Source organism: Pectobacterium sp. CHL-2024 (assembly GCF_044751765.1).
In the GTDB taxonomy this organism is placed as follows: Bacteria; Pseudomonadota; Gammaproteobacteria; order Enterobacterales; family Enterobacteriaceae; genus Pectobacterium; species Pectobacterium brasiliense.
Genome location: NZ_JBIXKO010000001.1, coordinates 980,416 through 1,080,627 on the forward strand (window position 1 = coordinate 980,416; position 100,212 = coordinate 1,080,627).

Here is a 100,212-nt window from a genome sequence, read left to right on the forward strand (position 1 = left end):
TTTCCATTACGCCCGTTGGCCTGTCATTTTCATCAACCAGCACCACTTCAGTCAACGGCATACCCTTCTCCTGCAATACCTGATTCTCCGGCAATGATTCTGTATTACGGTCATCACAATGCGTCTCGCCGCCGGAGTCTTCGGCAGCGAGACAGACATCATTATAGCAGGGTGAAGCTGTCGCTCTTCACACGCTGTGAATCCAGACCAATCATCACGTCGAATTTGCCGGGTTCCACCACCTGCTGCATGCGGGCATTGTAGAACTTCAGTGCTTCCTGATCGAGCGTGAAGGTGACCGTACGGGATTCTCCCGGCTGTAGCATCACTTTCTCAAAGCCACGCAGCTCCTTCAGCGGACGGCTGATGGAAGCCACTACATCATGGAGATACAGTTGTACTACCGTTTCCCCTGCGCGGCTGCCGGTATTTTTCACCGTTACGCTGGCGTTGATCGTCCCGTTACGCTTCATGGTCTGGCTGGACAAACGCACGTCTGATACGCTGAAGGTGGTGTAGCTCAGGCCGTAACCGAACGGATAGAGTGGCCCGTTGGCTTCATCGTAGTAGTGAGACGTATATTTACCTGGGTTTTCCGGCGTGTAAGGGCGGCCTGACGGCAGGTGATTGTAATAAATCGGGATCTGACCAACGGAACGCGGGAAGGACATCGGCAGCTTGCCAGACGGGTTATAGTCACCAAACAGCACATCGGCGATCGCATTACCGCCTTCGGTGCCGCTGAACCAGGTTTCCAGTAGCGCATCGGCCTGCTGATCTTCACGCACCAGCGCCAGAGGACGACCGTTCATCAGCACCAGAACCAGCGGCTTACCCGTGGCTTTCAGCGCAGCAATCAGGTCGCGCTGGCTTTGCGGCAGGTCGATGTTCGAACGGCTGGACGCTTCATGCGCCATCCCGGCGGCTTCACCGACCACTGCGACGACGACATCCGCCTTCTTCGCTGCTGCAACGGCTTCATCGATCATCACCTGCGGCGGACGTTTATCCACCTGAACGGCATCTTCATACTGATTCAGGAAATCGATAATGCCTTTGTGATTACTGACGTTGGCACCTTTGGCATAGAGAATGGTGGCTTTATCGCCGACGGCATTCTTCAGGCCCTGATAAACGGTAATCGTCTGTTTCGTGACGCCCGCGGCAGACCAGCTTCCCATCGTATCGCGCTGGCTGTCAGCCAATGGCCCCACAACGGCAATCGTGCCTTCTTTCTTCAACGGCAGCGTTTGCAGGCGGTTTTTCAACAGCACCAGACTTTTACGCGCCACGTCACGCGCATCCAGACGGTGTAAGCGACTTTCCGCATTGGTATCCACCGGATCGGAACCGACCGGCCCCAAGTGACGATACGGATCTTCAAACAGCCCCATATCATATTTCACGTTCAGCACCTGACGGCAGGCATCGTCGATCTCCTGCACGCTCACCGCCCCGCTTTTCACCAGCTCAGGCAGATAGCGCACGAAATACTCGTCGCTCATGCTCATGCCGATACCGGATTTAACCGCCAGACGCGATGCATCACGCGGATCGCTGGCCACGCCGTGCTTAATCAGCTCTTTAATTGCACCGTGATCGGTAATGGTGATGCCTTTGAAATTCCACTGATCGCGCAGAACGTCTTTCAGCAACCAGCTATTGGAGGTAGCTGGCGTACCGTTGATTGAGTTCAGTGCGACCATCACGCCGCTGCTGCCCGCGTCAATCGCCGCTTTGTAAGGCGGCATATAGTCCTGGAACATGCGCTGAGGGCTCATGTCCACGGTGTTATAGTCACGTCCGCCTTCCACCGCACCATAAAGCGCGTAGTGTTTTACGCTGGTCATCAGCGAGTGGCGTCCCGTTACATCATCGCCCTGAAAGGATTTGACTACCACACCGGCAATTTTGCTGGTCAACCAGGTATCTTCACCGAAACCTTCTGACACACGACCCCAGCGCGGATCGCGGGTGATATCCACCATCGGCGCCCAGGTCATGTTCAGGCCGTCTTCCGTCGCTTCATACGCCGCTACACGCGCACTTTTCGCAATCGCGTCCATATCCCAACTGGAGGCCAGCCCCAGTGCGATAGGGAAAATGGTGCGCTGGCCGTGTACCACATCGTAGGCAAAAAACAGGGGAATCTTCAGGCGGCTGAGTTGCATGACCTGATCTTGCATCGCACGGATGTCCGGGCGGGTCACCGTATTAAAAATCGCGCCAACCTGGCCGTTTCGGATCATTTCCCGAATGGCTTCTTTCGGGTTATCCGTCCCGACGCTGATCAATCGGAGCTGGCCGATCTTCTCTTCCAGCGTCATTTTTTTCAGCAGATCCGTGACAAACGCATCACGTTGCTGATGTGAAGGTGATAGTGAGGCCGGCGCAGACGTCAGTTCCTGCGCAAACGCCGGATTACAAGCAAGTCCAATTGCTATAGTCAGTGAAGTAAGCCATTTCATTCGTTATAAAGACCCAGTCAATCCAGGCGTCAGAGCAGAACAGAATAAGGCGCTGAAGCACAAGACAGGTTGAAGATTCCGACGGTCACATCCCTTCTCTGACAAGGCGAAAAACACCTTCTCCTGCCTTAAGCGAATAAGGCTTCCCGATAGTGGTTGCCGCACCGACGCACTCAAATGCACAGCGCGTAATATAGTGCATTTATTGAGGTTTCATTTAATAAAAACTGCAAGAATAATGCTAAACGATACGCATAATTCACATTCCCCGCCTTCCGTTTGCACCAACATCCTGACATCGACGCGCAAAACCGATAGATGAGCCGTGGCAAGGAGGATGATTTCTCCTACCTTTCGTGCTAATCCTAAGGCTTCGTTAACACAAGGAGCATCAGACATGTATCAGCTGTATATCGCCAATAAAAACTATTCGTCCTGGTCACTGCGTCCGTGGGTGCTGTTGAAAGCACTGTCGATTCCTTTCGAAGAGAAGCTGGTTGCCTTTGCGCCGGGCATGTCACAACCGGCATTTAAGACCTTTTCTCCGACGGCAAAAGTTCCTTGCCTGATCGATGGCGAGACCACCGTCTGGGATTCATTGGCGATTACCGAATATCTGGCTGAACAACATCCCGGCGTCTGGCCTGCTGATGCCAAAACCCGCGCCTGGGCACGCTGTGCTGCTGCCGAAATGCATTCCGGCTTTACCGCACTGCGTAACACCTGCTCCATGAGCTGCGGCGTGCGCGTCAAAATGAACGACATATCGCCAGACCTCAGCAATGACATCACTCGCATCTGCGAACTGTGGCAGGAAGGGCTGACGCGCTTTGGCGGACCGTTTCTGGCAGGAAAACAGTTTTCGGCCGTGGACGCCTTCTTTGCACCGGTTGTCTTCCGTATCAAAACTTACCAGCTTCCCGTTTCGCCGGAAGCCACAGCCTATTGCGACCATCTGCTAGCGCAGCCCGCTATGCAGCGTTGGCTACAGGACGCATTAGCGGAAACCTGGCGTGAAGCTGCGCATGATGATGAAGTGAAAAAAGCGGGTGAAGTGATAGAAGATTTTCGCGCTCAAGCGTGACAGGCCGTCGCAGGCGGTGGCTCGCTCGGCCACCGCCAAGACATCCCCTTCCAAAGCATCAGGAAGGGGAGTACTGATTATTCGGTTTCGATACTCGCCATGCTCTGCGGTTGGCGGGAAGCCAGTGATTTTTGTTTCTTATAGCTCAACGCGGCAGCAGGCACCTCGCTGACCTTACCGGTTTCCATCCACTTGCGCAGGCGGTTAGCATCCGCAAAGTGCGTGTATTTACCGAAGGCATCCAACACCACCAGCGCAACAGGTCGCTGATTAATAACCGTACGCATCACCAGACAGTGTCCCGCCTGATTCGTGAAGCCGGTTTTGGTGAGCTGAATGCTCCAGTCCGCTTTATAGACCAGATGGTTCGTGTTTCTGAACGGCTGGCTGTACGCCGGGTGGGAGAACGTCGCGGTTTTCTCCTGTGTGGTACTAAGCTGGCCCAGCAGCGGATATTGCTTGCTGGCAATCAAGAGCTTGGTGAGATCGCGGGCCGTCGAGACATTATTAATGGACAGCCCGGTCGGCTCCACATAGCGCGTGTGTGCCATACCCAACGCACGGGCTTTGGCATTCATCGCGCGGATAAACGCCTGATAGCCGCCCGGATAGTGGTGCGCCAGACTGGCCGCCGCGCGGTTTTCTGATGACATCAGCGCCAGTAGCAGCATGTCGCGACGGCTGATCTCACTGTTCAGACGAACGCGCGAGTAGACCCCTTTCATTTCTTTCGTCTGGCTGATATCGACAGAGATAATTTCATCCAGCGGTTGATTGGCATCCAGCACCACCAGCGCCGTCATCAGTTTCGTCACCGAAGCAATCGGCACCACCACATCAGGATTACTGGAATAAAGGATGTGGTTATCACGCAGATCCACCACCATGGCGCTACCAGAAGCAATTTCCTGATGCGCAGTGCCAGCGGAATACGTCGGCGCTTTCGCCACAGCCTGAGGCAACATCACAGCATGGGTTGATAGCACCAACAGGCCAAAAAGAGAAAGCTTAAAATTTTTAGTCATTCTTCAATAACTTAAACAGTATTCTGTTAAATGAAAGGGATGGGCAGCGGCATTATAATTTACCGCCCTTCCCTACGCACTCATGCAGCAGAAAAGCTTTGTGACAAATGTTGACAGACGGTTTGAGCAACCTACTGTTTTTTATCGTGTTACGTCAGAGACGGTCTTATTTTGCGCATGTGGTTGAGCAAACGCAGGCTGACGCCGCTGAATATCCCCGCAGTAATCCCACTCGCCGCGCCGGACAGCAGGCAGAACGCGGGGTCATGTGCCAACGCGGGAAACAGAGCCAACTGGACGGAAAAGTAAAAGTGAGAACAAAACGTCAGCAGCATCAAGACCAGCGACCACCACGAACCGGTGCGTTGAAAACGGCGCGATTCCGGCAAGTAAATGCCTGACGTCTTCCCCCACGCCCAGCCGATGCCCAGCCCAATAATCAACGCCAGCAGAAATCCGCCCGCGGCCGCAAGCGGGAGCTGAAGCGTATGAAAAATCGCGCTGATGCCCCACACCATGAAAATCATCGGCACAACTAACATCCGTACCAGCGATTGCTGCCGTGGCTGGCTGGCTTTTACGCCGGCATAAATCAGGTAACCCAAAACGATCCATACCCAATAAGGCGTGTGACGCAGAATAATCAGCAGGTTTTCCACGGCAGTACGACTCCTTCATCACTCAGGCCGTCATCAACGGTGATAGCCAAAAAACCGGTGTGACTACGGCGTGACTTTGGCCTGTTCCAGCGCCTGTTTCACCGCGTTAATCACGCCCTGGCTCGATAACGTTGCCCCCGTTACCGCATCCACCTTGCTAATGTCCTGCTTCTCAATGAGTTCCGGCACAATCTGATCCGTCGCGCTCAGCATCATCGCTTCGGTATCGCCATGCTTCAGCACTTCAGCATTAGCAATCTTCCCGTCTTTAATGCTGACCGTGACCTCAACGTCTGCCGCCTTCCCCTGCGCTTTACCGATGTAGGCACCGTCTTTATAGTGCACCACATCACTACCATGAACGGACAGAGAGAACGCCATCACTAACGTAGCCAGCGCCGCCGAAATAGATTTTTTCATCATTTCCCCGTGTGCAAATAGAACAATAAAAACAACAATTCAATAACCAGAAAAGAACAATTAATTAAAACCTAATAATTGATAATAAGATTTCGTTTCAATATTATCCAATGGCAATTGAAGCCGTAACGCACACTCTATACACCGTTCTCTGAGTGCTTTCAACTGGGTCTCATCATCGGTCATCACTGATATTTCCACGAAATAACCCAGTGATTCAATATAATCGAGCGTAATATGGAAGGCGTTTAAAAAGTAGATGCTGCGGATTTTATGAATTTCAAAAAGAGGTCGATACCCCAACGTCCGTAACATGCTGTCAGTTTTTTCAAAGCCTTCAACGTTAACCGCTTCACAGCGATCGATGCCTGGCCCTTTCACAATCCAGAGCTTAATGCCCGATGGCTCCATGCGGCGCACCAGCATTTTGATATTTTGCTGTTGCAGGCGATTCTCTGCATCATCGTAATAAACATCATGTTCTTTATTTTCAAAGACGAAAGCCTCGGGATGAAGGCTAAAAAGCGTATTTCTGAAAACGGCTATATCGTCGATGCGAAATTTAAGTTCAACTTCATATTTCCCTGTGAAATGTTCAACCATGTTCTTTCCCCTCACTGGATTCCCTGAAATAACATTGACTCTCCGCCATATCGATCAGCGTGCTATTACGCTGCCATACGGAAATTCAAGATAATAAAGATTCGGTCATCCGCAAAATAGATCATACAGGTAACATAATATGGCCCAAGGGCCGTCCTCTCATCCTCCTTGATTAACGCCTTACGTCCTGTCACATCCTGGCACTGCAATAGCACTATCGCGATCACATTGATTGTCGCGATAGCATTAACTCGATAGTCAGGCCGCGTTATTACCTTACAACGTCAGATGTCCCGAGCGCAATTTCCTGTCAGAGAATGCCTGTCGACGAATGCCATCGGCGATTTCCCGTCAAAAAAAGGCGGTCAGCGCCCTTGCTGGACGCTGACCGCCGTTAATAGTAGCTGAGAAGAGAAAAACCGCTAGTTCTTCACGCCGCAACTGCTGGTAATAGCAAAATCAGTGCAGAATTGAAGCCGTGATGGTGCATAAACTCACGCAAAATCAGCAATCGGGCGGAGAAGGCATTCTCTAGCGGAATTCCCTCCCAGGTTGCCGGGCTCCCCAGCATGACGCGCTCCAGACGTTTAAATGTCCGCTCCATGTCATCCTGCGGCAATCGCCAACCTGCTTCCTCTTCTTCTGCTCCCGAAATCTGTGCAATAGTGACCAAGGCAGGGTCGAAAGAAAACAGAACGGAATCCGCAGGAATATCGTGGCGAATGCGCGTCACTTCATCCTCTACCGCCATGATCGCCCGCTCCATTTCGTCCGGCGTTGGGGGAAGATGCCTGAAAAACGCCGCCGCCGTTTTGTCAAAACCGATGGTCAATTGCAGGGTTGCCGACGGTTGTGATGACGTCCCACAGACAACCGTCGTCTGCTGTTCGCCAATGTACAGCACCGTTACCGGCACATCTGGCGCTACGCGTTGTCTGGCAAGCGAGTACGCCTGTTGCAGATTCACATCATTTTCCATCACGGCATCCCCTTATTTAGTGCTGCCCCTCATGCTGGCAGCAGCGTGCAATACCGGCGATATCGGCGGGCGTGGTTCGGCAACAGCCGCCAATCAGCCGTGCGCCAGCTGCCTGCCACTCGGGCAAATACGCGGTCAACGAGCAGGCATCATCGTGAGCGCTGCTCCAGGTTTTCGTTACCGCATCATACTGCTCGCCGGAATTGGGATAAACCACCAACGGCAAATCCGTCAGCGAGGACAGATGCGTCAGCGCTGGCGTCACGTTTTCCAGCGCGATGCAGTTGATACCCACAGCGACCACCTGCGAACAGGCGTTGACCCGCTCCAGCACCGTACGCAATGGCGTGCCGTCGCTGAGGTGCTCGCTGTCACGCAGCGTGAAAGAGAACCAGGCCTGCGCCTGAGGGAACTCGGCCAGTAACGCAATCAATGCCTCTATTTCAGCAAAAGACGGCAGCGTCTCGCAGGCCAACAGATCGGCACCTGCCTCATGCAGCGCCGTTATACGCGGCCGATGAAACGCCATCATCTCGACCTGCGGCAGTTGGTAATCACCGCGATACTCCGAACCATCCGCCAGATAGGCACCGTACGGCCCCACCGATCCCGCCACCAGCAGCGTTCCAGCCTGCGGATTATCGCGACGGTAATCATCCCGCGCCTGCGCCGCCAGCTGTACGCTCTTAGCAATCAGCGCCAGCGACTCCGCTTCGCTATACCCACGCGCCTTAAACCCTTGCGGCGTCGCCTGATAGCTGGCGGTAATCGCACACTGTGCCCCGGCGTTGAAATAATCGAGATGCACCTGATAAATCAGCGCCGGGTTTTCAACCAGCACTTTCGCCGACCACAGCGGATCCGTTAAATCACAACCGCGCGCTTCCAGTTCGGTCGCCAACGCGCCGTCCAGCACAATCGTTGAGGCCGTCGCCAGCATTTCGGTAACCGTATTTTTACGCAATGTCTTCCGCTCCCGTTAATTTACGTTTCTTCATTGACTGCGTGAAATAATAAGCACCATAGCACAACGCGACAAACGGAATTCCACACCACAGAGCAATCCGCTGGCTTGGGTCAAACGCCAGCCCGACGCAGGCCAGCAGGCACAATAGGAAGCCAAGAATCGGCGTGATAGGGAACCAAGGGGCGCGATATTGCAGATCGGAAAGCGGTTTTCCCGAGCGAACATGGTGACGGCGGAACATATAGTGCGAGGCGCAGATGCTCAGCCACACCGCCACTACGGCAAAGCCAGAAATCGCGGACAGCGCCACATAAACGGTATCCGGTGCGACAACGCTGGAAAACAGTGCTAGCAACCCGCCCAGCATACTGACGGAAATAGCAAAAAGCGGAATACCACGACGCGTCAGACGAGAAAAACGGCGCGGCAACGTACCTTCGTTGGACAGCGACCACAGCATACGTCCCGAGGCATACAGCCCCGAGTTAGCGGCAGACAGGATCGCCGTCAAAATCACGAAATTAAAAATGTCGGCGGCGTAAGGAATACCAATCTTTTCAAATACCAGCACAAACGGACTTTTCGCGATACCGGCCTCTTCCATCGGAATGATCGCCGCCAATACCAGCACCGTGCCCAGAAAGAAGATCACCAGTCGCGCAACGGTAGTACGAATCGCCATCGGCACTACTTTCTGCGGATTCTCGGTTTCTCCCGCTGCGATGCCGATCAGCTCCGTACCGGAGAAAGCGAAGTTTACCGCCACCATTGTCATCAGGATCGGCAGGCCGCCGTGTGGGAACCAACCCGACGCGGTAATATTCTGGAAGAACGGCGCAGGTGAACCGTCCTGCATCGGAATAAAGCCAAACATCGCACCTGCGCCGAGCACGATAAAAGCGAGAATCGTGACGACTTTAACGATTGAGAACCAGAATTCCCCTTCGGCAAAGAAGCGGGACGACACGATATTCAGCAGATAGATCAGCACACAAAACAGCAAACACCAGGTCCAGACCGGCACCTGCGGGAACCAATACTGCATGCAAAAACCGGCGGCGGTCAGGCTGGAGCCCAGCGCGACCGTCCACGTCAGCCAATACAGCCACGCCACGGTATAGCCGGTTGCCGGGCTGAGATAGCGGGACGCATACACATGAAACGCCCCGGTTTCCGGCATGGCGACGGACAGCTCACCCAGACTCAGCATCACCAGATACACCACCAGCGCGCCGATCAGATACGCCAATAGCGTCCCGGCCGCGCCCGTCGTGGAAATAATGTAGCCCGTATTAAAAAACAGACCGGTGCCGATGACGCCACCGAGCGAGAGCATCACCAAATGGCGAGCTTTCATGGTGCGTTTAAACTGCCCTTCCGTGCCTGATGCGTGTTGTTCCATGATGACCTTTCATTATAGACGTCTAAACTTCCAGATAGATGGAGTGTTATACCGCCAACCGATTCGTAAAGTAAAGTACAGGCCAGCGGGAGAGTGATGAGGTGCGTTAAATCTGAACAGCTATTGTCAGGAATAGAGAGGGGGAAAAAGAAGAGAGAGAAATAACGCGTAAGGAAGCGGTGAGCACTTATGGCTCACCAATCACGCGGGCAATATCTGTTGAAGTCTTCAACGTGCGGATCTCGCTGAATAACTCGGTGGCGTCGTCGTACTCTTTACGCAAATAGCCGAGCCACTGTTTGATGCGCGCGACGTGATACAGTCCCGTGTCGCCCTGCTTTTCCAACTGCACATATTTTTGTAGCAGCAGCATGACCTCCGGCCACGGCATACGCGGTTCGTTATACTTAATCACGCGGCTCAGGTTCGGCACATTCAGCGCGCCCCGCCCGATCATCACCGCATCGCAGCCCGTTGTCGCCATACAGTCCTGCGCGCTCTGCCAGTCCCAGATTTCGCCGTTGGCGATCACCGGAATCCGCAATCGCTGGCGGATTTCCCCGATTGCCTGCCAGTTAATGCATTCGGCCTTGTAACCGTCTTCCTTCGTGCGGCCATGCACGGCCAGTTCAGTTGCACCCGCCTGCTGCACCGCGTCGGCAATTTCAAACTGGCGAGCACCGGAATCCCAGCCCAGACGGATTTTCACCGTGACTGGCAAATGCGCAGGCACCGCCTCACGCATCGCTTTTGCGCCCCGATAAATCAGTTCGGGATCTTTCAACAGCGTCGCCCCGCCCCCGCTGCCGTTCACCAGCTTCGACGGGCAACCGCAGTTAAGATCGACACCATACGAGCCCAGCTCCACCGCCCGCGCCGCGTTTTCCGCCAGCCACTGGGGATATTGCCCCAGTAACTGTACGCGCACCAGCGTGCCTGACGGCGTACGGCTGGCATGCTGTAGTTCAGGGCAAAGGCGATAAAAGGATTTAACCGGCAGGCACTGATCCACCACGCGTAAAAACTCGGTGATGCACAGGTCATAATCATTTACTTCAGTCAGCAGTTCTCGCACTAATGAGTCGAGAACCCCTTCCATCGGGGCAAGCAGAACACGCATAACGCTACTCGGTAACCATTAGATCGTTAATCACAGCCATTCAGGCCAAAAAAAGCAGGCAATCTTAGGGGGTATTGTACGGGGAACGCAACGGGAAAGATAACGCTGGGCAGGCCATGAGGTTGCCTCTTGTGAACATATCATCAATAATTCGTGACGAATTTGTACCGACACCGTCCTTACGGACCACAACGAAGTGGCTATTTTTTATGTCGAATGTCAAAACCGCAGAATTTAAACGCCCGCAGCTTTCACTGCCCAACAGCGCAGACAAACTGCTGCTGCATTCCTGCTGTGCGCCCTGCTCTGGTGAAGTTATGGAAGCCATCACCGCTTCTGGCATCGACTACACCATTTTCTTTTATAACCCCAACATCCACCCGCAGCGTGAATACCTGATCCGCAAAGAAGAGAATATCCGTTTCGCCGAACAGCATAACGTGCCTTTCATTGATGCAGATTACGACACGGATAACTGGTTCGAGCGCGCTAAAGGTATGGAATGGGAACCGGAACGCGGCATTCGCTGCACCATGTGTTTTGATATGCGCTTCGAGCGCACAGCGCTGTACGCCGCAGAAAACGGCTTTAGCGTCATTTCCAGTTCGCTGGGGATTTCACGCTGGAAAAACATGCAGCAGATTACTGAATGCGGACAAAACGCGGCGCAGAAATATCCCGGCATCACCTATTGGGATTACAACTGGCGCAAAGGCGGCGGCTCGTCGCGCATGATCGAAATCAGCAAACGCGAACGTTTCTATCAACAGGAGTATTGCGGCTGCATTTATTCCCTGCGCGATTCCAATAAGCATCGCAAATCTCAGGGGCGCGATATTATCCGCATCGGTAAGCTGTATTACGGTGACGAAACCGAATAACGCTACGCCGAAGTCAGGCACGCCGTGCGGCGTGCCATTTTCACTGCCTCTTACTTCTTCACGTCTACCTGATAGAAAATATGCTTACCGAACGGGTCGACCTCATACCCGGTCACTTCCTTACGCACGGGTTCAAAGATGGTGGAATGCGCAATCATGACGGCCGGTGCCTGATCGTGCATCATCTGCTGCGCCTGCTTGTACAAAGCAATACGCTGTTCGTGATCCTGTGAAGCGCGCGCTTCGATAATGATTTTATCAAACGGCGCATAACACCATTTCGCCGAGTTGGATCCGCCGTTGGCGGCTGTACAGGTAAAGAGCGGTCCGAAGAAGTTATCAGGATCGCCCGTTGCCGTTGTCCAACCCATCAATGCCGCCTGATGCTCACCGCCTTTCACCCTTTTCAGGTATTCACCCCACTCGAAGGTGACAATTTTGGCCTGCACACCGACTTTCGCCCAGTCGGCCTGAATCATCTCCGACATGCGGCGAGCATTCGGATTGTACGGACGCTGTACCGGCATCGCCCACAGTTCGATAGTGGTGCCTTCCGCCAAGCCGGCTTCTTTCAGTAACGCCTTCGCCTTCTCGGGATCGTAGTCATAATCCTTCAGGTCACTGTCGGCGCTCCAGACGCCCGGCGGCAGCAGGTTTTTCGCCGCCGTTCCGGTTCCCTGGAAAACGGCTTCGATAATCGCCGGCTTATTAATCGCCATCGTTAACGCCTGCCGTACTTTCACATTGTCCGTCGGTGCCTTCTGGGTATTGAACGACAGGAAGCCGGTGTTCAATCCCGCTTTCTGCATCAGCACGATGTCCTTGTTTTCTTCCATGCGCGGCAGGTCGGCGGGATTAGGGAAAGGCATCACCTGGCACTCATTCTTCTCCAGCTTGGCGTACCGCACGGAGGCATCCGGTGTGATGGTGAAAATCAGCCGATCCAGCTTGGCCTTGCCTTCCCAATAGGCTGGAAACGCTTTAAACAAGATGCGGGAATCTTTCTGATACTGCGCTAATTCAAACGGTCCGGTGCCAATCGGCTCCATATCCACACGCTCCGGCGTCCCGGCTTTAAGCATCGCATCGGCATATTCCGCAGAGAGAATAGACGCGAAATACCAGGCTAAATCGGCCAGAAACGGGGCTTCCGCATGAGAGAGCGTAAAGCGTACCGTGTGGTCATCCACTTTCTCGATGCTCTGAATCAACGAGCCAAAGGACAAGCTTTCAAAATTGGCATAAGTTCCTTTCGAGACGCTGTGGTAAGGGTGCTGCGGATCTTTTTGCCGCATGAAGGAGAAAATAACGTCGTCGGCGGTAAAATCACGCGAAGGTTTGAAGTATTTATTGCTCTGGAATTTCACACCCTTGCGCAAATGGAAGGTATAAACACGCCCATCGGCGCTGATGTCCCAGCGCTCTGCCAGACTCGGCACCAGCTCCGTGGTGCCCACTTTGAAATCCACCAGACGGTTATAAATCGGCACGGCGCTGGCATCCACGCTGGTGCCGGAGGTGTAAAGCTGTGGGTTAAAGTTTTCCGGCGATCCTTCAGAGCAGTACACCAGCGTATTTGCCGAGGCCGCGGAGGCAACCGCCAGCGTCAACGCTGCCAGAGTCAATTTTATTCCTGCTTTTTCCATTCCAGTCCTCGCTTGTTATTTGTGTTCCACCACACCGTTATAAAAATCATGACGATAAAATGACAAATAAAACCCTCAAATGAAATAATTTCTACGTTAGGATAACAATCATAGCTATTACTGAATAAAAAGGATTCGTTATGACAGACAGTCTGGCTCACCAGCTCAGCACGCGTTTTTACCGTTACCTCGCCGTCACCAGCCAAAGCGATGCCAGTTCGACAACGCTGCCCAGCACACCGGAACAGCATGAGATGGCGCGATTGCTGGCGGATGAGCTGCGAGCGCTGGGCCTACAGGATGTGGTGATTGATGAGCACGCCACCGTGACGGCCGTAAAACCGGGTAACTGTCCGTCCGCACCGCGCATCGGTTTTATTACGCATATCGATACGGTTGACGTCGGCCTGTCGCCGCATATTCACCCGCAAACGCTGCGTTTTACCGGTGAAGATCTGTGTCTGAATGCCGAACAGAACATCTGGCTACGCACGGCGGAACACCCGGAAATTCTGCCGTATGTTGGGCAGGACATTATTTTTAGCGACGGCACCAGCGTACTCGGCGCGGACAACAAGGCCGCCGTGACCGTGGTGATGACGCTGATGGAAAATCTGACCGACGCGACGCCGCACGGCGATATCGTGGTGGCCTTCGTGCCGGACGAAGAAATTGGGCTGCGTGGGGCGAAAGCGCTCGACCTCAAACGCTTCGATGTTGATTTTGCCTACACCATCGACTGCTGCGAGCTGGGTGAAGTGGTGTATGAGAACTTCAATGCGGCTTCCGCAGAAATTCGCTTTACCGGTGTGCCCGCGCACCCGATGTCGGCGAAAGGTGTACTGGTTAACCCGTTGCTCATGGCGCATGACTTTATCAGCCAGTTCGATCGCCAGCAGACGCCGGAGCACACGGAGGGACGCGAGGGCTATGTCTGGTTTAACGACCTGACGGCGAACGCTAATGAAGCGAAGCTCAAAGCGTCTATCCGCGATTTTGATTTAGCCGCGTTTGAACAGCGGAAGCAGCAGATTGCCGCAATCGCAGAGAAGATTGCCGCGCAGTACCCGACTGGCAACGTGACCTATACCCTCACCGATATCTACAGCAATATCAGCAACGCCATCACCGACGATCGCCGCGCCATCGATCTGCTGTTTGCCGCACTGGACACGCTGGGCATTGAACCCAAAGTGACGCCAATGCGTGGCGGCACGGACGGCGCGGCGCTGTCCGCCAAAGGATTGCTCACGCCGAACTTCTTTACCGGTGCGCACAATTTCCATTCGCGCTTTGAGTTTTTACCCGTGCCGTCATTTGTGAAATCGTATGAAGTGGCGCTGAATTTATGCCTGCTGGCGGCGAAATAATCGCGTCCAGAAAAGCGTGAGGCAGACACTCGTCCGCCTCAATAACGCCTCACTGACTGTTTGCCCGTCTACGTTTTCCGCTCTACTTCTGCGCCAGCCTCAGCGCTGACGGCGTCAGACCATATTCCTTTTTGAATTGGTGGCTTAGGTGGCTGGCGGAACTGAACCCGCAGGTCAGCGCGATGTCCGTGATCGGCTGCGTACCGTGGCGCACGAGCGCTTCCGCACGGGCCAGCCGCTGTTTCAGCACATACTGATGCGGTGCCATTCCCACACTCTGGCGAAACATGCGTGCAAAGTGAAACTCGCTAAGCCCCGCTTCCGCCGCCAGCGTCTGTAGCGTCAGCGGCTGATCGAGATGTGCCTCAATTTGCATCTTGCTGCGCTGTAGTACCGAGGGTGCCAATCCGCCGCGCACCGTCGGCAGTTCCCACTGCAACTGGGTGTAGCCACGCAGCACCTGAATCATTAACAGCGTCGCGGCGCTACTCAGCACAAGCTGGTTCGCCGAATCGTCCCAGCGATTGCTGAGCAGAAATTGCCGATACAGCGAGGTAATCAACGGATCGCTACCAAATATCCGCTCTTCCGTGCAGATTGATGCCGGACTGCGATCCCAGGTTTGTTCGGCCAGTTGCCGCAGGTGCGCATCGTCAAAATACAGGTGCACAAAATCGAGGTCGCCACGAATGTCCCAGGTCGACGAGCTCTGTTTCGGCATCAGGCAGAAACGATCCGGCCCGCCGCCGTTATGCCAGCCGTCCGCCGTTTTATGATAGCTCTCATAGCCACCGGCGGTATAAAGGCTGAGCGTATGGTGTTCAGTGTTTTCCATCGTGACGCGATCGTGGCGGTTAAACCATGCAGCCAGCCGCACGCCGGAGGTCAGCTCGACGGTGTCGCGCAGTTCGGTTTTATGATGCAGCATGGTATCGAACGCTTTATAACGATGCATTACTGCCTCCGTTTTTCACTTAACCGCAAGATTCTGTTATTCACCGCAAGGTGCTGAAAGCCCGCGACAAACGCACGCGCCATACTGCCGCTATGCACTCATGCGGAATCACTCAATGAATACCTTGCTCTATTTTTCTGTCGTCCTGATTTGGGGCACAACCTGGATCGCGATTAGCCTGCAACACGGCGAGGTCGCTGCCGAAATCTCCGTTTTCTGGCGCTTTGCGCTGGCATCGGCCATCTTGCTGACGTTTCTGGCCCTGACGCGCCGTCTGCGCCCGCTTTCGTCACGCGCTCACCTGTTGTGTATGGTACAAGGGCTATGCGTATTCGGCGTCAACTTTCTCTGTTTTTACCACGCCATCGCCTGGATTTCGAGCGGATTGGAATCCATCATTTTTTCGATGGCGGTACTGTTTAACGCCTTTAATAGTCGTATTTTCTTCGGCCAGCCGTTAACACGCAACGTGGCGATCGCCACACCGCTCGGGCTGATCGGCATCGTCGCGCTGTTCTGGCATGACCTGATGCAAATCGACGCGCAGCCCTATCTGCTGTGGGGCGTGGGATTGAGCATTCTGGGCACCTACTGCTTCTCACTCGGCAATATGATTAGCGCCCAGCACCAGCGACAGGGCCGCGATATACTGACGACCAACGGCTGGGGAATGGGATATGGTGCGCTATGGATGGGGTTGTTCAGCCTGATTCAGGGGTATAGCTTCGCACCGGAGTACAGCGCCAGCTATCTGGGTTCCCTGTTCTATCTGGCTATCTTTGGTTCGGTCATCGGCTTCGGTGCCTACTTCAGCCTGATCGGTCGCATCGGTGCCAGTCAGGCTGCGTATACCACGCTACTCTTTCCGCTGGTGGCGCTGTCGATTTCGACACTATTTGAAGACTACCAGTGGCGGCCCAACGCGCTTATCGGCCTGCTGCTGATTCTGGCGGGCAACGCGGTGATGTTCTACCGTCCACGCCCTCCGACCGCGCAGCCTGCCACGGCGAAATAGCGCGATAAAAAAAGGGAGCCAATGGCTCCCTATCGATTTTACTTGTCCGCTGGCTTACTGCGGTTTTGCGGACGCGGCGCGCGGCGTTGGCCTTCGCCACTGCCCTTACCGCTATTGCCTTTATTCCCACCCCACGGGCTATCGCTATTACCGCCAGCTTTACGCGGCTGGCGATTGCCGTCGGCCGGACGGCGTTCGCCCTGACCGCGTGGCGCGCCAGACTGCGCACGAGGAGAGGCGTTACGCGCACCACCGCCGCCACGGTTGCCCTGACGACCATTCACAATCGGTTCGGCCTTGATGGACGGATCCGGCTCGTAGCCTTCGATAGCGATACGTGGAATCTCACGCTTCAACAGACGCTCGATGTCACGCAGCAGTTTGTGCTCATCCACACAGACCAGCGACAGCGCTTCACCCGTTGCTTCCGCACGACCAGTACGACCGATACGGTGAACGTAATCTTCCGGCACGTTTGGAAGCTCATAGTTCACCACGTGCGGCAGTTGGTCGATATCCAAACCACGCGCAGCGATATCCGTCGCCACCAGCACGCGAATGCTGCCGTCTTTAAAGTTTGCCAGTGCACGCGTACGCGCGCCCTGACTTTTATTGCCGTGGATAGCGGCAGCAGTAATGCCGTCTTTTTCCAGCAGTTCAGCCAGATGGTTAGCGCCGTGCTTGGTACGTGTAAACACCAGCACCTGCTGCCAGTTATTTTCACCAATCAGCTGCGACAACAGTTCACGCTTGCGGCGCTTATCAACAAAATGCACGTGCTGCGTAACCAGTTCAGACGGCGTATTACGACGCACGACTTCAACCGAGGCGGGATTAGTCAGCAGCTTGTTCGCCAGCGCTTTGATCTCATCAGAGAAAGTCGCGGAGAACAGCAGGTTTTGACGTTTAGCAGGCAGCTTCGCCAGCACTCGGCGAATATCGTGAATGAAGCCCATGTCCAGCATACGGTCCGCTTCATCCAGCACCAGAATTTCAACCTGTGACAGGTCAACGGCGCGCTGATGCTCCAGATCGAGCAGACGCCCCGGCGTTGCCACCAGAATATCTACGCCACCGCGCAGTTTCATCATCTGTGGGTTAATGCTCACCCCACCAAATACGACCAGTGAACGCAGACTCAGATACTTGCTATACGCCTTCACATTTTCATCAATCTGCGCAGCCAACTCACGGGTTGGCGTCAGGATCAGCGCGCGTACCGGACGGCGGCCTTTCCCTTTGTGCTGCGCTTCACGGCTGGTCAGCAATTGTAATAACGGCAGCGTAAAGCCCGCTGTTTTGCCCGTACCGGTTTGTGCGCTGGCCATTAAATCGCGCCCTTCCAGCACGACAGGAATCGCCTGACGCTGAACAGGAGTAGGATCGCGATAACCCTGCTCGTCAATCGCGCGCAGAATATCGGCACTCAGGCCGAGAGAATCAAATGACATAAAAAGAACAACTCCAGATCCGCTCTGACCGGACAGCAGCCGGTGTAGTTTTCAGAGGGTCAGTAAGACGGGTTTGCTGGGCCACTATTTACGTAACAACTCACGTAACACTTCACGTAACAACGACATACGCAACAACCACGGTGAACGAGCACAACTACGGTGCATGACTGCCGACGATTGTAGCAGAGATTCTATCCCCGTCATACTTCAAGCTGCATGTGCGTTGGCTGCCCTTACTCACCCCAGTCACTTACTGGTGTAAGCTCCTGGGGATTCGCGCGGTTGCCGCCTTCATGCAACTCGAATTATTTAGGGCATAACTACGAGAGGATTTTTATCTGTGTCAGCCCGTTTTTGTATGACGAGCTTCCTGCCCGCCCCCCTACGGGCCGTCGCAAGCGACGTTGAAAAACGTTCCCTACGTTTTTTTAGCGGGGCGCAGTAATGGGCAATTTTGACAGTATTCCTGCGGCTGCGATGCCTTGTAATAAAAACAGCAGGTGCGGCGAAAACGCACGTCACGAAAGCTCACCGAACGCCCCGCGACGGGAACCCGCGTTTTCGCACGAAAGAACGGTTTCAGCGGATTATCATCACAGCCAAAACGTTCGCCGGGCGCAGCCAGCAAAGCGTCAAAGTCCTGCTGCACCTGCTGTGCCAGCGTCATTCCCGGCGAGCACACCGCCGCCGGATCGTCCCACTCAATGCGCTGTTCGTATAATGAAAATACCCGCACCGCGACGTTTTCCCACAGAATGCGCAGTGGCGCGCCCGACACCGTCGACAGCGTATGCAGGATCGGTGACAGGTGTTGAGCAAACAGCATGTCGAACAGGCTATCGCGCCATGCGTCTCGTAGCCCCAATTCCGGCTGGGAGACGGTGAGATCGTAAAGCGGCATGGTCGATGTCCACAGGCGAGCGTGTCCGAATTCCAGCACGCTGTTATCCAGCGTCATGTTCAGCCCTTTGTTATACACCGACATGGCGTACAGGCTGGCGGCCGTGGTTAAGAAGCCAATCCGCTTCGCCAGCAGCGAGGCGGTAATCTTGATTGATGGCGACAGCAGCGGCGGCGTCAGCGTTTCCAGCAGCCAGCGGCAATACTCAGGATCCAACACCCTACGACTCGGGCAACTCTCCTGCCCTGTCCGCTGTGCCGCATCCGTTAATTGCAGCGTGCCGGAGAGCATCGCCCACTGCGGTTCCGTCAGGCGGTTAGCTGGCATCGGTCGCGGTCTCCGCCGCTTCACGCCCAAACGGAATACACAGCGGCGTGCCGAAGAACGGATCGTCAATGATGCGACAGTTCAGGTTAAACACCGTCTTTACCGTGGCTTCCGTGAGAATGTCGCGCGGGTTACCCTGCGCAAATACCGTCCGATTATGTACGGCCACCATGTGATGCGCGTAGCGGCACGCCAGATTCAGATCATGCAGCACCATCACGATGGTTTTGTGCTGCTGCGCGTTCAACTCCCGTAGCAAATCCAGCACCTCCATCTGATGCGCCAGATCGAGATAGGTCGTCGGTTCATCCAGCAGGACGATGTCGGTATCCTGCGCCAGCGTCATCGCGATCCAGACGCGCTGGCGCTGCCCGCCGGACAGCGAATCCACCGCGCGATCCTTTAACGCCAGCACACCGGTGCTGCGCAACGCCTGAAGCACTTTTTCTTCATCCGTGGCCGACCACTGTTTCAACCATGACTGATGCGGGTAGCGCCCCATCTTCACCAGTTGATAGACCGTGAGGCCTTCCGGCGCGGTCGGCGTTTGCGGAAGAATCGCCAGTGACTTCGCCACCTCAACGGTGGATTGCCGATGAATATCCGCCCCGTTGACAATAATCGTCCCGCTCGTGGGTTTCAGCAAACGGGCAAACGACTTCAGTAACGTGCTCTTGCCGCAGCCGTTACTGCCCACCAGCACCGAGATTTTCCCGGCTGGCAGCGTGATATCCAGCGCATCAATCACGACCTGTTTTTCGTAACTCAGCGTCAGCGACTGGCTGGCAATCGCCTCGCGGTCAGTTGGGGGGATGCGTGTTGGCTGCACATTCTCTGGCATAATCTTGCAATCTCAATAACGTTGCCGAAGCAATAAATAGATAAAGAAAGGCGTCCCGAGCACGGAGATAAAAATACCGGCAGGCAGATCCAACGGTAAGAACGCCGTGCGGCCAATCAAATCGGCCACCATCACCAATAAGCCGCCCATCAGCGCCGACACCAGCGCCAATCCCGGGAATGACCGGCTCGCCAGCTTTTTCGCAATATGCGGCGCCAGCAGGCCGACAAAGGCCATCGCGCCTGCATAGGCAATGGCCGCCCCAGCCAGCGCGACGCTCAGCGTCAGCAGTGCAAGCCGGATGCGTCCAACAGATTGCCCAACGCCGCAAGCCAGCGCGTCATCCAGCTCATGCACGTTAACGTGCCGCGCCAGCCCCACCAAAAACGGTGCACCGAGCAGCAACCAACCCGCCAGCTCAGACACATGCTGCCACTGCGCGCCATAAATACTGCCCGTCAGCCACACATAGGCCGTCAGCGTGGTGCCTATCGGACTAAACACCAGCATCATCGTGACCGCCGCGCCCATAATGGCGGACAGCCCAACGCCAACCAGCACCAGACGCAGCGGCGATGCGCCCTGCTTCCAGGCCAGCAGATAAATGGCGACCGCCGTCACCCACGCCCCGCCCATTGCCGCCAGCGGCAACCAACGCTGGCTTATCGCCGTCGCCAGGAACGAGAGGAAGAATACCGCCGCCGCCGATGCGCCACTGGTAATCCCCAGAATATCCGGTGAGGCCAACGGATTGCGCACAATGCTTTGCAGAATCAAGCCGGATATCGCCAGCGCGCCGCCCACCAACAGCGCCAGCAGCGCGCGCGGTAAGCGCAGGTCGTTGACGATAAAATGCACACCGCTGTCTGCCTTTCCCAGCAGCGCCGACATCACCTGCGCGGGAGACAGCACCACCTGCCCTAATGACAGCGAGAGAAACACGACGGCTAGCAACACCAGCAGGAGCGACAGCGCCACCGCAGACGTGCGGCGATCAATCTGGCGCGAGACCATTCCCACGCGCACGGTATACACCTTACCCATGCCGCATCCCCCTTCTCGCCAGATAAATGAAGAAAGGCGCGCCCAGCAGCGCGGTCATTGCCCCGACGGGAACTTCCTGCGGCACGATCAGCAGACGCGAGGCGACATCAGCCAGCAGCAGCAGCGTGGCACCGAAAATCGCACAGCCGGGCAACAGCCAGCGGTGATCGGCAGACAGCACGCGACGCACAATATGCGGTACGATCAGCCCGACAAAACCGATATTTCCGGCTATCGCCACCGCACCGCCCGCCAGCCCGATCACGCACAGCCCGGATAGCGCACGCACCAACGCGGTTCGCTGCCCCAGCCCTTTGGCGATCTCGTCGCCCGCCACCAGAATATTCAGGTGACGTGCCAGCAGCAGCGCAAGGAATAGTGCGATAGCAAAGTACGGCAAGAGCGGTAACAGCATCGACAGGCTGCGGCCAGACACCGAACCGGCCAGCCAGAACAGCATGCTATCCAGCCCATCTTGATTGATTACTAGCAGCGCCTGCGTAAACGAAATAAACAGCGCGCTAATGGCGGCACCGGCCAGCACAATGCGTAAGTGGCTGGAACGGGCATTACCCAACGTTCCCAGCACATACACCATGACGCCAGCCACAGCCGCACCCAGATAGGCCGTCCACGCCAGCGCGATCTGCGAGGAAAAGGTAAACACCGAAGACAGCAGCACGATGGCAAACATGGCACCGGCGTTAATACCGAATATCCCCGGTGAGGCCAGCGGGTTACGCGTGAGCGCCTGCATTAAGGCCCCGGCAACCGCAAGGCTGGCACCGACGACGATAGCAATCACCGTCCGCGACAGGCGTGTCGTTAGCACCAGTATGTGATCGATCTGCTGCGGATCGTAATGGAACAGTGAATTGAACACGGCCCCCAACGAAATGGTGGTTTGCCCCAGCATCAGGCTGGCGACGATACTCAGCAGCAGCAATACGACACCCGCTGCCGTCACGATGCACTGTCTCATCGTGTAGAAATCTCCTCTGCGATATCGCGCTTTTTACCAGCAGATTCGGACTTGCCAGCAAACTGCCTTTCGATATCGTCCAACATCTGATTCGCACCCAAAATACCGCCAGACAGGCTCCAGGCCACGTTATCCACCGGATAAACCTGTTGCTGCTGAGGCGCATGCAGCCGCTGCCAGAGCGGGTGAGCCTGCCAGTCGCGATAGTTCTGCGCCACCGCGGGCTTGTCCGAACGCAGCAAAACAAAGAACAGATCGGCATCCACCACCGGAATACTCTCTTTGCTGGTGAGCTTTTGCATCACGCCTGACGTATAGCTTTCCGGCCGCGACCAGACAAAGCCGATTTCCGACAGTACCGATCCGGCAAAGCTGGCAGGCAGATAGGTACGCATATGATCTTCACGGAATTCGAGAATAGAGACGCTGAGCGGCCAGCGCTCGCCGAACCGGGCTTTCAGGCGGTCACGCAGCGCATCCACGCGCTGGTTCCAGTGGGATAAAATCTCGTTCGCTTTTTCTTCCCTGTTCAGCGCCACGCCCATCATCTGGAGCGTGTCCTTAAATTCAGACACCCTGTCTAGCGCAATCGTCGGTGCAATCTGCGACAGCAGACCGTAGATTTTCTCATGCCGAAACGTAGACGCCACGATGAGATCGGGCTTGAGTAGCGCGATGGTTTCCAGGCTCGGTTGCGTTTCCAGCCCGACCAGCGTCACGCCCTGCAAGGCGGGGCGAAGGTAGCGATAAATCGGCTTCTCCGTCCACGATTCCACCACGCCAACCGGCTTGATTCCCAGCGCCACGGCGGAATCCGTCGCGCCCTGAAACAGCGTCACGATACGCAGCGGTGTCCCGTCCACGGTCGTCACGTCCAGCGCATGATGAATCTGACGCGGAGCTTCCGACGCCTGCACTAACGTCACCAGCAGAAAAGACAACAACACGGCCAGCGTAAAACGCTGCCGTGTTGCTGAATTGAGGACGGAATTAAATCGGTTAAGCTTAGAAATCAATCGAATAACCCAGCGTTACCGTGCGGCCGCGCCCGGAGAAATAGCGCGTATCGTTAACAAGCCCCGCCTGCGAATAGTAGGTGATGTACTGTTTATCCAGCAGGTTCGCTACCGCAACGTTGAGGCGACCATATGGCAGCTTGTACCCCACGGCAGCATCCATCAACAGATAGCCATCGAATGCTAATCCTGCCTCGTCAAAGCTGCGACTGAAGGCATAATTCGCTTGCACGAACGAGCTCCATTGGTCATTCCAGTTCGCCGACCAACTGGTGATCAGGCGATCCGGCGCGATATTCAGGCCGTTGAGCTTCTTATCCACTTTGCCATCTTTATTGCTGTCATACTTCCCTTCACTGTGTGCATAGGAAGCATTCACTTTGTGCCGTTCGTTGATCTGATAACCTGCTTTGACTTCGAAGCCTTGAATACGCGTTTTTTCACGCACGGAGACAAAGTTATCGCCTCGCGCCTCTACACGGTCGCCCATTTTAGTGTTGGACTGGAAATAGTTTGCCTCAAAATCAAAGCGATCTTTTTTAACCCGGAATCCCGTTTCCACGTTATTGGTGACAATCGGTTGCAGGTCAGTAAAGTCGCTCAGGCTAACACCTGGATTGTCTATAGCACGCAGCACACGTCCGACTTCCGGCATCCCGAAACCTTGGGAATAACTGGCAAACAAATCGACTGAGTCTGTAATGGAATACACCGCACCAGCGTTATAAAGCGTTTCGTTAAACTTCAACGATCCGCCCTCAACAGTGACGCCCTTATTCGCTGCCACAGCCTGAAAACTGTCTACTTTTAGCTTCGCGGCTTCGTGGCGTACGCCACCATGCAGCACCAGATTATCCAATAATTGATATTCACCCTGAATAAACGGTGAATAGTTGATGTACTCCATCTCCGGCACATAGGTACGCTTGGTCAGATAGAGATCCTGTTTCCCCTTATCGTACAGGGTATCGAAACCGACCGTGACTTTCAGCGTGTCGTCCAGTAAATCGTCCTTGGTCAGCGCCAGCTTAGTACCATACTTATTGGCTACTGAGCGAGATTGATCGTAAAGCGTTTTGTCTGGAGCAATCGCCGGATCCTGGAAAGAGGATGAATTCGTCGCACCAAATAATGCCTCATAACGCTGGTTAAAAAGCAGTGCGGACAGTTTCATTCCTGCCAGATCGTGATGTTCGTAGGTTAACCCGGAGGTCCAAATACTGTTATTCGGAGCCTCACCCGGCGGCGTGCCACGTACCGACGTTGTCGGAATGCCGAGTCTGCGCACGCCATCCACACTGAGGTAGTTATTTTCACCTTTGATATGGTAGCGGTTTACGCTCAGTTGAATGCGCTGATAGTCATCCAGCCAGTACCCGACTTTCGCTAACAGGTCGTAAGAACGGGAGTCCATGGTATCGCCCTGCGTGTTATCCACGCCAACAGGACGATTGTTGCCGTCCAGATACAGCCCCTGATTCTCATAGCCAATTGAGAACAGGTAATCGAGGTAATCCTCGCGCCCGTCGACCCGATAGGTGGTTTTATAGCTGGCGGTTTCCCCGCGAATTTTCTCCGTCGGGAGCGTGGTTTGTACGTTGACGTGCTGATTAAAGGAGCCGTTTTCCGGGCGGCGAGTAATGATATTAATCACCCCACCCAACGCGCCCAGTCCGTTAGTGGCACTGGCACCGTGAATCACTTCTACGCGTTCAACCATCGAAAAATCGATAGTGTGCATCTCACGCCCGGTCGGACGCAGCGGGTTAGATTGTGGGATACCGTCGATCATCACTAACGGCGCACGACCGCGGAAGGTTTCACCACTGCCGGTCATTTTTTGACGGCTAGGGGAGAACGAAGGCAGCAGATTGCTTAGAATTTGCGACGAGTCAGAGGTGACCTGCATCTGCTGCTCGATTTGCTCTTTGGTAATCACCGTGACCACCTGCGGCGCTTTCTGCTGCTGGATATTCGAGCGTGAGGCGGTAATCACCATCTCATCACCGCTCGTCTCATCCTTTTTGGTCGTGTCATCCTGTGCATACGCCGGAGCAATCAGCACGCATGGCATCAATGCGAGTAAAGTGCGCATCTGGTTCACTGTCCTTCCCCTTTGGTTATGTATCCAACCGTCAATAAAAGTCACCGCCTGTGACGAGGTGCTTATCTGGAAACCACCACCTCGGCACAGACAAAAAAATGCCAAAATGCTTCGTCTCACGCGAAACATCTTGGCGGGTATGATCGGTTCAGGCATAGAACGCAGAGTATTTCATTCTGTACGCCGCGATCGTTGCTGTCAGATCACTATGTCAGTACCAATACATATGTAATTGCTAATAACAATTATTATCATTCAATGAAATAAATTACAATTCTTTCGAATTCTTTCTATTTTTTTAACAAAATAAAGGTGTTACGCCAGATACGGGCAGTAATAGGTGAAAAAACCGACCGAATGCAATGTATTTTTGTGAACTCGATCACTCTATATCGCCATAAACCCCTGTAACCCGTCATATGATTAATAGCTTCCAGAAATAAGCGACGAGGCGTCCTCTGAACAGCCTGTGGGATCGCTACCGCTGACAAGCCGACCGCTGATAAACAAGGAGCTATTCTTGATAAACAAGGAACTATGCGTGATGAACAAGAGAAAACTGGCGTTCGCTGCCCTGGTTCTTGTCCTGCTCGGTGCGGGTTATGGTTTTTATCACCACCAGCAACAGCAGGAAAAACCGCTAACGCTCTACGGCAATGTCGATATCCGCACTGTTAATTTGGCCTTCCGCGTCGGCGGCAGAGTGGCCGAACTGAACGTTGATGAGGGCGATGCCGTGCAGGCAGGCCAGCCGCTGGCAACACTCGACGCCGCACCTTATCTGAACGCACAACATCAGGCACAGGCGAACCTCGCCAGCGCGCAGGCACAGCTTCAGCTGTCGCAGGAAGGTTACCGACAGGAAGAGATCGCTCAGGTGCGATCTCAGGTTGTCCAGAGTCAGGCGGCCTATGATTACGCCAACAGCTTCTACCAGCGTCAGCAAGGGCTGTGGGACAAACGTGCGATTTCCGCCAATATGCTGGACGACGCCAGAACATCACGTAATCAGGCGCTTGCAACACTACAGGCAGCAAAAGACAAACTGAGCCAGTTCGAAAGCGGTAACCGACCGCAGGAAATTGCCGCCGCGCAGGCGGCGGTAGCACAGGCCGAAGCCGGACTGGCGCAGGCAGAACTGAATAAACAGGATGCCGAACTGCTGGCACCGTCTCCCGGTGTGATCCTCACTCGCGCCGCCGAAAAAGGCAGTATGCTGGCATCGGGCAGTACCGTTTTCACCCTTTCACTCACTCGCCCGGTTTGGGTCCGCGCCTACGTGAGCGAGAAAGATCTTGGCCGCGTCGTGCCCGGTAGCCAGATGCTGATTTACACCGACGGTCGCCCCAATCAGCCCTATCGTGGCAAAGTCGGTTTTGTCTCACCTGGCGCCGAATTCACACCGAAAAGCGTCGAAACGGAAGATCTCCGCACCGATTTAGTTTATCGCCTGCGCATTGTCGTTAACGATCCCGATGACGGATTACGGCAAGGGATGCCGGTCACGCTGCGTTTTGACGATGCTCGCACGGAGGATGCCAGTCGCGCTCACGAGCCCGTTCGCCATGATTAACTCTCCCGCGCAGATCGCGTTGGACGGGCTGGAAAAACGCTTCCCTGGTCAGGAGAAACCCGCGCTCGCCAGCCTCACCGCCGAGATACACAGTGGTGCGGTTACCGGGCTGGTTGGCCCCGACGGCGCGGGTAAAACCACCCTGCTGCGTATGCTGGCCGGATTATTAACTCCCAGTCACGGAACACTTCGCGTGGCGAATCTGGATCCCATCCAGGAGGATCGTCAACTGCATGCCATTTTGGGCTACATGCCGCAAAAATTCGGCCTGTATGAAGATCTGACGGTGATGGAAAACCTGACGCTGTATGCCGACCTGCGTGGTATCACTGGCGAAGTGCGCAGAGAAACGTTCGAGCGCCTGCTGTCATTTACCGATCTGACCCGCTTTACCGACAGGCTGGCGGGTAAACTGTCCGGTGGCATGAAACAGAAGCTGGGGTTGGCCTGTACATTGCTGGGGCAACCTAAGGTGCTCCTGCTGGATGAACCGGGCGTGGGCGTCGACCCGATCTCTCGCCGTGAACTGTGGCACATGGTGCACGAATTGGCCGACGACGGCATGTTGATCCTGTGGAGCACGTCTTATCTTGATGAGGCGGAACAGTGTCGGGATGTGTTGCTGCTGAACGAAGGCGAACTGCTGTATCGCGGCGCGCCGCGCGATTTGACCGCACGTATGGCCGGACGCTGCATCCTGATTGATACGGGCGATCGCCGACATCGGGACGTATTACAGGAAGCGTTGCGTCTGCCACAGGTCAGCGATGGGGTGATTCAGGGGCAATACGTTCGGTTGATGCTAAAACCCGATACGGATCGGGCATCGTTGCTCTCTGCCTTACATCTGGAAGCGGATTGTCTGCACGACACCGATCCGCGCTTTGAAGATGCCTTTATCAACCTGCTGGGTGGTGGCCCGGCCAGTGATTCGTCGCTGGCAAGCATCATGCCGCAGATTGACGTGAGCGGTGGCGAAACAGTGATTGAAGCCCAGGCGCTGACGAAAAAATTTGGTGATTTCGCGGCAACCGATCACGTCAGCTTTCAGGTGAAGCGAGGAGAAATCTTCGGCCTGCTCGGCCCGAACGGCGCGGGAAAATCAACCACGTTCAAGATGATGTGCGGCCTGCTGGTACCGACTGACGGCAAAGCGCTGGTGCTCGACATGGATCTGAAAACCAGCTCCGGCAAAGCTCGCCAGCATTTGGGTTACATGGCGCAAAAGTTCTCGCTCTACGGCAACCTGACCGTCGAACAGAACCTGCGATTTTTCTCCGGCGTCTATGGACTCAAGGGCAAGGCGCAGCGCGATAAAATGGCCGGAATGACCGACGCCTTCAATTTCCAACCCATTTATCGCCAAACGCCGGACGCCCTGCCCTTGGGGTTCAAACAACGGCTGGCGCTAGCCTGTGCACTGATGCACGAACCCGACATTCTGTTTCTCGACGAACCGACCTCCGGCGTCGATCCGCTCACCCGGCGCGAGTTCTGGATACATATCAACGGTATGGTCAACCGCGGTGTCACCGTAATGGTCACCACGCACTTCATGGACGAAGCCGAGTATTGCGACCGCATCGGGCTGGTGTATCGCGGCAAGCTGATCGCCAGCGGCACACCGGACGAACTGAAGCATCAGGCGGCCAGTGCACAGACGCCATCCCCGACGATGGAGGAGGCGTTTATTGCGCTGATTCAGGCGTACGACGGAGAGGCGGAACATGGTTGAACAGAATAGGCCAGAGCAGGATAAAACGAGCCAGCACGGCAGCACGCATTTCTCCACGCGTCGCCTGCGGGCCCTGTGCCTGAAAGAAACCCGCCAAATCTTGCGCGACCCCAGTAGCGGGCTGATTGCGTTCGTCATTCCGCTGCTGTTGCTGTTTATCTTCGGTTACGGCATCAATCTGGATTCAAGCCGACTGCACGTTGGTATCCTGATGGAGCAGCAGAGTGAAGACGCGCGCGATCTGGCGAATACCTTCGCGGCGTCGCCGTTTATCGAACCGACCATCAGCAATAATCGTCAGTACCTGATCCAACAGATGCAGGCCGGCAGCATCCGCGGCTTGATCGTCATCCCCACCGACTTTGCCGAACGGCTGGCGCGGCCGGGCGATCGTGCACCGATCCAGGTCATCACCGACGGCAGCGAACCCAACACGGCGAATTTTGTGCAGGGATACGCAGAAGGTATCTGGCTACTTTGGCAACAGCAGCGGGCGAAAGATCGCGGCGAGACGTTCGAGCAGCTTATCGAGGTGCAATCGCGCTACTGGTTTAATCCAGCTGCTATCAGTCAGCATTTCATCATTCCCGGCGCGATAACCATCATCATGACGGTGATTGGCGCGATCCTCACCTCGCTGGTGATTGCTCGTGAGTGGGAGCGCGGGACGATGGAGGCGCTGCTCTCTACGCAGGTCACCCGCACCGAGCTGCTGCTGTCCAAACTCATCCCTTATTACTTTCTTGGGATGATCGCCATGACGCTGTGTATTCTGGTCTCCACATTCATCATGCAGGTGCCCTATCGCGGCTCGCTGATTTTGCTGTTTGTCATCAGCAGCCTGTTTCTTGCCAGCACGCTGGGCATGGGGCTGCTGATCTCCACCCTCACCCGCAACCAGTTCAACGCCGCGATGGTGGCGCTGAATGCAGCATTTCTGCCTGCCATCATGCTGTCCGGCTTTATTTTTGAAATCGACAGCATGCCGGAATTTGTCCGCGGCGTGTCGTACATCATCCCGGCGCGCTATTTTGTCAGCACGCTGCAAACGCTGTTTCTCGCGGGGAATATCGGTACGGTGCTGATAACCAACCTGCTGTTTCTCATTCTCTCCGCGCTGGTCTTTATTGGCCTGACGGCCTGGCAAACCCGGCGCAGACTGGATTAGGGAGCGACTATGCTGCATCGTCTGTGGACGTTGATTATTAAGGAGCTGCAATCGCTGCTGCGCGATCCGCAAACGCGCTCCATTCTGGTGCTGCCCGTTATTCTTCAGGTTTCTCTGTTTCCTTTCGCCGCGACGCTCGACGTGACCAACGCGACCATTGCGATTTACAGCGAAGACAACGGCCCCCATGCGATAGAACTGACGCAGCGCTTTGCCAAAGCGAAATCCTTTTCTCACGTGCTGATGCTGCATAATTCGCAGGATATTGCACGGACGTTAGATAATCAGCACGCGCTTCTCATTCTGCGCTTCCCGCCGCAGTTCTCACGCGATATCGCCAGCGGGAACAGCACGTCGCTCCAGCTTATTCTCGACGGCAGACGCTCAAATAGCGCACAGATCGCCGCTAACGATGTACAACACATCGTGCGGGATTATCAGTTGGAGTTGCTGGCGGCCAGGCCGGTTCAAAGCGGCGCGAATCAGAACAATCCAAACAACAGCGAGCTGGTAGTGCGCCACTGGTATAACCCGAATCTGGATTACAAATGGTTTGTCGTACCGTCGCTGATTGCCATGATCGCCACTATCGGCGTGCTGATTGTTACGGCGCTTTCCGTGGCACGCGAACGGGAACAGGGTACGCTGGAACAACTGCTGGTTTCGCCGCTGTCCACCAGCCAGATCTTTATTGGCAAAGCCGTGCCCGCGCTGATTGTCGCCACGTTTCAGGCCACGATCGTGCTGCTGGCGGGCATCCTGATTTACCATATCCCTTTCGCCGGATCGCTGCTGCTGTTTTACACCACGATGCTCATCTATGGCCTGTCGCTGGTGGGCTTCGGTCTGCTGATTTCTTCGCTATGCTCAACGCAGCAGCAGGCATTTATCGGCGTGTTCGTTTTCCTGATGCCCGCGATTCTGCTTTCCGGCTATGTGTCGCCGGTTGAGAACATGCCGATCTGGTTGCAGCACTTCACCTGGGTTAACCCGATTCGTCACTTCACCGACATCACCAAGCAGATTTACCTCAAGGACGCGGATTTCAGCATTATCTGGGGAAGCCTGTGGCCGCTGTTTATCATCACGCTAACCACCGGCTCGGCAGCCTACGCGATTTTTCGACGGAATATTGCGTAATAGCAGGTAAGGGAAAAGATAGGCAGGAAGCTATCTGGCGCGGAAAACCGCGCCAGATAAATGGGCAAGAATTAACGACGATTGCCGAAAATACGCAGCAGCATCAGGAACAGGTTGATGAAGTCGAGGTACAGGGTCAACGCGCCCACGATGGAGTATTTACGGAAGCTGTCTTTGTCATCAACGGACAACTGCTCACCAATGTTTTTCAGCTTCTGGGTGTCATAGGCGGTCAGACCGACAAACACCACAACACCGATATAAGTTATCGCCCACATCAGTGCCTCGCTTTTTAGCCACAGGTTCACCAGCGAGGCCAGCACAATCCCGATCAGTGCCATAAACAGCATGCTGCCGAAGCCGCTCAAATCACGCTTCGTGGTGTAGCCGTACAGGCTCATTGCCCCGAACATCCCCGCCGTAATGACAAAGGTGCTGGCGATGGATTCACCGGAGTACATAATGAAAATGCTGGAGAGCGTCAGCCCCGTCAGCGCCGAATAGAGCATAAACAGCGACGTGGCGACCGTACCGCTCAGGCGCTGTACCATGCCGGAAATCACAAAGACCAGCCCCAGTTGAGCAATGATCAGGCCGAAGAAGGTGATCTGGCTGGAGAAAACAAAGTTCAGTACGGCGGGCGTATTCGCCGCGTACCAAGAGACGAACGCCGTCAGCAGCAGGCCGCAGGTCATCCAGCCATAAACCTGTGCCATATAGGCCTGAAGACCAGACTGCGAGCGTTCAACGATTGAACCTGAGCGTGGATATCTGTCCATGATGTTACCTTTGCATAAAAGTTATCTGATTAACGCGGCGCAAACCGCCCGTTTGAGGAAGCGACACGAAAGACGCCTTCCCCGCATCCTTTTATCCTAACACAGAAATGGACTACCAGCGCTGCGCGGCCTGCTTATCACTGTCGCGTGATTCCACCCAGCGTTCGCCTTCCGGCGTCGCTTCCCGCTTCCAGAATGGCGCGCGGGTTTTCAGGTAATCCATAATAAATTGGGCGGCATCAAACGCCGCGCTACGGTGAGCGGCACTGACGCCGACGAACACAATTTCATCGCCCGGATAGAGTGCGCCCACCCGGTGAATCACGCTTACACGCGGCAGTTCCCAGCGCTCGCGCGCCAGTTCGACAATCTCTGCCAGCGCCTTTTCCGTCATACCGGGATAGTGTTCCAGCGTCAACGCGCTAACGTCTTTCGCCAGATTGTGGTTACGCACCTTACCGGTGAACGTCACGACCGCGCCGTCTTCATCACACTGCGCCAGCCACTGATATTCATCACCTACATTGAAGTTCTCTTCGCCGACCCGAATACGCGTGTCTGCCACGATCAACCTCCCGTTACCGGTGGGAAAAACGCCACTTCATCGCCGTCCTGTAACGGATGCGTGAGCTCAACCAGCGACTGATTCACCGCAGCCAACAATTTGCCCGACTCCAGCGCCAGCGCCCAGCGTGCGCCGCGTTGGCACAGTGCCTGCCGGACGTCTTCTACGGTGGCGTACTCGGCAGGCAGCGACAGGCTGTCTGTCTCGATCAGTTCACGGACTTGTGCAAAAAACAGAATCTTGATCATGCGCCCTCCGCCGTAAAGTCGCCGGATTTGCCGCCGCTTTTCGCCAGCAGACGCACCGGACCAATCACCATGTCTTTCTGCACGGCCTTGCACATGTCATAAATAGTCAGCGCGGCGACGGAGGCCGCCGTCAGAGCTTCCATCTCCACGCCGGTTTTCCCCGTCAGACGACACACGGATTCAATGCGAACCCGATTGTGCTCCGGCTGCGCTTCCAGCTCGACAGCAACTTTGCTCAGCAGCAGCGGATGACAAAGCGGAATCAGTTCCCAGGTGCGTTTCGCCGCCTGAATGCCGGCGATGCGTGCGGTGGCGAACACATCGCCCTTGTGGTGGCTGCCGGCAATAATCATTGCCAGCGTCTGCGGTGCCATTTCAACGAAGGCTTCCGCGCGGGCTTCGCGCACGGTTTCAACTTTGGCGGACACATCCACCATCGCGGCTTCACCAGCAGCGTTAATGTGGGTCAATTGTGGCTTAGATGATGACATAATGAATAAGGCTTATCGTTAAGAGGTTTTTTTCACGTGCGGGTAAAAATTGCACGGCTTCTGGCGCGCATCCAGCTGTTCCTGAATGATGCGTTCCCATGCGGTGCGACAGGCGCGAGTCGAACCTGGCATGGCGAAAATCACCGTCTGGTTAGCCAGACCGGCAAGCGCACGGGATTGCAGCGTCGCCGTACCAATATCTTCGTACGACACCATGCGAAACAGCTCACCGAAACCTTCAATTTCCCGATCAAACAAGACGCCAATGGCTTCCGGCACCACATCCCCTGCGGTAAAGCCCGTTCCACCATTAATCAAAATACCCTGCACCTCGTCGCTGGCAATCCACGCCGAGACCCGTGCCCGAATCTGGTACAGGTTCTCTTTCACGATGGCGCTGTCGACGATGCGGTGCCCCGCAGACTGCGCCGCTTCGCGCAGATAGTCGCCGGAGGTGTCATCTTCCGCCGTACGGCGTTCGGAAACGGTCAGAACCGCAAGATTGAGAGAAACAAATTCGCTGCTGACTTTGCTCATGTCAGGCTCCTTTAAGAATCAGTGATGTCGCGGATTAACCGCCGATAAATGACAGATTTTGCGTGATGCCGCTATTCCCTTCATGCAGGAAATGGGTCTGCTTCTTCGTCGATAATCCACCCGAGATACGCATTTTCAAATCATCAAGGTGACGATCGTCGGCCAGTAAATCGCGCAGCGGAATGCCCTGTTCGCCAAAGAGACACAGGTGAAGATTCCCTATGGCCGAGACTCGAAGACGGTTGCAGCTCAGGCAGAAATCTTTCTCATACGGCATAATCAGCCCGATTTCGCCCTGATAGTCAGGATGGCTGAATACCTGCGCGGGGCCGTCGCTGCGTGCACGTTGCTGCTGCTGCCAGCCTTGCTGCAACAGTTGCTGGCGGATCACCTCGCCGGAAACGTGGTGGCGGCGAAACAGATCGCCTCCTTCTCCGGTTTCCATCAGCTCAATAAAGCGTAGTTGAATCGGGCGGTGTTTAATCCAGTCGAGAAAGGTTTGCAGGCTGCCCGCGTTCACATCACGCATCAGCACCGTGTTAACTTTGACCTTGGCAAAGCCACAGTCAAAGGCTGCGTCGATGCCGTCCATCACCTGCCGGAATTTGTCCTGCCCGGTAATCGCATGAAACTGGCGTGCATCCAGACTGTCCACGCTCACGTTCAGCGCTGTTAGCCCCGCATCGCGCCACTGTGCGACATCCCGCGCAAGGCGATAGCCGTTGGTCGTGACCGCCAGCGTGCGAATCGCGGGGTTTTCACGAATGGCTGCGATGATATCGACAAAGTCGCGGCGCAAAGACGGCTCGCCACCGGTGAGGCGGACTTTTTCCGTCCCTAATTCGGCAAAGGCGCGGCTGACGCGACGAATTTCATCGAGTGATAAAAAGCGATGTGGATTAGTGCCATTGGCCTGATAACCATCCGGCAGACAGTAGGTACAGCGAAAATTGCAGACGTCTGTGATAGACAGACGCAAATAGTAGAACTTGCGCGCAAACGCATCAGTCAGTTGACTCACCATAAACACCTTTCCAAATTCGGGAGATGCAGGCATTTCTGCCTCGCACCCTGGTGACCGCGAAGGCCACGGCCAGGGCACCGTATCACGCGCACTACGCGCATCACTTAGGCACCAAGGCTAGGAGTTTGATTCCACTCAGTTATCCGTTAAACAGCAGCGAGATAATCGATCAGGAATCGTGATTTCATTAAGCAGTCTACTGCGAAAAAGCACAGTCAACCACTCTCAAAATCGGTATATAATTAAATACATAGCGAATTTTCAATATCTTATGGTGTACAGCATACGGAAAAATACGCGGCAGAAATTGTCTCAGGTCATGCCTGCGTGAGGATTTTTCGCGTTTTAAGGTGAAATCAGCTACCTTAGCGACAATTCTTATACCCTAAATAATTCAAGTTTCAGGCAGGCGGCAAGAGAAGGCATCCCGATGAGCTTACTCAGGTAAGTGATTCGGGTGACTTAGTGCAGCCAACGCACATGCAACTTGAAGTATGACGGGTATACACGTTATTCATATTCCTCTGACTCATTCATAAGGTTTTCTATGCGCAATCGCACGTTGGCCGACCTCGACAGGGTTGTCGCACTCGGAGGTGGACACGGTTTAGGTCGTGTGATGTCTTCGCTCTCTTCCCTGGGTTCACGGCTAACCGGCATTGTCACGACGACAGATAACGGCGGCTCGACTGGCCGCATCCGTCGTTCTGAAGGCGGTATTGCCTGGGGCGATACCCGCAACTGCCTGAATCAACTCATTACGACGCCCAGCGTGGCATCTGCGATGTTTGAGTATCGGTTTAACGGTAACGGGGAACTGGCCGGACACAATCTGGGTAACCTGATGCTAAAAGCGCTCGACCACCTGAGCGTGCGACCGCTGGAAGCCATTAACCTGATTCGCAACCTGCTCAAAGTGGATGCTTTTTTAATTCCGATGTCCGAACATCCTGTCGATTTGATGGCAATTGATGAACAGGGCAACCCCGTTTATGGTGAAGTCGAGATCGATCAGTTGGCAGCCTTGCCACAGGATTTGATGCTGTACCCGACGGTGCAGGCCACGCGCGAGGCGATTGATGCCATCGCCAAAGCTGACCTGATTTTGATTGGTCCCGGCAGCTTTCTGACCAGCCTGATGCCGCTGTTGCTGCTAGATGATTTGACACAGGCACTCCGCCGCACGCCCGCCCCCATGGTGTACATCGGCAATTTGGGCAATGAGCAGAGCAACCCCGCTGCCCGCCTGACGCTGGTGGAGAAGCTATCCTGGATTGAACACAAGGTAGGAAAACCCGTGGTTGATGCTGCGATTGTCGGTCCAAAAGTCGATATCAGCCAGATTGGCGACCGACTGGTCGTGCAGCAGGCGCTGGCCGCAGAAGATGTTCCTCACCATCACGACCGTGAGTTGCTGCGCCAGGCCATCGATCGTGCGCTACAGCTGCTGGGCTCTCAACCCCGCAACCACGGCGTATAAGTCACACCAATCAGAATGCCTTCGGGACTCAGGAAACGCGTGACCTGCTGTCCCCAAGGCTCAAGACGGTTTTCCACCAGCAACACATAGCCTTGCGCTTTCAGCGTGCTGGTCGCTTCCACCATGTCAGCCACTTCGAACTCCAGCCAGCTTTGCGGTTCAGGAAGATCCGTAGGCCAACTTCCGTGCCCAAAACAGGACTCGCTAGCCTGTGACAGCGGCCAGAGCGCAAAATGCTTCACACCCTCCATCTCATCGCTCACCAGATAGTCACTCCCTTCCGCAACGGGCTTCAGCGGCAACTTCAGCGTATCAACATAGAGCGCATGGCTGGCAGAAAGGGATTTCACGATCGGCCCAAAACCCGCCACAAACAGCACTTCTACACCCGGTATAGTCTGATCCATCATTAATCCTCAGTGAGCGCTTGCATCGTTAAGATACCGCGATAAATTGTGCGCGCAGTGCTTGTACTTCATCGCGTAACGCGGCTGCCTCTTCAAATTCAAGGTTCTGCGCGTGCGTCAACATCTTGCTTTCCAACTCGCGGATTTTCAGCTCCAGCGCCTTCGGCGTCATAAGTTCATAGCGTGCTGCTGGCTCTGCCGCTTTACGATTGCCACGCCCTTTGCCTTTGTTCGTCGGCTGCCCCAACTGCAGGATATCGGAAATCTTCTTATTGATTCCCTGCGGCACAATGCCGTGCTCGGTGTTGTAGGCTTCCTGCTTCTCGCGGCGACGCTCCGTTTCACCAATCGCTTTAGCCATTGATGCCGTAATCTTGTCGCCGTAGAGAATGGCTTTGCCGCGCAGGTTACGTGCCGCACGGCCAATTGTCTGGATCAGGGAACGTTCAGAGCGCAGGAAGCCCTCTTTATCGGCATCCAGAATCGCCACCAGCGATACTTCAGGCATATCCAGTCCTTCACGCAGCAGGTTGATACCCACCAGCACGTCGAACTCACCAAGGCGCAAATCACGGATGATTTCCACACGCTCGACGGTATCGATATCCGAGTGCAGATAACGTACCCGCTCGCCGTGCTCTTCCAGATACTCCGTCAGGTCTTCCGCCATTCGCTTGGTCAGCGTGGTGACCAGTACCCGTTCGTTAATCGCGGCACGCAGACGTATTTCGGAAAGCAGATCGTCCACCTGTGTTGCGACAGGCCGCACTTCGATGATGGGATCGAGCAATCCGGTGGGACGCACCACCTGATCGATCACTTCACCGCCCGATTTTTCCAATTCATAGTTACCCGGCGTCGCAGAGACGTAGATCGTCTGTGGAGCCAGCGCTTCAAATTCTTCAAATTTCATCGGTCGGTTATCCAGCGCCGAAGGCAGCCGGAAACCGTATTCGACCAGCGTCTCTTTACGCGCGCGGTCACCGCGATACATACCGCCGATCTGAGGAACGGTGACGTGGGATTCATCGATGACCAGCAACCCGTCCGCAGGCAGATAGTCAAACAGCGTCGGTGGCGGTTCACCGGGACCGCGACCGGAAAGGTAGCGCGAGTAGTTTTCGATACCGGAGCAGTAACCCAGTTCGTTCATCATCTCCAAATCAAACTGCGTACGCTGACTCAGCCTCTGCTCTTCCACCAGTTTGTCATTGGCCAGCAGCACCTTTTTACGGTCAGCCAGTTCAACCTTGATGTCTTCCATTGCCTGCAAAATACGCTCACGCGGCGTGACGTAGTGCGTTTTCGGATAGATGGTATAGCGCGGCACCGTCTGGAGGACGTGACCCGTCAGCGGGTCAAACAGCGACAGCCGCTCGACTTCCTCATCGAACAGTTCAACACGCAGCGCGATTTCGTCAGATTCCGCAGGGAAGATATCGATCACCTCACCACGCACGCGGAACGTACCGCGCTGAAACGCCTGATCGTTGCGGGCATACTGTAATTCGGCCAGACGTCGCAAAATAGCGCGCTGGTCAATCAGCATCCCCTGCGTCAGGTGCAACATCATTTTCAGATAGAGATCGGGATCGCCCAGACCGTAGATCGCGGATACCGAGGCCACGACGATCACATCGCGCCGCTCCAGCAGCGCTTTTGTCGCGGAAAGGCGCATCTGTTCGATATGTTCGTTAACCGAAGCGTCTTTTTCGATGAAGGTATCCGAGCTTGGAACGTAGGCTTCTGGCTGATAATAGTCGTAGTACGACACGAAGTACTCGACGGCATTATCAGGAAAGAATTCTTTCATTTCGCCATACAGCTGAGCTGCCAGCGTTTTGTTGGGTGCCAACATCATCGTCGGCCGATTGAGGTCGGCAATCACGTTGGCGATCGTGAACGTCTTACCTGAACCTGTTACCCCGAGCAGCGTTTGGTGCGCTAACCCGTCTTCCAGGCCCTCTTTTAAACGACGAATAGCCTCAGGCTGATCGCCTGCCGGTTTAAAGTCGGAATTCAGTGTAAATACTTTACTCATCGTTAAGCACGCTACTTATCGTTATTACCCATCGCGCAATGCGATGTTCGTGGATGGATGCTCGGAGGCAGGTAAAAGGCACAGACTGACGATTTCAGGCACGGCTACGAGGTGTCATCGTCATCCCTCGTCGTACCGTTATCACCCTGACAGAGACAACACTGACAGGTATGACACGCGATGCTTTATTTTGAATGCCAATGACGAAATTCGCCACCGCAATGATACTGGATATAAAAACAGCATCAAGGAAATTATCTCTGGATTGGATGATTAATCGACAAATGAATTTGCTAGCACATCCATATTCAATCTACCAGATAAAATCATGATCATTTATCCCCAGATTTGGTAAAAATGTAACATGCGGGGATGCCCGATGACGTTAATTTATGCAACTACGCCCCATTGATGTTCAAGACGCTTGATTTTACTTAAGCATATGATAATAAATAGATTAGCAAAACCGTGGAGAATAGCGTCAACCTGGCGACAACCCGCGCCAGCTCTCGGTTAGGGCGCGTTGTCTATCCATAATACACATAGTTATCCACAGAAATGGTGGATAACTCCCACAACCCCGCATCAGCACTGAGTTAGAGAAATACCCGCTTCATTCGCGATTCCCCCTGATATGGATTTTCTTCACACTCTTTCTGTGATTTATCGCATAAGTATTAGACGGAAAAAGACTAAAAACAGCAGAGGGCTAAATCGCAACAATTCAGGCATGACGGGGAGTTAGGGGAAAACTCAAGAAGGTTTTAGCTATTAATCGGCATGAAAATGTAGGTTTTACACTCATGAAACAGATGCCAGTAAAAAACAACAAAAACCGGTGCTTGATTAAACGCAGGCGAAGGGTTTGCTAAAAACGCTCATATCTACAACGTTCGCAACAGTACCACCTGCATACCAACCATCTTTCTTTCCTGATCCACAGAGAGCACGATTCTCTTGGTGCTATCTTTACTCAGCCACTCTTCCCAGCCTTGTTCTACCTTTTCACGGGTACAACCGATTGAAATAAGATAGTTCCTTAGAGACGCTATATCCGTGGTGTCTTCAAAATGAACCGCGCTCACTTCCGAGCCAGGCCCCTCTGGAGGAGCATGCACAAACTGGTAAACCGTCGATATCCGCGGTGCATCTTTGACTATCTCATCAGTGAGGTCGTCGTAAAGAGCTTTATCTTCCATGGTATAGTATTCAATACCATCTAATTGAAAGAAAAAGATAAAAAAGAACAACAGCAGCCCCACGACAGCACAGGTAATGATCAAATTCCGCAGCAAACGATATAGCGTCGCCATTTATCCTCCAAAATAGCGCAGAATCACTTCGGATCCATCATCAACCGCAATACCCACCTTTTCAGACGGAACCGGAGCATAAGGCTTTATTGCCGTCATAAATGCAGGCAACACGCCGAAATAGGGCCGTGCATTAGGATTTTTCTCCGGATCGGGGAAGAGCAGTGGCCGGAATGATTGATTCTTAAACGCACCGATAGGGCCGTAAAAATCCCAGCGTTTTAATGCCTCGTCCCTGCTAATCGGCTTAAGCTCAGAGAAATAATGCATACCATCAACAGCCCGATAAAAGCCCAATAAGTCTGAGACTAAATCTTCGCCGCTAAACCCGCTGTCTGTGAGAAAGTTAAACGGAAAGCTCCCCTGTAGTCCCTCAAAGCGATAAGCGACTTTCATCATCATAGCTAACGTGATGCTGAACTGCTCGCTACGCGATACGCCTTTTTTGATGCGCCAGACGGTATATTTAGATGCACCGATTCTTTTCCTAAATTTCCGCATATCTTGAAAATATGTCACATCATAATAAGGCTTGTCTCCACTCTCACCTGCCTCAAATTGAAGTAGTAACGTTCTGATATCGTCGCCTTGGGCATGACCTAAATCAACCCAACCAAGCACTTCGGTATAGACCAATCCATAAGTTAGCGACGTTGCCGCAGAGCCATCCACAATATCCGAACGTTTACTCATAAAACCCTCAATGTGTCCTTATTTACGGACTGCAGCACAGGAAAATAGAAACAGCCAGAACAAAATGAATCAGTCATCACTTCACATAACGGTATCTTGCCAGAACAGATAGGAACTGGTGCGTGCAGCCACATGTTCCCATTCAATGGTGTGAAATTTAAAAGACACACTTTCGCTCGGTTGCAAATCGTTGTGCGTTAAAGAATTAGGATACACAGCATTGATGCCAGAAATAATTCCGCCTAATAACCTTATTTTAAAATACAGCTCATTGCCGCCCGCCATGGCTGTCCGATAAAGAGAGAGTTCACAGGTTAACTTTTCTTTATCACCCAGAGCCTGGGATAATAGCGGCGTTGATTTATCGATGGGCTTTCTGATTTGGAGGGGATAGAATGAAACGTTATCTTCGCGCATAACGCTGGTATTTAATTCATAAACAAAAATCTCATCTTCGTGTCCAGACTGATGCAGGTTTCCTATCGACGCCATGGTGGAGCACCCTGCTGATATCAATCCTTGTTTATCGCCATTAAGTGAAAGATAAATAATATTCGCCATGATACGTTCCTTGAATCACGTTAGTTGTTCGCATAAATATTTTTAATAAAACGCATCTAATAAAACAAATGTTGCGATATTTATTCTATCACCATTATTTCATGAACGACCAGACATTAATGAAATGTAGCTTTTAAAAAAGAAATGGATTAGCGCCTCCATTAAAAACACTGCGTTAACCCATTAAATGAAGAAGTAATAAATAACGCCATTATCATTTGGCATAAAATAATCAGTCAATAATAAAAATCATCCCAATTTTTTTAATGACGTTACTCATTTCGCTAATAACCCAATATCAACGTACTGCCCCAGATCATGCCGTTGAAGATCCGATACATAAGGAATTTCGCCCAGCATCGGCGCGGGCAGGCGCTGTTGCAGCGTTTGCAGATACGGCTGGTGCCATTTTCCGGGCGGCGTGATGTCATTAGCAATCCAGCCGCCAAGTCGCAGGCCCGCGTGTTGAATGGCGTGAGCCGTTAACATCGCGTGGTTGATACAACCCAGCTTGATGCCGACCACCAAAATCACGGGAAGCTGTTCCTGTAACACCCAGTCAGCAAATGTATCCTGCTCTGACAGCGGCGTAAACCACCCGCCAGCGCCTTCGACAAGCAGCCAATCCGCCTGTGTTTCTAATGCCCGCAGCCCTGCGGACAACGCAGGGAGATGGATAGGCCGCTGCTCCACCGAACTGATAATATGCGGTGACGTCGGCTCCATAAACGCCAGCGGGTTCACCGCCTGATACTCCAGTCGGACGCTGCTATTGGCCTGAAGCGCCAGCGCATCGCTGTTGCGAATGCCGTCGGCCGTCATTTCACAGCCGGACGCCACGGGTTTATAGCCTGCGGTGCGGTATCCAGCCTGATTCGCCGCCTGAAGTAGCGCCGTACTCGCGACCGTTTTCCCGACTTCGGTATCCGTACCCGTCACAAACCAGCGCTCAATCACGATAAATCACTCCATAAACCAGTTGATAGCTGAGCGGGTAGCCGCCCTGTTCTTGCGGATAATGGGCAGACAACGCCGCCAGACGTGTCCGGCTCAATAGCCCCGGCGTACGCCCTTCGTGCAGCCAGGTCGCGCCAATCCCCTTCAGCGATTTCATCAACGTCAATACATCGGGAAAAAGGCAGACTTCACGTTCTTGTACTAAATGATGCCGATAAGGCTGACAGGCCGCATCGATAGCGGAGAGCGGCAGAAAGCGATTCGTCCGCTGTGTGCCGTCCAGCCGCTGCCACGCCTGTGACAGTTCGCTTAAGGAACCGTCCGCCAGCGTCGCAAACGCAATCACGCCACCCGGCCGCGTAACCCGATACAGCTCGGCCAGCGCACGCGGTAACGAGTCGCACCACTGCACGGCCAGATTGCTATAGCTGATGTCTACACAGCCATCCACCAGCGGCAGATTTTCGATATCCCCTTCCTGATAGCAGTCTGCTGCGTCCAGTTCACGGGCATACGCCAGCATGTCTACCGATAAATCCAGCGCGGTCACATAGTGACCAGCCTGACGCCAGTGGCGGCTAAAATGCCCGGTTCCGCACCCCGCATCCAGCACCTGTAGGCCGCCGTGCGGCGGCATTAATGCCAGCAGACGTTCTCCGCTGGTACGTTGCAGCTCGGCAAAGCGATCGTAACACCCCGCAGCACGCCCAAACGCCTGCGCAATCGCCTGCTTGTTATAGTTTTCTGTCAGCATGATGCAATACCGTAAGCAAGCGACTGATATCTTCCGGCTGATGTTCCGCCGTTAGCGTAATCCGCAGACGCGCGCTGCCGACAGGTACTGTCGGCGGACGCATCGCACTGACCCACACGCCCTGTTCACGCAGATGACTCATCAGATCCATTGCCCGCGCGTTCTCACCGACAATCAGCGGCTGAATCGCACTCTGTGAATCCATCAGTTGATAGGTGGAGTTGGAAAAACCTGCGCGGAACTGGGCGATGTTACGTCGTAGCGCCTCACGCCGCGCATCGCCCTGTCGGACACAGTTAACTGCCGTACTCAGCGCACAGGCCTGTGCGGCAGGCATCGAGGTGCTGTAAATCAAATGACGAGCGAATTGCAGGAAATACTCGGCCAGCGGTTCGGCGCACAGTACCGCCGCGCCGCTCACACCGAACGCCTTGCCAAACGTGACAATCAGCAGTTCGGGTTTAACGCCCTGCTGCCAACAGCTGCCGCGACCTTCATCACCCAGCACGCCAATCCCGTGTGCATCGTCCACCATCAGCCAGGCATCGTGCGCTCGACACTGAGCTTGCAACTCCGGCAGCGGCGCAGTATCGCCATCCATGCTGAAAACACCTTCGGTCACCACCAGCGTCTGGCCGTCCGTCGGTTTTTCCAGCAGCGCTTGCAGGCTATCGACCTGATTGTGTTTAAAGCGGCGCAGCGTCGCGGGTGACTGTGCGGCCGCTTCCAGCAGTGAAGCGTGGCTGAGTTTATCGGCGAAAATACGGTCTTCCGCCTGTGCCAGCGCAGCCACCACCGCCTGATTCGCGGCATAGCCGGAAATAAACAACAGCGCACGCGGGTAGCCCAGCCAGTCGGCAAGCTGATTTTCCAGCGCGGCATGGGCATCGGTATACCCCGTCACATGCCCGGAACCGCCGCTGCCAATACCGTATTGCTCAGCGCCCTGCTGCCAGGCGTGCACAATCTCTGGGTGGTGACTCAGCCCCAGATAGTCGTTGCTGGAAAAATTCAGGTAGCAGCGATCGCCCTGCATCAACCAGCGCCCGCTACCGCCCTGATTCACCCGTCGCACACGGTAGGCATCATCACGCTGGCGTTGTACCAGCGCGGCGTCAATACGTTGCTGCCAGCTCATAATGCAGCGCGCCTTGCCCGACGGTTTGCAGGTTGGACGTTATACCGCAGCATTATAAAACTGCTCGCTATCAGCGTTAATCAGCTGTTCCGCCAACCGCTGTTGCTGTTGGTTATCTCCGTATTCAGTCCCCGTCTGCTGCGGATTCAGACCTAATTTGAGGAACAGCGCCAGATCTTTGTCTTCTTTCGGGTTTGGCGTGGTAAGCAGTTTGCAGCCGTAGAAAATGGAGTTCGCCCCCGCCATAAAACACATCGCCTGCGTTTGCTCACTCATCTGCTCGCGTCCGGCGGACAGGCGCACATAGGAAGCCGGCATCATGATGCGCGCAACGGCAATAGTCCTAATGAAATCAAACGGATCGACATCATCGTTATCCGCCAGCGGCGTGCCTTTCACCTTCACCAACATGTTGATCGGCACGCTTTCCGGCGGCGTCGGCAGGTTAGCCAATTGCACCAGCAGCCCGGCGCGGTCGCGCACGGTTTCACCCAACCCAACGATGCCACCCGAGCAAACTTTAATGCCCGCGCCGCGCACTTTATCCAGCGTATCCAGACGCTCCTGATAGGTGCGGGTCGTGATGATGCTGCCGTAAAATTCCGGTGAGGTATCGAGGTTATGGTTATAGAAATCCAGTCCGGCAGAGGCCAGACGCTCGGCCTGATCGTTGTGCAGCGTCCCCAGCGTCATGCAGGTTTCCATTCCCATGGCTTTCACGCCTTGCACCATCTGTTCCAGATACGGCATGTCACGCTCGTGCGGGTTTTTCCACGCCGCCCCCATACAAAAGCGCGTCGATCCTGCGGCTTTCGCCTGACGGGCCGACTCCAGTACCTGTTCAACCTGCATCAGGCGTTCAGTATCAATCCCGGTACGGTAGCGGGAACTTTGCGGACAATACTTACAGTCCTCAGGACAGGAACCGGTTTTGATCGACAGTAGCGTACTAACCTGCACCTGACGGGGATCAAAATGCTGACGATGGATCTGCTGCGCTTCAAACATCAGTTCCAGAAAGGGTTTATTAAATAAGTCTTGCGCTTGCTCAAGCGTCCAGTACATGCGGTCAGCCACTTCGGCATCTCCAAACTAAAAACGTTTCGCCAGTGTAAATTAACCCGATATACTGTCAACCAAATAGAATCTATTTTGGTTTACGAAAGATCATCATGAGCCCAGAAGACATTGCTTTTGACCAGCGCCACATTTGGCATCCCTACACCTCAATGACCGAACCGCTGCCTTGCTACCCGGTCGTATCAGCCAGCGGCGTCGAGCTTCAGTTGGATGACGGACGTCGCCTGATTGACGGTATGTCATCGTGGTGGGCGGCGATCCACGGTTACAACCATCCGACGATCAATCAGGCAGTACAGACTCAGCTCAGTCAGATGTCGCACGTGATGTTTGGCGGGATCACCCATCCGGCGGCGGTGGCGCTGTGCCGCCAACTGGTGGACATCACGCCGGATGCGCTGGAATGCGTGTTTCTGGCGGATTCAGGCTCGGTAGCCGTCGAAGTGGCAATGAAAATGGCGCTGCAATATTGGCAGGCACGCGGTGAAATCCGTCAGCGCTTTCTCACTCTGCGTCATGGCTATCACGGCGACACCTTCGGTGCGATGTCCGTGTGCGATCCGCAAAATTCGATGCACAGCTTGTATCAGGGCTATCTGCCGACTCACCTGTTTATCGATGCGCCGCCATGCGCCGCGATCAACGAAGGCGGTTTTACCGACGACTGGCAGGAAGCGGATATCATGCCGCTCCAGTCGATGCTGTCAGCGCACGCCCATGAGATCGCAGCCGTGATTCTGGAACCCATCGTGCAAGGCGCGGGCGGCATGCGCTTTTATCATCCGGCCTATCTGCGTCGGGTTCGGGAACTGTGCGATCAATGGGGGATCTTGCTGATTGCCGATGAGATCGCGACCGGATTTGGCCGCACCGGCAAACTGTTTGCCTGCGAACATGCGGGGATTTCACCCGATATTATGTGTCTGGGGAAAGCGCTTACCGGCGGTTATATGACGCTCTCCGCCACGCTGACCACTCGGACAGTTGCGGAAACCATCAGCAACGGCGCGGCAGGCTGTTTTATGCACGGCCCCACATTTATGGGCAATCCACTCGCCTGCGCGGCAGCCAATGCCAGTTTATCCCTGCTGGCGGAGAACCGCTGGCAGCAGCAGGTCAAACAGATTGAGCGGCAGCTGCGAGAAGCGCTGCAACCCTGCACAGATTCGTCGCTGGTGGCGAACGTTCGCGTACTGGGCGCTATCGGCGTAGTGGAAACACAGCGTCCGGTTAATATGGCGCGGCTACAGCGTTTCTTCGTCGAGCACGGCGTGTGGATTCGCCCCTTTGGCCGACTCATTTATCTGATGCCGCCGTTTATCATTCAGCCTGATGAACTGCGTAAGCTGACCGATGCGGTCTGTGCCGCGATTCGTGACGAACGGCTATTTGATTAACGACTATTTGGATCAATAAAGCATTTGGCTCAATAAAGGCTTGGGTGCGGCACGTTTGCTGTCGCCCTCAGGCCATTCACCCCTTATCCCTTGCCATGTGTTGCTGTATAACGTTAGCAATGTGCGCTGTAGCACGTAAATTCCATTAGCGTTATGATAATCCCCTCAGCTAATCAGGAATTTCCCATGCGTAATACGTTCATCGTGTGCTGGCAGTATTTACGCGCTTTCGCATTGATTTATCTCTGCCTGCTGGCAGGCAATGCGGTATCCGCGTTACTTCCGTTCACTATCCCCGGCAGTATCATCGGCATGCTGGTCTTGTTCATCCTTCTCGCCTCGCAAATTCTGCCCGCGCAGTGGGTAAAACCAGGTTGCCACCTGCTTATTCGTCACATGGCGCTGTTGTTCGTCCCAATCGGCGTCGGCGTGATGAATTATTACGATCTGGTCAGCCAACAGTTTGGCCCTATCATCGTTTCCTGCCTGATCAGTACCTTTATTGTGATGTTGGTTGTGGGTTTCAGTACCCAGATAATGCAGCGTGAACGAGCCGTGGCTGGCGATCGTACGCCGCCGAAGGATAATGAATAATGTTCAGCTATTTGTGGTGGTCGCTGCCCCTCACTCTGATTGTCTTTTTCGCCGCGCGTAAACTGGCCGTGCTGACCCGGATTTCCCTGTTGAACCCGCTGCTGGTGTCGATGGCGATTATTATTCCGCTGCTGCTGGTATTGAAGATTCCCTACGAGCACTATTTTCAGGGCAGTAAAGTCCTTAACGATTTGCTGCAACCGGCGGTGGTCGCGCTGGCGTTCCCGCTTTATGAACAGCTGCACCAAATTCGCGCGCGCTGGAAGTCGATCATCAGCGTGTGCTTTATCGGTAGCCTGACCGCCATTATCTCCGGCACGTTGGTGGCGCTGTGGATGGGGGCATCGCCAGAAATCGCCGCCTCGGTGCTGCCTAAATCCGTCACCACGCCGATTGCGATGGCCGTCGCCAGCTCGATTGGCGGGATTCCGGCTATCAGCGCCGTCTGCGTGATTTTTGTCGGTATTCTCGGCGCAGTCTTAGGCCACAGCCTGTTCAACCGCATGGGTATCAAAACCAAAGCCGCACGCGGGTTGTCGATGGGTACTGCCTCACACGCCCTCGGTACAGCGCGCTGTGCGGAGGTTGATTATCAGGAAGGCGCATTCAGCTCGCTGGCGCTGGTCATCTGCGGGATCATCACGTCGCTGATTGCGCCGCTCATCTTCCCTCTACTCTTGCACGTCGCTGGCTGAATCTAGCGGGGGACGGTGCGTGCCTCGCATCGTCCCGCTATAAAATTGAGATACATCTCGCATTTAGCAGTTAATTTGCATTCCTTTCATTTAACAAAGAGATTTTGATCACAATTTATTGCTACTCTGCTACCTAACATGACGTCATTGACGGGTAAAAAGAGTACGCCGATATGCATCCACGATTTGAAAACGCCTTCCAGCAATTACCTGCCAGTCTGCAAGCCGCGATCGGTCCCTTGATCGATAAACCCGATTTCGCCGCCATGCTTACCGCAGACGACGTGAATGCCGTCTGCGAAGCCAGCCAGCTAGACGCCGACGCGTTGGCCTTTGCGCTATTGCCTCTGGCCGCTGCCTGCGCACAAGCGCCTATCTCGAATTTTCAGGTTGGCGCGATTGCGCAAGGACTCAGTGGCAATTTCTACTTTGGTGCCAACATGGAGTTCAGCGCGGTCCAGTTGCAGCAAACGGTGCATGCCGAACAAAGCGCCGTCAGCCACGCCTGGATGCGCAATGAGCGTGGATTGCGAGCCGTGACCGTGAACTACACGCCGTGCGGCCACTGTCGTCAGTTTATGAATGAATTGCGTAATGCCGCGTCGCTGCGCATTCAATTGCCGGGTCGCCAGCCTGCCGTGCTCAGCCACTATCTGCCGGATTCCTTTGGCCCCGTCGATCTGCACATCGATACCTTACTGATGGATGACATCAACCACGGCGCAACCTTGCAGAATGTGAACTCGCTTGCACGTCGGGCGCTGGATGCCGCCAACCGTAGCCACGCGCCCTATAGCAAAGCCATCAGCGGCATTGCGCTGGAAACCTCAAGTGGCAACATTTATACCGGACGCTACGCAGAAAATGCGGCATTCAACCCGAGCCTGCCGCCTTTGCAAGTTGCATTGAATCTGATGAATCTTGCTGGCGACGCTCCGTGCACCATTAAACACGCGGCTGTCGTTGAGCGTCGTCATGCGGTTGTCAGCCACTGGGCCATTTCGCAAATTATGCTGGCTGAATTGGGCTGTACCGACATTGAACATCACTTTATTGAGGAATAACGGCAGAGGTCAGCACAGGATTTCAGCAAAGGAAAGTGTGAGAAACGAGAGGTGAATCGATAAAGCCTGCATTTTGACTAAGATGCAAGCCATCTGTAACTATTTAAATTAACAATTCCTGTACATATTTTCTGGGTAATTTAAGATCCGCAACAGTTTTTATCGACAACACCTGAGTTTTTTCTGTTATCCGAGAGTAAAAAGTCATGGAATTAGAATACGAAAGCAAACGTCCTCTCCATATTCCCTACGCTGGCCCAATCTTGCTTGAATTTCCCCTGCTGAATAAAGGCAGCGCGTTTACCGAAGAAGAACGCGCTAACTTTAACCTGCATGGTCTGCTGCCTGAAGCCGTCGAAACTATCGAAGAACAGGCAGAACGCGCCTGGCGTCAGTATCAGGAATTCAAACACGATATTGAAAAACACGTGTACCTGCGCAACATTCAGGACACCAACGAGACGCTGTTCTACCGCCTGCTGGACGGTCACCTCAGTGAGATGATGCCGATCATCTACACCCCGACCGTTGGCGAAGCCTGTGAACACTTTTCCGATATCTATCGTCGCGCACGCGGCCTGTTTATCTCCTACCCTAACCGCGCGCATATCGACGATATGCTGCAAAACGCCACCAAGCAGAATGTAAAAGTCATCGTTGTAACCGACGGTGAGCGTATTCTAGGTCTGGGCGACCAGGGTATCGGCGGCATGGGGATTCCAATCGGTAAGCTGTCGCTGTACACCGCGTGTGGCGGTATCAGCCCGGCCTACACTCTGCCTGTCGTTCTGGATGTCGGCACCAACAACCCGCAGCGCCTGAACGATCCGCTGTACATGGGCTGGCGCCACCCGCGTATCACCGACGACGAATACTATGAATTTGTTGACGAATTCATTCAGGCCGTTAAACGCCGCTGGCCGAACGTGTTGTTGCAGTTTGAAGACTTCGCACAGAAAAATGCGACACCGCTGCTGAACCGCTATCGTGATGAGATCTGTAGCTTTAACGATGACATTCAGGGCACCGCCGCCGTTGCAATTGGCAGCCTGATTGCCGCCAGCCGTGCAGCAGGCACTCAGCTACGCGATCAGACCGTGACCTTCCTGGGTGCGGGCTCCGCAGGCTGTGGTATCGCTGAGCAAATCGTCGCGCAGATGAAGTCTGAAGGGCTGAGCGAAGAAGAAGCACGCGCACGCGTCTTCATGGTTGACCGCTTCGGTCTGCTGACGGATAAGCTGCCGAACCTGCTCGATTTCCAGAGCAAGCTGGTGCAGAAAAGTGAACTGCTGGCTGACTGGAATTGCAACAGCGACGCGATTTCACTGCTGGAAGTAGTACGCAATGCCAAGCCGACCATCCTGATCGGTGTATCCGGCCAGCCGGGTCTGTTCACGGAAGAAATCATCCGTGAAATGCACAAGCACTGCGCGCGTCCTATCGTGATGCCGCTGTCTAACCCGACATCCCGCGTGGAAGCCCGTCCAGAAGATATCATTCGCTGGACAGAAGGCGCAGCGCTGGTCGCAACCGGCAGCCCGTTCGCTCCGGTTAACTATCAGGGCAAAGTTTTCCCTATCGCCCAGTGCAACAACTCCTACATTTTCCCAGGTATCGGGTTAGGTGTACTGGCGTCGGGTGCCAAACGTATCACTGACGGCATGTTGATGGCCGCGAGCCGTGCGCTGGCTGACTGCTCGCCGCTGGCAAATAACGGTGAAGGCGCGCTGCTGCCGGATCTGTCCGATATCCAGCAGGTGTCCAAGCGTATTGCACTGGAAGTCGGTAAAGCCGCACAGCTGCAGGGCGCAGCCGTCGTGACCTCTTCGGATGCGTTGCAGAAAGCGATTGAGCACAACTTCTGGCAACCGCAGTACCGCAGCTACAAACGTACCTCGTTCTAACGGTCTGACTGCTAAAAAGCGCGGCACTTGCCGCGCTTTTTTTATCACTACTATTTATTCAGCTTTTCAATTTCGGGTCGAGCGCATCGCGCAAACCGTCACCCAGTAAATTAAACGCCAGAACCGTCAGAAAGATCGCCAGACTAGGGAAGATCGCGACATGCGGGGCAATCACCATATCCGACCGCGCTTCGTTCAGCATCGCTCCCCACTCCGGCATCGGCGGCTGTGCGCCCAGTCCTAAAAATGACAGGCTGGCTGCCGTGATGATCGACATCCCAATGCGCATCGTGAAAAACACCACGATGGAAGACACCGAACCGGGCAGAATATGCCGAAAGAGGATCGTCCGGTCGCTGGCACCGATGCTGCGGGCCGATTCGATGTAGGTAAGCTGCTTTAGCACCAGCGTATTGCCGCGCACCAGACGGGCGAAAGCCGGAATGCTGAAAATCGCGACGGCGACAATCACATTCGCCATCCCACTGCCCATAATCGCCACAACGGCAATCGCCAACAAAATACCGGGGAAGGCAAACAGCACATCGCAGAGGCGCATGATGATTCTGTCCGCCCATCCTTCATAGTAGCCCGCCACCAGACCGAGTGTCGTGCCGATAATCATCCCGACCAGCACCGAGAAAATGCCCGCCGCCAGCGAGATACGCGTCCCCATCAGGATCCGACTGAAAATATCACGTCCTAATGAATCCACCCCCAGCCAGTGTGCCGCCGACGGGCCTTCATTCAGGCGCTCATAATCGAAATAGTTCTCGGCGTCATAAGGCATCAGGTACGGTGCCAGAAACGCGATCGCAACCAGCAGTAGCACAAACACGCCAGCGGTGACCGCGACATGCTGCCGAAGAAAGCGCCGCCAGAATTCACGCCACGGCGTACGAACCGATTTATCCCTAATGACAGGGAGCGTCGCCAGCATAGCGTTACGTCGCCAGTGTCTCATTCCCTTTCCTTATTTATAACGAATGGCTGGGTTAATCGCGGCATACAGCATATCCACCAGCAGATTGATCAGAATAAACTCCAGCGAGAACAGCAATACCTCTGCCTGAATCACCGGATAGTCGCGCATCTCCACCGCATCCACCAGCAGCCGCCCTAGCCCCGGCCAGTTGAAGACCTTCTCGACGACGATTGAACCGCCGAGCAAGAAACCAAATTGCAGCCCCATCATCGTAACCACCGGAATCAGCGCATTGCGCAGCCCGTGTTTCACCACCACCAGCGATTCGCGCACGCCCTTTGCCCGCGCCGTACGCATATAATCTTCTTGCAAGACATCAACAAACGATGCGCGGGTAAACCGCGCCATCACCGCCGCCACCGCTGCACCCAGCGTCAGAGAGGGCAAAATGTAGTGCAACCAGGTGTCTGCCCCCACCGTCGGCAGCCATCCCAGTTCAACAGAAAAGACCTGCATTAACAGCATGCCGAGCGCAAACGCAGGGAAAGAGAGACCGGAGACCGCCAGCGTCATCCCGATTCTATCCGGCCAGCCGTTGCGCCACACGGCGGACACGATACCGATCGCCATGCCAAAAATTACGGCCCACACCATGCTGCACACCGTCAGCCAAAACGTCGGCATAAAGCGCATGGCAATCTCTTCGGTAACCGGTCGTTTCGAGACTATCGATGTGCCAAAGTCCCCTTGCAGGATATTGGTAAAGAAGTGCCAGAACTGGTGCGGCAGCGGTTTATCCAACCCCAAATCCTGCCGGACCATCTCAATAACGGCAGCATCCGCTTCCCGCCCGGCAGCTAAACGCGCCGGATCGCCGGGTAACAGATGAACGAACAGGAACACCAGCACCATCACAATCAGGAGCGTGGGAATCAGTCCCAGTAGTCGTTTAATAAAATAATTCAGCATGAACAGTTTTCCACAGACATGCGTCGGACTCCCTATAAGTGAACGAGTGTTGACCACTGCGGGCAGCCTCACGGCCGCCCGACTCCCTGGTCATTCTTTTGCAGCGGATTACTCCGCTAAATCGGCATCCTCAAAACTGAATAAGGTATCCGGCATCACGTAGAACCCGGTCAGTTTTTTGCTGTTCGCCGACACCAGGCGCTCTGTCGCCAGGAAAATCCACGGCGCATCTGCCCAGATTTTGTCCTGTGCATCTTTGTACAGCTTCTGCTTTTCCGTCCGATCCGTCGTTTTCAGCGCATTCGCCAGATCCGCATCGACTTGCGGATTGCTGTAAAACGCCGTGTTGAACTGCGCGGGTGGCCAGGAAGCCGTGGCAAACAGCGGCGACAGCGCCCAGTCAGCTTCGCCCGTCGAGGCCGACCAGCCGGTGTAGAACAGGCGAACGCCCGTTTCCTTCACGCTCTTGCCTTCCACTTCCGCCGCCCGCTGTCCTGCATCCATCGCAGTCACCTGCACTTTCACGCCAACCTGTGCCAGCTGTTGCTGCGTGAACTGCAAGACTTTCTGCGCCGTACTGTGGTTATGCGATGACCAGAGCGTAGTGGTGAAGCCATCCGGGTAACCCGCTTCTTTCAGCAGCTCGCGCGCTTTGGCCGGATCGTAAGGCCACGGGTGATATTTTACTGAATAATCAATGCTGCTCGGCAGTGGCCCTTCGGCTGGTGTCGCATAGCCGGAGAACGCCACTTTAATCAGCGCCTCTTTGTTGATCGCGTAGTTCAACGCCTCGCGCACTTTCGGGTTATCGAACGGCTTCTGCGTGACATTCATACTGATGTAGCGGTGCAGAATCGACGGCGACGCCACCAGTGCCAGCTTGTCATTTTTCTCCAGCACTTTGGCCTGCTCGAACGGTATCGGATAAGCAAACTGCGCTTCACCGGTTTGCAGCAGCGCCGCACGCGTATTGTTATCCACCACCGGACGCCAGGTAATGCTGTCCAGCTTCGGCAGCCCGGCCTTCCAGTAGCCGTTGAATTTCTCGACTTTGACAAAATCGGTCTGATTCCAGGCCACAAAACGGTACGGGCCGGTGCCGACCGGATGGAAACCAATGTCCTTGCCGTACTGCTTTAACGCTGCCGGCGAGATCATCACCGCCGCCGGATGCGCCAGATTGTTAACGAACGCTGAGAACGGCGTCTTCAGTGTAATTTTCACCGTCAGATCGTCAACCGCCTCGGTGTTGTCGATCATCTTGAACAGGTTATATCGCTTCAGGCGATTGTCGGGGTTACTGGCGCGATCCAGATTCACTTTCACGGCGGCGGCGTTGAACGCCGTTCCATCGTGAAATTTGACACCCGGATGGAGCTTGACGGTATACGTCAGACCATCGGGGCTCACGTCATAGCTGTCCGCCAAGACGTTCACCAGCTTCATCTCTTTATCGAAGCCAAAGAGCCCCTGATAGAAGGACTTCGCCACCGTCTGCGACAGCGAATCGTTGGCATCATACGGGTCCAGGCTGGTAAACGTGGAACCCACGGCGATAACCGCATCTTTGGCTGCCCAAACGGGTGAAGCTGCCATAGCAGCGGTTACGCCCGCGGCCACTAACCAGCGTCGCTTTATCGTCATTACGCTCATGCTACGTTCTCCTTGTGAATCCCTGTCAATACGCGCCGGCTATCGGATGGTGCGCAACAAAGTGCCGCTCACCGACCTGAACCAAAGGCGCCGTGATCGGCTCGTCGCCAAGCGCCCGAATCGGGCTGGGTATTTCATCAACCAGCAGCACCTGCTCACGCTGACGGCGTGAAGGATCGGCAACCGGTACTGCCGACATCAGCTTGCGGGTATAAGGGTGTCGAGGGCGCTCGAATACATCTTGCCGCGAGCCAATCTCGACAATTTGTCCCATGTACATCACCGCTACGCGATGGCTAATACGCTCAACCACCGCCATATCATGTGAAATAAACAAAAACGCGATGCCGAATTCACGTTGCAGTTCCAGCATCAGGTTGATGATTTGTGCCTGAATCGACACGTCCAGCGCGGATACCGCTTCATCCGCAATCACGACTTTAGGGTTCAGCGCCAGCGCTCTGGCGATGCAAACACGCTGGCGCTGGCCACCGGAAAATTCATGCGGATAGCGGCGGGCGTGCTCTGGCTCCAGCCCTACGCGCGACAACAGCCACTCAACGCGCTTTTCCGCTTCCTGCCGACGGCAAATGTTGTGCACCAGTAATGGTTCCATAATCGAGAAACCGACCGTCAGACGGGGATCCAGCGACGCATACGGATCCTGAAAAATCAGCTGAATATCACGCCGCAGGTGCTGTAACGCAGCCCCTTTCAGCTGGTGGATTCGCTGACCATTAAAGGTAATTTCGCCCTTCTGGCTTTCAACTAGCTGGAGCAACGCACGGCTGGTGGTGGATTTTCCGCATCCCGATTCGCCGACCAGCGAAAGCGTTTCCCCCGGCCAGAGATCGAAGCTGACGTTTTCCACCGCATGCACTTGTCGGGTCACGCGGTTCAATAAACCACTGCGAATGGGAAAACGCGTCACCAGATTGCTAACTTGTAAGATCGGTTCTGACTGCGCGGGAACGGTATCCTGCGGTACGTTGTCCGCAATACGCCCCGAGTGTTGATCCAGCAGCGGAAATTTTTCCGGGAACGGTTGGCCGCGCATAGATCCTAGCGCCGGAACCGCCGCCAACAGCCCCTGAGTATACGGATGCTGCGGTGCAGTAAAGATCTGCCCAACGCTCCCCGCTTCGACGCTTTCCCCACGGTGCATAACCAGTACACGCTCGGCCATTTCCGCCACCACGCCCATGTCATGGGTGATGAAAATCACGGCCATTTCCATTTCACGCTGTAACACACGAATAAGCTGCAGAATTTGCGCCTGAATGGTGACATCCAGCGCGGTCGTCGGTTCATCGGCAATCAGCAGCGACGGCTTGCAGGAGAGCGCCATCGCAATCATCACCCGCTGGCGCATACCGCCAGACAGCTGGTGAGGATAGCGATCCAGCACGTTGCGCGCTTCCGGTATTCTGACCAGATCCAGCATGCGCAAGGTTTCTGCTCGCGCGGCGCGTCTGTCCATCCCCTGATGTAAACGAATCGACTCGGCAATCTGTTCGCCGACGGGAAAAACCGGATTCAGCGACGTCATCGGCTCCTGGAAAATCATCGCCAGATCCGCCCCACGCAATGCGCGCATCGCACGCTGACGGGCACCGCGGATATCCAGCACCTGCCCATCGCGACGGCGAAATAGCATATCGCCCTGATGAATCACGCCGCCCGCATGTTCAACCAGCCGCATCAGCGCCAGCGACGTTACCGACTTACCCGATCCCGATTCTCCGACGATAGCCAGCGTCTCGCCCCGATCGACAGAGAACGTCAAATTACGCACCGCATCTGTCCGCTGTCCCTGCTGCTCAAAATAGACGCTCAGGTTGCGCACCTCCACCACCCGTTTTTCAGGCAAAATCAGCCCCGGAACCGGGGAAGACAGCGAGGCATAATGATCCTGTGTGGGCGACATGAACGGCGAATCTCCATATAAATGCGGCTGGAATCAGCGCAACGCGGTCAGGGACAAATTATCAGCGATTTTCGACTATATTTAGCGCAAGGTATGATGTAAAGCGGAAACTGAAATCGGCACGGTGAAAAATTTCTTTTTATAACATTAAGTTAATTGTCATAAAGACACGCCATCAGGGACAATATGTCCTGCAAATCCGCCCACTTTTGCCCGAAATGGTTCGACTTGTGGGAAAAAAGTGACGCTTTCGCCCCCCGTCTCTGTCGTTTGATGCCTGACGAGTCATGCGCCAAAAACCTATTCCTTGACCTGCGTACATTCACCCACGTTACGAACTCTGACATAATTAATACTGGCATAGGAAACGAGTTTTCGCCCATGAATGACGCGTTGCCGGAACACGATTCTTACTGATGAAATAAATCATATTAATGAAATCAGTCGTATTGATGAAACACACTGTGGAGTGAAGATGGAAAGCGTTAACGCAGGTTTACTGACTCTTGAACAAGCTCTGGAAAACATGTTTTCTCAGGTCCCTTCCCTCACCGAGACAGAGCGCGTATCCCTGTTCGACGCCGCAGGACGGATTACCGCCCATGCCATCGCCTCCCCGATTAACGTCCCACCTTTCGCTAATTCCGCGATGGATGGCTATGCCGTACGCTGCGCCGATTTGTCCGCTTCAGCAACGCTGCCGCTGGCCGGCAAAGCCTTTGCGGGTGCGCCCTTCACCGGCGAATGGCCTGCTGGAACCTGCATTCGCATTATGACCGGCGCGCCGATTCCCGCAGGAGCCGATGCCGTCATCATGCAGGAACAGGCTGACGTCAGCGAGGACGGCATCCGCTTTCCACATGAGGTAAAACCCGGCCAGAATATTCGTCTAGCGGGAGAAGACATTCAGGCAAGTGCCAGCGTGCTGCCTGCGGGCTGCAAGCTTGGCGTGGCGGAGCTGCCGCTGTTGGCCTCACTGGGGATTGCACAGATTGGCGTGGTGCGCCGTCTGAAAGTCGCGGTGTTTTCAACCGGTGATGAGCTGCAACCCGTCGGCGAACCGCTGGCAGACGGCCAGATTTATGACACCAACCGTTTCGCCGTCCGTTTGATGCTGGAGCAGCTCGGTTGCGAGGTTCACGATCTGGGGATTATCCGCGACGATCCGGTAGCGCTACGTACCGCGTTCCATGAGGCTGACCAGCTTGCCGATCTGGTGATTAGCAGCGGCGGCGTTTCCGTTGGCGAAGCGGATTACACCAAACAAATGCTGGATGAACTGGGCGATATCCACTTCTGGAAGCTGGCGATCAAACCCGGTAAGCCCTTCGCTTTTGGCAAGCTGCAACATGCCTGGTTCTGCGGCCTGCCGGGGAATCCGGTTTCTGCTGCGCTGACGTTCTATCAACTGGTTCAGCCACTGCTGGCTCGCCTGTCTGGCTATATGCAATGGCGCTTACCGCCACGGGTTCGCGTCAAAACCACCAGCGCACTGAAAAAGACGCCGGGGCGCACCGATTTCCAGCGCGGTGTTTTCAGTCGCAACGCGCAGGGCGAGCTGGAAGTCAGAACCACCGGGCATCAGGGGTCACACGTTTTCAGTTCGTTCAGCCTCGGTAACTGCTTCATCGTACTGGAACAAGATCGCGGTCACGTCGCCGCTGGCGAGTGGGTTGAAATCGAGCCCTTCAACGCGCTGCTGGGGCACTGAGCATGTTGCCGGAGCTGAGTGATGAAGAGATGCTGCGCTACAACCGACAGATTGTGCTGCGCGGCTTTGATTTCGACGGACAGGAAAAGCTGAAGGCATCACGCCTGCTGATTGTCGGACTGGGTGGGCTAGGCTGTGCCGCCGCGCAGTATCTGGCCGCGGCGGGCGTCGGCCATTTAACACTGCTGGATTTTGACACCGTTTCTCTGTCTAACCTGCAACGTCAGGTTCTGCACCGTGATGATCGTATCGGCATGGCGAAGGTCGAATCTGCGCGTCTGACGTTATCCGATATGAATCCCCACCTTTCACTCGATACGGTTGATGGCGATCTCGATGACGAGGCGTTGAGCGAACTGGTCAGCAAACACGATGCCGTGCTGGACTGTACCGACAACGTTGCTATTCGCAACCGCCTAAACCGCATTGGCTTTCAGCTCAGGAAGCCGCTGATCTCCGGGGCGGCAATTCGGATGGAAGGCCAAATCAGCGTCTTTACCTATCAGCCCGAGGAACCTTGCTATCATTGTCTCAGCCGTCTGTTCGGTGCCAATGCGCTGACCTGCGTCGAGGCAGGCGTGATGTCGCCGCTGGTGGGCACCATCGGCAGTTTGCAGGCGATGGAAGCCATTAAGCTGCTAACCGGTTACGGCAGGCTAGCGACAGGTCGACTGCTGATGTTCGATGCGATGACGCTGCAATTTCGCGAAATGAGGCTGCCGAAAAACCCGCACTGCGACGTCTGCGGCGAAGCGGACTGACAAAGGAAAGATTGGCATCCGGCACGATAAGCCATTGAATACGGCGAAAATCAGTGACACATTATCAAGGCGAATCATTACGTAAACTGAGGAACACACCATGAGTAATGCTTTTTTGCAGTCAATCAAGGCCCGTCGTTCAATCTATGCCATCGGCAATAAGTTACCGATATCAGAAGATCAGGTTACCGCCCTCATTACCGAAGCCGTTAATGAAAGCCCCTCCTCTTTTAATTCACAAAGCTCACGCGTTGTGATTCTGTTCGGCGAGCAGCATCACAAACTGTGGGATATTGTTAAGCAGCAGCTGAAGAAAATTGTACCGGCAGACGCTTTTGCCCCGACAGAAAATAAACTGGCTTCCTTTGCCGCTGGCGCAGGTACCGTCCTGTTTTTTGAAGACACCGCCGTGATTGAAGCGCTACAGGAAAAATTCGCGCTTTATGCCGATAACTTCCCGGTCTGGTCTGAACATTCAACCGGTATTGCTCAGTTTGCCGTGTGGTCTACGCTGGCGCAGGAAAAAATTGGCGCTTCGCTCCAGCACTACAATCCGCTGATTGACGATGATGTTAAATCACAGTGGAATCTGCCAGCCAGTTGGAAACTGCGTGCTCAAATGCCATTTGGCTCAGTCGAGCAACCAGCCGGTGAGAAAACCTATATTTCCTTTGAAGAGCGTTTCCGCGTATTTAAATAATCCGCTGAATCAGCCTTTACCAATAAACAGGGACACCGCATGGTGTCCTTGTTTGTTTTCGCCCCTATTTACGGCATCAACGCGGTGGCGCAAAAACCTGAATCGCCTTTTCTCTGATCCCGAATACCGCTGGTGTTTTGCCAATCAGCTCGCCGTCGGCATTGATATCGTGCGGCTTCGAGGTATTCAACGTCAGCTGTCTGGCGGAAAAGGCGCGGACTTTGCGCCAGCGACCGTGCGTTCCCTTGCGGATAAAGGGGATCAGTGCCACCATTTCCCACCAGTGAGACACTTCCAGGCTATACACATCCAGCCGGCCATCATCGGGCGCGGCACTGTCCGCTACCGCCATGCCACCGCCGTAGAAACGCCCGTTTCCCACCGACACCTGCACGGTTCTCACCCGCTCTTTGATGCCATCGTGCTCAATCTCGACGCGGAAAGGACGACTTTGCTTCAAAAGCTTGAAGGCCGCCAGCGCATAGCCCAATGTGCCCCAACGCTTCTTGGATTTCGCCGACAGCCCGCGCGCCAATGCCGCAGAAAACCCAATGCTGGAGACGTTAAAAAACAGATGCCCGTTGACCTCACCCAAATCAACGGCGCGCCGCTGCCCGCTAGCGATAACCTGCACGGCCTGCCGAATCTCTCGGGGGATTCCCACCGTACGGGCAAAGTCATTCGCTGTCCCTAAGGGCAGCACGCCCAGCGGCAAGCCAGTATCCACCAGACCTGGCGCGGCTGAATTTAGCGTGCCATCGCCACCGCCGATAATGACAAAGTCCACCCGATCCGCATACGCACGTATAATATCGCTGCATGAACCCGTCTCTTTTTCATCCGGTTCGACGATATTGATCTGGCTTTGTTGCAATAATTCTTTCACATAGCGTGCTGAGGAATCGCCATTCCGCGCATGTTTATTAATAAATAAAAGCGCTGTTGGGCCTGACTCCTTCGCTGCTGAATAATGGCTCATGGTCATCCACCCAACATCATTGATTGATTAAATCTAACCATAGGGATAATCAAACCGACAAGGGAGCTTTAACAAGCCCACAATAAAATACAAAACATTACGTTCCGGCAGCCTGCTGCTAATACTTCCGCACCGAAACCACTATACTGAATCCAACAAGCCAGCAAACTCTTTAGCCAGTTGTGCTATGGCGTCATTCCAGTAAAATGTCGCACCACTATTTTTAGGCGAAAACAGAGACTTATTACTTATTCACCTATCTCATGAATGATTCTCTGGGGAAACTATGTTGCAGACCGGATTCATTAATAACTCACGTTGGTTAGACAAAACGCGCGCAATCGTAATACTTGGATCCATGCTGCTTGCCGCCTTTCTGGTTATCAGTTGGACCAGCTATGAAGTGGCTAAAGAATCACTGGAAGAAGAAATCGAAGAAAATACCCTGCCGCTCACCAGTGATAACGTCTATTCGGAAATCCAGCAGGATTTGTTAAAACCTATCTTTATTTCATCCCTAATGGCGCACGATACGTTTTTACGTGACTGGGTACTGAAAAATGAAAGCGATCCGCAGGCCCTATTCCGCTACCTGAAAGAGATCGATCGCCGCTTCAACACCGTATTTTCTTTTTTCATTTCTGATAAAACCGGGCTCTATTACGATCAGCAGCGCATCCTGAAAACCGTCTCGGAATCGTCCCCCGACGATCAATGGTATTTCCAGCACAAGGCGCTATCGGATGACATGCCTTACGTTGTCGATCTGCGCGTCGATCCTGAAAACCGCACGCGTCTGGATATTTTCATCAACCACAAAGTGATGGATTATGAAGACAACTTTATTGGCATTACCGGCGTGGGCATACCCGTTGAGCGTGTTAAGCACCTGATTGAAAAATACGAACAGCGCTATAACCGGACAATCTATTTCATTGATAAAGAAGGCAACATTACGCTACATGGAGAAAGCTACGCGCGCTCGCTAAAAATTCAAGAACAGGAGGGACTGAACCGGATCGCGACCGCGATTTTAACTTCCCCCGGCGGTGCCTATGAATATCAGTCAAACGGAGAACATATTTTCCTCAACACCCGTTTAATCCCTGAATTCGGCTGGTATTTGATGGTTGAGCAAACCAGTCACCCCAGTGAAAAACGACTGTTCACCACATTGCTAAAAAATCTGGGCATCAGCACGTTTGTCAGCATCCTTTTTCTGTTTCTGCTGTGGTTGACGATTGGCGGATATCAACGCCGTCTGGAACAGATGGCGACGACCGATAAATTAACGGGCCTCATGAACCGTCAGGCATTTGATTATTTATTCCGTCGTCTCGGGACGAAAAATGCCTTACAGCATAAATCGCTCTCCATTATTTTGATTGATATTGACCACTTTAAGAAAATTAATGACAAGTACGGCCACAACGTCGGAGATCTGGTTTTAAAAGAGGTTTCCGCCATCCTATCGGCCAATACCCGCTCCAGCGATCAATCTTGTCGTTGGGGAGGAGAAGAGTTCGTCATTTTGCTCGACGATTGCGATCTCAACGCTGCACAACAGCGCGCTGAGGCCCTGCGTCAGAGTATTGAAACCACGCATCTTCCCTACCGTGAAGGAATAATTCAGGTAACAGCCAGCTGCGGCGTCGCTGAATATCGGGCGGGAGAAACACTGAGTATGCTGATTAACCGCGCCGATATCGCGCTCTATCAGGCAAAACAGCAAGGGCGTAATCAGGTGGTCGGTGCCGCGCAATAGCGCGCCATCAATAAAAAGGCAACGGGGAGCATTATGTCTCCCCGTTATTTCATCTTAAATCGTCAAACAGGCTTTTCAGCCACTAAATACCATCATCTTTTGTCTGCACCCAAAACGCATGCACCAACCCAGGAAAATAACCTAACAGCGTCAGAATAATATTCAGAATAAATGCCCCACCGATGCCTTTCCCCAGTAACACGCCCAACGGTGGCAAGAGAATAGTCAGTACAATACGCCAAAATCCCATATCAACCTCCGTAACGTGATGATTCCTTATGAAAGTAGTTCAGCACATAGGATTTGTCAGTACGGGACGAGATGATTGAGAGTAATCTTTGCTGGGAAAATGAAAGCCTGTGTTTCAGTGCCCCAGGACCACACCACCATCCATCAGGACATGTCACATGGCGAGTACTCGTCTCTGCGCCCTATTGATCAAATGACCGAAGGCGTTATGCCACGTACTACTCTCCTCATTATTAATTCAATTAACTATTCATAATAATAAGAAAAACCGTCAAAAAATATTATTTGAAATACATAGCAGAGGAAAAATAATTCTCTCAATAATTAAATACGCTCTGAATTTATATTTCCCGAGCGCCTTGAAAACCAGATTTAATTTTCTACACTTAATCGCGATGCAAGGACTTGCATCTAAAAACAGCGATTAACATTGGAGATTGTTATGAAAAAGAAATTCGCATTCCCTTTATTATTGTCACTGACTACGATTTTCAGCGCGTATGCTTATTCAGAAACATCCAGTCTTAATGATAAAGAAGGCCCGCCAGTTAAATTCGCCGAAACAGCCTTCGCCCAACTGGATGGAAGCAACAGCGTATTATCTGCTTCTGAAACGGGAGAGGCACCTGCACAAAACGGTGCGCTGCGGGCACCTGCGCCACCGCTGAGTCGGCTTGCTATCTATGCTGTCGGTTCATCAAACTGCAATTGGGAATATATGACCACGGTTGGCCAATTTTCAACAACGTGCGATCACGGAGGGTCACAACTTCGCGTTGCCGTACAGGAAATTGGTTATGGTGGTAATGCCATTGCCTGGATGAACTCAGGCCAATTAGCAAATTCTAAGAATTACCAGAATGATTCTATTTGTTTGGTAGGGACATCCTACGTTTTTCCTTGCCCCGTCGGTGGCACGGTTGTTGGCTGGATGAAATATTACAACCTTGACGGTTCGCAGAATGGTATATTTAAATTCCAGGACACATCAATAAACGCGCCTTGGAATACCCTATACACTCAGATCAGCATTAAATAATATCCTTTCAGTCCCATCGATAAATAAAGGCCAATTCACACTTGGCCTTTTTTATTACGCGAACATATTAACCTTTACGGCTTTATCCTGAAAACGAAGCAACGCATCAGCAGCGCGTTGCAGGCCTTCTGCGCTCGACTTTTCATTACGCGATAACGCCCCATCAATCCCTTCCTGAATTTTGGAGAACACGTTCATAGGCTGGTGCGATGAAGTGGGTGCGGTGCCATCGTAAACGACTTTAGACAACGCGGTAGGAGCCATGAAACCCAACAATGATGACGATTCGTCGAGATCCATCTGTCCACTTTGGATCAGGCTGTTTACGGTTTCGGTTAACGCTTGTGGCGTCATATTCGTGAAATCGTATTTCTTAACCTGAGTAGCGGAGGTAGAAGCGTTATTTGCACTCACCTCCTGCGTTTTCCCAGCTAAAACAGCAGCAAATGAGGCTTGATTACCAGCCTGAGCCGTTGAGTTAGCGATCGAAGCGCGATGCGCAAAAAGGCCATTCTCTCCAGTCTCAATTTTCATATTCTTCCCTCTCAGTCGTTATGAATATGCAATGCATCCAAGCAAACGATATGTCAGCGCTTTCAGTATAGGATTCTCGATGAAAATGTCCCTATTTGATTGGAGGAATAGCGCCGTAAACTTCAACTTGCTCAAATGTTCAGCAACATAAAAGCGCCCTCCTCGCTCAGCTTATGTGTACCTGGACGCATGGCAGGTATAATAAATACTCATACCTAGTGCCTACTTACAGAGGATCAATAATGAAAAAGCGAGCCATTGCTCTTTTTGCGCTACTGCCCATCACTCAAGCCGCCGCCACAGATTGTGGCAACGCCAACACGCAGCTGGAAATGAGCCAGTGTGCGACTAATGAATATAAAAAAGTGGATGGCGAGCTTAATCGGCTGTATCAGGACGTCGTCAAACGCCTGGTGATTGAAGAACACAAGGCGTTGCTCAAGTCAGCACAGAGAAAATGGATCGCGTACCGCGACGCTGACTGTGAGTTTCAGACCTTCCCGACAACCGGAGGATCGGTGCATGGCATGGTGTATTCCCAGTGCCTGACGCAGAAAACCGCCGAGCGCGTAGAAGAATTCAAAAGCATGCTACGTTGTGAAGAAGGGGATTTAAGCTGTCCGCTTTAAGCCACTACCAAGTGTGGAAAGCGTCACAGACTCAATGCGAGGTAAGTGTTTGAATAGCGGTGGAGAGACGGGGGGATTTGAACCCCCGGTAGCATTGCCCTACTCCCGTTTTCGGGACGGGTTCGGTCAGTCGCTCCAGCATCTCTCCGTTAGCAGTTGCCATGATGCCTACTTTTACGGCATGTTAACAGCACCCGCCCTCGCCTTTAAATTCAAGTGACGACTGAACGAGCAATAACAATGATTAAATGGCCGTGGAAAAACACTCAACCTCAGGTGCAGACGCTTGAACACTGGCACGCTGCGATTTCCATCCCGCTTCTCGCTCCGTTGAGCGATGAAGAGCGCCAGCAGTTGGTCGCCCTTGCCGACCAGTTTCTGAAGCAAAAGCGCCTGATTCCGTTGCAGGAGCTGGTGTTGACGGACATCATGCAGCAACGCATCGCCCTGCTGTTTTCCCTGCCGGTGCTGTCGCTGGGACTGGATGCGTTGGATGGCTTCCATGAAGTTCTGATTTACCCCGGCCCGTTTATTGTTGAGGAAGAGTGGCAGGATGACATCGGGCTCGTGCACAAGGGGAAAATAGTGCAATCCGGCCAAAGCTGGGATCAGGGGCCGATTGTCCTCAACTGGCAGGAAGTGCAGGATTCCTTCGACCTCTCCGGGTTCAACCTCATCATTCATGAAGTCGCGCACAAGCTGGACATCCGTAGCAGCGGTGAAGCGACGGGCGTCCCCCTTATCCCTCTGCGCGAGATTGCTGCGTGGGAACAGCATCTGCACGGCGCGATGGATGCCATGCAGGAAGAAATCGATCTGGTGGGCGAAGATGCCGCCAGCATGGATCCCTACGCCGTACACGATCCAGCAGAGTGCTTTGCGGTGCTGTCGGAATACTTCTTCAGCGCTCCCGAACTTCTCGAAACACGTTTCCCCGAGCTGTACCGCTGCTTCCAAAAGTTCTATCAGCAGGATCCGCTCACCCGTCTAAAAAACTGGCAAAGCAGCACCCATTACCGTGCGCCATCCATTTACTAACTCATAAAAAAACAGCGAATTGTACACAGCCTAAACAGTCAGACGATAAAGCTGATTTTGCCGTTGACAGTACCGCGGGTGGCGGATATCATGCGCCCCGTTCACACGATTCCTCTGTAGTTCAGTCGGTAGAACGGCGGACTGTTAATCCGTATGTCACTGGTTCGAGTCCAGTCAGAGGAGCCATTTTAGAGAAAGCAGACGTTCACTGACGTCTGCTTTTTTGCTTTTTATCAATTGGTTATCCCCTTCTTCAGGTTCTCCCTCGTTCACCAAAAAACACTCGAAGCCATACCCTTTTGCTGGTAAAAATACTGGTAAAGCTGGTTCGATTTCGTTTTTACCAGCAATCGGAGGGAACCGTCATGTCACTTACTGATACTAAAGTAAAAAATGCCAAGCCGTCAGAAAAGGTGGTTAAGCTCACTGACGGGTTCGGCCTCTACCTGCTGGTACATCCCAACGGTTCAAAATACTGGCAGTTAGGCTATCGCTTCGAAGGGAAACAGAAAGTGTTCTCCATCGGCGTCTACCCTGCCGTATCTCTGGCTGATGCCAGACAACGACGAGATGAAGCAAAAAAGCTGTTGGCGGCTGGCATTGATCCGAGCGCCAAAAAACAGGCTGACAACAAAATCGTTCAAGAACGACGTAACAACACCCGCGCTTTCAAAACCGTTGCCAAAAGCTGGTTTGCCACCAAAACCACATGGTCGGAAGATTATCAGCGTTCGGTATGGACCCGGCTGGAAACTTACCTGTTCCCTGATATTGGTGAAAAAGATATTGCTGAACTGGATACAGGCGATCTGCTGGTTCCCATCAAAAAGATAGAGAAGCTGGGTTATCTGGAAATCGCTATGCGGGTGAAACAGTATGCCACTGCCATTATGCGTTATGCCGTCCAGCAAAAGATGATCCGTTTCAATCCGGCCTATGATTTGGAAGGCGCGGTTCAGAAGCCGCAAACGGAACACCGTCCCGCGATCGAACTGGAAGAGATACCTACCCTATTGGAACGTATTGAAGCCTATAAAGGCCGTAGCAGGCTGACCCAATTAGCGATAAAACTCAATCTGCTAATTTTTGTGCGTTCCAGCGAACTCCGCTTTGCCCGATGGTCAGAGATCGATTTCAAAAGCGCTTTGTGGGTTATCCCTGAACAGCGTGAAGCCATTGAAGGGATCAAGCATTCAGGCCGTGGTGCCAAAATGCGCAGGAAACATTATGTTCCTCTATGCGATCAAGCACTGGCAATTTTAGAAGAGCTTAAAGACCTCACCTATGACGTTAACGGTGATGACGGCTTTATCCTGACTGGCTGTTATGATGCGATGAAGCCGATGAGTGAAAACACCATCAACAAGGCACTGCGCAAAATGGGCTATGACACCAAAACCGATCTGTGTGGTCATGGTTTCCGAACGCTGGCGTGTAGTGCCTTAATTGAATCAGGGATCTGGCCTGAAGATGTGGTTGAACTTCAAATGAGCCACATGGAAAAGAACAACGTTCGTGCTGCCTACACCCACAAGGCCAAACACCTTGAACAACGCCGCCTGATGCTGCAATGGTGGGCTGATTTTCTGGATGCTAACAGCAACGGGATGATTAGGCCGTTTGAGTTTGCGCAAGAGATAGATTGAGCAAAGGCCAAGGATGGCCCATGAAAAATTAGCAGTTTATAACCAACCAATCTGGCATTTTCATCATGACAGGAGTAGGCTAGTTTTTAGTGGGATCTAATGATCACCTGCTATGTCAGCGTAGAAACTCCCAAAAAATATTAAACTCTTGAGTTGTAGAAATGCTAAATAAAAGCTGGTTAAATTAAGAGCGTCGTTGACTAGATAGAAATTTGAATAACTCGCGGATTACCTGCATATGTTTTTATGGCTTATCTTCAACGATATCAAAATTACCTGTTGGGATAGAAACACTTCAGGATTGCTTGATATAAGTAATACGCAAAAGACATCTATTTTACAAGCATTACACCTTAAATTATCATTTCAGAAAAAAGAGCTACTTATGACAGATGCAGAAAAGAATAAAAAATTCGCTGGGACTATCGATATGGACATATCAAAAATAACTACGCCAGAAGAAATGCTTGAGCTTGCTGCTAACGAAAAGCTCAAGTTAGCTCAGCTAAAAACGTTGATTGAGATACACCCCGGAATTGTTCAGGCTTCCATTGAAGCAATGCAATCACTCGCAAAAGTGAGTGAAACTGCAGGAAATAGCCAGATAGAATCAGTAAAAACGATAAAAGAGTCTATTTCCGGTACAGTGGATGTTTTGAAAATCCTTGCGCAAACTGCACAATCTGATAGCACCCGTGAAAAAATTGCCGAATTACTAATAGAACTTGCAAAACAACACAAGGAACTCTGCCTGATAACGGAGAGAATCAATAAAAATAATAATAAGCTTTGGAAGAAAATTGTGATAACAATTGGAGGAGCAGCTATGTTAGTTATTGGCGGAGTTGCAACTGCAGTTACGCTTAAAAAATAACAAATATTAATTACCCAATAATAACATGCAGCATGAGGCTAAATCATGGATGAGAGATATATAATTGCTCCGCATAAAACCAATTTATCATATAAATTCGATGGTAATGAAAAGGCTACTATTGAATTGGAAATGCACCTGATTTTCGATACAGTTAACTAACAAGTGATTACTATTTGCAACTCATTGGAAGAAGCACAGATAAAGATTGAAGAACTAAAAAGAAAAGTTAGTTCAAGACTTCGTATGTAATAAAAGGTATCTCGTTATATATCCTATGATGCTCTTTAATCTCAGGAGCATCAAAATAAGCATACATATTGCTACCATCAGGAAATACATACCAACAGCAACCATTGGATTTATGTCCCCATTGCGCACGAATAAATCCTTTTCTAATATTGACACCTTTAGGCCAATCAGTGATTTTCTCTATCAAAAAAGAGTTATCGTCTTTCGTTGCTAACGAAAATAAAGAAAACTCATCAACATCAACGATAAAAGGCATCTTTACATATCTCTGATAAACCCTTCCATCTTCATGTAAAAAGAATAGTTCTTTACCACACCAAGAGATTTTATTTTGATCATATTTAGCTGAATCTAATTCCTTCACATTATCAGGCCAGTTTTTTTATACGTTAATTAATATTTTCATTTAAAAGCTTATGTTATTTATAGATATAGTCAGATATAACAAGGTGAGTTATATTGTCAATGAGTCATAATGAATTTTATTTGAAATAAATAATTTCACTGAAAGGCGATGCTAAATATCCCCCCTTCAACTTAACACAGAACCGTTTAAGCTCTGCTGAACCAATTACTTAAACCAACACCCCAGACTTATCCCATCATTCGCAACCGACCACATCCAACTGTTCACGCAGTTCTGAAGCTATACGGGTCTGAAAGGCTGGATGCTTGCACGGTATGGATTTTATATCGCATTAACTAATTGAATTGACTAGTAACAGCCCTAGTCTTAAATTGCAGCCTATATGATTCGCGCCTGTATACAAGGCTACCTATGAACTAATTTCGCCCCTGAAAGGTACTGCAATACCAGACAGGGGCTAACCTCAACGTTAGAAGGATAACGCTATGGCTGTCTGTCAGTTTACCTATTCCCTTCCTGAAAATCTGCATCTGGCTACTGCTTTTTTTGCCACATATCAATATCCAGCAGCGGGGGCTTATCATGTTCGATAACACACCACTGGAACTGGAAGAAATCATCGATCAGTGTCGGGCATTAATTTACACCGTTGTTGAACTGGATGAACCCAAGGCAAAAGAGATTTTGATCTTTGTTTTGTGGGAACGGATTGATCTGTTATTTCGTACTTTTCATACGCCAGAAGTGATTCCAGTAGAACAGCTTTAATTGTGTGGTAAGTTGAGCAGCACACAGGTCGTTGTGCTGCTATTTCGAGATCGTAATTTAATTTGTGTAATTACCACTTCATTTCTTCTGTTGGCATAACTGTTATTGATTCAACAGTATTTTTCTCGGTATAAACTATCTGCATTGCTAAAGGTATATGAAAACCATCTAACTTATACTTTTCTTTCATTCCAAACTGAAGACCTCCAATAACCTTGGAAGGGATGGTTTTCTCTGGAATGCCGAATTTTTCATGCATCCAGTCGATGCTCATTTCCTTCTTAAAAGGAAGAGGAAGCTCATTTGGGAATTGCCGTATTGGCCTGTCTTCATCAAAGAGTGTAAGTGTTACACAAAACAGTTCTCTCGATGAACGATGAAAATATAAGTAAACAGATTCTTTGACCATATCTAAATCTAATACAGGATCGCCTGAATCCCCTTTAGGCCTAGTTTTATAAGGGATCAATCCTTCATCAAAGATATCTTGGTAGGTTTTGCCTATTCGATTAAATAATGCTTCAACATTCACAGTCATTTTTACAATCTTTTTCAGGATTAAAAATCATACTTTAGCCATCTAATTTATTTATTAATTCTTTTATCTTGTTCCTTAAAAAATCTTTATCCCAATGTACACTCTCCTCATATAACGGGCTATCCCAATTTCCATTTTTTATTATGCATATTTTAAAGTTCCCATCATCTTCAAATGCAGGATACCAGCCTATATCTAGGATATTCCCATTCGAGCATGATAACATCAATAAATCCTCATCTAATTTATTAATTTCCTCTGAAACTGCTTTATTGAAATCAATACCAGATAATTCATCAAAAACACTATCCAGATGATTAATCATGTATACATCGCCCAAAATAACTATTTCACTTTTCATTTCATTAACCTTCTTGCTTCTTGTTCGCCAATGGGGTGAGAATGAATCGTTCCTTGTGACTCCTTTGTCACAACCCATGAAGTTTCTTTTCCTTTATATGCCCCTTTCACTTCGTCAAAATGCATAATCTTCCAGTTTTGTCCGTTTGAAGTCGACATACCATTTTCCCAAACCTCATGATCTATAGAGGGAATATCTACATTAGGCTTAAATTTAGCTGGCCCACTTTTTGTGGTTTTAATCACTTCACCCCAAGATAATCCCTTCGGCGGATAATGCTTGTATCCGTGTGTATAAGATATCTTACTTTCTGATAAATAAATATAAATCGGTGGAAACGCATTCTCAGGGAACACCAGAATGTAATCCCGAAAATCCTTCTCGTCCGGCATTGGTGTCGCAAGAATGCTGACATCATCCATCTCTGGAATTTCAAATCCCGGCACTGCTGACGGAATAACAGGCTGTTCACCGTGCGCCGTGTCTGTAGGTAATTCCATACCCGGATTATCCGGTGTCCATAAAATTGTTGGTCCTGTTGCGCCTTCTTCCCAGAACTCGTAACGGTTATTGGGGAAATCATGTTTCAGTAATCTGACGCGCACCTGATCGCGACCACTTTCCATACTGGTGTGGTAGCCAACCGCCTTCAACCTGCCTGTTTCCTCATCTTCTCCCCACTGATAACGAACACGGCTGGGAACTGAACCCTGCTTCTTCGCTACCTCCAGTAGCTTTTCCTGTATCAGCAAATCGTCTTTTTCACCTTTCAGATGTTGCTGAATCAATGCTCCCATTAACAGAAAACTTTGCGCCATCTGCAACTGGCCTTGCCAGATTGATGGACCAGAAAGACGTTTCACCTGATGTGTCAGTGCTTTCGCTGCATCCTGATTGGCCTGCGCCACAGCACCACCCGCAGCAGCGGTCGCCCCCGCCTGTGCTGCCGTCCCTGCCATCACCAGTTGTTGAGGTGGTGGCAACATTGCCGCATCCGCTTTACCCACTAACAAGTCAAATATCGTTTTATACCACGGCTCCATCGGGGGTATCTGAGGCTTGTTAATCGCACCGGGCGGGGTCTTGGGTAACGGTTCGTTTTTTCCGGCAAATGACTGAGGGGGAGAAACAGCAGAAGACGTATTTTTCTTTTTCGCTGCCTGCGCATACTGCTTTACCTCAACTGATTTTTCTTGCGAGGGATTAGCCTGCTCAACAGGTTCAGCGACATAAAAACTCATCTCCCCGATGTTGCCCTGTGGCTCTTCTTCTTTGCCCGCATCGGTACAACCCGCGCCACGTAAACAGGATTTGGCAAAAACAGGCTCAACTGCCAGCATTGGTGTTAACGCCAGCAATGGCGCACGGGTTAATGCTGCCTGTTTAGCACAGTCCTGAACGGGAGAACGATGAGGGGTATCACCAATAATGACGTTGCCACTGCCGGAGACAATGACACCACCGCAATTGATACCATCCCCAATACGCGCAGCATTTTTACCGTTAATAATGACGGTGGATGAACCTTCGGCAATTTTTCGGGAATGAACACCATGGGGTGCATTGGGACAGGGACAACCGTGAAGCAGAACAGCATCACCTTGTCGGGCAGCAGGCTGACCATTAATAATTACATCAGAACTGCCTTCGATTATCGGGGTTTCAGGGAAACAGTCATGACCACTTCCAGTGTCGTTGAGACGAGCAGCACCCGGCATTGTCATTTTCCTTTGACAGTAAAACATTCCTTTTGAAGGCTGAATGTTGGGCGCTTTTTATGGATGATTCAATACCGAAACCCGTATCAGGCATCGATACAGAGATGATGAATGAGATTTTTATTTAGGTTCAGATATTATTTCTTATTAAGTCATAAACCTGTCAAAAAATCCCTATTCGCCCTACGCTTACTGAGATAATGAAACGCTGATATCACTACTGCTATGAAATCCAGAACTTGCCATAACCACCTGAACAACATCGCCCTGCTTTACTGCGGTAGTAAACATACGCAATGCCGCGCCCGTATTTTCATAACCCCAGTAATGTCCACGACTCCCCGCTTTCCAGACCGTAATGGAGGTCGTGATTTGCCCCACCGTCTTACCCCCTACCAGAACATTAAACGTAGCTGAACCGGTGTGTGTACCATCTGCCGGATAAAATTTTGACGCCACAAACACATTAAGATAGTTAAAATCCCCTGTAGACTGAAAACGTAAACTGTCAGTGGCTGTTCGGGTGATACTTCCTCCTCCGATGCCCCTCCATTCCCCATTCTGGCAGTATAGGATTGATCCCTCACTATTTTTACTTATCAATCCGTCTGAAGCGCACGATGATCCGGCTACAGATGTTGATGTGGGTTGAAAATATTGACCAGATACCGTCCTTGATGAAGTTATGTTTCCACCTGCTGAAATATGCCTCGAAGCGCCGATATCTCCATTACTATTTAAGTAAGATTTAATGGTTCTATCAGAACCTGTTGCTATAGTTCCAACGGCATAAATATCCCATGTTCTTATACCACCTCCCCATCCATCAGGTAAATCATGAGGATTTAATCCATTAGTAGCGATCCTACCACCAAAATAACCCTCATTTTTTACAGTTAAATGATTATTAGAAATAAGTTCTTGTCCAGCAGAAACCACACCAGCAATACTTAAATTTCCAGAAGCTGTTATATCTTTTGCGTTATTAATACTATGACCGCCCATATTCAGATCACCCGTCATTGGTAATGTTCCATCACGACGTAGATAAACCGAATACATAGAGCTGTCATATCCAACACGGTAGGCCAGCAATCCCGCTGCATTTATCCCACTGTAGCTATTTTGGTTCTCAGCCCATTGACCAGCGGTTCCCGATGCCACCGTAGCGGATTGCGTCATACCACTATCAATGCCAGCCGCCTGCATAGCACGGCCTAATAAGTCATAGCGAACACGGTTCCCTTCTGACCACGGCAACGTGGTGATAACCAGTCCGTTAATAACGTAATTAGGTGAACCCCCATCGCGCTTTAACATGATTTTATAAGATGATTTCTGCGCATTGATTCCGGTATAGCTAACAGGCAACAGCCCTTCATTCACTAACGTTTGATAAGTGATTTCACAACCGTTAGCCGTACAGTTTCTTGGTCCCGGATCACTGCTCTGGCTGCTGCTTGAAGTTAATGTTGAAAGTTTGTCATAACGAATACTGATATAACGATTAACCGCCTCCCCCATCTGTTTCATTTGAGCACCAACGGTATTCGCCACTACTTTCTCTTGATCGCTTTTCATGTCCTGAAACTTCATGAATGCCATTGCTGTGCCGATACCTAACACCAATGTGATTTCCAATAGGGAAAACCCTTTTTGATTTATTATTTTCATTTTCACCGTCCTTTTTTACTTACATGAACTTTAATTAGCAAAAATAAAAAAGTGGTCAAGATATCATTTCACTTTATTTATTGAGCAAACCAGTTCTTTATTAGCACAATGGAAGAAAAAAATAACTAATGACTACATCAATAACCAAATCCAAATGAGATGACATTCATCTCATTAGAACAATACTTAGTGACTTCATCGACATTTTTAACCCCCTGCTTCACAGTACCACTGGTTCCGACTTCATTACCTTCTTCATCATAACCCTCATTATCACCAACAGATATATTTGAAAACATGGATGCCGTTGCTAACACTAGCTTGGCACACTCAACAGAAGGAACATTATTGTAGGTAATATTAAAGCCATGATTACTATAACTAAAGCTCACAGGCCCTTTCCATATATTAACCACCTGATAAGTATTCCCAACTCTCATTTGGCTTGGTATGATTTTCGCGTCAATTAATGTTCTTGCATTGATGCCTGTATAATTAGTACTGGAACCATAAATAGCATTTATCCCAGACACGATAGCGGTAATATTTTTTACTTCAATCTCTGCACGCTGTGCCGCCTGAGCCTTGGGGTAAATCATAAATGCACTGACAATCAACCCGGCAATAACACCTAAAACCAATATTAGCTCAAGCAGAGAGAACCCTTTTCTATATTTTCTATTTTTTAATAGCACCATGTTTAACTCCTTTTCATTCAAACGATGAAAAACAGATAAACAATTACATTGAATCAAACAATAGATAGCTGCACGTAATTAGCGGGATAACTGACGAACGGCTGATGCGAGAGAAATAGGTTCTATATTCAGATCTTTCACACACTCTATTCTTCCATCAGGATACACTTTTACCAGTTTTCCTTCTGAAATAGAGTGGATAGGCATTCCAGCCCTGAATGCCTCGCTGATCGCTTTCTGTGAGGCGTTTTTGGCAATTCGACTTAACACAGCCGTATCCTCAAGCGGATTTTTCTTTGATTTCTTCTTTTTCATTATTTCCTCCGTCTCCATACTGATATATAATTTATCACTGATATGTGTCAAATTTCGATATACCCATCAATGATTCTTTATCACCATCAGGATAATAAGCTATGAGTGAAGCTCTCAAAGTATTAAATAACATTCGTACCCTGCGTGCTCAGGCACGAGAAACCGATCTGGCGACACTGGAAGAAATGCTGGAAAAGCTCACCGTTATTGTTGAAGAGCGCCGTGAAGAAGAAACCAAAGTTCAACAAGAACAGGCTGAACGTCTGGCAAAAATTGAAGCTCTTCGTGCCAAACTGTTAGAAGATGGTATCGATCCTGCTGAACTGCTTGGTTCTGTTTCTGCCACCAAGTCAACAAAATCTAAACGTGCTCCTCGTCCAGCCAAATATAAATATGTCGATGAAAACGGCAATGAAAAGTTATGGACAGGTCAGGGCCGTACACCAAAAGCTATCGCTGCTGCGCTAGAAAATGGTAAGAGCTTGGAAGATTTTGAGCTCTGATCGTTTCTACTTCGCTAGAAATAATAAGGGCCAACCAATTGAAATGGCCCTTAAGCATATCAGGAAATAAATTTTATCCCCTGCTTTAGCACCAGATCGCAAGCCTTCGTTTTAACTTTTTCAGCCAATGGCGTATTCCCGATATTGTTCAGGTTCAACTGTTTTCCATCAAGGGTATTCAAAAGGCCAGCAAGTCCCTGTGTGTAATCTGTCTGTTTTTTCTCATCCTGAGAGCTTAAACCAAGCTTGTCCAGCAATTGATTTTTGATATTTTCCGTGTTAGTTGCAGAAACCAGTTTCTGTTTCAGGCAATATTGCAAAATCCCAGCAGCATTATTCATATTGCCAGCACTCAGCGCCTGATTGCCGTTTGTAAGAAGTCCAGAAAGTCCACTCAACGCTTCAGATGAAGAGTTGTTTTGACTGAATTGACCAACTGCATTGGAAAGCGAGTCCTGTAGACTTGCTGCCTGAACATAACCCGACACTATAAAAATAGCCAAACCAACGACACCTACTGCGTTTCTGACTGATTTCATGACAATCTTGCTCTCTGCTTGATTAAGATACCGTAAACGATATCGCGAAGTATATTACTGAAAAAGTAGAAATCTCTGTGTTTTTTATATCTTTTTATTTAAATTAGCTACCGCGCCCTCTGGGGCTTGCTCAACAGTTCACCGACCTAAAAAAAAGTTTTAGGTCGGCTCACCGTTCGGACGTGAAAAGGAAAACTACTGTTTGGATTTATTTATAACATTTTCGATATAGGCTTGGCCTTGTGCTTTATACCTTTCAATATCACTTTCATGAAGATTCGGGATATCAAGCAGAATCCCAAAGACCAATTCCTTATCTACATAACCAATATCACATCCTAAAACTTTGGCAACCTCAGCACCGAAAATAATTTTCTGACGTGTATTTTCTTTTTTCGTTTGCTGTTTCTTTTTAGCTTCCAAGAAGTATAGACGTTCTTGTGCTGAAGCAATTTGTTGTTTGATTGTTTTTGTTGTCATATGTCATTCCCCCAATATTTTCTATTTTTATCATAAGGAGTATTCACATAGTCATCATTATTCAGTTTTTTCTTGATTGATTTTATCTTCAATTTAAATTGCTGTTTAACCTGATGCTCTCTGAATTTCTCCCTTATCTGATTCACTCGTTTTTCTGCTTCTAAATAGGCTTTTTCTGTATCGGTATAGATACCATCATCTAAAAGTCGCTTGGCTTCCCAATCAATAGCTTCATCATTATTTTTATACATTACACCTCCTTGTTTTAATTTCATTATCATGTAATAGCATAATTAGAAAATAAATCAACATAGTAATAATTTTTTATTCCCACTAATAAATAAACTCTTCAGAAAGCGCAATAATTAATAAAACATAATTTAATCACAAATTAAAAATAACATAATAACACCCATAGGCACCCTGTCTATTTTATATTCTAAAATACTTTTAAATTTATGATACTAGAAGATCAAAATTATATTTAAACTAGGTAGTTTATATAAATAGCTAAAGTTTTTAAAAGATCTGCCGATATTATTTTCCTGATTAATATTTCATAACAATATTCATGCATAACTCAAATCTAGAAACTAAAATTTATGATGTATATTGGGAAGGCCCATACTCGTTAGATGCGATTACTCAGGATAAAGGCAGAGATATTGTGAAGGAATGGCATTGCCTTTATCAAATTTATGGTGATCATCCCACTTATGGCCGTGATGTGTTGTTATACATTGGAAAAACGGAAAGAGACATAATGAAAAGACTGTCAGAACACTACAACCGCTTTTCTAATCAGTGCGATGAGGTCAAGGTGTTCCTTGCTTCATTTGGAGAATTTACTATCTGGAAGGAAATGCGTTCTGGAAACTATGATCCTGTCAGTAAGGATAATACCGAACTAAACGCGATTGAATCTCTGTTAATCTATGCACATCAGCCAGCATACAATATAATGTTGTTATCCAGCACTCAGTTCGAGAAGTTAAATTTCCGAATATTTAACACTGGAAGAAGAAAATCACTTATGCCCGAGATAAGCACTCAGTTTTATCGTGATGATAGGTAATAGCAGGTATCTTTTTATCTATTTTAACTAATGAGATGAAAAATGGAAAACGACAAAATTTATCATTTCACAACATATGAAAATTTCGTAAAAATAATAGAATCAAGAAAAATTTTTATGTTTAATGCATTCAGCATGCAGGATAAACAGGAGGTAATCGCAGGCCTTGAGATGGCTGTATCTGTTATTGACGAGATCATTAACTCAATAGAAAATAATGACATATTGGTTGATTCATTTAACTGTGCTAGACATACTATCAATAAACATTTAGATAAGATTAAAGCAGAAGATACATCTCCACAGGACATTTTCTATTTTTATATATTGTCTCTGTGCAACAACATTCATAACAACTACCTATGGGAGAACTATGCATCTGGAAACACTGGTGTTGCGATTGAGTTTAGCCACAGTGAAATAGAAGGAAATATTTCACCGTATGAGGATGACAAAGGTGCTATTAATTTTGGAAACCGAGAGCAATTTATACAATACCTTCTGGGGTTTATTAATAATTTACCACTACGCCCAATTCATTATAAATCAGAAGATTATAGGAACAGATTAAGGTCAGAACTCGAACGATTCAGGGGTGAAGAATTTAAAGATAAAAATTGCTCTGTCTGGATACAACTTATAACATTTAACCTTTCATCAAGCTATAAACTCACGTCTGAGACGGATTACTCAAAAGAAGAAGAGATACGATTCTTGTTTAGCTTGTCTCATACAGGCGCACCTTACGATTTAGTATCTCCTTTCAATAAATATCTCTATAACATAGATAATTTAGCAGTAAATGGTAGGAGATATATTCCTCTCCATCTAAACCCATTGGGAAACAAAACTGCACCTCTTACCTTTGCGGAGCAAGATGAGGTTATCATGTCTGGACACTATCCTTTTGCACATATTACGAGGATTGTGTTAGGTAAAGAGAATACAATATCGCCAAAAGATATTAATCTATTATTGAATCAAAATGGTTTCAATAATGTCGAAGTAATAAAAATGGCTTAGTTGCATGCTTACAGGATATTTATATGAGGTAAATTAACATGCTTTTAATAAACATAAAAAAAACTTAACCCCCCTGATGGTTAGTTTATTGTACAACGTTTTCTATATGCATGATTTCTTTTTTTTACTCACACAAAAAACACCATGTGATAAATAATAAAAGTGATATTTAAAATTATAAGTTGATACTAATGACTATTAAGGGCTAAAAATGAGTTACGAAAGGTTAAACATCTCTATCGATGATTACAATGAATTAAAAACGAAATTACATGCTGAACTTACGAAAATCACTAATATTTTTACAAGGGAAAATTATAGACAAGAGGATGATTTTTTCGCTGCATTTTGCGCTGGGTTATCATTAGCAGAGATATCTTTTGGTAATGGATATTATTTACGCTTTAAGACATCAAAAACTGCACACAAGGGAAAAAATTCTCCTGAACACAGATTCGGATGTGATTTTGGGATTAAGATAGAATGGATTTCTACATCCGATGAAAGCCTTCAAAAAGGTATCATAGGTCAGGCCAAAAATAACACGTTAAAAAGCTCTGATACTAAAGATCTCTCAGTACAATGCGCGAAGATGGCGAGAGTCACTGAACATTATATCGTGATTTTAAGAGATAACAGCCATCAGATTCCTGTCGTTCATATAGGAGATCGTGAAAAGAAGTATTTCCATGAAGATAGTATAATTTTCGATGATTATCTTATAGACCATGTTATGGCTTGTTTACATGGAGAAACTAATACAGATGACATTAATACAATGTTAAAAAGTGGTCTTGATGAGTTCAATAGATTTCTTATCGAGATAGAAACAAACTTACCTAAGCCAAAAATAACACTAAAACCTAAGCGTCAGAATAAACCTAAAAATAGGCCTTAACGAATAGAATATGCATGGCAACATCAACCGTTGCCATGTTCAATTATCGCCCATTTGACTCGAATAGCCCCCACGCAATTTTATCATTTTTAGTCAGGAGGTTTTCCTTTTCTAAGTAAGCCTTCAATATATCGAATCCATACTCACCATCAGAGCGGGAATAAAAATCCCACCTCGGATATTTAACTCTTAACTTGAAATATTCAGACTTGACTAAATTTCCATCAAAAAAAGAACGAATGATATCAAATGTGTCACGGCCTTTAAGATCAAGAACGTCTCCATTTTCATCATATAATGCATTGATATCTTTAAGCTCTTTAAGTTTGAATAGCTCTCTCAAATAAACGAAAGGTACATTATGAGATAAGCGAACAAGATCACTCTCTGTAAACATAACACCCTGTTTAAGCATTTTTATGACTATCGGATTAGACATTAAATTGTAAGTCAAAAAATGCAAATTGCTTGAAAAAGCATTCACCGAAAATGCCACATTTTTTCTATAATCAAAGAAGTTGATTCCATACCAGACAGGGGCTAGAAAGCTATTCCCACACACATAATCAAACGTTGTCTTTGAGAACCTTCTTTCAAATTTATCGATAACATCATCCCTGCTGAGTTTCATGTATTTCCTTTGAGGTGATATTTTTATGCTTGGAGAAATCTTTTTCATTTCCTTAATAAAATCATCTTGTCTCAAGACAAGGTTAAAGTCATTGTTGGTATAGTGTCTAAAGCTTACAACTGTACCATCTTTAAGGCGTGCTGCTGTTGTTATCAAGCCTCCCATTATGAATCCTCTCTTGTTAATTAATAATTGTTATATATTAATTACTCAAATTATTATTCCTTGTCAAAAAAAACACAAAACAAAAACCCAAAATGGCAAGGTAAAATAAAAATCAACAACACCACACGATAGTAATCACTAACTATTTTATCTAATACTCTCCGCGTTACTTATTTTTGTTTATTAGTGATTTTCATTTCACATATTGAATTTTAATCCTGATTTTCATAGTTAACCTGTTAATTGTGCAACAGGGAAAACTACCGATAAAATCACCTATTTTCTTGTTTTAGCACTTTCCCGCCTTATGGCGGGATAAATTAACACTCTTTTTGTCCTTCGGACGCCATTTAAAACCCATCGCTTTAATATCGCGAAATACTTCGCCCGTTTATCCAGATTGCGCCGCTTAATTCGGCGTTTTGTTTTACAGGTGTTCATATATTTCGTATTAATTAAGTTGGGAGGCTTTTACATTGTTTCTTTTTTTAAGAAAACAATGCCCACTTATACACTGCTACGCAGCGTGTGGGGTCTACCGACGGTTGCCTGCCGCAGGCTAAAAACAAAACCAAGGTCAACACCAACCCCTGAGTTTTTCTTACGAAAAACTAAAATCAGCATGGTTAGCGTTAATGTTTATTTGATAGTTTTTATTATATTGAGGTTGTATCAGTTTATGGCGATTTTTCATCTGGAGTTTAAAATAGTAAAACGTTCTGAGGGCATGTCTTCCTGTAGGAAGGCAGCCTATCATGCACGTTGCAGAATAACAGATGATCGCACAGGTAATACCTACGATTTCAGCCACCGAACAGATTTATTCCATCATCTGATATTAGCACCTGTTTCAGCACCTGCTCATGTTATCGAAAGCTCAAGCACTTTGTGGAATGAAGTGGAAAGGGTTGAACGTCAGAAAGACGGTCAAACAGCCCGTTATTTTGATGTGGCTATTCCCTGTGAACTTAGCAATGAAGATAAGATAAAATTAGTAGCCGAATACTGTCAGAAAAATTTCGTTGATAAGGGAATGATTGCTGATATCGCTTTTCATGATCTTAACGGTAATAATCCTCATGCACATGCGATGCTGACATTAAAGCCGATCACCGTTGATGGCTTTGGTAAAAAAGAGAGAAGCTGGAACGACAAGAAAAACGTAATCCTTTGGCGTGAATCATGGGCTGTGATTGCCAATCGCTATCTTGCCGCGGCTGGCAGCAATGAGCGCATTGATCACCGCTCTATTGATACCCAACATACTGAAGCACTTGAGAATGCCACTATTACATTAGACGTTGAAGAAAAAGCATGGTGGATTTCTAAAGCAGCATTAACCAGCCGCCCGGCTATGCAGCGTATCCCGCGTGCTAAATGGAACAGTCAAACAGCGCAAAAACAACGTGCTGCTGAACAGGCTGTTCGTGATGAAATGAAACAGGAAGCTATAGCCACATATGGTGTCTTTAAAGATTTAGATCTACAGATAGTGGTAGACCTCAACAGTTTCACCGTTTCACATCTGCCAGAGCCAGTAGAAATTATCCTGACTGAAACGGGTTCACAGTCGTCATCATCAGAAGGTCAAAAACCTGTTCTGGTTGCCCCTGCACCTCATACACGCACTAAATTGAAAACCTCTCCCTCCTCAACTACCAGAGCGATTAAACGCGCTCCTGTTAAAAGTAAGAGGAAGCAGGATAAGCCACAGAAGGAAAATATTTTTAAACGCTTTACCTTACTGGTAGTAGGATACATAAAAGAAAGGTTTATCTGGGCTAAGAAGAAGCCTGCACCTGTTTCCGTGGATGCGAAACATGATAAGCGTATTGCCGAACACTATGTGTTTGATGAGGTGCAGGGTATCTATGTATCACGCACTGAGCATGAGAGACGAGCAAGGTTAAACAGTGACACTTATAGTCCAACTCCTGATGAGATCAGACGCTTTCCAAGCCGTCCGGTTAAGCCCGAACAACCAGATAACGCTCTGGACTACATACCTACGCTTTCGGCTGATAAGCCCCCAAAAACGCCTAAGTTAGTACCACCAAGTTTTCCGTCCTGCTGGAAATAATTTGAGCGCCTTGGCCCCTAAAACTAATGGTGTTAATTATTAGCGTGATACACAAAATAAATATTCCCCATATTAAAAAAACATAGTATATGTAAGATATAATTCATTGATTTATTAGAAGTTCATTTGAATTTATTTTAACCTATTAAGCAAGACACGGACAGTCCGATAAGGATTTAGCAATGACATCAACAGTAGATTTTTTTGAAACAGATTTCCCCGCGACACTTTACCCATTAAAAACGAATTTGATTTTATTCAAAAATCATGCGACTGATATGTCTGATTATATATATAGAAAAGTAATAAACTCATCATTCACGACAGATAGCTTCCTATCTCAACATAAAGTGTTTGCAACAAAGCCAAAAGGTCATCTTCGTAGAACTGTAAAGTTAGATCCCATTGCTGAATATTTTATTTATGATGTCATTTATCGAAACCGAGCTATATTTAGACCAGAAGTAAGTGAGAGAAGAAAAAGTTTCGGTTATAGATTTAAAGATGGAAGCCGCATACCAGTTCATATATCGTACAATGAATATAAACAGCATTTGCGTTCTTGCTCTCAAGAATATGCACACAACATTCATTTTGATGTAGCATCTTATTTTAATAGCTTATACCACCATGACGTAGTTAGTTGGTTTGAATCAAAAAATGCCGTCACAGCAACCGATGTAGGTGCTCTGGGGCAGTTTTTCAGAGAAATCAATGCTGGTAGAAGCATTGATTTTATGCCACATGGTATTTACCCGACAAAAATGATAGGCAATGAATTCTTAAAACTCATTGATCTACATGGACAACTTAAATCGGAAAAAATAGTGAGATTTATGGATGATTTTACACTATTTGATAATAATATAGATGTATTAAACAACGATTTCATTAAAATCCAACAATTGCTTGGACAGGTTTCACTTAATGTTAATCCATCCAAGACTTCCTTTGATAATTCAATAGGTGATATTAAAGATACCTTAAGCCAGATAAAAGCATCACTAAAAGAGATTGTGACTGAATATGAAGAAATTCCCACTGCCTCTGGTGTTGAGTTAGTTGAAATGAATATTGAAGTAATCAAGAATCTTGATATAAATCAGGTTAATGCCTTAATTGAACTTCTGAAAGATGAGAACTTGGAAGAAGCAGATGCGGATTTAATACTTGGCTTTCTGAGAACACATAACGATAGCTTACTTAGTCAGATACCTATGCTATTGACAAGGTTCCCCAACCTAATAAAACATATCTATACCGTTTGCTCTGGCATCAGAGACAAAAAAGAGTTAGTAAATGTATTACTCAACTATCTAAACTCAAACAGTAATTTCCTAGAGTATCAGTTATTCTGGATTGGTGCTATTGTTGAGGATTATTTATTAGGTGAAGGTGAATATGGTTCTGTTTTACTGAAATTATTTGAACTATCCGGTGATTTTAAGATTTCACGATCAAAAATATTAGAGATACCAGAAAATGGATTTGGTTTAAAGGAAATAAGAAATGGATACCTTAGCACAGGCCAGTCAGATTGGTTGTCATGGTCATCAGCAATAGGCTCAAGAAGCCAAAAACCCGGAGAAAGAAATTACATCCTTGATTATTTTTCAAAAGCATCACCTATAAACCACCTTATTGCATCATGTGTTAAGAAAATATAATTCGATGTGCAACATTCATATTTTTAAATATATCCAATATGAATGTTGCCTTGCTATGCAATAGAATTTATAAATTCAACTCAGCCGATAGTAACATTTTAAATCCCATCTTTATGCCCTAGAGCATCACGATAACGCTGCTGTTCAACAATACTCAGATTGGGATCAGACAGAACACTCCGCCCCTTCACAGCAATATCGTAATCAATTTGGGATTGTGTTTCATATTCTTTGTTCGGCTTAAAATAATCAGGTCGCGGTGCAGATGACGACGCAGAATAACCAGAATATGTTTTACTCCCAGCACAACCAAGATAAGCCAACAGACAGGCAAACAGGAAGCACAACGTCCACACCGTATTGTATCCATTAACTGTGTAGCCACTGCCATTCCCATTTAAAAACACACTATGACACCTAATCGCATAGACAATCAGGAATGATAACAGGATAACCGCCCTGCTTTTACCTACGGTTAAATGCTTACGTATAAATTTTATCGTTGGCACAAGTATAATCACAAACAGCCCAATAGCAGCAACAACCAGCCATATCGGGAACAGCCCGTATTTTTGTGTGGTGTTCTGCGATACCGTTATCAGTGATAGCACCAAGAAGGCGTTAAGCAGAAAAAGCCTCAACGCCATCGATACCTTCACCTTCTTCGATATCTTACGGAGAAACAGCACCGGTGCCAGTGATGGTATGTTCATCAGCAGGCCAATGAAAAACACCCAATAGATAGTGTTCATAGCGTCTTTTCCTGTAATTACCGAGCAGCCCAGCCGTTATTGGTCTTCACCAGAACAATTTTGGCTTCTTCGGGTTCAGCCATCCCCTTGACGCCAGAGAAAGCTTTTTTATCAACCCAGCCCGGCACACCATCAAGTTTCCACGTATAGGTCACTTGCGTCATTTTAGCGCCATTACCATCACTCGGTTCAGTCCAATTAGTAATCTCAGCGACAGCCCGATGACCAACACAGGCACCTTCCTCACGGTTCCAGAAATCAACCTTTTGTCCTTTATCGGTAACCTCCAGAACATCAACACTGCTAAAATCATTGGGTTGCTGTGAAACAGTGAGCAGCCCCTGTTCAACAAGACCATTCAGGATTTCATCGCTGGCATTGTATCCAGCAGAACGGTAGCCATGATTAACCTTTACTGGAAAACCTTTGTTGAACGCAAAGTCATTGTCCTGCAGTGAGTAGCACAGCTTTGATTTTGAAATTTTCGCGTTAATAGCTTTCTCAAAATCGCCTTTCTCACCGCATCCCGCCACAACAAGAGCTGTGCAAGTAACGAGTAAAATCTTCTTCATCTTCCCATCCATCCTGATAATCAAAAATGCTGTTATGTTTTGATGCCTTTCGAGTTGCCTGTAAGCGTTACAGCGTGTTCTTACAGGACGACCACAGCAAAGCCACCTGATTAACCAATTGATAGGATTCAATTATTTTTGAGGGTCGTCATATCGTTTGTAACGATCAAAAACAAAATAATGATAGATTTAAACTATCATATTTTTATATTCGATCGAATAAATCAATTAAAATGCCGATCGATAAAGCACCATAAATCGACATTAACTATCAATATCAATTTATCGATCTGTTATATCGATCATTTTCTTGCTAGAAGAATCGTTACTGGATAAAGTGAGAGGAAGAGCCACAGAGCTGTTGACGAGTGGGTTCAAGGAGATGGAGCTACTGGCCGTAAGACATGTTTTATGGCACCTGCGCTGCTTCTATTAATGCTACATCAGGGAAAACAACATGAGCATGAGGGATGCCGTTAGCGGATTAGATAGAAAGACTCACAACATCTGATAAGCGGCTTTCTTCGCCAGTCATTAACACAAGTTTATATAGCCAGATTCGATATACCTCTGGCCCCGGCTTCTTTACGCCTGTTTCTACGTTTACTGTTTATATGGAGTTAACATGAAAAAACTGTTTATCGCTGCTCTGGTGATCCTGCCTCTTACTGCTTGCACCACATATGGTAATAAATCCCTTAAAGACGAATCCCAACAAACAGTAAAAGCCAAAATTGTTAAGGGGAAAACTACCCAGCAGGAAATCTTAGCTGCATTCGGTGAGCCTCAGACACGGGCAAGTGATGATGGTCAGGAAATGTGGTCTTATTCCAGCATGTCAGGAGAAACTCAGCTATCTAACTACATTCCCGGTCTAGCCTTGCTAAAGAACAGCAACACAGCCCATATGAACTCCCTTGAGATTTGGTTTAAAGGGGATGTTGTGGACCGTTATAGTTTCAGTCAAACAGCAAATAAGGTTTCGCGTGGGTTGTTGGATTAATTAATAATAAAAGCACCAGTAGATATAAAAAGTCGTTAACAATAAAAGCGTCTCTATCTGGTGCAGCTACTTTTTCTTAATCTAAGCGATAAGACGACAGGATACTTTCAATTATTAAATCAATCTCTCCATGAGTTAGCAGATGTGCATTAGTCCCGATTTGTTTTTGTAACACCTCAACCTCTTCAAATTTCTCCTTAAAAATAAAAAAATCTAAGGAACACTGCGAAATAACGGTGTTAATATTTTTTATTCGAGGGTTATCTTCGTTTTTAAAACCATATAATAATGTATGTTCATCTAACGGGAAATATATTGCCTCTAGAATATCATTCTTATCACAATATGGTTTAAAACCTCTTTCAGAGTTAACTTCAAAAAAAACAATAGAATCACCAAGGATTAATGGTTCGTCTACTTTTATTATCTTATATTTTAGTTTTTCGTATTCCTTTGCTTTTAGCTTTGGGCTAACCTCATCAGCAAAGGAATTCACATGTCCTTTTTTTGCTGATTCAATAAGAATAGTAGGCATTTCATTATGTAAAACAGGTAATATTTTGTCTGCCATATTGCTGATGGCCTCAGGTAGCCATTTATCATAATTATGATATAACACCTCTTTTAACATATTATGAAAATGGGGAGGGATATCTTCACCCATCATATTCTCGTTGAATAGAGAGTGTATTTTTTCTGGATTCGAAAAAAATGTATTTTCTAAATATTGATAAAGGGTATCTCTATTTTTTAACTTAGAGAATATGGTGTCAATTAAGTAAGATGATGAGTTTATAAAACTAACTCTTACGTGTCTTGTTCTTGACTCAAGATGAGCTATAAACCCAGCTAATGAAGAAGAATTATTCCCGCCCAATTGACATGGATTATTTAATAACATTTTATGAATGCTTGAATACTCATAAATTTCACTATTTGTTATTTTCTCATCAATTAAATAATCACCATCTACGGAGTAAAAATAATTTTCCACCCCAATATTTTCAATGACAACATTCTCTTTTATTTTTTCTTTATTACAGAAAGAGGAAAAGTATTTCCCTCCTCTTTCTGTAGCAAATCCTCGCTGTAGAAACCTTGGAATGAAATGCTGCCTTTTCCCAGCCATACTTATCTCCAGCAATGACAGAAGAGAATCTAATTCATAAGATAATCGTTTTTTGTAAAATAAATAATATTTTCATGATTAATCATGATTTTTGGGTTGAATAACCTATAATGATATTATTACCGATTTACTTACAACACAACAGCGATCTTAAGTCTATCAACAGCCTGAGATAACGCCTCATAGAGATCGCCCTCAAGCTCATGCTCGAACTCACCGTTCCTGAACATTACCACATAGCCATCGGTCAGATCTCGGATGTGCGCAAGGTTTATCGGCTCGATAGCTATTCTGATGCCTGTACCTTTGTATTCCGCTACTGGATAGCCCATATCGGTGTGAAGTACGATACCGCCAGAGGCTTCCAGTTCGGATAAGAAAATATCTTCTGTTATGGCTTCACGCAGATCTTGTAGGCCAAGTACATTCATCAATGCAGCTTCATCTGGCGCATTGGCTTTAATTCTGACACAGTAATAGTAATCATCCAGAACACTAACTGGCGTGTTGGGATGCTGACTGTTGTAGGTTTTCGTTTCTGACATCAGCGATCTTATTGTTTCTTCGCTTACTTGGCTGAGTTCAGATATCAATCTCCCATAAACATTTACCATTCGTTCCTTATCGCAATCATTTGCAGATTCTGACAGGAAGAAAAAGTCGTAATCTTTAACATAGATGTTATTGCCATTTTCGAGGGTAAGTTTTATCCCGAGTTCGTTTTCTTCAATATCTTTAACCATACAGGTCATAAATGGGATTTTTTCATTGGCATGACAGAGTGTAATTATTTTAATATTATTCATTATTTTATTTTCCTTTTTTGTTATTAGTAATAAATACTATATTCCGCACAGGAAAATCAAATTTAACTTTTGCGTGATAACGTTTTACTGACTGTTTCAATCTTCTTTTGAAAAGATATTTATCTTATGAGCTAACGCTCATGTGCTGTAGAAAACGATTCATCGTTTTCATGAGCACGGCTACGCCCTAACTCTGAAATATGTATTTTTATCTTGATGAAGTACGTTTTTAGTATTGATAGCAAAAAGAGGAAAGATCTTTTTCAGATCGTTTAATCATAAAAAACAAATTTGATCTTATTCTTGAAAACAGAATTACCGCAATAACATATAGCATTTGCTCTTAAACGTATAGAAAAACTATATTCAAAGAAGCAGCACTGAGTGATTGTCAAAAACAATCACATTGCTGAAACAGGGTTCATCCCTGTTAATGATGGATTTATCCATAAAGAATTTCGGCGATAGCCGATAAAACAGAAATAGTATGATTAATATTACGACTTCATGGACGGTTTAGTTTTTAAGATATTATATATACCAGATTTACCCTATACTTAATTAAAACCTCATATTGAAAAAACAGATCCTTTTTATGAGCTTTCGCTCATGGCTTCGCACTTTGTCAGTATATTAGCTAGAAATTCATCAAGGCTATAGCATTTGCTCTTAAACGCATAGGAAAACTATATTCAAAGAAGCAGCACTTAGTGATTGACCAAAACAATCACATTGCTGGAACAGGGCTCGCCCCTGTTAATGATGGATTTATCCATAGAGAATTGCGGCGATAGCCGCCAGTAAAATAAAAGGAAAACAATTACACTATTCTTAAAATGCCAGCAGCGCTTCGTGATTGTATGAAACAATCACTTCGCTGAAAATAAGTATCAAGAAAACCACATATTCCCACGTAAAACATCCTGCACATAAGGAAAAAGGAAAACTGGACTCTCTTAACTTCTTACTAATTATTTAATTATAAGCACTGTCCCAGCCCAATAAAATCAAGGCTTCACAACTTTTTTTGCTATGTTCGAACATAGCAAACTCCTATGTGCGCACATAGATCCGTCCTATGTTCGAACATAGCAAGATCTATGTTTGAACATAGGTTTTTTAACATATAACAATAGCATAATAATAAAAGCCCTATTTTATTTATAGTTTAACTATTGACTTTTATTTTTCTGCATAGTATTAAAAATAACATAATAAAAACTATAAGAGAGAATACTATGAATACTAATGACACTGAACTACTTAGCCTATTTGAAACATTAACCACGGAACAAAAGATTGATATCGCAAGACGCTTACTGCAAAACAAGGATATAAAATCGACCACAGTTATTGCAACAGAAGAAGATAAATCGATCTCATTTGCACAGCCTTATGTTTTTGCCTTCACTTCCAACTTCCGTGTTTTTTCTGATTTGGATATATCTAAGAATGAATTCCGTGTCTTGACTTATATCTTAGAATATATGGAGTTCGGAAACCTCATCAATCTGTCGCAATCATCACTCTGCAAGGCATTGAATATTGCATCCGGTAATATGTCAAACATATTCAAAAAACTAAAACAGAAAGGAATACTCGTTGAGCATCATGGTCACCTGTATATTAACTCGAACATTTTCGCCAAAGGTCTAAGCCATCAACTTGATGAGAAACGTAAAGAACATTTAAGTAATGCCAGAAGTCTTCATGCGGAGCTTGAACAATATCCAGAAAACTATACTGATTACTCAAAGCAAGAAAGACGAAACCTAGCTTTAGAAACAGAAACGAAAGAGATCTATACGGATGCCTTTATTTTTAGTAAGAAGAAAAAGAATAATGCTGTTCCTAATGCTAAAAACAGTATCAAGATCGATAAACCCCGAAAGGTATATAAACGAACGAAGGAAAATGAAGCGGCAAGAAAAGACTTGGCTGATGCCAAAAACTATTTGAAAGCAGTATCATGATAAAAATAACAATAAGGAAAAAAAAATGAAAAAACTCCCCGGTTCACTTGAAATAAAACTTCATGAAAAACTATCCAAAAACGATATTCTGAATATCTTAGCTGAACAAATGACTATGCTTGAGGAGACATTTTATATTCAAGAGTTCAAACTCTATTCTTACCTTGAGTGTTATCGTGAAAATAAAAAACAGGCTTTATATCACCAAGATCACAATATCGTTGTAGGAGCATTTAATTTAAGAAGTCAGGAAAACTTAGAGAATACAGCCAAATTAATTTCAAAAGAGGGTAATAATCGTGTCATTTCTTTTGAAAAAAAGCTTGATGTAGATAAAATATCAACCACAGTTGACAACATTCAGGCGAGTAATCCTTATCGATATTGGTCAAACAATATTCAGGTTATTCCAGCTTCACTGGTAAGTAGCATCATTCAAAATGAACAAAATCGCCAACATGCAGAGAAAGAGAGGTTAGATCTCATCGAGAAACAATATAAGAAGGAAGAACAAATCCGTAGATTTAAAAGGTTTTACCACCCCAAAAATTAAATAAAGTGACCTATTTGAAAAATTATTGGCTCAACCTATAACCATCTAATAGATTATACTACAACATAAAAATATTATTTTTCCGAAGAGATCTATTAGATAAATATTGCGATGTTAGGTTGATTTACTATTCAATAAAAACCTGATGGGAAACTCGGCAAAGTTGAGTTTTATACTGATAGTGGTGAGTTGATTTTAGAACAGTATAAAACTCTTCAACTTGTTTAAAATAATAATTTCATTTTAGCATTATAATAGATTGGATTAAGGTTAATATATAGAGCAATCAGTCTTAGGAATTTTTATACCAAATAATATAAAAAACGAAAGCAATTCCCCTTATTTAATTCACTGCTGAATTTGACAACTTCTTTATATACCTTAACATATAAATATAAAATATATTATTAAAGAGGTATTTATGAGAAATGTAAAATTGGACAACAGCGATATATTAACCTATTTTGAAACTATAGAAAAACTAAAACAACAACCATCAATGGATGAATATCTGGAAGGCTATCGTAAAGTACGTGAAGAATATCCTTTTGGAACCGAAGTGGATAAATATAGATCTGCCCATAATGAACTACGCCGACTGGATAAAAAGAGACAATCACTTATGGGTAGTTTCATCGGCGAACTTAATCCTATAAGTAGCTCAACAGCAAGAACAGCCGCTAAATCATCAGGGAATCTTGATAAGTTTTATGAACGTAGTCTTTATAGGAAAGCAATTCAAGAAAAAAGTGATGAAGAAATTGTATCCCTAATTATAAAACAGCGCACAGAAGCAGCACTTGAGTTTAAACGTTCTGTTGAGCAGAGTCTTGAACTGCTTTCTTATATTACATCGGATTTTGGAACATCGAATGCCAAACGTAGGAAATTTTCTGTTTAGTTAACAGTTATGGCAATCATATTGGTAAGGTTACCAATATGATATAAATTGGATATTTCCTCTCTTTCATCAAGCGAAAGAGCTAACGGATGCCGCTTTCGGACAAGGGGACGATATCCACCAGTCTGGTGGATAGTGGGCATAATAGAAGAATGATATCTGTCGAACATTCTGGCGATATCATGCAGGGAATCACCTTGCTTATACCGGTCCCAGATAATCGCTTTCTGTTCTGGCGTGTAGTTATAATGCGCGTTCTTCGTTTCATGGCAACGTCCCCCTTGATTAAGGATAGCGTTGCAACGACCCGTTGAACTCACAGGTGTTAGCAGACCCACAGTTAAGCAGTGAACAACGCAACTATAACTCATCCACTGCTCGAAAAATTACCTTAATCAGGGCAAGATTGCGAACGTTTTTTGAATGCATCATGGTTAATTTACAATTTATTTTTGTATAATTAACATTCAATCAGAATCGTTACCTGACCAATGTAGATTATGAACTGCTCAGAGTGGGTAAAAAAACACTCATGCGGTCACCCTGCCACTTTAATCACTGAAACTAACGCATAGTGCAAATACCACGCTTTGCGAATCCCTCTTGAACAGTTTGTTATAAGCCTATATTCTCATCCCAAGAGTTTTTAATTCTTTTCTTTACATTCTTATAATTTTTTTCGACCGCATCGCTACTAACGATACAACTATCAATATTTTTAACTAGGTCTAGCGTTTTGTTTATCGCAGTTAGTAAAGGTTTGTTTCTTTCAAGGCTGCCTTTTTCTCGTTTTTTATTTTCACATACATTATCGTAGCAATAGAGTCCTAACAGACCAGTTAGAATACTGTCTAACCGTGTAACTTCATTGTCTTTGCTACTATCAAGAAGTTGTTGTCTAAGAAAATTAGAAATCAACTCGCTTGATACAAAGTCTCTGTTATGTTCTTCTCTAAATTTTCCGTATTGATACAAAAACTCATTGACAGCACCGTTCACATCATCAATGCTCATATTGAAGCCCAATAATATCCCCATGCCTGTGTATTTATTACCGTGTTGCTCATAATTACCATATTGGTATAACGCACTAGGGTAAAGCAAGATAGCCTCTCGATAATTACCAAGTACAAATTGCTCGATTGGAATGTCATCTTCTTTTTCATAGATATACATGTAACGTTTCGACTTTATGACTTTTGAAGTTAAGGATTCAATATCATTTCCATTAAGTAAATCAACTACACGAAAACGTTTTGTCATTGAGAATGATATTATCTGAGAACACATTTTTATATGTTTCATCGATAAATTGAGCAGTTTTTCTAATTTGGTTTGCAAATTTATGGTCCATGAAAATTCGACCATGATTTCGGTATAGAGGTACGCCAACCTGTAAGATATCCCAAGATAAATCCATAAGCTTTTCATGAGAGATTTCTTGCTCAATAAAGCCTGCATCCAACCATATTTGGTAGATATCCGAGTTCACAGACTCTAAGAGCTTTAGCTCGTCTGGGGCATTTTCTCTTTGAGCTCTTATGCCATATTCAAGTGGCAGGACGCCATTTAGAAGAGATTTTGTATGATAGTAAATACTATTTTCTATTTTAGGCTTCGACATAGGGAAACTCAGGAAAGCCCCAAGTGGGCTGTTTAAAAAAATCATTTTCCTCTAATATTCCATTGTGTTCAATAGCTCAGGAAAGCAATTATGACTACTACCTTTCAAACAGTGATCGACAGCATTACTTCGGTCAACTTTACTTATGTTTTTGCTCGTAAAACAGCTTTGTCTGCTCACAATGAACTGTACCATTTCCAAATGGTAATCCATGAGTTTGGAGAAGAGCGTGTTTTACAAGAAACAGCTAATATACTTCGTTCTCGCTACAGATATACGTATTCAGATGCGTATAATGAAGCATCAATAAGAGTGAGAGCACTCTTAGAATTATGTGGTGGTGATAAAACATTTCGAACAGTTCGAGATAATCTCAGAAACTAACCTTGCAAAAATGGCTATAGATTAGTTCTCTATAGCCATTACTTATGAAGTGGCTTATAACACCCGTCACACACGCGAGCAACTTGTTGTGAGACAAAGCAGAGATTCGCTTTTTACGTGAGCACCTGATCTGGATAACTTCAACTGGCTCATAACTGACTGTCTGGTCAGCTTGAAAACTCTCGGCTATACTGTCAGTATCCCTTGGTAATCACACTACTACATATAAATTCTTACCTGTATAAACTTTATCAATTCAGAATTAAGCTAAAGAACTAGTCTCCTAGCTGCTTTACTTCAAAACCAAAATATCTGAGCACTTTTGTTGTCCTTCCATTGATAACAGGGAGGTTTTCTTTGTTTATCCATCCGATCAGTTCTTGCACATTTGCAGGCCCAAATTCATTTAATTTATAGTTAAAATCATGAATGCAGTTAGACATACGAACGACAATATCTTCAGTCCCATATAAAAGATAACAAAATGAATTTTTAACTTTAGACTCATCGTTAAATTCGATGAATGCTCTTTTTAATGCATCCAGCCCACCTTTGTAAAATCTGAATCTATCATGGAATGAATGAAGAACGCACAGAGCATCTGCAATATCTTCCATTGAAGCTGATTTTATTGATTGAGCTGAGCCAAAGATTTGCTGAATTAACGGATAATTTGTTGGGACAATCTTATCTTCAAAGTGACTCCAGTACGTAATTAACCATTCATCAATCAGTTTTTTGAGATTTATTCTTTGGTTTTCTGTCCAACCGATAGGTTGACTTTTCCATATATCAGTCGAAGCATAACGATCTCGAACAAAGCTGAAGAATGAATCGATCTCTAATCTTAGTGGTATGAAATTTTCATCGATTTTTCGTTCAAATGTACTATATATTTTTTCAATACAGCGAAAAGCATAGACTGACTCCTGATAGGACTTTCTATAAGTATCTTGAAAGATATACTTCTTGTCAGCTTTTTTCTTTCCACGGCCAATATTTTGGAAATTTTTATCTCCCAGAGCATTAATAACACAGTCATCTAGTTTTTTAACTAACGATTCAATTTTCCCGGCCTTATTATAAATATTTCGATAGTCTTTTATCACTTCTTTAGTTAGAACTGATGCCTCCTCCCAATAATCTGAGAAAAGATATTTTAGCTCATCAAATCTATGGTCGTCAGAATAAAGACTAATCATCACTTCCTGATTCGAGAGAAGAGCAGATTGGGTCAGATTTGCGGAACCAATTAAGACTTTTTTGTCCCCAAATATATAGAATTTTGGATGAAATGAGTTACTGGTAAAAAATCTAGCCTCAACTTTTTCATGCTTAAGTAACCCTTCAAGTGCAACTGGTGATGTTGGGAAACCAAGTCGAACAATAATTCTAATATGGCAACCTTTCTGTACTAGCTCGTCGATGACGCTTGATTCTGTAAAAAATGCAGATGCAATAAAAACGTCCATGTCATCTTCAATGCTAGTTATTATTCCGTGTCTTATAAAATCTCGCTTGGCATTGCTATTAGTATATAAGTCCGTCATACAATCTCCACTATAACGGCCATCGGGGATCTGGATGCTACAACAAGTGGCACTACATACGTTCTTTCTTTATGAACCTTGTTGGCTTTGTTCATTTATCTAGTCGTAGACGAACTTATACCATAGAAAATAGAGTAATAACAATGCACTATAACAATTATCTTATGTAATGATGATGACAACCATATTTTTGATTTTAGCAATAAGGATTATCATTTCATTGAAGGAGGTTCTCTAGGGATACTCGATCACGCTCCATCAACTTGAGAATCCTCTTCACTCTGAGCTTACGTGCCTTCTTCTCACCAATCTCCTGATAGTATTCCTCTCGGCGCTCCGCCACGACTTTGCGAAACGTCTTCAACAGTTGGTTCAAAATCTTTAAATCAGTAGTAGCTGCTTCAGCTTGGATTTTTCTATACATATACATAACATGGAATTCATCAATCATATTAAACCTCATAGTTTTATCATTCATGTTATTTCCCTCTTTCGAGGGAATACTCATTACATCTGAATATCAAACAACTGTCACTTTTAACTTCCAATAAGCAGGGTCTTGATTTTCATCCTGATTTATATTTTTAAACACAAGTTCAATGATATGCTCAAGATGCCAATGTAAGATTTCATCCTTCAAATCATTTTTATTGATACCAGATACATCATTTTTAATAGAGTATTTCATTATCTCACGAGTTATCACCACATCATAAATAGCCTCTGAAAGTTTCCCCCAACTCATAATATAGATTGCTGTTTCAGGTTCTTGTTCATAAATGCTATATATCTCATCACAGAACCCTTGTAAAATGTTAGCAACAAGAGCATTTTTTGTTTTATCATGACTATTCAATACAATCTCTTTCATCTTTAATCCTTTTATTATGTTAATGGTTAGTAAAAATAATTAGTTGTTATAACCAATATTTATGATGACACAGCCATACTCCAGCCCCAAACCATCTACTAGCTCGTTATTAATAAATCGATTTAACTCACCAAGTATATTCTTATCATCCATGATTTCTTCTACTGAATATCCAGTAATGGCAACAAATATTTCAAAACGCTCTTGAATAGTATTCATTACTTCTGGAGTTCCATCACACAACACGCTTACAACTACAGATATTTTATTTGTCATAGAACTTTGTTCATTGTCTTTTTTACGTAATATCGTAGGTATTTCGTTTTTCTTTATGTTGTTTACCATTTCTATTTTCCTCTTATATCTTTTGTTAGCCCCTTCCGGGGCAAGATAGTTCTTACTTTCTAAAGTTTTCTGAATACTCGACTAACATTGCAGCAACCAGTTCAAAGTTAACCTGATTAATATCACCACTATTATCTTCTTGGGCAGTGAACCGTTCAAAGTTATTCTGAATATGATTAATCACATGGATAATAAATGGACTCATAAAATCTGGATCATCCAAATAATCATTGGCGTCACCATCACCATTAACTTCCATGAACATATTCCAGCTTGCGGTAAACGATCTGCATGCAAGGTCATAGAACAGTTCGGTTGATTTATTAATACCTATCGTATCTTTAGACATATTTATATCCTCATAGTTAAATGCTTATTTAATTCATTGTGTTTTTTATTAGACCCTTTCGGAGCCGAATACTCTGCTGTTAGCTCATGCCAAAAAGCAATGCCTTTATATGGACGCTTTTCATTTCCAATATAACTTTATCCATATCAACATAAATCAGTCTTTCTCTTTTACCCGCTTCTTCCATATATCCATCAAAACGCTTAGCCAGATGATCTTTAACATGTGAAAGATACGATTCCGTTCTATTATTGTCTAACATAATAGATGCAACTAACTCATGATCTCCTTGCTCTTTATATATCAGCATTCCAGCCACATAAAGATACTTTGTCATATCATAAAATGTTTTTGTGGATAACTTCTTGATACTTTCCATTTCTTGATTATTCATTTTATTTCCTCTTGTTGTTATTAAAACATTTGTTATTCAGATACAGGACGTGAATCAGAAATGATTTTATCAATCCATGCATCAATCTCACTTTCTATAAAGGCAATAGACCTTAAACCCGTTTTAACCTGTGATGGAAAGCGTCCAGCTTTAATAAGAATATAAATCCATGTCTTTCCAAATCCTGTTCTTCTAATCACTTCAGGTAAACGAATAAGACGTTGTTTTTTGTTTGCTACGATTTGAACCATATTTATCTCCTGTGTATTTGATGGAAATAATTGTATGGATATCGCTTGTAAAAAACGAGGTTGGTTCACCAGCCCTGAACAGAGGGGAAGTTCAGGACCAGTGAATTTAGGGGATTTTTATGAGGGGTGAATACCGGGGACGTTCAGGCTTAGCGACTGTCCCTTGTTTTCTTCTTGTCTTCAGGTTTGTCATTCATGCCGATGACAGCAAGGATATCTGAACTCTTCACGTACATGTTTTTATGAAGAAATCATTTAACGACTTGAAATAATTATCATTGTTCAAAAAATCATAGGCCAGAGGGTAATCCGTATCCTTGATTTGCTCGCTGCCTCTGGCATAACGCATGTCGGGGTGTAGGAGGCCAGCCAGCACAGGATAAGGGATTTTCTGATTGTTGAGTTGTTCCCAACCAATGAGATCCATCAGCGGTATGATTTTGTAATCGAGTATCTTCTGGAATGTTTTATGACCAAAGCGAAAGTCTTTTTCCGGGGGCTTGGGTGCTTTCAGGTGCTTCTGCCACTGACTGATAAGCACTTTTAGGTGTTCAGCCAGATCGTCGCTGCTGGCTTCATCTAAATCAATTTCGATCAGCATCTTGTTAGCGGGGTTCAACCCGCCATGCTTCAAGTATTCAGATATGTATTCCGAACTCACTGAAACGTCATCTTTAGCAACGCTGTTTTCCAGATGGTACATCGCCCTTCCATAGTTAAACAACGAAGTCCTTGTCATTGGCCTGACAGCATAACTGTGTGCCAGCATATGGCTGTCAGAGACCCATTTAGCCTCATGTATAACCTTACCAGAACGGATCAGGGCATCATGGTATATCGCCAGCATTTGATTCTCTTCACCTGCTGTTTCCCACTGTTGTCTTGCTTTATAGGCAAAGATCCGTCTTTCCAGCTCAGCATAAATCTGTTCTAGCGTTAAATCTTTCAGCACATCATAACGACTTACATCAAACCATTCGCTGAGTGCTTCTACAATCTCCGCTTTTGGCATCTTTTTTGTCATTGTTTTCTCTATAAATTTTGGTTTTAAGCTGTGATAAAGCTATCTTATTCAACATCATAGAGAAAGTGAAAACAGATGTCAGTCCCCCAAGACCGGGCATTGAAGAGTTGAATGTGACTTGGCATTCCTTTTGCGGATTACTTGTCCAATGTTCGCAAATCACTTGAGCACAACAATTTAGAACCCTCTATGCCCAAACAGTAAGGCGGGAAAATTCACCATTTAATGTCACTAGGTGTCATTAAATGCATTTGGTGACTATTCGTGCTGTAATGTAAGTGCTGAATTACGCTAATGGAGAGATTATGATGGGTACGAGGGTTTTAGTTTTAGGAGCGACCGGCTCTGTGGGTTCAAAGGTAGTAGCTGAATTTGACAAAAACAGTGATGGCGTTGAAGTCATACTGTCATCCAGTCGGCCCGAAATAACTAAAAAATGGTTGGACGAGGGCCGCCGCGCGGTGACATTGGATCTTAACGCGCCTGAGACTTATACCAGCGCTTTGTCAAACATTGACAGGGTATTCCTGCTTACGGGCTATACTGCCGACATGCTTTATCAGAGCAAAAAATTTGTTGATGCCGCTGTAGAGGCTGGCGTAAGCCATATCGTCCATCTGGGTGTTTTCAGTTCCCGAAGCGATATCCAGCCTCATTTTGTCTGGCATGACTTAATCGAAACCTATATTAAGGCAAGCGGTATTGCCTCTACGAATCTTCATCCAAATGTTATTACCGATACGGTGCTTGTTCGGCATCCATCAGTGAAAGAAACGGGATCGGTTATGGCATACCCCGGTGACGTTCCTGTTGGCTGGGTTTGCACTGCCGATATAGCTGCGGTGGCTGCGGCCACCCTGCGTGAAGGTCCGCAAAAGCACGGTGGGCAGGATTACTACCTGAGCGTGGAAGTATTACGGGGAACCGAAGTGGCAGATATTTTGTCCAGACATTTTGGTAAAGAAATCAGATATGAGCCAATCAAGCCGGAAGATCAGAGATCCTATTTGTCTACAATTGAAGATGCGGGGACCCGCTACTACATGCAGAGTGCCGCCATTACGATGGAACTGGCGGCAGAAGGGAAGCTCGGCTATCAGGCAGTGGTCAGAGACGATGTACAGAAAGTACTGGGCCGTCCGGGCAAAAAAATGGAAGAATGGGTTCGCCAGAACCTGATGTAAGCTGCTGTGATTTGCCTGAATTTGATTAATCTGTAATATTCAGGAGTCCACAGGGCAGTTTATGTGGACTCCTTCATAACCTGTAGCGCGGAAAATTACCGCTAATTCTGATAAAATGTATATATGAATACACGCGCTCTGGCCCGAAAGGCCATAAAAGAGCAGATTGCAATTTCTGCATTTGAGCTTTTTCAGCAGTATGGATACGAAAAAACTACGGTGGAAATGATTGCTCACGCCGTGGGGATGTCAAAGCGTTCCTACTTCAGGTACTTCCCCACCAAAGAGGACGTACTTCTGGATTCTGTTCATCTTTTTAAAAGCCGCTTTCTGGACCGGTTCAAAGAACTTTTGGCTTCGGAAGACATCTGGGAAGCGCTCAAACACGCGCTTATTGAATTTGCTGTGAACTGTGCTGAACCCGGAAGCGGAGAAGTACAGTCCCTTATTCGTAAAACCCCCGCTTTACTGGCGCGACAACTCGAAATCATAGAGATATTGCTTGAAGAAACTACTGAGTTATATCTGACAGAGCGCAACGTCGATACGACATTCAACAGGCAGACTGTTAACGCAGTCATCCGCTCGGGTTTCGCCTGCCTGCAGTCCGCACAAAGCGGTGTTTCAGTAAAAGTGTCAGAGAAGGTATTCTCAGATCTCATGACCGCAATGAAGCCTCGTGTCCTGATAAATTCTAGCCCTTCTGCTGTGTGACTTATGTCCGATTTTCGTTGTGAGTTCAACCGATGGATGCAACACATTGGTTAAAACGCTCTGCGGGTGATTCATAGTCTA

Annotated in this window: 102 protein-coding genes, 2 tRNA genes, 2 pseudogenes and 1 riboswitch (1 of these 107 only partly in view); of the genes and pseudogenes, 38 read left to right on the forward strand and 68 right to left on the reverse strand. The window is 48.5% G+C overall.

Annotation, left to right across the window (positions count from 1 at the left end):
- Both idi and bglX read right to left on the reverse strand, forming a co-directional pair.
- On the reverse strand, positions 1–61 hold the 5' portion of the coding sequence (gene idi / locus ACIPUG_RS04400) for an isopentenyl-diphosphate Delta-isomerase (protein WP_039556608.1). Its footprint begins 479 nt before the window's first position; 61 of the gene's 540 nt are visible here — the first part of the coding sequence; the start codon lies at positions 59–61; the stop codon falls past the left edge of the window.
- Positions 62–161: 100 nt separating this feature from the next.
- Positions 162–2,468, reverse strand: a complete 2,307-nt coding sequence (gene bglX, locus ACIPUG_RS04405) for a beta-glucosidase BglX (RefSeq protein WP_039551237.1) — start codon at positions 2,466–2,468, stop codon at positions 162–164.
- A gap of 397 nt (positions 2,469–2,865) precedes the next feature.
- On the opposite strand from bglX, the gene ACIPUG_RS04410 reads away from it, so the two are divergent.
- Positions 2,866–3,552, forward strand: coding sequence for a glutathione S-transferase family protein (locus tag ACIPUG_RS04410; protein ID WP_400337441.1), 687 nt, complete (start codon positions 2,866–2,868; stop codon positions 3,550–3,552).
- Between the two features lie 77 nt (positions 3,553–3,629).
- On the opposite strand, the gene pbpG is transcribed toward ACIPUG_RS04410, so the two are convergent.
- The 8 genes from pbpG to dusC form a co-directional block, all read right to left on the reverse strand.
- The gene (pbpG, locus tag ACIPUG_RS04415; RefSeq protein ID WP_014914943.1) at positions 3,630–4,577 is read right to left on the reverse strand and encodes a D-alanyl-D-alanine endopeptidase; all 948 of its coding nucleotides are present in this window, start codon (positions 4,575–4,577) and stop codon (positions 3,630–3,632) included.
- A 149-nt stretch (positions 4,578–4,726) separates the two neighbouring features.
- Complete coding sequence (locus ACIPUG_RS04420) at positions 4,727–5,236, reverse strand: DUF6622 family protein (protein ID WP_400337443.1); 510 nt, start codon at positions 5,234–5,236, stop codon at positions 4,727–4,729.
- A gap of 63 nt (positions 5,237–5,299) precedes the next feature.
- Positions 5,300–5,656, reverse strand: a complete 357-nt coding sequence (locus tag ACIPUG_RS04425; RefSeq protein ID WP_322973505.1) for an FMN-binding protein — start codon at positions 5,654–5,656, stop codon at positions 5,300–5,302.
- A gap of 60 nt (positions 5,657–5,716) precedes the next feature.
- A complete protein-coding gene (gene cyaB, locus ACIPUG_RS04430; RefSeq protein ID WP_039500546.1) occupies positions 5,717–6,259 on the reverse strand; it encodes a class IV adenylate cyclase in 543 nt (180 codons plus the stop codon).
- Positions 6,260–6,689: 430 nt separating this feature from the next.
- A complete protein-coding gene (locus ACIPUG_RS04435) occupies positions 6,690–7,238 on the reverse strand; it encodes a hypothetical protein (RefSeq protein ID WP_180774790.1) in 549 nt (182 codons plus the stop codon).
- A 16-nt stretch (positions 7,239–7,254) separates the two neighbouring features.
- Positions 7,255–8,202, reverse strand: coding sequence for a homocysteine S-methyltransferase (gene mmuM / locus ACIPUG_RS04440; protein WP_400337445.1), 948 nt, complete (start codon positions 8,200–8,202; stop codon positions 7,255–7,257).
- Positions 8,195–9,607: an S-methylmethionine permease gene (gene mmuP, locus ACIPUG_RS04445; RefSeq protein WP_039468734.1), complete on the reverse strand. Its 1,413-nt coding sequence runs from the start codon at positions 9,605–9,607 to the stop codon at positions 8,195–8,197. The genes mmuM and mmuP overlap by 8 nt, the downstream gene beginning before the upstream one ends.
- Positions 9,608–9,794: 187 nt before the next feature.
- Complete coding sequence (gene dusC / locus ACIPUG_RS04450; RefSeq protein ID WP_110162571.1) at positions 9,795–10,727, reverse strand: tRNA dihydrouridine(16) synthase DusC; 933 nt, start codon at positions 10,725–10,727, stop codon at positions 9,795–9,797.
- Between the two features lie 209 nt (positions 10,728–10,936).
- Here dusC and ACIPUG_RS04455 point away from each other — a divergent pair, with 209 nt between their 5' ends.
- Entirely contained in the window at positions 10,937–11,608 is a 672-nt protein-coding gene (locus ACIPUG_RS04455) for an epoxyqueuosine reductase QueH (protein WP_014914935.1), read from the forward strand.
- Positions 11,609–11,658: 50 nt separating this feature from the next.
- Here the strand turns inward: ACIPUG_RS04455 and ACIPUG_RS04460 are convergent, their stop codons facing one another.
- Positions 11,659–13,254 carry an ABC transporter substrate-binding protein gene (locus ACIPUG_RS04460; RefSeq protein ID WP_400337447.1) on the reverse strand — a complete coding sequence of 532 codons (1,596 nt, stop codon included), beginning with the start codon at positions 13,252–13,254 and terminating at the stop codon, positions 11,659–11,661.
- 140 nt (positions 13,255–13,394) lie between these two features.
- On the opposite strand from ACIPUG_RS04460, the gene pepT reads away from it, so the two are divergent.
- Complete coding sequence (pepT, locus tag ACIPUG_RS04465) at positions 13,395–14,624, forward strand: peptidase T (protein ID WP_205545413.1); 1,230 nt, start codon at positions 13,395–13,397, stop codon at positions 14,622–14,624.
- Between the two features lie 82 nt (positions 14,625–14,706).
- On the opposite strand, the gene ACIPUG_RS04470 is transcribed toward pepT, so the two are convergent.
- The gene (locus tag ACIPUG_RS04470) at positions 14,707–15,579 is read right to left on the reverse strand and encodes a helix-turn-helix domain-containing protein (RefSeq protein ID WP_039554679.1); all 873 of its coding nucleotides are present in this window, start codon (positions 15,577–15,579) and stop codon (positions 14,707–14,709) included.
- 115 nt (positions 15,580–15,694) lie between these two features.
- Here ACIPUG_RS04470 and ACIPUG_RS04475 point away from each other — a divergent pair, with 115 nt between their 5' ends.
- Positions 15,695–16,594, forward strand: coding sequence for a DMT family transporter (locus ACIPUG_RS04475; protein WP_205537142.1), 900 nt, complete (start codon positions 15,695–15,697; stop codon positions 16,592–16,594).
- Between the two features lie 38 nt (positions 16,595–16,632).
- Here the strand turns inward: ACIPUG_RS04475 and rhlE are convergent, their stop codons facing one another.
- From rhlE to ACIPUG_RS04510, 7 genes are all read right to left on the reverse strand, one after another.
- The gene (gene rhlE / locus ACIPUG_RS04480) at positions 16,633–18,045 is read right to left on the reverse strand and encodes an ATP-dependent RNA helicase RhlE (protein WP_039500532.1); all 1,413 of its coding nucleotides are present in this window, start codon (positions 18,043–18,045) and stop codon (positions 16,633–16,635) included.
- A gap of 421 nt (positions 18,046–18,466) precedes the next feature.
- A complete protein-coding gene (locus ACIPUG_RS04485) occupies positions 18,467–19,276 on the reverse strand; it encodes an IucA/IucC family C-terminal-domain containing protein (protein WP_400337450.1) in 810 nt (269 codons plus the stop codon).
- A complete protein-coding gene (locus tag ACIPUG_RS04490) occupies positions 19,266–20,117 on the reverse strand; it encodes an ABC transporter ATP-binding protein (RefSeq protein WP_039516940.1) in 852 nt (283 codons plus the stop codon). The genes ACIPUG_RS04485 and ACIPUG_RS04490 overlap by 11 nt, the downstream gene beginning before the upstream one ends.
- A gap of 12 nt (positions 20,118–20,129) precedes the next feature.
- Positions 20,130–21,161 carry a FecCD family ABC transporter permease gene (locus tag ACIPUG_RS04495; RefSeq protein ID WP_400337453.1) on the reverse strand — a complete coding sequence of 344 codons (1,032 nt, stop codon included), beginning with the start codon at positions 21,159–21,161 and terminating at the stop codon, positions 20,130–20,132.
- Complete coding sequence (locus ACIPUG_RS04500; protein WP_039518996.1) at positions 21,154–22,143, reverse strand: iron ABC transporter permease; 990 nt, start codon at positions 22,141–22,143, stop codon at positions 21,154–21,156. The genes ACIPUG_RS04495 and ACIPUG_RS04500 overlap by 8 nt, the downstream gene beginning before the upstream one ends.
- On the reverse strand, positions 22,140–23,159 hold the full coding sequence (locus tag ACIPUG_RS04505; protein WP_400337455.1) for an ABC transporter substrate-binding protein: 1,020 nt from the start codon (positions 23,157–23,159) through the stop codon (positions 22,140–22,142). Before ACIPUG_RS04505 ends, ACIPUG_RS04500 begins: the two co-directional genes overlap by 4 nt.
- Positions 23,149–25,254, reverse strand: coding sequence for a TonB-dependent receptor (locus ACIPUG_RS04510; protein WP_039509260.1), 2,106 nt, complete (start codon positions 25,252–25,254; stop codon positions 23,149–23,151). The genes ACIPUG_RS04505 and ACIPUG_RS04510 overlap by 11 nt, the downstream gene beginning before the upstream one ends.
- Before the next feature lie 553 nt (positions 25,255–25,807).
- Here ACIPUG_RS04510 and hlyD point away from each other — a divergent pair.
- The 4 genes from hlyD to ACIPUG_RS04530 are packed head-to-tail and all read left to right on the forward strand — an operon-like array spanning position 25,808 to position 30,879.
- Positions 25,808–26,836: a secretion protein HlyD gene (hlyD, locus tag ACIPUG_RS04515; RefSeq protein ID WP_400337458.1), complete on the forward strand. Its 1,029-nt coding sequence runs from the start codon at positions 25,808–25,810 to the stop codon at positions 26,834–26,836.
- The gene (locus ACIPUG_RS04520) at positions 26,829–28,571 is read left to right on the forward strand and encodes an ATP-binding cassette domain-containing protein (RefSeq protein WP_400337460.1); all 1,743 of its coding nucleotides are present in this window, start codon (positions 26,829–26,831) and stop codon (positions 28,569–28,571) included. The genes hlyD and ACIPUG_RS04520 overlap by 8 nt, the downstream gene beginning before the upstream one ends.
- Positions 28,564–29,739 (forward strand): ABC transporter permease, encoded by a 1,176-nt coding sequence (locus ACIPUG_RS04525; RefSeq protein WP_400337462.1) that lies wholly within the window; start codon positions 28,564–28,566, stop codon positions 29,737–29,739. Before ACIPUG_RS04520 ends, ACIPUG_RS04525 begins: the two co-directional genes overlap by 8 nt.
- A 9-nt stretch (positions 29,740–29,748) precedes the next feature.
- Positions 29,749–30,879: an ABC transporter permease gene (locus ACIPUG_RS04530; RefSeq protein ID WP_400337464.1), complete on the forward strand. Its 1,131-nt coding sequence runs from the start codon at positions 29,749–29,751 to the stop codon at positions 30,877–30,879.
- A 71-nt stretch (positions 30,880–30,950) separates the two neighbouring features.
- Here the strand turns inward: ACIPUG_RS04530 and ACIPUG_RS04535 are convergent, their stop codons facing one another.
- The 6 genes from ACIPUG_RS04535 to moaA form a co-directional block, all read right to left on the reverse strand.
- Positions 30,951–31,658 carry a Bax inhibitor-1 family protein gene (locus ACIPUG_RS04535; RefSeq protein ID WP_400337466.1) on the reverse strand — a complete coding sequence of 236 codons (708 nt, stop codon included), beginning with the start codon at positions 31,656–31,658 and terminating at the stop codon, positions 30,951–30,953.
- A gap of 112 nt (positions 31,659–31,770) precedes the next feature.
- Positions 31,771–32,223 carry a molybdopterin synthase catalytic subunit MoaE gene (gene moaE, locus ACIPUG_RS04540; protein ID WP_039516933.1) on the reverse strand — a complete coding sequence of 151 codons (453 nt, stop codon included), beginning with the start codon at positions 32,221–32,223 and terminating at the stop codon, positions 31,771–31,773.
- A 2-nt stretch (positions 32,224–32,225) separates the two neighbouring features.
- A complete protein-coding gene (gene moaD, locus ACIPUG_RS04545; RefSeq protein ID WP_010280925.1) occupies positions 32,226–32,471 on the reverse strand; it encodes a molybdopterin synthase sulfur carrier subunit in 246 nt (81 codons plus the stop codon).
- Positions 32,468–32,962 (reverse strand): cyclic pyranopterin monophosphate synthase MoaC, encoded by a 495-nt coding sequence (gene moaC / locus ACIPUG_RS04550; RefSeq protein ID WP_010280924.1) that lies wholly within the window; start codon positions 32,960–32,962, stop codon positions 32,468–32,470. Before moaC ends, moaD begins: the two co-directional genes overlap by 4 nt.
- 18 nt (positions 32,963–32,980) lie before the next feature.
- Positions 32,981–33,499, reverse strand: a complete 519-nt coding sequence (gene moaB / locus ACIPUG_RS04555; RefSeq protein ID WP_039499377.1) for a molybdenum cofactor biosynthesis protein B — start codon at positions 33,497–33,499, stop codon at positions 32,981–32,983.
- Positions 33,500–33,533: 34 nt separating this feature from the next.
- Positions 33,534–34,523, reverse strand: coding sequence for a GTP 3',8-cyclase MoaA (gene moaA / locus ACIPUG_RS04560; protein ID WP_039288107.1), 990 nt, complete (start codon positions 34,521–34,523; stop codon positions 33,534–33,536).
- Positions 34,511–34,659, reverse strand: a riboswitch (molybdenum cofactor riboswitch). (Overlaps the previous gene by 13 nt.)
- Before the next feature lie 411 nt (positions 34,660–35,070).
- On the opposite strand from moaA, the gene yvcK reads away from it, so the two are divergent.
- Entirely contained in the window at positions 35,071–36,003 is a 933-nt protein-coding gene (gene yvcK / locus ACIPUG_RS04565; RefSeq protein WP_039518982.1) for a uridine diphosphate-N-acetylglucosamine-binding protein YvcK, read from the forward strand.
- Here the strand turns inward: yvcK and ACIPUG_RS04570 are convergent.
- The 9 genes from ACIPUG_RS04570 to bioB all read right to left on the reverse strand — a co-directional run bounded on the left by ACIPUG_RS04570 (position 35,979) and on the right by bioB (position 44,944).
- Positions 35,979–36,410, reverse strand: coding sequence for a glyoxalase/bleomycin resistance/dioxygenase family protein (locus ACIPUG_RS04570; protein WP_039500507.1), 432 nt, complete (start codon positions 36,408–36,410; stop codon positions 35,979–35,981). The genes yvcK and ACIPUG_RS04570 overlap by 25 nt on opposite strands.
- 28 nt (positions 36,411–36,438) lie before the next feature.
- Positions 36,439–38,451: an excinuclease ABC subunit UvrB gene (gene uvrB, locus ACIPUG_RS04575; RefSeq protein WP_010280912.1), complete on the reverse strand. Its 2,013-nt coding sequence runs from the start codon at positions 38,449–38,451 to the stop codon at positions 36,439–36,441.
- An 884-nt stretch (positions 38,452–39,335) separates the two neighbouring features.
- Complete coding sequence (locus ACIPUG_RS04580; protein ID WP_014914912.1) at positions 39,336–39,764, reverse strand: hypothetical protein; 429 nt, start codon at positions 39,762–39,764, stop codon at positions 39,336–39,338.
- The gene (locus ACIPUG_RS04585; protein WP_014914911.1) at positions 39,765–40,457 is read right to left on the reverse strand and encodes a hypothetical protein; all 693 of its coding nucleotides are present in this window, start codon (positions 40,455–40,457) and stop codon (positions 39,765–39,767) included.
- A gap of 81 nt (positions 40,458–40,538) precedes the next feature.
- Complete coding sequence (locus ACIPUG_RS04590; protein ID WP_014914910.1) at positions 40,539–41,018, reverse strand: Hcp family type VI secretion system effector; 480 nt, start codon at positions 41,016–41,018, stop codon at positions 40,539–40,541.
- 276 nt (positions 41,019–41,294) lie between these two features.
- Positions 41,295–41,975, reverse strand: coding sequence for a dethiobiotin synthase (gene bioD, locus ACIPUG_RS04595; protein ID WP_400337469.1), 681 nt, complete (start codon positions 41,973–41,975; stop codon positions 41,295–41,297).
- On the reverse strand, positions 41,968–42,729 hold the full coding sequence (gene bioC, locus ACIPUG_RS04600) for a malonyl-ACP O-methyltransferase BioC (RefSeq protein WP_205537154.1): 762 nt from the start codon (positions 42,727–42,729) through the stop codon (positions 41,968–41,970). Before bioC ends, bioD begins: the two co-directional genes overlap by 8 nt.
- Entirely contained in the window at positions 42,710–43,867 is a 1,158-nt protein-coding gene (bioF, locus tag ACIPUG_RS04605) for an 8-amino-7-oxononanoate synthase (protein WP_400337471.1), read from the reverse strand. Before bioF ends, bioC begins: the two co-directional genes overlap by 20 nt.
- A 39-nt stretch (positions 43,868–43,906) precedes the next feature.
- Positions 43,907–44,944: a biotin synthase BioB gene (gene bioB, locus ACIPUG_RS04610; protein WP_010280900.1), complete on the reverse strand. Its 1,038-nt coding sequence runs from the start codon at positions 44,942–44,944 to the stop codon at positions 43,907–43,909.
- A gap of 95 nt (positions 44,945–45,039) precedes the next feature.
- On the opposite strand from bioB, the gene bioA reads away from it, so the two are divergent.
- From bioA to ACIPUG_RS04635, 5 genes are all read left to right on the forward strand, one after another.
- Positions 45,040–46,344: an adenosylmethionine--8-amino-7-oxononanoate transaminase gene (gene bioA / locus ACIPUG_RS04615; RefSeq protein ID WP_180774745.1), complete on the forward strand. Its 1,305-nt coding sequence runs from the start codon at positions 45,040–45,042 to the stop codon at positions 46,342–46,344.
- 186 nt (positions 46,345–46,530) lie between these two features.
- Positions 46,531–46,938: a CidA/LrgA family protein gene (locus ACIPUG_RS04620; RefSeq protein WP_400337474.1), complete on the forward strand. Its 408-nt coding sequence runs from the start codon at positions 46,531–46,533 to the stop codon at positions 46,936–46,938.
- Complete coding sequence (locus ACIPUG_RS04625) at positions 46,938–47,633, forward strand: CidB/LrgB family autolysis modulator (RefSeq protein WP_180774746.1); 696 nt, start codon at positions 46,938–46,940, stop codon at positions 47,631–47,633. Before ACIPUG_RS04620 ends, ACIPUG_RS04625 begins: the two co-directional genes overlap by 1 nt.
- A gap of 173 nt (positions 47,634–47,806) precedes the next feature.
- Positions 47,807–48,697: a cytidine deaminase gene (gene cdd / locus ACIPUG_RS04630; RefSeq protein WP_400337476.1), complete on the forward strand. Its 891-nt coding sequence runs from the start codon at positions 47,807–47,809 to the stop codon at positions 48,695–48,697.
- Positions 48,698–48,903: 206 nt separating this feature from the next.
- Complete coding sequence (locus ACIPUG_RS04635; RefSeq protein ID WP_400337478.1) at positions 48,904–50,601, forward strand: NAD-dependent malic enzyme; 1,698 nt, start codon at positions 48,904–48,906, stop codon at positions 50,599–50,601.
- Between the two features lie 58 nt (positions 50,602–50,659).
- Here ACIPUG_RS04635 and gsiD read toward each other — a convergent pair whose 3' ends face one another.
- The 4 genes from gsiD to ACIPUG_RS04655 all read right to left on the reverse strand — a co-directional run bounded on the left by gsiD (position 50,660) and on the right by ACIPUG_RS04655 (position 56,075).
- Complete coding sequence (gsiD, locus tag ACIPUG_RS04640) at positions 50,660–51,565, reverse strand: glutathione ABC transporter permease GsiD (RefSeq protein ID WP_400337480.1); 906 nt, start codon at positions 51,563–51,565, stop codon at positions 50,660–50,662.
- A 9-nt stretch (positions 51,566–51,574) separates the two neighbouring features.
- Entirely contained in the window at positions 51,575–52,495 is a 921-nt protein-coding gene (gsiC, locus tag ACIPUG_RS04645; RefSeq protein ID WP_010280879.1) for a glutathione ABC transporter permease GsiC, read from the reverse strand.
- Positions 52,496–52,603: 108 nt separating this feature from the next.
- Positions 52,604–54,148 carry a glutathione ABC transporter substrate-binding protein GsiB gene (gene gsiB / locus ACIPUG_RS04650; protein WP_400337482.1) on the reverse strand — a complete coding sequence of 515 codons (1,545 nt, stop codon included), beginning with the start codon at positions 54,146–54,148 and terminating at the stop codon, positions 52,604–52,606.
- A 25-nt stretch (positions 54,149–54,173) separates the two neighbouring features.
- Positions 54,174–56,075 carry a dipeptide ABC transporter ATP-binding protein gene (locus ACIPUG_RS04655; RefSeq protein ID WP_400337484.1) on the reverse strand — a complete coding sequence of 634 codons (1,902 nt, stop codon included), beginning with the start codon at positions 56,073–56,075 and terminating at the stop codon, positions 54,174–54,176.
- 475 nt (positions 56,076–56,550) lie between these two features.
- Between ACIPUG_RS04655 and moeA the strand changes: the two genes are divergently transcribed.
- The 3 genes from moeA (at position 56,551) to ACIPUG_RS04670 (ending at position 59,247) form a co-directional block, all read left to right on the forward strand.
- A complete protein-coding gene (gene moeA, locus ACIPUG_RS04660; protein ID WP_400337486.1) occupies positions 56,551–57,786 on the forward strand; it encodes a molybdopterin molybdotransferase MoeA in 1,236 nt (411 codons plus the stop codon).
- A gap of 2 nt (positions 57,787–57,788) precedes the next feature.
- Positions 57,789–58,547 carry a molybdopterin-synthase adenylyltransferase MoeB gene (moeB, locus tag ACIPUG_RS04665; protein ID WP_400337488.1) on the forward strand — a complete coding sequence of 253 codons (759 nt, stop codon included), beginning with the start codon at positions 57,789–57,791 and terminating at the stop codon, positions 58,545–58,547.
- Between the two features lie 100 nt (positions 58,548–58,647).
- Positions 58,648–59,247 (forward strand): nitroreductase family protein, encoded by a 600-nt coding sequence (locus ACIPUG_RS04670; RefSeq protein WP_014914893.1) that lies wholly within the window; start codon positions 58,648–58,650, stop codon positions 59,245–59,247.
- A 76-nt stretch (positions 59,248–59,323) separates the two neighbouring features.
- On the opposite strand, the gene ACIPUG_RS04675 is transcribed toward ACIPUG_RS04670, so the two are convergent.
- Complete coding sequence (locus ACIPUG_RS04675; protein WP_039272968.1) at positions 59,324–60,232, reverse strand: lipid kinase; 909 nt, start codon at positions 60,230–60,232, stop codon at positions 59,324–59,326.
- Between the two features lie 283 nt (positions 60,233–60,515).
- Here ACIPUG_RS04675 and ACIPUG_RS04680 point away from each other — a divergent pair, with 283 nt between their 5' ends.
- Positions 60,516–61,991 carry a sensor domain-containing diguanylate cyclase gene (locus ACIPUG_RS04680; protein ID WP_180774791.1) on the forward strand — a complete coding sequence of 492 codons (1,476 nt, stop codon included), beginning with the start codon at positions 60,516–60,518 and terminating at the stop codon, positions 61,989–61,991.
- An 82-nt stretch (positions 61,992–62,073) separates the two neighbouring features.
- Here ACIPUG_RS04680 and ACIPUG_RS04685 read toward each other — a convergent pair whose 3' ends face one another.
- Positions 62,074–62,241 carry a YqaE/Pmp3 family membrane protein gene (locus ACIPUG_RS04685; protein WP_010280855.1) on the reverse strand — a complete coding sequence of 56 codons (168 nt, stop codon included), beginning with the start codon at positions 62,239–62,241 and terminating at the stop codon, positions 62,074–62,076.
- Positions 62,242–62,682: 441 nt separating this feature from the next.
- Here ACIPUG_RS04685 and ACIPUG_RS04690 point away from each other — a divergent pair, with 441 nt between their 5' ends.
- Complete coding sequence (locus ACIPUG_RS04690; protein WP_400337490.1) at positions 62,683–63,279, forward strand: YolA family protein; 597 nt, start codon at positions 62,683–62,685, stop codon at positions 63,277–63,279.
- 54 nt (positions 63,280–63,333) lie between these two features.
- On the opposite strand, the gene ACIPUG_RS04695 is transcribed toward ACIPUG_RS04690, so the two are convergent.
- The gene (locus tag ACIPUG_RS04695) at positions 63,334–63,813 is read right to left on the reverse strand and encodes a hypothetical protein (RefSeq protein ID WP_205537164.1); all 480 of its coding nucleotides are present in this window, start codon (positions 63,811–63,813) and stop codon (positions 63,334–63,336) included.
- A gap of 242 nt (positions 63,814–64,055) precedes the next feature.
- Between ACIPUG_RS04695 and ACIPUG_RS04700 the strand changes: the two genes are divergently transcribed.
- Positions 64,056–64,442 (forward strand): lysozyme inhibitor LprI family protein, encoded by a 387-nt coding sequence (locus tag ACIPUG_RS04700; protein ID WP_400337492.1) that lies wholly within the window; start codon positions 64,056–64,058, stop codon positions 64,440–64,442.
- Between the two features lie 60 nt (positions 64,443–64,502).
- On the opposite strand, the gene ACIPUG_RS04705 is transcribed toward ACIPUG_RS04700, so the two are convergent.
- Positions 64,503–64,590 (reverse strand) — tRNA-OTHER (locus ACIPUG_RS04705).
- 92 nt (positions 64,591–64,682) lie between these two features.
- Here ACIPUG_RS04705 and mtfA point away from each other — a divergent pair.
- From mtfA to ACIPUG_RS04725, 4 genes are all read left to right on the forward strand, one after another.
- Positions 64,683–65,480: a DgsA anti-repressor MtfA gene (mtfA, locus tag ACIPUG_RS04710; protein WP_400337494.1), complete on the forward strand. Its 798-nt coding sequence runs from the start codon at positions 64,683–64,685 to the stop codon at positions 65,478–65,480.
- A gap of 110 nt (positions 65,481–65,590) precedes the next feature.
- Positions 65,591–65,666 (forward strand) — tRNA-Asn (locus ACIPUG_RS04715).
- Positions 65,667–65,845: 179 nt separating this feature from the next.
- The gene (locus tag ACIPUG_RS04720) at positions 65,846–67,126 is read left to right on the forward strand and encodes a tyrosine-type recombinase/integrase (protein ID WP_400337496.1); all 1,281 of its coding nucleotides are present in this window, start codon (positions 65,846–65,848) and stop codon (positions 67,124–67,126) included.
- A 238-nt stretch (positions 67,127–67,364) separates the two neighbouring features.
- Positions 67,365–68,000, forward strand: a complete 636-nt coding sequence (locus tag ACIPUG_RS04725) for a hypothetical protein (protein ID WP_400337498.1) — start codon at positions 67,365–67,367, stop codon at positions 67,998–68,000.
- Between the two features lie 229 nt (positions 68,001–68,229).
- Here the strand turns inward: ACIPUG_RS04725 and ACIPUG_RS04730 are convergent, their stop codons facing one another.
- Positions 68,230–68,616 carry a hypothetical protein gene (locus tag ACIPUG_RS04730; RefSeq protein ID WP_400337500.1) on the reverse strand — a complete coding sequence of 129 codons (387 nt, stop codon included), beginning with the start codon at positions 68,614–68,616 and terminating at the stop codon, positions 68,230–68,232.
- A gap of 585 nt (positions 68,617–69,201) precedes the next feature.
- On the opposite strand from ACIPUG_RS04730, the gene ACIPUG_RS04735 reads away from it, so the two are divergent.
- Positions 69,202–69,387, forward strand: coding sequence for a hypothetical protein (locus tag ACIPUG_RS04735; protein WP_400337502.1), 186 nt, complete (start codon positions 69,202–69,204; stop codon positions 69,385–69,387).
- 70 nt (positions 69,388–69,457) lie between these two features.
- Here the strand turns inward: ACIPUG_RS04735 and ACIPUG_RS04740 are convergent, their stop codons facing one another.
- The 6 genes from ACIPUG_RS04740 to ACIPUG_RS04765 all read right to left on the reverse strand — a co-directional run bounded on the left by ACIPUG_RS04740 (position 69,458) and on the right by ACIPUG_RS04765 (position 74,691).
- Positions 69,458–69,925, reverse strand: coding sequence for a DUF6392 family protein (locus ACIPUG_RS04740; protein WP_400337504.1), 468 nt, complete (start codon positions 69,923–69,925; stop codon positions 69,458–69,460).
- Between the two features lie 34 nt (positions 69,926–69,959).
- Entirely contained in the window at positions 69,960–70,286 is a 327-nt protein-coding gene (locus tag ACIPUG_RS04745) for a hypothetical protein (RefSeq protein WP_051910635.1), read from the reverse strand.
- A complete protein-coding gene (locus tag ACIPUG_RS04750) occupies positions 70,283–72,004 on the reverse strand; it encodes an S-type pyocin domain-containing protein (RefSeq protein ID WP_400337507.1) in 1,722 nt (573 codons plus the stop codon). Before ACIPUG_RS04750 ends, ACIPUG_RS04745 begins: the two co-directional genes overlap by 4 nt.
- A gap of 189 nt (positions 72,005–72,193) precedes the next feature.
- Positions 72,194–73,678 carry a shufflon system plasmid conjugative transfer pilus tip adhesin PilV gene (pilV, locus tag ACIPUG_RS04755; protein WP_400337509.1) on the reverse strand — a complete coding sequence of 495 codons (1,485 nt, stop codon included), beginning with the start codon at positions 73,676–73,678 and terminating at the stop codon, positions 72,194–72,196.
- 137 nt (positions 73,679–73,815) lie between these two features.
- Positions 73,816–74,376 carry a type 4 pilus major pilin gene (locus tag ACIPUG_RS04760; protein ID WP_268198509.1) on the reverse strand — a complete coding sequence of 187 codons (561 nt, stop codon included), beginning with the start codon at positions 74,374–74,376 and terminating at the stop codon, positions 73,816–73,818.
- Positions 74,377–74,454: 78 nt separating this feature from the next.
- Positions 74,455–74,691, reverse strand: coding sequence for a hypothetical protein (locus tag ACIPUG_RS04765; protein ID WP_039520155.1), 237 nt, complete (start codon positions 74,689–74,691; stop codon positions 74,455–74,457).
- A gap of 101 nt (positions 74,692–74,792) precedes the next feature.
- On the opposite strand from ACIPUG_RS04765, the gene ACIPUG_RS04770 reads away from it, so the two are divergent.
- Positions 74,793–75,194 carry an H-NS family nucleoid-associated regulatory protein gene (locus tag ACIPUG_RS04770; RefSeq protein ID WP_400337512.1) on the forward strand — a complete coding sequence of 134 codons (402 nt, stop codon included), beginning with the start codon at positions 74,793–74,795 and terminating at the stop codon, positions 75,192–75,194.
- A 59-nt stretch (positions 75,195–75,253) separates the two neighbouring features.
- Here the strand turns inward: ACIPUG_RS04770 and ACIPUG_RS04775 are convergent, their stop codons facing one another.
- The 3 genes from ACIPUG_RS04775 to ACIPUG_RS04785 form a co-directional block, all read right to left on the reverse strand.
- Entirely contained in the window at positions 75,254–75,733 is a 480-nt protein-coding gene (locus ACIPUG_RS04775; RefSeq protein WP_400337514.1) for a DUF2501 domain-containing protein, read from the reverse strand.
- A 195-nt stretch (positions 75,734–75,928) separates the two neighbouring features.
- Entirely contained in the window at positions 75,929–76,213 is a 285-nt protein-coding gene (locus ACIPUG_RS04780; RefSeq protein WP_039275708.1) for a conjugal transfer protein TraD, read from the reverse strand.
- The gene (locus ACIPUG_RS04785; protein ID WP_400337516.1) at positions 76,210–76,464 is read right to left on the reverse strand and encodes a hypothetical protein; all 255 of its coding nucleotides are present in this window, start codon (positions 76,462–76,464) and stop codon (positions 76,210–76,212) included. The genes ACIPUG_RS04780 and ACIPUG_RS04785 overlap by 4 nt, the downstream gene beginning before the upstream one ends.
- Before the next feature lie 320 nt (positions 76,465–76,784).
- Between ACIPUG_RS04785 and ACIPUG_RS04790 the strand changes: the two genes are divergently transcribed.
- The 3 genes from ACIPUG_RS04790 (at position 76,785) to ACIPUG_RS04800 (ending at position 79,209) form a co-directional block, all read left to right on the forward strand.
- Positions 76,785–77,288, forward strand: a complete 504-nt coding sequence (locus ACIPUG_RS04790) for a hypothetical protein (protein ID WP_205544170.1) — start codon at positions 76,785–76,787, stop codon at positions 77,286–77,288.
- Positions 77,289–77,330: 42 nt separating this feature from the next.
- Positions 77,331–78,311 carry a DUF2971 domain-containing protein gene (locus tag ACIPUG_RS04795; RefSeq protein ID WP_400337518.1) on the forward strand — a complete coding sequence of 327 codons (981 nt, stop codon included), beginning with the start codon at positions 77,331–77,333 and terminating at the stop codon, positions 78,309–78,311.
- Between the two features lie 211 nt (positions 78,312–78,522).
- Complete coding sequence (locus tag ACIPUG_RS04800; protein ID WP_193400006.1) at positions 78,523–79,209, forward strand: hypothetical protein; 687 nt, start codon at positions 78,523–78,525, stop codon at positions 79,207–79,209.
- 43 nt (positions 79,210–79,252) lie between these two features.
- Here ACIPUG_RS04800 and ACIPUG_RS04805 read toward each other — a convergent pair whose 3' ends face one another.
- The gene (locus ACIPUG_RS04805; RefSeq protein ID WP_400337520.1) at positions 79,253–80,005 is read right to left on the reverse strand and encodes a hypothetical protein; all 753 of its coding nucleotides are present in this window, start codon (positions 80,003–80,005) and stop codon (positions 79,253–79,255) included.
- Between the two features lie 679 nt (positions 80,006–80,684).
- Between ACIPUG_RS04805 and mobQ the strand changes: the two genes are divergently transcribed.
- Both mobQ and drt5 read left to right on the forward strand, forming a co-directional pair.
- Positions 80,685–82,085, forward strand: coding sequence for a MobQ family relaxase (gene mobQ / locus ACIPUG_RS04810; protein ID WP_400337522.1), 1,401 nt, complete (start codon positions 80,685–80,687; stop codon positions 82,083–82,085).
- A gap of 182 nt (positions 82,086–82,267) precedes the next feature.
- On the forward strand, positions 82,268–83,752 hold the full coding sequence (gene drt5, locus ACIPUG_RS04815) for an antiviral reverse transcriptase Drt5 (RefSeq protein ID WP_400337524.1): 1,485 nt from the start codon (positions 82,268–82,270) through the stop codon (positions 83,750–83,752).
- Between the two features lie 98 nt (positions 83,753–83,850).
- Here drt5 and ACIPUG_RS04820 read toward each other — a convergent pair whose 3' ends face one another.
- Both ACIPUG_RS04820 and ACIPUG_RS04825 read right to left on the reverse strand, forming a co-directional pair.
- Positions 83,851–84,504, reverse strand: a complete 654-nt coding sequence (locus tag ACIPUG_RS04820; RefSeq protein WP_400337526.1) for a hypothetical protein — start codon at positions 84,502–84,504, stop codon at positions 83,851–83,853.
- 17 nt (positions 84,505–84,521) lie between these two features.
- On the reverse strand, positions 84,522–85,076 hold the full coding sequence (locus tag ACIPUG_RS04825; protein ID WP_400337528.1) for a DNA-directed RNA polymerase subunit beta: 555 nt from the start codon (positions 85,074–85,076) through the stop codon (positions 84,522–84,524).
- Positions 85,077–85,701: 625 nt separating this feature from the next.
- On the opposite strand from ACIPUG_RS04825, the gene ACIPUG_RS04830 reads away from it, so the two are divergent.
- Positions 85,702–86,079, forward strand: coding sequence for a hypothetical protein (locus ACIPUG_RS04830; RefSeq protein WP_400337530.1), 378 nt, complete (start codon positions 85,702–85,704; stop codon positions 86,077–86,079).
- Positions 86,080–86,155: 76 nt separating this feature from the next.
- Here ACIPUG_RS04830 and ACIPUG_RS04835 read toward each other — a convergent pair whose 3' ends face one another.
- On the reverse strand, positions 86,156–87,208 hold the full coding sequence (locus tag ACIPUG_RS04835; protein ID WP_400337532.1) for a DUF4238 domain-containing protein: 1,053 nt from the start codon (positions 87,206–87,208) through the stop codon (positions 86,156–86,158).
- Positions 87,209–87,339: 131 nt separating this feature from the next.
- Complete coding sequence (locus tag ACIPUG_RS04840) at positions 87,340–88,014, reverse strand: hypothetical protein (protein WP_400337534.1); 675 nt, start codon at positions 88,012–88,014, stop codon at positions 87,340–87,342.
- 1,238 nt (positions 88,015–89,252) lie between these two features.
- On the opposite strand from ACIPUG_RS04840, the gene ACIPUG_RS04845 reads away from it, so the two are divergent.
- From ACIPUG_RS04845 to ACIPUG_RS04855, 3 genes are all read left to right on the forward strand, one after another.
- Positions 89,253–89,987, forward strand: coding sequence for a DNA-binding protein (locus ACIPUG_RS04845; protein WP_400337536.1), 735 nt, complete (start codon positions 89,253–89,255; stop codon positions 89,985–89,987).
- 25 nt (positions 89,988–90,012) lie between these two features.
- Entirely contained in the window at positions 90,013–90,540 is a 528-nt protein-coding gene (locus ACIPUG_RS04850) for a hypothetical protein (protein ID WP_400337538.1), read from the forward strand.
- A gap of 421 nt (positions 90,541–90,961) precedes the next feature.
- Positions 90,962–91,441 carry a DUF4756 family protein gene (locus ACIPUG_RS04855; protein ID WP_400337540.1) on the forward strand — a complete coding sequence of 160 codons (480 nt, stop codon included), beginning with the start codon at positions 90,962–90,964 and terminating at the stop codon, positions 91,439–91,441.
- A gap of 50 nt (positions 91,442–91,491) precedes the next feature.
- Here ACIPUG_RS04855 and ACIPUG_RS04860 read toward each other — a convergent pair.
- From ACIPUG_RS04860 to ACIPUG_RS04870, 3 genes and pseudogenes are all read right to left on the reverse strand, one after another.
- A pseudogene (locus ACIPUG_RS04860) lies at positions 91,492–91,709 on the reverse strand (IS30 family transposase); the annotation flags it as partial.
- A gap of 347 nt (positions 91,710–92,056) precedes the next feature.
- A complete protein-coding gene (locus tag ACIPUG_RS04865) occupies positions 92,057–92,704 on the reverse strand; it encodes a hypothetical protein (protein WP_400337542.1) in 648 nt (215 codons plus the stop codon).
- Positions 92,679–93,065: a hypothetical protein gene (locus ACIPUG_RS04870; RefSeq protein WP_400337544.1), complete on the reverse strand. Its 387-nt coding sequence runs from the start codon at positions 93,063–93,065 to the stop codon at positions 92,679–92,681. The genes ACIPUG_RS04865 and ACIPUG_RS04870 overlap by 26 nt, the downstream gene beginning before the upstream one ends.
- 90 nt (positions 93,066–93,155) lie before the next feature.
- On the opposite strand from ACIPUG_RS04870, the gene ACIPUG_RS04875 reads away from it, so the two are divergent.
- The gene (locus tag ACIPUG_RS04875) at positions 93,156–93,449 is read left to right on the forward strand and encodes a hypothetical protein (RefSeq protein WP_400337546.1); all 294 of its coding nucleotides are present in this window, start codon (positions 93,156–93,158) and stop codon (positions 93,447–93,449) included.
- 275 nt (positions 93,450–93,724) lie between these two features.
- On the opposite strand, the gene ACIPUG_RS04880 is transcribed toward ACIPUG_RS04875, so the two are convergent.
- The 8 genes and pseudogenes from ACIPUG_RS04880 to ACIPUG_RS04915 form a co-directional block, all read right to left on the reverse strand.
- On the reverse strand, positions 93,725–94,999 hold the full coding sequence (locus tag ACIPUG_RS04880) for a phospholipase D-like domain-containing protein (protein WP_400337548.1): 1,275 nt from the start codon (positions 94,997–94,999) through the stop codon (positions 93,725–93,727).
- Between the two features lie 217 nt (positions 95,000–95,216).
- Positions 95,217–95,450, reverse strand: coding sequence for a DNA-binding protein (locus ACIPUG_RS04885; RefSeq protein ID WP_400337598.1), 234 nt, complete (start codon positions 95,448–95,450; stop codon positions 95,217–95,219).
- Positions 95,451–95,519: 69 nt separating this feature from the next.
- A complete protein-coding gene (locus ACIPUG_RS04890) occupies positions 95,520–95,870 on the reverse strand; it encodes a hypothetical protein (RefSeq protein ID WP_400337550.1) in 351 nt (116 codons plus the stop codon).
- Positions 95,871–95,909: 39 nt separating this feature from the next.
- Positions 95,910–96,215 carry a hypothetical protein gene (locus ACIPUG_RS04895; RefSeq protein ID WP_400337552.1) on the reverse strand — a complete coding sequence of 102 codons (306 nt, stop codon included), beginning with the start codon at positions 96,213–96,215 and terminating at the stop codon, positions 95,910–95,912.
- A gap of 52 nt (positions 96,216–96,267) precedes the next feature.
- Positions 96,268–96,564, reverse strand: a complete 297-nt coding sequence (locus tag ACIPUG_RS04900; protein WP_400337554.1) for a hypothetical protein — start codon at positions 96,562–96,564, stop codon at positions 96,268–96,270.
- A gap of 79 nt (positions 96,565–96,643) precedes the next feature.
- On the reverse strand, positions 96,644–96,958 hold the full coding sequence (locus tag ACIPUG_RS04905) for a hypothetical protein (protein ID WP_320714633.1): 315 nt from the start codon (positions 96,956–96,958) through the stop codon (positions 96,644–96,646).
- A gap of 32 nt (positions 96,959–96,990) precedes the next feature.
- Complete coding sequence (locus ACIPUG_RS04910) at positions 96,991–97,209, reverse strand: helix-turn-helix transcriptional regulator (protein ID WP_400337557.1); 219 nt, start codon at positions 97,207–97,209, stop codon at positions 96,991–96,993.
- A gap of 149 nt (positions 97,210–97,358) precedes the next feature.
- Positions 97,359–98,233: pseudogene (locus tag ACIPUG_RS04915) on the reverse strand (DUF6387 family protein).
- Between the two features lie 305 nt (positions 98,234–98,538).
- On the opposite strand from ACIPUG_RS04915, the gene ACIPUG_RS04920 reads away from it, so the two are divergent.
- Complete coding sequence (locus ACIPUG_RS04920; protein WP_400337559.1) at positions 98,539–99,417, forward strand: NmrA family NAD(P)-binding protein; 879 nt, start codon at positions 98,539–98,541, stop codon at positions 99,415–99,417.
- 123 nt (positions 99,418–99,540) lie between these two features.
- The gene (locus tag ACIPUG_RS04925) at positions 99,541–100,131 is read left to right on the forward strand and encodes a TetR/AcrR family transcriptional regulator (RefSeq protein ID WP_400337561.1); all 591 of its coding nucleotides are present in this window, start codon (positions 99,541–99,543) and stop codon (positions 100,129–100,131) included.
- The last annotated feature ends 81 nt before the right edge of the window (positions 100,132–100,212 follow it).

What these genes read in the sequence shown, in the direction of transcription:
- ACIPUG_RS04725 (WP_400337498.1), top strand. Translation starts at nt 67,365, where the DNA reads ATGTTTTTATGGCTTATCTTCAACGATATCAAAATTACCTGTTGGGAT.
- ACIPUG_RS04700 (WP_400337492.1), top strand. Translation starts at nt 64,056, where the DNA reads ATGAAAAAGCGAGCCATTGCTCTTTTTGCGCTACTGCCCATCACTCAA.
- ACIPUG_RS04845 (WP_400337536.1), top strand. Translation starts at nt 89,253, where the DNA reads ATGAATACTAATGACACTGAACTACTTAGCCTATTTGAAACATTAACC.
- yvcK (WP_039518982.1), top strand. Translation starts at nt 35,071, where the DNA reads ATGCGCAATCGCACGTTGGCCGACCTCGACAGGGTTGTCGCACTCGGA.
- rhlE (WP_039500532.1), bottom strand. Translation starts at nt 18,045, where the DNA reads ATGTCATTTGATTCTCTCGGCCTGAGTGCCGATATTCTGCGCGCGATT.
- ACIPUG_RS04510 (WP_039509260.1), bottom strand. Translation starts at nt 25,254, where the DNA reads ATGCGCACTTTACTCGCATTGATGCCATGCGTGCTGATTGCTCCGGCG.
- ACIPUG_RS04740 (WP_400337504.1), bottom strand. Translation starts at nt 69,925, where the DNA reads ATGACTGTGAATGTTGAAGCATTATTTAATCGAATAGGCAAAACCTAC.
- ACIPUG_RS04765 (WP_039520155.1), bottom strand. Translation starts at nt 74,691, where the DNA reads ATGAAAAAGAAGAAATCAAAGAAAAATCCGCTTGAGGATACGGCTGTG.
- ACIPUG_RS04920 (WP_400337559.1), top strand. Translation starts at nt 98,539, where the DNA reads ATGATGGGTACGAGGGTTTTAGTTTTAGGAGCGACCGGCTCTGTGGGT.
- ACIPUG_RS04855 (WP_400337540.1), top strand. Translation starts at nt 90,962, where the DNA reads ATGAGAAATGTAAAATTGGACAACAGCGATATATTAACCTATTTTGAA.
- ACIPUG_RS04780 (WP_039275708.1), bottom strand. Translation starts at nt 76,213, where the DNA reads ATGACAACAAAAACAATCAAACAACAAATTGCTTCAGCACAAGAACGT.
- pilV (WP_400337509.1), bottom strand. Translation starts at nt 73,678, where the DNA reads ATGAAAATAATAAATCAAAAAGGGTTTTCCCTATTGGAAATCACATTG.
- ACIPUG_RS04910 (WP_400337557.1), bottom strand. Translation starts at nt 97,209, where the DNA reads ATGGTTCAAATCGTAGCAAACAAAAAACAACGTCTTATTCGTTTACCT.
- ACIPUG_RS04840 (WP_400337534.1), bottom strand. Translation starts at nt 88,014, where the DNA reads ATGAATAATATTAAAATAATTACACTCTGTCATGCCAATGAAAAAATC.
- ACIPUG_RS04585 (WP_014914911.1), bottom strand. Translation starts at nt 40,457, where the DNA reads ATGAGTAAACGTTCGGATATTGTGGATGGCTCTGCGGCAACGTCGCTA.
- ACIPUG_RS04825 (WP_400337528.1), bottom strand. Translation starts at nt 85,076, where the DNA reads ATGAAGAAGATTTTACTCGTTACTTGCACAGCTCTTGTTGTGGCGGGA.
- ACIPUG_RS04475 (WP_205537142.1), top strand. Translation starts at nt 15,695, where the DNA reads ATGAATACCTTGCTCTATTTTTCTGTCGTCCTGATTTGGGGCACAACC.
- gsiC (WP_010280879.1), bottom strand. Translation starts at nt 52,495, where the DNA reads ATGCTGAATTATTTTATTAAACGACTACTGGGACTGATTCCCACGCTC.
- ACIPUG_RS04880 (WP_400337548.1), bottom strand. Translation starts at nt 94,999, where the DNA reads ATGACGGACTTATATACTAATAGCAATGCCAAGCGAGATTTTATAAGA.
- gsiD (WP_400337480.1), bottom strand. Translation starts at nt 51,565, where the DNA reads ATGAGACACTGGCGACGTAACGCTATGCTGGCGACGCTCCCTGTCATT.
- moaA (WP_039288107.1), bottom strand. Translation starts at nt 34,523, where the DNA reads ATGGTGAGTCAACTGACTGATGCGTTTGCGCGCAAGTTCTACTATTTG.
- ACIPUG_RS04695 (WP_205537164.1), bottom strand. Translation starts at nt 63,813, where the DNA reads ATGAAAATTGAGACTGGAGAGAATGGCCTTTTTGCGCATCGCGCTTCG.
- ACIPUG_RS04655 (WP_400337484.1), bottom strand. Translation starts at nt 56,075, where the DNA reads ATGTCGCCCACACAGGATCATTATGCCTCGCTGTCTTCCCCGGTTCCG.
- ACIPUG_RS04835 (WP_400337532.1), bottom strand. Translation starts at nt 87,208, where the DNA reads ATGGCTGGGAAAAGGCAGCATTTCATTCCAAGGTTTCTACAGCGAGGA.
- ACIPUG_RS04900 (WP_400337554.1), bottom strand. Translation starts at nt 96,564, where the DNA reads ATGTCTAAAGATACGATAGGTATTAATAAATCAACCGAACTGTTCTAT.
- ACIPUG_RS04875 (WP_400337546.1), top strand. Translation starts at nt 93,156, where the DNA reads ATGACTACTACCTTTCAAACAGTGATCGACAGCATTACTTCGGTCAAC.
- ACIPUG_RS04520 (WP_400337460.1), top strand. Translation starts at nt 26,829, where the DNA reads ATGATTAACTCTCCCGCGCAGATCGCGTTGGACGGGCTGGAAAAACGC.
- ACIPUG_RS04685 (WP_010280855.1), bottom strand. Translation starts at nt 62,241, where the DNA reads ATGGGATTTTGGCGTATTGTACTGACTATTCTCTTGCCACCGTTGGGC.
- mtfA (WP_400337494.1), top strand. Translation starts at nt 64,683, where the DNA reads ATGATTAAATGGCCGTGGAAAAACACTCAACCTCAGGTGCAGACGCTT.
- moeA (WP_400337486.1), top strand. Translation starts at nt 56,551, where the DNA reads ATGGAAAGCGTTAACGCAGGTTTACTGACTCTTGAACAAGCTCTGGAA.
- dusC (WP_110162571.1), bottom strand. Translation starts at nt 10,727, where the DNA reads ATGCGTGTTCTGCTTGCCCCGATGGAAGGGGTTCTCGACTCATTAGTG.
- ACIPUG_RS04460 (WP_400337447.1), bottom strand. Translation starts at nt 13,254, where the DNA reads ATGGAAAAAGCAGGAATAAAATTGACTCTGGCAGCGTTGACGCTGGCG.
- ACIPUG_RS04410 (WP_400337441.1), top strand. Translation starts at nt 2,866, where the DNA reads ATGTATCAGCTGTATATCGCCAATAAAAACTATTCGTCCTGGTCACTG.
- ACIPUG_RS04890 (WP_400337550.1), bottom strand. Translation starts at nt 95,870, where the DNA reads ATGAAAGAGATTGTATTGAATAGTCATGATAAAACAAAAAATGCTCTT.
- ACIPUG_RS04670 (WP_014914893.1), top strand. Translation starts at nt 58,648, where the DNA reads ATGAGTAATGCTTTTTTGCAGTCAATCAAGGCCCGTCGTTCAATCTAT.
- ACIPUG_RS04590 (WP_014914910.1), bottom strand. Translation starts at nt 41,018, where the DNA reads ATGGCGAATATTATTTATCTTTCACTTAATGGCGATAAACAAGGATTG.
- ACIPUG_RS04535 (WP_400337466.1), bottom strand. Translation starts at nt 31,658, where the DNA reads ATGGACAGATATCCACGCTCAGGTTCAATCGTTGAACGCTCGCAGTCT.
- ACIPUG_RS04455 (WP_014914935.1), top strand. Translation starts at nt 10,937, where the DNA reads ATGTCGAATGTCAAAACCGCAGAATTTAAACGCCCGCAGCTTTCACTG.
- hlyD (WP_400337458.1), top strand. Translation starts at nt 25,808, where the DNA reads ATGAACAAGAGAAAACTGGCGTTCGCTGCCCTGGTTCTTGTCCTGCTC.
- ACIPUG_RS04500 (WP_039518996.1), bottom strand. Translation starts at nt 22,143, where the DNA reads ATGAGACAGTGCATCGTGACGGCAGCGGGTGTCGTATTGCTGCTGCTG.
- ACIPUG_RS04485 (WP_400337450.1), bottom strand. Translation starts at nt 19,276, where the DNA reads ATGCCAGCTAACCGCCTGACGGAACCGCAGTGGGCGATGCTCTCCGGC.
- ACIPUG_RS04885 (WP_400337598.1), bottom strand. Translation starts at nt 95,450, where the DNA reads ATGATTGATGAATTCCATGTTATGTATATGTATAGAAAAATCCAAGCT.
- ACIPUG_RS04820 (WP_400337526.1), bottom strand. Translation starts at nt 84,504, where the DNA reads ATGAACACTATCTATTGGGTGTTTTTCATTGGCCTGCTGATGAACATA.
- bglX (WP_039551237.1), bottom strand. Translation starts at nt 2,468, where the DNA reads ATGAAATGGCTTACTTCACTGACTATAGCAATTGGACTTGCTTGTAAT.
- bioA (WP_180774745.1), top strand. Translation starts at nt 45,040, where the DNA reads ATGAGCCCAGAAGACATTGCTTTTGACCAGCGCCACATTTGGCATCCC.
- bioC (WP_205537154.1), bottom strand. Translation starts at nt 42,729, where the DNA reads ATGCTGACAGAAAACTATAACAAGCAGGCGATTGCGCAGGCGTTTGGG.
- ACIPUG_RS04745 (WP_051910635.1), bottom strand. Translation starts at nt 70,286, where the DNA reads ATGAAAAGTGAAATAGTTATTTTGGGCGATGTATACATGATTAATCAT.
- ACIPUG_RS04895 (WP_400337552.1), bottom strand. Translation starts at nt 96,215, where the DNA reads ATGGTAAACAACATAAAGAAAAACGAAATACCTACGATATTACGTAAA.
- ACIPUG_RS04750 (WP_400337507.1), bottom strand. Translation starts at nt 72,004, where the DNA reads ATGCCGGGTGCTGCTCGTCTCAACGACACTGGAAGTGGTCATGACTGT.
- ACIPUG_RS04620 (WP_400337474.1), top strand. Translation starts at nt 46,531, where the DNA reads ATGCGTAATACGTTCATCGTGTGCTGGCAGTATTTACGCGCTTTCGCA.
- ACIPUG_RS04525 (WP_400337462.1), top strand. Translation starts at nt 28,564, where the DNA reads ATGGTTGAACAGAATAGGCCAGAGCAGGATAAAACGAGCCAGCACGGC.
- ACIPUG_RS04795 (WP_400337518.1), top strand. Translation starts at nt 77,331, where the DNA reads ATGGAAAACGACAAAATTTATCATTTCACAACATATGAAAATTTCGTA.
- pepT (WP_205545413.1), top strand. Translation starts at nt 13,395, where the DNA reads ATGACAGACAGTCTGGCTCACCAGCTCAGCACGCGTTTTTACCGTTAC.
- ACIPUG_RS04830 (WP_400337530.1), top strand. Translation starts at nt 85,702, where the DNA reads ATGAAAAAACTGTTTATCGCTGCTCTGGTGATCCTGCCTCTTACTGCT.
- ACIPUG_RS04435 (WP_180774790.1), bottom strand. Translation starts at nt 7,238, where the DNA reads ATGGAAAATGATGTGAATCTGCAACAGGCGTACTCGCTTGCCAGACAA.
- cyaB (WP_039500546.1), bottom strand. Translation starts at nt 6,259, where the DNA reads ATGGTTGAACATTTCACAGGGAAATATGAAGTTGAACTTAAATTTCGC.
- ACIPUG_RS04905 (WP_320714633.1), bottom strand. Translation starts at nt 96,958, where the DNA reads ATGAATAATCAAGAAATGGAAAGTATCAAGAAGTTATCCACAAAAACA.
- ACIPUG_RS04635 (WP_400337478.1), top strand. Translation starts at nt 48,904, where the DNA reads ATGGAATTAGAATACGAAAGCAAACGTCCTCTCCATATTCCCTACGCT.
- ACIPUG_RS04530 (WP_400337464.1), top strand. Translation starts at nt 29,749, where the DNA reads ATGCTGCATCGTCTGTGGACGTTGATTATTAAGGAGCTGCAATCGCTG.
- moeB (WP_400337488.1), top strand. Translation starts at nt 57,789, where the DNA reads ATGTTGCCGGAGCTGAGTGATGAAGAGATGCTGCGCTACAACCGACAG.
- ACIPUG_RS04570 (WP_039500507.1), bottom strand. Translation starts at nt 36,410, where the DNA reads ATGGATCAGACTATACCGGGTGTAGAAGTGCTGTTTGTGGCGGGTTTT.
- ACIPUG_RS04865 (WP_400337542.1), bottom strand. Translation starts at nt 92,704, where the DNA reads ATGACAAAACGTTTTCGTGTAGTTGATTTACTTAATGGAAATGATATT.
- uvrB (WP_010280912.1), bottom strand. Translation starts at nt 38,451, where the DNA reads ATGAGTAAAGTATTTACACTGAATTCCGACTTTAAACCGGCAGGCGAT.
- moaC (WP_010280924.1), bottom strand. Translation starts at nt 32,962, where the DNA reads ATGTCATCATCTAAGCCACAATTGACCCACATTAACGCTGCTGGTGAA.
- ACIPUG_RS04790 (WP_205544170.1), top strand. Translation starts at nt 76,785, where the DNA reads ATGCATAACTCAAATCTAGAAACTAAAATTTATGATGTATATTGGGAA.
- ACIPUG_RS04690 (WP_400337490.1), top strand. Translation starts at nt 62,683, where the DNA reads ATGAAAAAGAAATTCGCATTCCCTTTATTATTGTCACTGACTACGATT.
- gsiB (WP_400337482.1), bottom strand. Translation starts at nt 54,148, where the DNA reads ATGAGCGTAATGACGATAAAGCGACGCTGGTTAGTGGCCGCGGGCGTA.
- ACIPUG_RS04770 (WP_400337512.1), top strand. Translation starts at nt 74,793, where the DNA reads ATGAGTGAAGCTCTCAAAGTATTAAATAACATTCGTACCCTGCGTGCT.
- ACIPUG_RS04805 (WP_400337520.1), bottom strand. Translation starts at nt 80,005, where the DNA reads ATGGGAGGCTTGATAACAACAGCAGCACGCCTTAAAGATGGTACAGTT.
- ACIPUG_RS04800 (WP_193400006.1), top strand. Translation starts at nt 78,523, where the DNA reads ATGAGTTACGAAAGGTTAAACATCTCTATCGATGATTACAATGAATTA.
- mmuP (WP_039468734.1), bottom strand. Translation starts at nt 9,607, where the DNA reads ATGGAACAACACGCATCAGGCACGGAAGGGCAGTTTAAACGCACCATG.
- mobQ (WP_400337522.1), top strand. Translation starts at nt 80,685, where the DNA reads ATGGCGATTTTTCATCTGGAGTTTAAAATAGTAAAACGTTCTGAGGGC.
- ACIPUG_RS04850 (WP_400337538.1), top strand. Translation starts at nt 90,013, where the DNA reads ATGAAAAAACTCCCCGGTTCACTTGAAATAAAACTTCATGAAAAACTA.
- moaB (WP_039499377.1), bottom strand. Translation starts at nt 33,499, where the DNA reads ATGAGCAAAGTCAGCAGCGAATTTGTTTCTCTCAATCTTGCGGTTCTG.
- ACIPUG_RS04775 (WP_400337514.1), bottom strand. Translation starts at nt 75,733, where the DNA reads ATGAAATCAGTCAGAAACGCAGTAGGTGTCGTTGGTTTGGCTATTTTT.
- ACIPUG_RS04425 (WP_322973505.1), bottom strand. Translation starts at nt 5,656, where the DNA reads ATGAAAAAATCTATTTCGGCGGCGCTGGCTACGTTAGTGATGGCGTTC.
- ACIPUG_RS04760 (WP_268198509.1), bottom strand. Translation starts at nt 74,376, where the DNA reads ATGGTGCTATTAAAAAATAGAAAATATAGAAAAGGGTTCTCTCTGCTT.
- ACIPUG_RS04580 (WP_014914912.1), bottom strand. Translation starts at nt 39,764, where the DNA reads ATGGCGACGCTATATCGTTTGCTGCGGAATTTGATCATTACCTGTGCT.
- pbpG (WP_014914943.1), bottom strand. Translation starts at nt 4,577, where the DNA reads ATGACTAAAAATTTTAAGCTTTCTCTTTTTGGCCTGTTGGTGCTATCA.
- moaD (WP_010280925.1), bottom strand. Translation starts at nt 32,471, where the DNA reads ATGATCAAGATTCTGTTTTTTGCACAAGTCCGTGAACTGATCGAGACA.
- cdd (WP_400337476.1), top strand. Translation starts at nt 47,807, where the DNA reads ATGCATCCACGATTTGAAAACGCCTTCCAGCAATTACCTGCCAGTCTG.
- ACIPUG_RS04490 (WP_039516940.1), bottom strand. Translation starts at nt 20,117, where the DNA reads ATGCCAGAGAATGTGCAGCCAACACGCATCCCCCCAACTGACCGCGAG.
- ACIPUG_RS04785 (WP_400337516.1), bottom strand. Translation starts at nt 76,464, where the DNA reads ATGTATAAAAATAATGATGAAGCTATTGATTGGGAAGCCAAGCGACTT.
- ACIPUG_RS04675 (WP_039272968.1), bottom strand. Translation starts at nt 60,232, where the DNA reads ATGACCATGAGCCATTATTCAGCAGCGAAGGAGTCAGGCCCAACAGCG.
- ACIPUG_RS04495 (WP_400337453.1), bottom strand. Translation starts at nt 21,161, where the DNA reads ATGGGTAAGGTGTATACCGTGCGCGTGGGAATGGTCTCGCGCCAGATT.
- ACIPUG_RS04470 (WP_039554679.1), bottom strand. Translation starts at nt 15,579, where the DNA reads ATGCATCGTTATAAAGCGTTCGATACCATGCTGCATCATAAAACCGAA.
- ACIPUG_RS04720 (WP_400337496.1), top strand. Translation starts at nt 65,846, where the DNA reads ATGTCACTTACTGATACTAAAGTAAAAAATGCCAAGCCGTCAGAAAAG.
- ACIPUG_RS04925 (WP_400337561.1), top strand. Translation starts at nt 99,541, where the DNA reads ATGAATACACGCGCTCTGGCCCGAAAGGCCATAAAAGAGCAGATTGCA.
- bioF (WP_400337471.1), bottom strand. Translation starts at nt 43,867, where the DNA reads ATGAGCTGGCAGCAACGTATTGACGCCGCGCTGGTACAACGCCAGCGT.
- ACIPUG_RS04625 (WP_180774746.1), top strand. Translation starts at nt 46,938, where the DNA reads ATGTTCAGCTATTTGTGGTGGTCGCTGCCCCTCACTCTGATTGTCTTT.
- ACIPUG_RS04735 (WP_400337502.1), top strand. Translation starts at nt 69,202, where the DNA reads ATGTTCGATAACACACCACTGGAACTGGAAGAAATCATCGATCAGTGT.
- drt5 (WP_400337524.1), top strand. Translation starts at nt 82,268, where the DNA reads ATGACATCAACAGTAGATTTTTTTGAAACAGATTTCCCCGCGACACTT.
- ACIPUG_RS04870 (WP_400337544.1), bottom strand. Translation starts at nt 93,065, where the DNA reads ATGTCGAAGCCTAAAATAGAAAATAGTATTTACTATCATACAAAATCT.